Raw genomic sequence first — 112,217 nt, forward strand, 5'->3', positions numbered from 1 at the left:
CCTTCCCGCACCAGCTCTCGGGCGGCATGAGCCAGCGCGTCATGATCGCCATGGCGATCGCCTGCCGGCCGAAGCTGCTGATCGCGGACGAGCCCACCACGGCGCTGGACGTCACCATCCAGGCGCAGATCCTCGACCTGCTGCTGCGGCTCCGGAAGGAGACCGGGATGGGCCTGGTGCTCATCACGCACGACATGGGGGTGGTGGCCGAGACCGCCCACCGCGTGGTGGTGCAGTACGCCGGCCAGCAGGTGGAGAAGCAGGAGACGGCCGGGTTGTTCTCGGACCCGCATCACCCCTACACGGCGGCGCTGCTCGCCGCCCTGCCGGAACGGGCGACCGGGCGCATCCTGCCGAGCATCCCGGGCGTGGTGCCGGGCCAGTTCGACCGGCCCGTCGGGTGCCTGTTCTCGCCGCGCTGCGCCTTCGCGACGGACCTGTGCCGCCGGGTCCCGCCGCCGCCGGCGCCGCCCGAGCTGGGTTCCGCCCTGTGCCACTACGCCCTGGTGAAGGGTCAGCCCACCAACCGGGAGCAGGCCGCGTGACCGTCGTCCTCGAAGGCCGCAACCTCTCGCGCGACTACAGCGCGAAGCGCGGCATGTTCTCGCCCCTCGCCACCGTGAAGGCGCTGAAGGGCGTCTCGTTCGACCTCGAAGCCGGCAAGACGCTGGCGGTGGTGGGCGAGTCCGGCTCGGGCAAGTCCACCCTGGCGCGCCTCGTCACCATGATCGAGGAGCCCACGGAGGGCACGCTCAAGATCAACGGCGTGGACCTCGTGCACGCCTCCAGGGCGGACCGCCGCCGGCTGCGCAGCGAGGTGCAGATCGTCTTCCAGAACCCGTATGGTTCGCTCAATCCGCGCCAGACCATCGGGGCTGCCCTGGAGGAGCCTCTGATCGTCAACACGAGCCTGTCCGCCGCCGAGCGCAAGAAGGCGGCGCGGGACATGATGGCGCGCGTCGGCCTCAGGCCGGAATATGTGGAGCGTTACCCGCACATGTTCTCCGGCGGCCAGCGCCAGCGCATCGCCATCGCGCGGGCCCTGATGCTGCGGCCGAAGATCCTGGTGCTGGACGAGCCGGTTTCGGCGCTGGACGTGTCGATCCGCGCCCAGGTGCTGAACCTGCTCGCAGAACTGCAGCAGGAATTCCAGCTCGCCTACCTGTTCATCTCGCACGACCTGTCGGTCGTCCGGCACATCGCCGACGAGATCATGGTGATCTATCTGGGCCACGCTGTGGAGGTCGGCACGCGGGACGCCATCTTCTCCGCGCCGCAGCATCCCTACACGCGGGCGCTGCTGTCCGCGACGCCGGTGGCGGATCCCGGGGCCAAGAAGGAGCGGATCGTGCTGCAGGGGGAGTTGCCCTCCCCCTTCAATCCGCCGAGCGGCTGCCCCTTCAACCCGCGCTGCCCGCTCGCCTTCGAGCCCTGCCCCAAGCAGATGCCCGGGCTCGACTTCAAGCACGGCCGCCGCGTCGCCTGCTGGGCCGTGCCGGACGAGCCGTAACGCTTCGCCGTCCTAGCGAAGAGGCAACTCAGGCGCAACGGCTGGATGACAGAGGAAGGGAACAGGCGACCGCGCCTGTCCGTCATTGCGAGCGCAGCGAAGCAATCCAGAGGCGGCCGGGCGCACAGGTTGGCGTCCCGCGGCCGCTGGATTGCTTCGTCGCTGCGCTCCTCGCAAAGACGGGTGGAGGGCCGCGCGCCTTGTCCTGGATCCCCTTCGCGCGCCTGCAGGGCGCCGGGGATGACGGCGTGCAGGTGTCGGGCGGAGTCCATACACGGCGCCCGGCCCGCTGGAGCCCTTCGGTTCGCTAGCAAGGACCGGTGAGAAGCTTACGCCTGCTTGTCGACCGAGGCGTCCGCGCCATTGGCGCCGGGCTTGGGGCCGCCGCGGGCGACGCCGACCAGGGCGGGGCGCAGGACGCGCTCGCCGATGACGAATCCGGGCTGAACCACCTCGAAGACCGAGCCATGCGGCACGGCGGGGTTCTGGACCTCGAACATGGCCTGATGGAAGTTCGGGTCGAACTTCTCGCCCTTAGGGTCGATCCTGCGGATGCCGTGGCGCTCGAGCGTCTTCAGAAGGTCGCGCTCGGTGAGCTCCACGCCCTCCTTGAGGGCCTTGAGGGCCTGGTCGGCGGCCTCGGCGGCCTCGGCCGGCAGGCTCTCCAGGGCGCGGCGTAGGTTGTCCGCCACCGTGAGCATGTCCTTGGCGAAGTTCGTGGTGGCGTAGGCGCGCGCGTCCGCCACTTCCTTCTCGGTGCGACGGCGCAGGTTCTCCATTTCGGCCAGCGTGCGCAGCACCTTGTCCTTGAGGGACGCATTCTCGGCGTTGAGCGCCTCGATCACCGAATGGATGTCGCGCTCGGGCTCGCCGCCCTGCTGGGCGCCAGCGCCGGCCGAGGCCTCGGGGCCGTCCGCGGCCGTGTCGACAGCGTTCTCGGTCTGCGGGTCAGGTTGGGTCATGGCGTCGCTTTATACACGGAGATGTCTGGAAGATGGCCCGGATATCAGCCTCGCGACGCGGAAAATCAAGGGCGCCTGTGGGGGTGAACGCCTGCGAGCGGTCCTTACATGCCTGCCGCGAAGCTGCGGGGGGCCGCGCTGATCACGCTGGACGAGCCCGCTCCGACCTGCAGCACGGCCAAGCCGCGCTGGTTGGTCCCGTCCTGGCGGAAGCGGAACAGCCCGTCCGTGCCGACCACCCCCTCCGGGTTGGTGAAGGTCGCCTCGGCGAAGGCCTGGGCGCCGTATTTGCTCGAAAGCGCATTCACGAGGAAGACCGCGTCGAAAGCCAAAGTGGCGATTCGGGTCGGGTCGGCGCCGAAGCGGGCGCGGTAGCGTGCGGCGAAGTTGTTGAAGCCGGCCTTGTCGGGCGCGGCGTACCAGCCGCCCTGCAGCACCCTGGAGCCGAACACGCGCGGTTCGTCCCACAGCCCTGTGCCGAGCAGTTGCAGCTTCGCGTCGCCGAGGCCGGCCGCGGCGAGCGCGGGGGCGACCAGGGCCAGGCCGTCGCCACTGTCCGGCAGGAGCAGGGCGTCCGCCTGATCGCCGAGGGCGGCGATGCGCCTGGCGGCGACCTCGACGGAGGGCTTGTCCTGGTTGTAGCGCTCCAGCGCGGCGACCCTCACGCCATAGCGGGCCGCAGCCTCCTGGAAGGCGGCGGTGACGACCGTTCCGTAGGCCGTATTCGGGATCATGGCGGCGATCGAGCGCTTCCCGCGCGAGGCGGCATAGCCGACGATGCGGTCCACTTCGGATTCCGGCATGAAGCTGAGCAGGTAAACGCCCCTGGCCGCCACGGCGGCGTCCGTGGAGAAGGCGATCACCGGCTTGCCGGCCTGGCCCGCAACCTGCCCGGCGGCCTGCACGGATGGGGCGAAGAGAGGGCCGACGATGACTTCGGCGCCCTCCGCCAGCGCCTGCTGGGCCGCCTCGCGGCCTCCGTCGGCGGCGCCCCGGTCGTCCTTGACCAGCAGGGCGACCTTAGAGTTCGGGAACTCGGCGACAGCCATTTCAGCCGCGTTCCGGAGACTTGCGGCGGCGACGCCGGTCTGCCCGGCGGCCGACAAGGGCAGCAGCAAGGCGACGCGCAGCTTGCCGGGCTCGGGCTCCGCCTGGGCCTTGTCGGCCGAAGCGGCCGGCTCGGGCGAGGCGCCCAGCCCGAGGTCGGGCATCGTTCCATTGCATCCGGCGGCGCAAAGCGCGAGGGCGCCCGCGCCCATCCCGCGGAGAAGCGCCCTGCGCGACGCGTCCGTTCCCATCCCTGGCACGACCTGCCCTCTCCCCTGGCGCGCCCGCCCCCGGGCTCGTCCGGATCCGCCAGGCGCAAGCCTGGCCAGCCGTGATTGCTGACTCCTGTGTACCGGCCCGGCCCGCTTTTGCGAAGCCGGCGCGGGCGTGCGATGGTCGATCGGACGGGAATCGAGGCAATGACGCAACACAGCCATCACGGGACCGGGGCCGAGCGCCTGTCGGGCTTCACGGCCTTCGGCATGCGGGCGGAAGCGACGCCCATCGCGCCCGGCCTGCATGTGGTTGCGACTCCCATCGGCAACCTGGGAGACGTGTCGTTCCGCGCGCTGGGCACGCTCGCGGCGGCGGCCGCCGTGCTGGCGGAGGACACCCGGGTCACCAAGACCCTGCTGGCGCACTATGGCATCACCACGCCGCTGATCCCCTACCACGAGCACAACGCCGAGGAGATGCGGCCGCGCATCCTGGCCCGCCTGAAGGAGGGCGAGGCGCTGGCGCTCGTGTCCGACGCGGGCACCCCGCTGGTGTCGGATCCCGGCTTCAAGCTGGTGCAGGCGGCGCTCGCGGAGGGCCTGCCGGTCACCGGCGTGCCCGGCCCCTCGGCCGTCCTGGCCGCCCTGGTGGTCGCCGGCCTGCCCACAGACCGCTTCTTCTTCGAGGGATTCCTGCCGCCCAAGAGCGCAGCCCGGCGCGAGCGGCTGGAGGCCCTGCGGGCCGTACCCGGCACGCTGGTGTTCTTCGAGTCGCCCCGGCGCGTGGCCGAGATGCTGGCCGACGCGCGCGACGTGCTGGGCGAGCGCCCGGCCGCGGTGGCGCGCGAGCTCACCAAGTATTACGAGAACGTCCGCCGTGGCTCCCTGACCGAGCTCGCCGAGCGCTACGCCGGCGAGGACGCGCCCAAGGGGGAGATCGTGGTGCTGATCGGCCCGCCCGGGCAGGCGGCCGAGGCGAGCGCGGCCGAGAGCGAGGAAGCGATCGACGCGAAGCTGCGCGCGCACCTCGGCAAGCTCTCGGTGAAGGACGCCGTAGCCATCGTCGCCCAGGAGACGGGCATGCCCCGCAAGCGCGTCTACGCCCGCGCCGTCGCGCTGGTGAAGGAATAGCCGTGGCCAGCCGCCGCGCTCCGTCCGACCGTCGGGCGGCGCTGCGGCGGGGGATGCACGCGGAGATTGTCGCGGCCGCGTTCCTGCTCGCGAAAGGCTACAGGATCCTGGCCTGGCGCTACGCCGGGGACGGGGGCGAGATCGACCTCGTCTGCCGGCGCGGCGCCGTGATCGCCTTCGTGGAGGTGAAGCAGCGGGCAGACCTGGACGCGGCCGGGTGGGCGATCGGCCCTGTCAAGCAGCAGCGCTTCCAGCGGGCGGCGCGGCGATGGATCGCCCGCAACCCGTGGGCCTCGGCCATGACGCTGCGCTGCGACGCCGTGCTGCTCGCGCCCTGGCGGTGGCCGCGGCACATCCCGGACGCGTTCACCCTCTGGATGTGAGCTTGCGCGCATGCAAGCTCCCTGCGGGTTGCGCCGCACAGGGAAGCGGGACAAGGTGCCGGCCCGGCCGGTTCGGCCGCCCGCGTCCAGGAGATCCCCATGCCGTTGACCGTCGCTGTCCAGATGGACCCCATCGAGCGCATCAACACCGCTGGGGACTCCACCTTCGCGCTGATGCTCGAGGCGCAGGCGCGCGGACACCGGCTGTTCTACTACACCCCCGACAAGCTCTCGATGCGCGACGGCGTCGTGACCGCGCCCATGCAGCCGGTTGAAGTGCGGGACGTGAAGGGCGACCACTTCACGCTGGGCGAAATGGAGCGGCGCAACGTGGCCGACATGGACGTGCTGCTGCTGCGGCAGGACCCGCCCTTCGACCTCGCCTACATCACCACCACGCACCTCCTGGAGCGGGTGCATCCCAGGACGCTGGTGGTGAACAACCCCATTCACGTGCGCAACGCGCCGGAGAAGATCTTCGTCACCGAGTTTCCGCAGCTCATGCCGCCGACGCTGATCACGCGCGACATGGACGCCATCAACGCCTTCCGGGAGGAGCACGGCGACATCGTGATGAAGCCGCTCTACGGCAACGGCGGCGCGGCGGTGTTCAAGGTGGGCCGGAAGGACCCGAACTTCGGCTCCCTGTTCGACCTGTTCTCCGTCACCTTCCGGGAGCCCTGGGTGGTGCAGCGCTTCCTGCCCCAGGTGAGCGAGGGCGACAAGCGCATCATCCTGGTGGACGGCGTGGCGCTCGGGGCGGTGAATCGCGTGCCCGCGGAGAACGACATCCGCTCCAACATGGTGCGCGGCGGGGCGGCCGAGACCACCATGCTGTCCGACCGCGAGCGGGAGATCTGCGACACGATCGGCCCGCGCCTGCGCGAGATGGGGCTTATGTTCGTCGGAATCGACGTGATCGCTGGCAACCTTACCGAAATCAACGTCACGTCGCCCACCGGCATCCGGGCCATCAAGCGCCTGGGCGGGCCGGACCTCGCGGTCTCCATCTGGGAGACGATCGAGGACAAGGTTGGACGGGCCTAAGCGCTCAGCCGTCCTGGCGAGGAGCGCAGCGACGAAGCAATCCAGGACGCGGCGCTGAACCGCCGGATTGCTTCGCCTCGCTATGATGGGGCTGTCGCCCGGGTTTGCGGGCCGCTCAGCCCCGGTTCACCTGCACGCTGAGCTGCGGCTTGTTGTTGATGGTCTGGAAGACCACGCAGTAGCGCTCCGTCAGCTTGAGCAGGGAGTCGATCTTCTCCTGCGGGGCGTCCGTGTCGAGGTCGAAGGCCAGGCGGATCTCGCGGAAGCCGACGGGGGCCTCGCGGTCTACGCCGAGTGTGCCGCGGAAGTCGAGGTCGCCCTCGGCGCGGACCACGCCCTTGCGGAGCGGGATCTCCAGGGCGGTGGCGACGGCCTTCAGGGTCACGCCCGCGCAGGCGACCAGCGCCTCCAGCAGCATGTCGCCGGAGCAGAGCTCCGCGCCGGAGCCGCCGGTGGCGGGATGAAGGCCGGCGACGGCCAGCGCGCGGCCGGTCTCGACCTTGCAGGCGATCTTGGCCTCGTCGATCTCGCCGGAGGCCTTGAGGGTGATCACGGCCGCGTCCGGCGCCTCCTTGTACTTGGCCTTGATGGGGGCCTGCATGGCGCGCAGCGCGCCCGCGTCGATCGCCTCGGACATTCTGTTCTCCCTGGGGTTGCTCACCACCACAGCTCGGCGCCGCCGGCGGTGGGGTTCGGGTGTTCTTCGGTCGGCCGAAGCGACCGGTCGAGCGCATTCAACACGCGGCGCTTGGCCTTGTCGAACCCGGGCGCGAGCTTGTCGCGCGGGCGCGCGGCCCGCACCGAGATGGTCTCGAACACGCGGCCGGGGCGCGGGCGCATGACCACGACGCGATCCGCCAGCGCGACCGCTTCCTCGACGTCGTGAGTGACGATCACCACCGTGGGGCGGCTCGCCTCCCACAGGGCCAGCAGGTGGTCGTGCAGGCTGGCGCGGGTGAAGGCGTCGAGCGCCGAGAAGGGCTCGTCCAGCAGCAGCACCTTGGGGCGGGCGACCAGGGCGCGGGCGATCGACACGCGCTGCTGCTGGCCGCCGGACAGCTCCCGCGGCCAGCGCCGGGCGTGCTCGGCGAGGCCAACCTTGTCGAGAGCCTGGACCACGCGGTCCCGCCGCTCGGCGCGGGGCAGGTCCTGGATGCCGAAGGCGACGTTGTCGGCCACCGTCAGCCAGGGCAGCAGGCGGGGCTCCTGGAAGACGATGCCGACCGCCGGGTGCGGGCCCAGGATGGGCTCGCCATCCACGGTGATCGCGCCTTCAGAGGCGGCGTCGAGGCCGGCGACGAGGCGCAGCAGCGTGGTCTTGCCGCAGCCGGAGCCGCCGACGACGGCGAGGATCTCGCCTTCCTCCACGGCGAGGTTCACCGACTGGAGCGCGCGGGCGCCATCCGCATAGGTCTTGGTGAGGCGATCGACCACGAACATCAGAGCCGTCCCCGCCGGGTGTCCTGCCAGGCCGTGAGCGGCGTCCCGATGGCGACCAGCACGCCGTCGCAGAGCTTGCCGAGCAGCGCGAAGGCGATGATGGCCGCCAGGATCTGGTCCGGCCGGCCCATCTGCTGGCCGTCGAGCAGCAGGTAGCCGAGGCCCTCGGAGGCGCCCATCAGCTCGGCGGCGACCACGAACATGAAGCCGAGGCCGAGGCCCGAGCGCAGGGCCAGGATCCAGGCCGGCAGCACGGCCGGCAGCAACACGCGGCGCACCATGGCGAAGCCGGACAGGCGGAAGACGCGGCCCACCTCCAGGAGCTTGCGGTCGATGCCCTCGATGGCGCCGGCCACGCCCAGATAGACGGGGAAGAACACGCCGACCGCGATCAGGATGATCTTCGAGGTCTCGAAGATGCCGAACCAGAGCAGGAACAGCGGCACCCAGGCGATGGAAGGGACCGAGCGCAGGGCCTGCAGGGTCGGGTCGAAGAACCAGCGGAAGCGCTCGGAGGCGCCGGCGAGCGCGCCCACGGCCGTTCCGAACAGGGCCCCAAAGGCGAAGCCGGCCAGGACGCGGCCGAGCGTGGCGCCCACATGGGTCCAGAGATCGCCGGTGCGGGCGAGGCTCCAGAACGCCTCGAAGATCCTGGAAGGCGGCGGCATGAGCCGGCCCTGGGCGAGGCCGAGCCGCACAGCGGCTTCCCAGCCCAGCGCCAGCGCGACAGGCAAAACCAGGCCGAGCACGACCGGGCGGGCGCGAACGGCCGAACGCGGCGCCGTCGGAGACAGCGCCGCGTCGGCAGCCTCGGCCGCGAGGGAGGACGGCCGTGGCTTGGTGATGGTGGAGGCGTCCAAGGCGGTCTCCGCTGAAACTCCGCGGACGCTTACTGGGTCTGCGCCTTGCCGGCGAGGAATTTCGGCTCGATCAGCGCGTTCACGGTCGCCTTCACGTCGACCGACGGCTCGATCACGCCGGCCTGCTGCAGGGCGAGCCCGGCCTTGAGGATCGTCTCAGCCTGGGGCTGGCCGATCGGCCCATGGGTGAGCTCGGTGCGCTCGAGTTGCTTGGCGATGACCGGCTCGGGGAGCTTCGTGGCGGCGACGAGCGTGGCGGTCAGCTCCTTCGGGTTGGCGAGCGACCACTCGCGGGCCTTCTCGTAGACCTTCAGGACGCGGGAGACGAGCTCCGGGTTCTCCTTGGCGAACTCCTCGCGGACGTTCAGGATCCCCCAGGTGTTGGCGGCCGGGTTGCGGTAGAAGAGCTTCGCGCCGCCCTCCACCTCGGCCGCGGCCATCAGCGGGTCGAGGCCCGCCCAGGCGTCCACGTCGCCGCGCTCCAGGGCGGTCCGGCCGTCCGGATGCTGCAGCAGGACGAGCTTCACGTCCTTCTCCGTCAGCTTGGCGTCGGCCAGCGCGCGCACCAGGAAGATGTGCGGGTCGGTGCCGCGCGTGACGGCGACGCGCTTGCCCTTGAGGTCCTGCACGGTCTTGATGGCGTCGTTCTTGGTCACGAGCGCGGTCCACTCGGGACGCGAGTAGACGTACACGGACTTGATCGGGTTGCCGTTGATCTTGGCGACCAGCGCGGCGGAGCCTGCCGTCGAACCGAAGTCGACCGAGCCGGCGTTCAGGAACTCGAGCGCCTTGTTGGAGCCGAGCGACTGGACCCAGCGGATGCTGATCCCGTCCTTCTTGAACTCCTCCTCGAGGAGGCCCTTGTCCTTGAGGACGAGGCTGACCGGGTTGTAGGTCGCCCAGTCGATGCGGATCTCTTTGACCTCCGCGCGGGCGCTCGTGGCGCCGGCGGCCAGGCACAGGGACGCGGCGAGCGCGAGGGTGTGGCGGCGGTTGATGGTGAACATGGGCTCCTCCTTCTCACTCACGGCTGCAGGGGATGCGGTCGTGGGTGGAGGGGCTCCGCCCGCGGCGCTTTAGCTGCATTTGTCCGGCTCATCCGCCGTTCCCGGCGGGTCCGTCGCGCCCAGCAAGCTGCTCGCTCAAATCGGCGCGCGTTCCTTCTTTAGGGTCGATCGTTCGATATGTCAAACGGTATGTAGATTTTCGCATTTTACAAAAATTCGCGTCTTTATGGCGTTTTCGGCTCTGGCGTCGAACGGCGTTCGGGCGTTTGACGAAAGGGCGCAAAGGGCGGAAAAGCGGCACGGGTTCCGGCTCGCCCACGCCGGATCGCCATTCGACTCCAGCCTAAACAGGCGAAGCCCATGGTCGCTCCGCGCAACAATTCCGCCCACCCGTCGCCGGTGTTCGACCGGGCGGAGCTGAAAGAGGCGCTTGATCGCGCCTTGGCCGAGGCCGGCCCGGAGGCCGTCGCCCGCCGCGCCGCCGTGGTCGCGGTGCTCCGGACGACGCTGGAAGCGGGACGCGAGAGAGCCCGGGCTCTGCTGGACGCCGAGCGCAACGGCCGCGCCTGCGCCCGCCGGCTGTCCGACCTGATGGATGGCCTCGTTTCGGCCCTGCACGACATCGCCGTGCGGGTGCTGCACCCGGTCCAGAACCCGTCCACCTCCGAGCGGCTCGCCGTGGTGGCCGTGGGCGGCTACGGGCGCGGCACGCTGGCGCCGGGGTCGGACGTCGATCTGCTGTTCCTGCTGCCCTACAAGACCACGCCCTGGTCCGAGAGCGTGGTGGAGAGCATGCTCTACGCGCTTTGGGACCTGAAGCTGAAGGTCGGCCATTCCACCCGCAGCATGGACGAGTGCATCCGCGAGGCGAGTGGGGACTATACAATCCGCACGGCGCTGCTCGAGGCCCGGCTGATCCAGGGCGACGCCGCGCTGTTCGCCGAATTCGAGCAGCGCTTCGACCGCGAGGTGGTGCAAGGCACGGCGCCCCAGTTCGTCACCGAGAAGCTCGCCGAGCGCGAGCGGCGGGTGAACCGGGCGGGCCAGTCCCGCTACCTGGTCGAGCCGAACGTGAAGGACGGCAAGGGAGGCCTGCGCGACCTCAACACGCTGTTCTGGATCGCCAAGTACGTCTACCGCGTGAAGCGGACGGCCGACCTGGTGGAAGCCGGGCTCTTCACCCAGGAGGAGGCGGACCTGTTCCGCCGCTGCGACGAGTTCCTGTGGCGGGTGCGCTGCCAGATGCACTACGTCACGGGCCGGGCGGAAGAGCGGCTGACCTTCGACCTGCAGCGCCAGATCGCCGAAAAGCTCGGCTATTCCACCCATGGCGGGCTCTCCGCCGTGGAGCGCTTCATGAAGCGCTACTTCCTCGTGGCGAAGGACGTCGGCGACCTCACCGCCATCGTGTGCGCGGCCCTGGAGGCCCGACACGCGAAGCCCAGGGCCATGCTCGACCGACTCGTCGGCCGCTTCCGCCGCAGCGGCCGGGCGATCTCGGAGAGCAAGGACTTCGTGATCGACAACGACCGGCTGAGCGTGGCCAGGCCGGACGTGTTCGAGCGCGATCCCGTCAACCTCGTCCGCCTGTTCTGGATCGCCGACAAGCTCAACCGGGCGATTCACCCCGACGCGGCCCGGCTGGTGACGCGCTCGCTGAAGCTGATCGACACGGACCTGCGCAAGAATCCGGAAGCGAACCGGCTCTTCCTCGAGGTGCTCACCTCCACCAACGCGCCCGAGGTGGTTCTGCGCCGTATGAACGAGGCCGGCGTGCTCGGCCGCTTCGTCCCGGAGTTCGGCCGGGTCGTGGCGATGATGCAGTTCAACATGTACCACCACTACACGGTGGACGAGCACCTGATCCGCTCCATCGGCATCCTCGCCGACATCGAGAACGGGCGGCTCAAGGACGAGTTGCCTGTCTCCAATGAGATCCTGCCCGCCATCCGCAACCGGACGGTGCTGGCCGTGGCGCTGTTCATCCACGACATCGCCAAGGGGCGGCCGGAGGATCATTCGGTCGCGGGCGCGCGGATCGCCCGCAAGCTGTGCCCCCGGATGGGGCTGACCGACGCGGAGACCGACACGGTGTCGTGGCTCATTGAATTCCACCTCACCATGTCGACGGTGGCGCAGAGCCGCGACCTGTCGGACCCGAAGACGATCGAGAGCTTCGCCGCCACCGTGCAGACCCTGGAGCGGTTGCGGATGCTGCTGGTGCTCACCGTTTGCGACATCATGGCGGTGGGGCCAGGCGTCTGGAACGGCTGGAAGGGGCAACTGCTGCGCACGCTCTATTGGGAGACCGAGATCGTGCTGGCCGGCGGCCATTCGCAGATCGAGCGGGCCCAGCGCGTCCGGCACGCCCAGGAGGAGTTGCGCAGGGCGCTGCCGACCTGGCCCGACAGCGAGATTGACGCCTATCTGGCGCGGCATTACCCGGCCTACTGGCTCAAGGTGGACCTCGAGCGGAAAGTGAAGCACGCCCTGTTCCTGCGCAGCGCCGACAAGGAGCTCCGGTCGCTGGCGACGGAGGTCGCCACGGACGCTTTCCGCGGGGTCACGGAACTGACGGTCACGGCCCAGGACCACCCCCGGTTGCTGGCCATCATCACCGGCGCCTGCGCGGCGGCGGGGGCCAACATCGTGGACGCCCAGATCTTCACCACGACGGACGGCATGGCGCTCGACACCATCTTCGTGTCGCGGGCCTTCGACATGGACGAGGACGAGCTGCGCCGCGGGGCGCGGGTGGCCCAGCACATCGAGAAGGCCCTGAAGGGCGAGATCAAGATCGCGGAGGCGGTCGCGGCGCGGCCGGAACGGGCGGCCTCCAAGGCGTTCACGGTGCCGCCGCAGGTGATGATCGACAATGCGCTGTCGAACCGGCACACGGTGATCGAGGTGGCGGGGCTCGACCGGCCCGGGCTCCTCTACGAGCTCACGACCGCGCTCGGTAAGCTCAACCTCAATATCGCCTCCGCGCATATCGCCACCTTCGGCGAGAAGGCCGTGGACGTCTTCTATGTGACGGACCTGACGGGCTCCAAGGTGGTGAACCCGGCCAAGCAGGGCTCCATCCGCCGCCACCTCATGGAGGTGCTCCATGGCCGCGAGAAGGAGCGGGAGCCGCGGCCGGCGAAGGCGGCCGTCGCGGCGCGGTAGGGCCGTTATCCGTCCTTGCGACCGCAGCGAAGAAATCCAGGGGCTGGGCTCAGCTCCTGGCGACTGTAGCGCCAGGAGCTGATCCCGGCGCGTTTTCCTGGCCGTCATCCCCGGGTCTGTCCCGGGGATCCACGTCCCGCCGGACGGCGTGGATGGCCGGGACAAGCCCGGCCATGACGGTGACAGCTATGCCGCCAGATCGGCCACGATGGCGTCCAGCACGGGGAAGCCCTCGCGGGTGACGCGCAGCTTGCCGTCAGGAGTGCGCTCGACCAGGCGCTCGCGGGCGAGGTCGTCGATCCGGCGCGGGTCGAGGGTGCGGCCGGCCAGGGCCTCGTAGCGGGCCTGGTCCACGCCCTCGACCAGGCGCAGGCCCATGAGGAGGAACTCGTCGCCCTGGGACTCGGGCGACAGTCGCTCCACTTCCGTCACGCCGTGGCCCTCGGCCTCGACCTTGGCGAGCCAGTTCTCCGGAACGAGTTCGGTGGAGAGCGCCAGGCGTCCCGTGGCGGTCGCGAGACGCGCATGGGCGCCCGGGCCGACGCCGGCGTATTCGCCGTAGCGCCAGTAGACCAGGTTGTGACGGCATTCCGCGCCCGGTCGGGCGTGGTTGGAGATCTCGTAGGCCGGCAGGCCATGGGCCTCGCAGACTTCGCGGGTGGTCTCGTAAAGCGCGCGCGCCGCATCGGCGTCAGGGACCACCAGCTTCCCGGCGTCGCGGAGACGCTCGAACATGGTGCCGGGCTCGATGGTGAGCTGGTAGAGCGACAGGTGCTCGGCGGCGTGGCCGATGGCCTCCTTGAGCTCGGCCGCCCAGGCGCCGGGCGTCTGGTCCGGGCGGGCGTAGATGAGGTCGAAAGAATAGCGGTCGAAAACGCTGGCGGCGACCTTCACGGCCGCCATGGCCTCCTCGGCCGAATGCAGGCGGCCCAGCGCGACCAGGTCGCGGTCGTTCATGGCCTGGACGCCGAGCGACACCCGGTTGACGCCGGCGGCGCGGTAGCCGCGCAGGCGGGCCGCCTCCACGCTGGTGGGGTTGGCTTCGAGCGTCACTTCTACGTCGGGCGCGACGGCCCAGTTGGCGGCGACGGCGTCCAGGATGGCGCCCACCGTGCCCGGCCGCATCAGCGAGGGCGTGCCGCCGCCGAGGAAGATGGTGGACACCGTGCGGCCGGGGGCGAGCTCGGCCTGGTGGGCGATCTCGCGCCGGAAGGCGGCGACATAGCGGGCCTCGTCCACGGGCGCGTGGCGCACGTGGCTGTTGAAGTCGCAATAGGGGCACTTCGACGCGCAGAAGGGCCAGTGGATGTAGACCCCGAAGCCGGCGTCGAAGGGAAGCTGGGCGGACATGGGCGTCATGTGCGGGTTCGCGGTCCCGAAGGCAAGCGGGAAGGCGCGCGAGCGCTTTCCGTGGACAGGCCGCGCGGGGCGTGCCAAGGACAGGCCATGACCACCCTGGTGAAGATCTGCGGACTGCGCACGCCCGAAACGGTCGAGGCGGCGCTGGCGGGCGGGGCCGACATGGTGGGCCTCGTGTTCTTCCCGCGCTCCCCGCGCAACGTGTCGATCGAAGAGGCCAAGCGGCTGCGCGCCGTCGTGGGCGACCGAGCGGCTGTCGTGGCGCTGGTGGTCGACGCCGATGACGCCCTGCTGGACGCCATCCGGGACGAGGTGCGGCCGGACCTGCTGCAGCTGCACGGGCGCGAGACGCCGGAGCGGGTGGCCGCCATCCGGGAGCGCACCGGCCTGCCCGTGATGAAGGCGCTGGGCGTCTCGGACGCGGCCGACCTTGCCAGGGCGGCAGCGTACGCCCCCGTCGCCGACCGGCTCCTGTTCGACGCCAAGCCGCCCCAGGGGGCTGTGCTTCCCGGGGGCAACGGGGTCGCGTTCGACTGGCGGCTGCTGGCGGGCCTTGACCTGCCGAAGCCCTTCATGCTGTCAGGAGGGCTGGACCCCGGGAACGTGGCCGAGGCCCTGGCGGTCACGCGCGCCCCCGGCGTCGACGTGTCGTCCGGGGTGGAACGCGCGCCCGGCGACAAGGACCCCGAGCGGATCGCGGCCTTCATCAAGGCGGCCCGCGGCGCGGCATGAAGACACCGGCGTCGGCCGAGCGAGGACGTTAGCGTGAGCGCACCCACCCTGAACTCGTTTCGAACGGGACCGGACGAGACCGGCCATTTCGGCATGTTCGGCGGCCGTTTCGTCGCCGAGACCCTGATGCCGCTGATCCTGTCGCTGGAGGAGGCCTACGAGGCCGCCAAGGTCGACCCCTCCTTCCTGAAGGACATGGCCGACTACCTCGCCCACTATGTCGGCCGGCCGAGCCCGCTCTACTTCGCCGAGCGGCTCACGGAGCACTGCGGCGGGGCCAAGATCTATTTCAAGCGCGACGAGCTGAACCACACCGGCGCGCACAAGGTGAACAACGTGCTGGGCCAGATCCTGCTGGCGCGGCGCATGGGCAAGACCCGGATCATCGCCGAGACTGGCGCGGGCCAGCATGGCGTCGCGACGGCCACGCTGTGCGCCCGCTTCGGCCTGCAGTGCGTGGTCTACATGGGCGCGGTGGACGTGGAGCGGCAGAAGCCCAACGTGTTCCGCATGAAGATGCTGGGCGCCGAGGTGATCCCGGTGCAGTCCGGGTCCAAGACGCTCAAGGACGCCATGAACGAGGCGCTGCGCGACTGGGTCACCAACGTCGAGAACACCTTCTACTGCATCGGCACGGTGGCGGGCCCGCATCCCTACCCGGCCATGGTGCGCGACTTCCAGTGCGTGATCGGCCGCGAGGCGCGCGAGCAGATGCTGGAGCGCGAGGGCCGGCTGCCGAATTCGCTCGTGGCCGCCATCGGGGGCGGCTCCAACGCGATCGGGCTGTTCTACCCGTTCCTGGACGACCCGGGCATCGAGATCTACGGCGTGGAGGCGGCCGGACATGGGCTGTCCTCCGGCCTGCACGCGGCGTCGCTGACCGGCGGGCGCCCGGGCGTGCTGCACGGCAACCGAACCTACCTGCTGATGAACGACGACGGGCAGATCCAGGACGCCCACTCCATCTCGGCGGGCCTCGACTATCCGGGCATCGGCCCGGAGCACGCGTGGCTGCACGACGTCGGGCGCGTCAACTACATCTCGGCCACGGACGAGGAGGCGCTGAACGCCTTCCAGCTGTGCTCGCGGCTCGAGGGCATCATCCCGGCGTTGGAGCCGTCGCACGCCATCGCCAAGGCGGTGGAGATCGCGCCCAAGAAGCCGAAGGACCACCTGATGGTGGTTAACCTTTGTGGCCGCGGCGACAAGGACATCTTCACGGTGGCGGAACACCTCGGAGGCATGGAGTGAGCACCCGTATCGACCGCCGCTTCGAGGCCGTGAAGCAGCAGGGGCGCGCCGCGCTCGTCACCTTCGTGATGGGCGGCGACCCGGACCCCGAGACCTCGCTCGCCATCGTCAAGGCCCTGCCGGCCGCCGGCGCCGACCTGATCGAGATCGGCATGCCGTTCACCGACCCGATGGCGGACGGCCCGGCCATCCAGGCCGCGGGCCTGCGGGCCCTGCAGGCCGGCCAGAACATGCGCAAGACGCTGGCGATGGTTCGGGCGTTTCGCGAAACGGACGCGGACACGCCGATCATCCTGATGGGCTACTACAATCCCATCTACGTGTACGGGGTGGACGCCTTCCTGCTCGACGCCAAGTCGGCCGGTGTGGACGGCCTGATCGTGGTGGACCTGCCGCCGGAGGAAGATTCCGAGCTCTGCGTCCCGGCGCTCACCGCCGGGCTGAACTTCATCCGCCTGGCGACACCCACCACGGACGAGAAGCGCCTGCCCAAGGTGCTCACCAACACCTCCGGCTTCGTGTACTACGTGTCGGTCACCGGCATCACCGGCTCGGCCATCGCCGACTACGGCAAGGTCGGGGCCGCGGTTGCGCGCATCAAGGGCCATACCCATCTGCCCGTGGCGGTCGGCTTCGGGGTGAAGAACGCCGACACGGCCGAGATCATCGCCCGCAGCGCCGACGGCGTGGTGGTGGGCACGGCCCTGGTGGAGGCGGTGCGCGCGTCGCTCGACGCCTCCGGCAAGGCCACGGCCGGCACGGCCGAGGCCGTCGCCGCCAAGGTGCGCGACATCGCTTCCGGCGTGCGCCGGGTGGCGAAGGCCGCGGCCTAAATCAAAGGAGACTCCATGGACACGAGCCCGATGAACTGGATCTCCAACGTGGTTCGGCCGAAGATCCGGTCGATCCTGCGGCGGGACACGCCCGAGAACCTGTGGATCAAGTGCCCGGATTCCGGGCAGCTCGTCTTCCACAAGGACGTCGAGGCGAACCAGTTCGTCATCCCGGGGTCCAACTACCACATGCGGATGTCCGCGGTGGCGCGGCTCAAGTCGATGTTCGACGAGGGCCGCTACGAGGACATCGCCCTCCCCGAGGTCCCGCTCGACCCGCTGAAGTTCCGCGACGAGAAGCGCTACGTCGACCGCCTCAAGGACGCCCGCACGAAGACGGGCGCGCAGGATGCGGTGAAGGTCGGCGTCGGCGAGGTCGAGGCCACGCCGCTGACCGTCGCTGTGCAGGACTTCGACTTCATGGGCGGCTCGCTCGGCATGGCGGCCGGCGAGGCGGTGATCAAGGGCATGGAGACCGCGGTGGAGCGGCGCACGCCCTTCGTGCTCTTCGCCGCCTCCGGCGGCGCGCGCATGCAGGAGGGCATGTTCTCCCTCATGCAGATGCCGCGTACGACAGTGGCCGTCCAGCGCCTGCGCATGGCGAAGCTGCCCTATATCGTGGTGCTGACCAATCCGACGACCGGCGGCGTCACCGCCTCCTACGCCATGCTGGGCGACATCCACATCGCCGAGCCTGGCGCCCTGATCGGCTTCGCGGGCCCGCGCGTGATCGAGCAGACCATCCGGGAGAAGCTCCCGGAGGGCTTCCAGCGGGCCGACTTCCTGCGCCAGCACGGCATGGTGGACATGGTGGTGCACCGGCACGACCTGAAAGCCACGATCGCGCGCCTGTGCCGGGTGCTCACCCGCGCCGAGCCCAAGGTGGTCTCGCAGGAGCCCGCGCACGAGGAGCCCCTGCCCGAGGCGGCGCAGTAAGCCTTCCCCGCCGTTGCGAGGAGCGCAGCGACGATGCAATCCAGAGGGCCCCGGGCCGCGCCCCGCCCTCACTGGATTGCTTCGCTTCGCTCGCAATGACGGCAGCCCCCGTTCGACGCCTTGCCCCTGGACCCACCCATCCCATCGCTAACGCCCCCTTAATCCGCCGCATTTAACGTGCTTGTGCTGCGAGGCGGGACCGTGAACGGCAGAACGCCCGGACGGTCCCCGGCGATGCGATGCAGGGGCGCCAGAAGGGATGACGGACCGGCGGGACCGATCCAGGGAGCGACGCGAGCCGGTGTTCGGGGACAAGACCCCCGCTCCGGCCAAGCTCGATCTCCGGCTCACCCGCGACGACCGGCCCGCCTATACGGACCGCGACGCGACGCCGCGCAGCAGGGGCGCCCGCCGCGATCCCACCTTCGACCCCACCATCGCGCCCGCCCTGGATCCGATCGCCGAAGGACGGCGCAAGCGGACCCCCGAGAGCAGCCGCGAGGCCGTGCGCGCGACGCCGCCGGCGGACGACGAGGACGCGGACACTCCGCGCGACAGCATGGCCCGATCCCCCCGCAAGGCCGGCTCCGCCGAGCGCCGCTCGGGCGACAAGCGCGAGCGCAGCGAGAAGCGGAGCTCGAAGCCGCGCCGGCGCCGCAGCCTGCTTGGCGGGCTGGTCTATTATTGCGTCGTGCTGGGCCTCTGGGCCGTGATGGGCGTCGGGGCGCTGGTCGCGTACCACGCCTCCAAGCTGCCGCCGATCGACAGCCTCGCCGTGCCCAAGCGGCCGCCGAACATCGCCATCCTGGCGTCGGACGGGTCGCTGCTGGCGAATCGCGGCGAGACCGGCGGACGCACGGTGACGCTGAAGGAATTGCCGCCCTACCTGCCGAACGCCTTCATCGCCATCGAGGACCACCGGTTCTACCACCACTGGGGCATCGACCCGGTGGGCATCACGCGCGCCCTGGTCCGCAACGTGACCCGCAGCGGCTCGTCCATGCAGGGCGGCTCCACGCTCACCCAGCAGCTCGCCAAGAACCTGTTCCTGACCCAGGAGCGCACCGCCTCGCGCAAGATCCAGGAGGCGATCCTCGCGCTCTGGCTGGAGCGCAACTACAGCAAGGACCAGATCCTCGAGCTGTACCTGAACCGCGTCTATTTCGGCTCCGGCGCGTACGGCGTCGAGGCGGCCGCGCAGAAGTATTTCGGCAAGAGCGCGCGAAGCGTGACGCTCAGCGAGGCGGCCGTGCTGGCGGGGCTCGTCCAGGCCCCGTCCCGGCTGGCGCCGAACCGCAACCCGGAGGCGGCGCAGGCGCGCGGGTCCATGGTGATCGCCGCCATGGCTCGCGAGGGCATGATCAGCGACCGCATGGCCAAGATCGCGCTCACCAATCCGGGCCAGCCCGTGAAGCCCGGCGGCGCGGGGTCCGTGAACTACGCCGCCGACTACGTCATGGACGTGCTGGACGACTATATCGGCACGATCGACAAGGACATCGTGGTGCGCACCACCATCGACGCCTCCATGCAGGAGGGCGCCGAGAAGGCCCTGGTCGACGAGCTGAACCAGAAGGGCGACAAGTTCGGCGTGACCCAGGGCGCCTTCGTGGCCCTGCAACCTGATGGCGCCATCAGGGCCCTGGTGGGCGGTCGCAACTACACCGACTCGCAGTTCAACCGCGCCACCGTGGCCCGGCGGCAGCCGGGCTCGGCCTTCAAGCCTTTCGTGTACCTGACCGCCATGGAGAAGGGGCTGACGCCCTCCACCGTGCGGGAAGACTCGCCGGTGAACATCCGCGGCTGGCAGCCGGAGAACTCCACGCGCGAGTACCGGGGGGCGATCACCCTGCGGCAGGCGCTGGCGCTCTCGATCAACACGGTGGCGGTGAAGCTCGGACTCGAGGTCGGGCCGAAGAACGTGGTGGCCACGGCCCATCGGATGGGCATCCAGTCCAAGCTGGATCCGAACGCCTCCATCGCGCTCGGCACCTCGGAGGTCACGCCCCTGGAGCTGGTCTCCGCCTATGCGCCCTTCGCGAACGGCGGCGTCGCGGTGCAGCCCTACGTGATCACGCAGGTGAAGGCGAGCGACGGCTCGGTGGTGTATCGCCGCACCGGCTCGGGCCTCGGCAAGGTCATGGAGCAGCAGACGGTCGGCATGATGAACGCCATGCTGCGCGAAACGCTGCTCACAGGCACGGCCCGCAAGGCCGACCTGCCGGGCTGGGAGGCGGGCGGCAAGACCGGCACCAGCCAGGACTACCGGGACGCCTGGTTCGTGGGCTACACGGGCTCGCTCGTGGCCGGCGTCTGGCTCGGCAACGACGACGGCTCGCCCACCAAGAAGGTGTCGGGCGGCAACCTGCCGGTCGAGGTCTGGAGCCGGTTCATGAAGGGGGCGCTGGCGTCCACGCCGCCCACGCCGCTGCCCGGCGGGGCGTACAAGCAGATGTGGCCGACCCCGGCCGAGCAGCTGCCCCCGTCCAGCGTGCCGATGGCTGATGCGGGCAATCCGATCCCGCCGGGTCAGACCTGGGGGGTCGCTCCGCCGGCTCCAGCTCCGAGCAGAAGCGCGCCAGCCCTCGCCCAAAGCGCGCCGGCGCCGCAAAGGCGCGTGGTGTCGGAGGATGGGGCGTTGCGGCCGCCCGGCATGGTGCCGAATCCGGGCGGCTCCTCTCGCGGGGGCTACCAGCCCCAGGAACGCAGCCTGTTGGATCGGCTGTTCGGCGGCTGAACGAGAGCGGCCGAACAATCGCCGAGCCGCTGCGCGGCGCTCAACGGCTCGCTTCAGGCGGCGTTCTTGATGACGGAACGGACAGCCGCGTCCGCGTACTCGCCAATGCGGCGGTTCAGGCCTTCAAGCTCCCTCAAGCCGACGCGCACGCCGCTCTGAAACTCGGCGAACTGGTCGAGAAGCGAATTCATGTGGAGGGAAGCGACGCCCACCTTCGCCCACTCGACCTTGCCCATCACGCGCGTGACCTCGAGGGCCGAGACCAATCGGCCCATGGCCAGGCATGAGCGGGCGAAGGCCGACTTGGCCCTGATCACCTGGGGCAGGCTGGCCTGCGCAAGTTCCGAGTATGAACGTTGCTGGTCTTCGAGAACGCGCATGTCCTCGGCGCGCGAGCCGGCGCCCCCGACTTCCTCCTCCTGCTCGAACACCGCGTTCATCTCGCGTTGCAGGGCGGCCGTTCCCGCCAGAAACAGGCTGTTGTTCACGCTCTCGCTCAGGGCGTTGGCGGCGACCACGAATCCCGTGAGGATCTCGTTCAGCTCCTTGGCGAGCATGTGGTAGTTGCTGGCCACGACTTCCGTCGCGGCGCCTGCGGACCCCGCTCTCGCGGCCTCCAGGCTGAAATTCATGGGCGCGTGCTTCAAATCCACCGACGACGTGTGGACCTCGTCGGCTCGGCGCAAGACCTGCGCGGTGAGCTCGGCGACCGACTGGAGGGTCTCGGTCAGCATGTCCATGGGGCGGTCCATGGCGTCCGCCCTGGCCTTGAGCTCACGGGCGAGAGCCGCTGCGGAAAATGCGCCATAGTCCTCGAAACCCAGGGATCTCACGGCTTCCAGCAGCTTGGCCGCGCTTTCGGACGGCGCGCAGCGGGTAGACTGCTCCATGGCGGCATGGGCCTCGTAGATGGCCTCCACCTCCGGCGAGAGGGCGCTGCTCGGCTTCAGCCGGACCGAGAGGTAGCCATTCCGGATGGGCGTCACCACCGCGAAGACCCAGTAGAAGCCGCCGCTTCGCGTCTTGTTGCGAACATAGGCCCCCACAGGCCGGCCCGCCTTGATGGTCTGCCACAGGATGTAGAAGACGGCGCGGGGCGTGCCCGGGTGGCGGACGAGCTTGTGAGGCCGCCCGATCAGCTCATCCCAGGCGTATTCGCTGACGCGCTGGAACACCGAGTTCCCCGACTGCATGAGGCCGGCCGGGTCGGTGCGGGAGAAGAACAGCTCGGAAACGTGAAATTCGGGTTCATTGGACGTCAGCGGCGCGGACGCATGAACCGGCAGCGAGGGAACGGTCATTGTCTGAGACCCCCAGCGGGCGACGTGATGAACCGCAAGCTCGGGGGTAGCAATGCAGGTCGTTGTTCCTCGACATATGTCTCAGAAGTTACCTTATTCCTTCATGGAACGCAGAAATCAGGACTATGAATCTAAAGCTGCAGACTTTTACGTTGTATATCGTTTTCGCAATTCGATATCTTATCTCTTGATATTTGCAAGGACGGTGGAAAATTCAGTCCTTTCCATGCCGGCGCTTGCGCCTGCGGATCGCCAGTTCGCTCAAGCCGAACGAGGCCCCGGCGAGCGCCAGCGGCACGAAGAAGTAGATGGCCCTGAACGCCAGGAGGCCTCCGATCAGGCTTGCGCCGGGCAGCAGGATGGACACGACGCTCTCGATGACGCCGAGACCGCCCGGAACGTGCGTGATCATGGTGGCTGTGTTGGCGATGACGTAGACGGACGCGACCGACAGGTAGCCGACGTCCGCCTGGGAGGCGAGGGCTTGGTGAAGGCAGGCGGCCACGAAAGCGAAGTTCACCGCGCCTACGACGATCTGGGCCAGGGCGAGCTTCGGGCCCGGCATCTCGAAGGTCCAGCTGCGGATGCGGAACGGCTTGCGCACCCGGTAGGCCAGCCAAAGGTAGCCGGCGGCCAGGGCCAGGCATCCGGCGCCCAGCGCGATCACCAGCGGCTCATCCAGGCCCGTGATGCGCGCGCCGAGATCCGGGCGCAGCAGCAAGGCGATCCCGCCGAGGGCGGCCAAGCCGAGCGCAACCGTCGCGCCGCAAAAGACAACCAGCTTGGCGACTTCGGCGACGCTCAGCCCCCACCGCGAATAGAACCGGTAGCGGATGGCCCCGCTGCTCACGCCGGCGAAGCCGATGCTGTGGCCGAGCCCCAGGCTGGTGAAGGACGCGAGCGCGGCCTTCGGGTAGGGCAACGGCTTGCCGACGTAGCGCAGGCCCATCCAGTCGAAGAGCGTCAGCGTGGCGTAGCTCGCCGCCGCGAAGGCCGCCGCGGCCCAGAGGCGCGCGTGCGGGACGGCCCGCACGGACTCCACGATCTGATCGAGGCTGTAGTGCCGCAGCGTGCGCCAGATCAGGAAGGCCGAGAGGAGGACGGCGCCGATCCCGACGAGGCGCGACCAGAAGCGCTTGCGGCTGCGCCGCGCCTGCCGGGCGGGGTCGTCCCGGCCGGGCCGGCGGTCGTCGACGGTGCGGGCCACCCTGCCGGGGGCCTCCGGGGCGATGGTCATGCGCTTTCCCGCCAGGGCGCTCTCCGTCCTGGCCGACGGGAGACGCGAACAGCTACAGAGCGGCGATCTTGGCCGCGTATTCCGCGCGGAGGGTTCGGAAGAACTCCGTCTGCATCGGCCACCACCAAATGTCGTCGATGACCTTTTGGTTCGGGTAGATCATCTCGAAAGACGCCTTGGCGGCCGGGGACAGGAACATTTCGGCGCCCGAGGCGCAGCTGTTGTAGCCCGTCGACTCGGAGAACTGGGCCCCGGTCTGGGGCTTCATCAGGTGGTCGATGAGCGCATAGGCCTGGTCCAGGTTTGCCGCTCCGGCGGGGATCGCCAGGGTGTCGGTCCAGCCGAGCCCGCCCTCGCGCGGCATTCCGTAGCGCCAATGCGCCCCCACGGCGCGATGGAGCAGCACGCCCGTGGTGTCCCAGGTCTGGCCGATGACGCAGCCGGCCTGGGTGAACCCGCGCGTGGCCTCCGCCGCGTCGTTCCATTGCGCGCCGATGTTGCCGCGGCGCTCGGCCATGAAGCGGAAGGAAGCTTCCATGACGCGGCGGCAATCGCCTTCGCTGCGGTACATGTCCATGCCGCGGTTGGAGCGCTCGCGCCCGGCCGCGTCCAGGTAGAGGGCCACGCCGGTGAGCACGGACTTGGGCCGGATCAGCGCCTTGCGGCCGAGCTTGGGGTCCCACAGCATGCCGTAGGACAGCTCGCCCGACTTCACCGGGAAGACGCGGCTGTCGTAGGTGACGCCCTCGGTGCCCCAGTCGAAGGGGATCAGGTAGCGGCGGCCGCGGTGCGCGGCCCCCAGCGTGACCGAAGTCCTGTAAATGGACGGAATGACCCGGTCGCCGCTGAACCGGCCTTCGTCGATGGGCTGGAGCAGGTTGAGGCGGTAATAGTTGGGCGCGGTGTCCACGGAGGGGAAGACGAGGTCGTAGCCCCGCCCACCGGCGGCCGTGAGCCGGGCCTCCAGCTCCTCGTTGGAGCCGTAGACGCTCAGCTCGACCTTGATGCCCGTGGCAGCCTCGAAGTCCGCCAGGATCGTGTTCTTGTCGAAGAAATCCTGCCAGGCGTAGACCTGAACCCGGCCCGAGGTGGAGAGGGCGTCAGAGGCCCGCAGGATCGCGGGAGCCGCGACGGCCCCCATGACGAGCCGCATGGCGAAGCGTCGGCTGACCGCTTTGTCCGGCGCACCCATCGCCCACGATCTCCAAGAAGGCCGAGCTATGCAGCGATTGGTGCTGCGCTGCAACCTCTGCGCGATCACAGGCCTGTGCGTGTGTGAGTGGGTTCACACTGGCGCACGGTCCGGGCGGCTCCAGAGCCAGACGCGCATGGGCTCCTCAACGTTCTTGAGCACGCGGGAGCCGGCGTCCTGCAGGGGCGCGTCCACGCGCCCTCGCACGAACTGGCGCACGATGTCCGTGAGCGCGATCGCGCCCGGCTCGGCGATCTCCTGAATGCGGACGGCGATGGTGACCGTCTCGCCGAAGCGGTCGGCGTGCTTGAACACCACCTCGCCGGCGGCGATGCCGATCCGGAAGCGAATGTCGCCTCCGGCCAGCCGGGCGCCGGGATCCCGGGCGACCGTCTCCTGGAAGGCGACAGACCACTCGACCGCGTCCACGGCGCTCTGGAACTCCACCAGCGCGCCGTCCCCGAGCAGCTTGAACAGCGTGCCCCGGCGCTGGGCGATGGTGGGCGTCATGATCTGCCCGAAGATGCGGTCGATGGCGGCCAGCGTCGCGGGCTCGTCCTCGTGCACGAAGCGGCCGTAGCCGACGAAGTCGAGCGACACGATGGCGGCCAGGCGGCGCCCGGTCTGGGCGCTGCGCGTCCATTTCTGGCGGCGAAGGACCGAGCGGATGCGGGCCAGCAGTTCGCGCAGCTCGCAAGGCTTGGAGACGTAGTCGTCGGCGCCCATCTCGAGGCCGATCACGCGGTCCACCGAGCTGGCCGTGGCGGTGAGCATGATGACGGGGGTGGGAAAGCTCTGCTTCACCCAGCGCAGGATCGACAGCCCGTCCTCCGTCGGCATGTTGAGGTCGAGCACGACCAGATCGGCCGGCTGGCTCACCAGGACCGAGCGCAGGGATGCGCCGCCGTCGCACAGGGTCACCTCGAAGCCCTGCATGCGCAGGTAATCGCCCACCATCTCCCGGGCGGGCGCCTCGTCGTCCACCACGACGATGTGCTGGGCCTGCGTCATGCGGGACGCGCCTCGTGAAGCGGCAGGCCCACCACGAAGGTGGAGCCGGTCGCGGGGCCGCCGCTCGTGGCCTCGATCCGCCCCTCGTGCAGGTCGACGATCTTTTTGGCGATCCACAGTCCCAGCCCGGTGGAGCCCTCCCCGGCGGTCGGCTTGGCGGACAGCCGCTGGAAGCGGCCGAACAGCCGGCCCACGTCCTCGCTGGAGAGGCCCGGGCCGTTGTCGCGGACGCGGATCACGGCCTCGTCCTGCTCGGCCTGGGCGGAGACGTGGATCCGCTCGCCGATGGGGGAGTATTTCACGGCGTTGCTCACGAGGTTGTCGACGGCCTCCTCGAGCCGGTCGGGGTCGAACCGGGCCGGAAGGGTCGGAGGAACGTCCACTTCGATAATCTGGGCCTTTCGCTCCGCCAGGGGCCGGTTCGCCTCCGCGACCCGGCGGACGAGCTCGGCCAGATCGTGCGTCTCGCGACGGATGCTGATGTCGAGCGCGTCCGTCATCGCGTCCGTGATGAGGCGGTCGACGAGCGTGGTGAGATAGCGGGCGGACTTGCGGATGTGCTCGACCTGGGCTTCGAGGCCCGAGCGCTGCAAGGGCTCCCGGCCGATGAGGTCGTTCAGGATCTCGGTGCGCCCCAGGATCACGCTCAGCGGGTTCTTGAGGTCGTGCGCCACGGTGCCAAGCAATTCGTTCTGGAACGCGTTGGCCCGGCGCAGCCGCGCCCATTGCGCCTGCAGCCGCTGGTTGGCGAAGGTCAGCTCCCGGGTGCGCTGCTTGACGCGCTCGTCGAGGCGCGCGTTGGCGTCCTGCAGCTGCTGGTAGAGCAGCACGTTATCGAAGGCGATGGAGAGGCGGCTGCAGAAGACCTCCACCAGCGCGCGGTTGGTGGGGGAAAGCTCCTGGTTCGCATCCAGCAGGACCACGACCTCGCGGCCGCTCGCCGTGCGGATGTAGATCAGGAAATGCCGGGGCAGGTATTCCGTCCGGCAGCTCGTGAAGGCCCGTTCCACGAGGCCGCGCACCTCCTCGTCGAGATCGTCGAGGCGACCCTGCTGGACATAGCGCTGATAGACGCCGGAGCCGGCCAGCACGGAAACGCCGCCGGCGTCGCCGCCCGAGTCGCGCAAGACCAGGATGCCGGCGCAGTCCACGTTGAGCAGCGATCCGATCTGGGTCAGCACGCCTTCGGCGAGCCGCTGCATGGACTTGAAATCGAACAGGGTGGAGGCGGCGTCGACGATGATCTCCAGGCCGCGGCGGGTCTCCTCCATGCGCTGGATCTGCTGGTAGCTGCGCAGCGCCGCGGTCAGCGAGGTGAAGAGCTTGTCGGAGGTCAGCTCGGTCTTCGCCTTGTAGTCATTGATGTCGTAGTCGAGGATCACGCGCTTTTCCGGCGCCTGGCCAGGCTGGCCCGTGCGCAGGATGATGCGGATCATCTCGTTGCCGAGGTCGCGGCGGATGAAGTCGACCAGCTCGAGCCCGGCCGTTTCGCTTTCCATCACCACATCCAGCAGCACGGCCGCGACGTCCGGATGCTGGCGGAGCAGGACGCGGCCTTCCGCGGCCGACATGGCGGAAAGGATCTCCAGCCCCATGCCGCCGAGTTCGTAGTCGGCCAGCGCGAACCGGGTGCCCTCGTGCACCGCCAGGTCGTCGTCGATGACGGCGACCTTCCACCTCTTGGCGTCCTGTCGAGGGGCGGCCGGCTCGGCCTCCTCCGCGAAGGTCAGCAGGTCGTCGGCCTCAGCCATGTCGTTCCCCCTTCGAAGCGCAACCGTCGTCCCCGCCCACCAACAGCCCTTCGCCGGCCGGCGCCATGCGCGGCAGCACAAGGCGGAAGGTCGTGCCCTCGCCCTCCACGGACGCAAGCGCGATGCGGCCGCCGAGCCGCTGGGTGACGACGTTGTACACGATGTGCAGTCCAAGCCCGGTTCCGCCCTGGCCGCGGCGGGTGGTGAAAAATGGGTCGAAGGCCTGCCGCAGGACCTCGCTGGGCATCCCGCGGCCGTCGTCCGAGAAGCGGATCTCGACGTGCTCGCGCCCCTGTGGGCGGCCGACGATGCGGATGGATCCGCCGGATGCGTTCGGAAAGGCGTGCGTGACGGCGTTGAGGAACAGGTTCGTGAGCACCTGTCCGTAGGCGCCCGCGTCCGCATCCATCACGATTCCCGCCGGGATATCGACGTCCAGGCTGAGGCGGCGCTGCTTCAGGCTCGGGCGCAAGCTCGCCAGGATGTCCTCCGTGGCGGCCCGCAGATCAAAGGTTCGACGGTCGGCGTGGCTCCGGTCCACGGCGACCTGCTTGAAGGACTGGATCAGATCTCCGGCGCGCTGGAGGTTGGCGACGAGCTGGCGCGCCGCGTCCCGGTTCAGGTCCACGAAGGAGGCGAGCTGCGACTTGCGCAGGCGTCCCCCCTCGACCTCGTCGTGGAAAGCGGCGCACCGCTCCGCCAGGGCGGACGCCACCGTGAGGCTGATGCCCACCGGGTTGTTGACCTCGTGCGCGACGCCGGCCACGAGGCCGCCCAGGGCGGCGAGTTTCTCGGCCTCGATCAGGCTCTCCTGCGTGGCGCGGAGGTCGGCCAGGGCTCGCTCGGCTCTTTCCTTGGAGGCGCGGAGCTCCTCCTCGGCGCGGTGCTTGGCGATGGCGTTGGCCCGGAACACCTCCACGGCGCGGGCCATGTCGCCGATCTCGTCGCGCGCATCCGCGCCCTCGGCCTTGTGGTCGAGCCGTCCGGACACGATCGCCCGCATGGCCTCGCCTATCCCCTCGAGCGGCCCGCTGACGCTGCGGGCGATCACGGCGCCCAGCACCACGACGATGCCGACCAGAGCCATCGTCAGGATGCCCACCCAGACGAAGACGGCGCGCAGAACCCGGTCGAGCCGGCCCTGGACCTGCATCTCGCGCTCGGAGGTCCGCTGCGAGATCGCCTCGGCGGCCTGGGCCATTTCGGCGCCGCTGCGGTCCACCGTGTCGCGCAACAGGCGGGCCTGGAGGTTGAGGCTGGCCGACAGCTTGTCGAGACCCTGGGCCAGCGTGTCGGCGCGTTCGCCCAGCTTCCGGAGCGCCTGCTTCTGGAGCTCCGTCTCGGCCAGGTCCAGCATGACCGGGACGGTCTTCTCGATGGTGGCGATGTTGCGGAAGGCCTCCTCGGCGGAGTCGTAGGACAGCGAGAAATAATAGGCGTTAGCCGCCACCAGGGTGGCCGAGAACGCCTCGCGCGACTTACCGAGCGCCGGCAGCACGAGGGAGCCCCGCCCTTCGGAGGCGCCCTGCAGGATGGCGTAGAGGCCCGACATCTCACGGGCGGACTTGAGAACGTCCTCCTCGTAGATGCGCGAGATCTGGACCCGCACGTCGCGGAGGGCGTCGAACCCGGCCAGGAGACGCTCGGTGATCTGGCTGAGGGCGCTCGCCTGCTGGGCGATGGTGGGGTCGCTCGACCCGTGCTCCGCCAGAAGGGCCATGAGCTTCGCGCGCCGGCTCTCGATCTCGTTCAGCACGTCGGGGTTGGGCTGGGTGAAATAGCGATGGATCAGGCTCTGGAGCCGGCCGGCTTCGCTTTCCACCGAGACCAGCAGCCGGTCGGACTGGCGCACCTGGAGCAGTTGCTCCCAGGTGGCGTTCAACACATTGGCGCCGTCCCAGATCACCACGGCCAGGAGCACCACGACGGCCGAGTTGATGCCGGCGATGGACAGGATGCGCCAGCGGATGGGGAGGCGGCGGACGAGGCGCTCGAGACCCTGCCGGAACGGCCGCGGACCGGGGGGCGCCAGCAAGCCGCCGTGTGGCTCGGCCGCGCGCCCGGGCGCCGTCATTGGACCTGCCGGATGCGCTCGACCAGGTCTTTCAGCTCCGGGTCGGCGAGCAACTTGTCCTGCAGCCCGCGGGTCGCCTGCTCGAAGCCGGCCCTGTCGATGTCCTCGATGATCATGTTCCCGGCCGCCTGCGCCTGCCGACGGGCGCGCTCCTCCCAGGCCGTCCAGAGATCACGCATGAACCGGCTGGATTCCTGGGCCGCCTGCCGGAACACGGCCTGATCCTCCGGGCCCAGGACGTCCCAGGCCCGCTTGGACATGACCAGGACTTCCGGGCCCATGGTGTGCTCGGTGAGCGTGTAGTACGGCGCGGCCGTGTAATGGTTAGTGGACACGTAGGAAGGCCAGTTGTTCTCCGCCCCGTCCACCAGATGCGTGCTGAGGGCCGGCATGACCTGTCCGTAGGACAGCGGCACAGGCACCGCCCCGAGCGCCTCGACCATGGCGATGGCCAGGTCCGACGGCTGCACCCGGATGCGCAGGCCCTTCAGGTCGGCCACCGTGCGGACCGGTCGGACGCTGTTGTAGATGGAGCGGGCGCCTGAATCGTAGAAGGCCAGGCCAATCAGGCCCATGGGCTCCAGGGAGGCCAGCAATTCCTGCCCGATCGGACCATCCAGCACCTTGCGAAGGTGATCGCCCGAGCGGAACAGGAAGGGCAGCACGAGCACGGACAGCTTGGGCGAGAGGTTCGCAAGCGGCGCCACGTTGACCCGGTTCAGGTCGATGGCGCCCGCGCGCGTCTGGACGATGGTGTCCTTCTCCTCGCCGAGCTGGCTGTCGGCGAACACCCGGATCGAGTGGCGGTCGCCTGTGCGCTCGGCCACGAGGCGGCTCATCTGGCGCAGGGCCTGAACCGTCGGGTAGGTCTCGACCTGGTTGTCGGCCGCCCTGAAATCGCGCCCAACAGACGGACCGGCTGTCGCCAACCCGATGGCGAGGCCGGTCGCCAGAGCGGCGACCCGAAACGCGCTGACCATGCCGAACCCCACCTGCGCGGCGCGACTTAACGATTTTGCAACCAACAATACGCATCGCGCGGGCATCCGCCAAGGCGATGCGTGCGCGCCTGCAACGGTTCGGGGCGGGGGCGCGTTGACGACCGCTCAATCCCCCGGAGGAAACCTCATGCGAGCATCGTTTGTGAGCACCGCGAAGGCCGCTGGTCTGGCCGCAGCCGCGTTCCTGGCCGTCCTGGCGACGACCGGCGGCGCGGAAGCGCGTCATTGGCGCGGCCACCACTATGGCTGGGGCCATCACCAGCACTGGCGCGGGCATCACTACGGCTGGCGGCGCCACCACTACGGCTGGCATCGCGGGCACCACTACGGGTGGCGGCACCACCGCCACTGGCGCTGAACGGCCCACAAGCGCCAGAGCCCCGGAGCCCCCGCTCCGGGGCTTTCGCTTGTCGCGCGCCCTCTAGGCGCCTCTCGCCTCCGCGAGCGCGCCCACAGCCGCAGAAGGGGTGGCCGAATGCTCGCCCCCTGGCTCCAGGGACGTCTGGGCGACCGCAACGGCGTCCGCCACCGTGGTGACGACGGCCGCGGGCGAGACGACCTCGCGGAGGCTCTCCAGGAGTTCGGCGTCGTCCTGCAGCCAATAGCCCACCACGATGGTCGCCTTGGGAGCTTTCCGCCGCAGGCGCCTCAGCGCGTAGCGGATGTGCACGGGCGTGGCGGTTTCGAAAGCCGACAGGCAGATGACCTCGACCCCCCGCACGTCCAGGCGAAACAGGTTGGAGATGCTGAGGGCCTCCGGCCCCAGCGCGCGGGCCGGCAGCCCGCGGCGACGCGCCAGCAGCCCGAACAGGGCGGCGCCGGACTCGTCCAGCGCGTTGCGAACTCCGAGCGCCAGCACCCGCGGGGGCGGCTCGTTCTCGGGCGCGGCCCAATTGTCCCCGACTTCCCCTTCGGTCTCGACGTCCTCCAGGTCCTCGAGGTCCTCGACCAGCTCGGCGACCGAGTCGCGCACGACCGCCATCCGCTCGGGTTCAAGCGCGCCGCGGATCACATCCTGCGCGCCGAGGCGGACGCCAGGCAGCGCGACGGTGTCGATGTAACCGGCCATGGTGCCCTCCTCGAGGAAGGACTCGGCCTGGTCCACCGCTTCCGTGGGATCGGCCGCCAGCATGCGCTGGTAGAACATTTCGGGGGCGGACAGGACGGGTTCATCGCCGAACATGACGTCGAAGACGGCGAGCTGTTCGACATGCTTGCCCAGGACCACGAGGCAGACCGTCAGAGGGGTGGCCAGCACGAGGCCGATCGGTCCCCAGAGCCAGGTCCAGAATGTCGCGGCCGCCACCACGGCCACGGGCGAGAGGCCAGTGCTCTGGCCGTAGACGAGCGGCTCGATGATGTGCCCCACGACGGGCTCCACCACCAGGAACAGGGCCGCGGTCCACAGCAGCATGTGCCAGCCCGGGTCCACGGCCGCCGCCAGCACCAGCGGGAGCAGGGCGGCGATGACGGAGCCGATATAGGGGATGAAGCGCAGGACGGCGGCCATCACGCCCCAGAGCACCGGAGTCGGGACGCCGATCAGGAACAGGCCGGTCCCGATCACCACGCCGAAGGACGCGTTCAGGGCGAGCTGGACCAGGAAAAAGCGGCTCAGCCGGTGGGCGGCGTCGTCCATGGCGGCCGTGGTGCGGTGGAGGTCCTGCGCGCCGGCGAGGCGGATCAGGCGGTTTCGCAAGTCCTCGCGCCGCATCAGGATGAAGATCACGAAGATGACGATGATGCCGGTGGTGGCCAGCGGATGCAGCAGCGGGCCGACGACGTCGGTCAGCGTCTTGAAGGCGCCCGACTGCGGGGCGCGCACCTCGACCGGGATGGGGGCGGTGTTCTCCGTCGGATTGCGGGAGAGCGCGGCCGGGCCGTTCTGCTCCGGCTTCTCCAGCTCCTTGCTCAGGTCCTGGAGCACGTCGGCGGCGCGCTCCAACGCCCCGTTGCCAGCCGCCATGCCGCGGATGCTCTTGATCTTGTCTCGGATGGTTCGCTCGTAGTGGGGCAGCTCGGTGGCGAGGCCGGTGACCTGGCCAGCCATGATGGCGCCGAGGCCGCCGGCGATCAGGAAGGTCGCCAGGACGACGCCCAGGACGGCGGCGGCCTTGGGGACGCGCCAGCGCTGGAGAAGACGCACGAGCGGAGCCAGCACGAAGCTGAGCAGCACGGCGAGCGCCAGCGGGATCAGGATCTCGCGCCCGAAATACAGTGCGCAGGTGACCACGACGGCCACGATGATGGCGACCATCAGGGACATCGAGCGCTGCAGGTCGATGACCGGCGGGGTGGGAGCGGCAGGCGCCATGATGTCTCCGAAAAGCGCGCCACGAATTCCGCGCCAAGCCGAACAGCGAAGCCCAGCCTACGGTTCCCGCCGACGACCGCGACCGCAGGAACGCCGCATTGCGGGCGGACGTTCAGCCCCTGGACATCACGGAGAGGAGGTCGCCATGCCGGACGATTGGACGCTCGAGACCGTGCAGGCCCTGAAGAAGATGGCCGAGCAGCGGGAGCCCGCCTCGGCCATCAGCATGAAGCTCGGCATGGACCTCACCGCAGTCCGCGCCAAGCTGCTGCAGCTCGGCTTCGCGCCGGCTCCGGACGTGCGGGACGGCGACGCCGGCGAGTCGGCCCAGGCGGCCCGTCCGGATGGCGAGCGGGAGCAGGAGCAGCGGCTCCACACGCTGTGAGGCTCCGGCGCCCCTCCGGATGGACGGCTAGGCAGGACGGGGATATTCGGCTCCCATAAGGACGGCGCGTCAGGCGCCGGGGGTCAGCCCGTGTCGATTGCGCTCTTCTCCGACATCCACGCGAACCGCGAGGCCTTCGAGGCCTGCCTGTCGGACGCGCGGCGCCGCGGCGCCTCGCGCTTCGTGCTGCTGGGCGACTATGTCGGCTACGGGGCCGATCCGGTTTGGGTGCTCGAGACCGTGGCGGACCTCGTGGCCAAGGGCGCGGTCGCCGTGCTGGGCAACCACGACGCGGCCGTGGGGACGCCGGACACGGCCATGAACCCCGTCGCAACTGCGGCGCTCGACTGGACGCGGCGCCAGCTCGGGACCGTGCACAAGACCTTCCTGAAGAACCTGCCGCTCAAGGTCGTGGAGGAGGGCCGGCTCTACGTCCACGCCAATGGCTGGGCGCCCGGCGACTGGGGCTACATCACCTCCGCCGTGGAGGCCGAGCGCAGCATGCGGGTGGCCCCGCAGCAATGGACCTTCTGCGGGCATACCCATGTGCCCGCCCTCTACCACATGTCCCCCCAGCGGCCGCCCGGCGCGTTCTCTCCCCCGCCGAACAAGCCGGTGCCGCTGGCGGCCTCGCGGCGCTGGCTCGCGGTGCTCGGCTCCGTCGGGCAGCCGCGGGACGGCAATCCGGCGGCCTGCTACGGGCTGCTGGAGCATTCGCCGCTCTGCCTCACCATGGTGCGGGTTCCCTACGACGCCGAAGCCGCCGCCCGGAAGGTGGCGGCGGCCGGACTGCCGGACAGCCTGGGACGCCGCCTTCTCACAGGACGCTGACCCATGCGCCGCGCCCGCCCCGAACAAGGCGACGTGATCGACGGCTTCCGGCTGGACGCCTGCATCCACCGCGGCGCCATGAGCGCGCTCTGGCGCGTCAGCCGGACCGAGGGGGAGTGCGACGACCCACCGCTGCTCATGAAGATCCCCACCCTGGCGGAAGGCGAGGACGTGTCCGCCATCGTGGGCTTCGAGACGGAGCAGATGATCCTGCCCCGGCTCACCGGGCCGCATGCGCCCCGCTTCGTGGCCGCCGGCGACTTCGCGCAGACGCCGCACCTCGTCATGGAGCTTGTCGAGGGCCGAAGCCTCCACGACATCGCCAAGGAAGGCCCGCTGCCGGCCGACCGCGTCGCCGCCATCGGGGCAAGCGTCGCGCGGGCGCTGCAGGATCTTCACCGGCAGCACGTCATTCACCTCGACCTGAAGCCCGCCAACATCCTCATCCGGCCGAACGGCGAGGCGGTGTTCATCGACTTCGGCCTCTCGCGCCATGACGAGTTGCCGGACCTCCTCGGCGAGGAGTCCGACGTGCCGATGGGGACCGCGCCGTACATTTCGCCCGAGCAGGTCATCGGGGTGCGCTGGGAGCCCAAGAGCGACCATTTCGCTCTCGGCGTCATCCTGTACGAGCTCGTCACGGGCAAATGGCCGTTCGGCAACCCGCAGCGGAAATCCGGAATGATGCGGCGAATCTGGCGCGACCCGGTCCCGCCGCGCGCGATCAACCCGGATTGCCCGCCATGGCTGCAGGAAGCCATCCTGCGCTGCCTGTGCGTCGACCCGGCCCGACGGTACGGCAGCGCGGCGCAGCTCGCCTTCGCGCTGGAGAATCCCGACCAGGCGACCCTGACCGAGCGGGCCACCCGGCTGAAGCAGGACGGGTTCTGGACGGTGCTGCGGCGGCGCCTCAAGGCGCCCACCCGCCCCTCCCCGGCCCAGATCCGGATCGCGGCGGAGCTCGACGCGGCGCCCATCGTGATGGTCGCCGTGGACCTGGCGAACGGCGTGAACGAGCTCGCCGAGCGGGTGCGGGTCCAGGCGGGCCGCGCCGTGGAGGCGGAGCCGGGCGCGCGCCTCGCCTGCGTCACGGTGATCAAGACGGCGCTGCTGTCGCTGGAGGAGGACGTCGACGACCAGGGCCGCACGGCCTATCTCCAGCGCCTGATCGAGTTGAAGGACTGGGCGCGGGCGCTGAACCTGCCTCAGGACACGATCAGCTTCCACGTGCTCGAGGCGCTCGACCCCGCGGCGGCGCTGATCGACTACGTCCGCAAGAACCAGGTCGACCACGTGGTCCTGGGAGCCCGCGGCAGCTCGGCGCTGCGCCGCTATCTCGGCAGCGTGTCGTCCCAGGTGGTGGCGGAGGCGCCCTGCACGGTGACCGTCGTGCGGCTGCCCGGGTGAGGAACCCTCGTGGCGAGCCCGGGGTTTCGGTGGGCGTCGCAGGAGGATCCGCCATGAGCGCATCGCCGGAAGCCCATCGCCTCCAGCCGAACGGGGCCATCCCCAACTCCAAGCTGCCGCTCCTGGTGTATCGGGAGGCCGTGGCGCCGGGCGGCGACGTGGCCCGGGCCTTCGAGCGCATCTTCGCCGCCAACGGCTGGACGAACAGCTGGCGCAACGGGGTCTATGACTACCACCACTTCCACAGCACCGCCCACGAGGTGCTGGGCGTCTCCCGGGGCGAAGCCAAGATCCAGTTCGGCGGCGAAGGCGGGCCCGTCGTCGCCGTGCAGGCCGGGGACGCCGTGGCGATCCCGGCCGGAGTGGCCCACTGCAACCGCGGCCAGTCGGACGATTTCGAGATCGTGGGCGCCTATGACCGCGGCCGGGACTGGGACGTCCGCAAAGGCGTTCCGGCTGAGTTCGAGGCGGTGAAGAAGGCCATCGCCGCCGTCCCGGCGCCGCGGGCCGATCCCCTCCATGGGGAAACCGGTGAGTTGCCGAGCCTCTGGGCCGGCGTCCCCGAGGCTCCTCCGGGCGTCGCCTAGCCGTGTCGGTCGACCTGGCGCTCCCGCCGGGGCTCGACAGGGCGCCGGCCAGGCTGGACGAGCTCTATGCCCGCATGGCCGAGATGGAGCCGCCGCGGCCCGGGCTGGGCCGCTTCGTGCCGGGGGAAGGGCCGGTCGGAGCGCCGATCCTGTTCGTGGGCGAGCAGCCGGGCGACCAGGAGGACATCCAGGGCCGTCCCTTCGTGGGACCGGCCGGCAAGCTCCTCGACCGGGCGCTGGGCGACGCCGGCGTGCCTCGGGACCGGGCCTATGTCACCAACGCGGTGAAGCGCTTCCACTTCACGCAGCGCGGCACGCGGCGCATTCACGGGAAGCCTACGGCCGGCGACATCCGGAAAGAGCGCTGGTGGCTGGACAAGGAAATCCAGCTGGTCGGACCACGCCTCGTTGTGGCGCTCGGCGCCACGGCCATTCAGGCGCTCGCCGGCAAGGCGCTGCCGGTGGGCCGGAACCGCGGCCCCATCCGCTGGCCGGGCGACCGGGACGGCTTCGTCACCGTGCACCCGTCCGGGCTCCTGCGCCTCCAGGACGACGACGAGCGCCACAGGGCCTACGAGGCCTTCGTGGGCGACCTCCAGCGCATCGGCGAGCTGGCGCAGGCTACCTAGAGCAACGCGGTCGAGAGCGCGCAGCTTCACGGGAGGGTCTACGGCCGCAGGCCGGCGGGGTGAGGTGCCTCGCGCCCGGCGAGGGCGCGTTCGAGCGACGCCTTTGAATTCGACGCACCATGCCCGGCCTCACCCCACCCCGCTGCGCGGCGCCCCTCCCCCTCAAGGGGAGGATGCGCGGCGGCGACACCTCCGCCCGTCATCGCGAGCGAAGCGAAGCGATCCAGGGCCGCCTCGCGCCTGCTCTGGATTGCTTCGTCGCTGCGCTCCTCGCAAAGACGGGGAGAGCGGGCGCGGGCCTAGCGCCCGGGCTTTTTCACCGCCTCGGGGGCGGGCGGGAATCGGGAGAGAAGGTCGGTGGCGGTCACGTCGCGGTGGTTGCGGGTGTACTGCTCGGAGGCGTCGCGCAGGGGCTGGAAGTCCCAGGGGAAGACGTGGCCCTTCGTGAGGGCCTTGAACACCAGAAGGCGCTGCTGCTGGCTCGAGATCACCTCGTCGCGAATGGCGTTCCGGTCGAAGCCCGACAGGGCGCGCTTCATCTCGTCGACGCGCGCCGCCTGCGCCGGATCGGCGGCCAGGTTCGCGTTCTCGTGCGGGTCGGACGCGAGGTCGAACAGCTGGTCCGGGTCGGTGTCGCAGACCACCAGCTTCCAGTCGCCCTGGCGGACCATGTACATGGGCGCGTGGACGCCCTCTGCGAGGTATTCGCCAATCACAATGCGCTCCGGATCATCGCGCCCTTCCATCAGCGGCGCGAGGCTGCCGCCGTCGACCGGCCGGGCCAGCGACGCCGAGCCTTTCGACCTGGCGATGTCCACCAGCGTCGGGAGGAGATCCGTAATCGACGCCGCCGCCTTCACCCGGCGGGGCGCGAAGCGCTTCGGCGCGTGCACGATCAGGGGCACGCGGGCGGAGTGCTCGCGGTAGCTCATCTTGTACCAGAGCCCGCGCTCGCCCAGGAAATCGCCATGGTCCGAGGTGACCAGCGTGACGGTGTCCTCCGCCAGCCCGCAGGTCTGCAGCGTGTCCATCAGACCCGCGATCAGGTCGTCCACATAGGTGATGTTGGCGTAGTAGCCATGGCGGGAGGAGCGGATATCCGCCTCCGTCACGTCATAGTCGTCCATGGCCGACATGTCATGAAGGCGCCGGCTGTGCGGATCCATGTCCGCGTAGGGGACCGTTGGCGTGGCGGGCATGTCGATGTCCGCGTCCCGGTACTGGTTCCAGTATTTCGCCCGCGCCGCGTAGGGATCATGCGGGTGGGTGAAGGACACCATCAGGCAGAAGGGCAGGGTGTCGCGGTAGCGGGCGAAGTCGAACAGCCGGCGCTTCGCCAGGAAGGCGACCTCGTCGTCATATTCGAGCTGGTTGGTGATCTCGGCGATCCCGGCCTGCTTCACCGAGGTCATGTTGTGATACCACCAGTCGATCCGCTCCTGCGGCTTCGTCCAGTCCGGCGTCCAGCCGAAGTCGGCCGGGTAGATGTCGGTGGTCAGGCGCTCCTCGAAGCCGTGAAGCTGGTCGGGACCGACGAAATGCATCTTGCCGGAGAGGCAGGTTCGGTAGCCCTCCAGCCGCAGGTAGTGCGCGAAGGTCGGAATGGAGGAGCGGAACTCGGCGGCGTTGTCGAAGGCGCCGGTGCGCGAGGGCAGCAGGCCCGACATCATGGCGGCGCGGGCCGGGGCGCAGAGCGGGCTGTTGGTGTAGGCGTTTTCGAACACCACGCCCTCGGCCGCGAGCCGGTCGAGAGCCGGCGTCTTCACCACCTTGTGGCCGTAGGCCGGCAGGAAGGGCGCGGACAGCTGGTCTGCCACGATCAGCAGGATGTTGGGCTTCTTGTCGGCCATTCCGGGGCTCCTCGTCGAATCGCGCCATCGTGGCAGGACCACGTCCGGGTGACTTTTCCCTGAACGACTGTCGGTTCTGCAAGCGGACGCTTGCATGACTCGGCCTTGCCGATCGGGCCTGGCAGGACGAAGTGTGGCGGCGAAGGCCGGCGCGGCCCCGACATTCCAAACCATTCCCCGCGTGGAGATTCCAATGACCAAGGTCCTGGTGCTGTATTACTCGTCCTACGGCCACATCGAGACGATGGCCAAGGCGGTCGCCGAGGGCGCCCGGGAGGCCGGCGCCGAGGTGGCGCTGAAGCGCATCCCCGAGACGATCCCGACCGAGGTGGCCAAGAGCTTCGGCTTCAAGACCGAGCACGACACCCCCGAGGCGACCGTCGCGGAACTCCCCGAGTACGACGCCATCATCTTCGGCTCGCCCACGCGCTTCGGCAACGTGGCCGGCCAGATGCGGACCTTCTTCGACCAGACCGGCGGGTTGTGGGCGCAGGGCAAGCTGATCGGCAAGGTGGGCTCGATCTTCACGTCGTCCGCCACCCAGCACGGCGGCCAGGAGTCGACGATCCTTAGCCTCATCCCGACCCTGCTGCACCACGGCATGGTGGTGGTCGGCCTGCCCTATTCCTTCGCGGGCCAGATGGGCCTCGAGGAGATCAAGGGCGGCTCGCCCTACGGCGCCTCGACCATCGCGGGCGGCGACGGCTCGCGCCAGCCTTCGGCCGTCGAGCTCGACGCAGCCCGCTTCCAGGGCAGGCACGTCGCGCAGATCGCCGGCAAGCTGCGGGGCTGATCCCCGTTACTTCGCCGAAGCGGCTCCCAGCCCCCCAAGCCGCTTCGACCAGACGGCCTCCGGCCCCCCTCCGGAGGCCGTTCTGCATTGAGGCGCCGCGCCTCCTCCGCTGCGGCGAGGGAAAGGTGCAATCAGCCGCGCAGGGCCTGGGCCATGTAGCCCTGGATCCTCGCCCAGGGCCGGCCCTCGGACGATGCAGTCCGGTACGAGGCGACGATCTCGCCAGCCAGCGGGGTCTTGGCGGCCACCCGGTCGAGCACGGCATCGGCCGCCTTGCGCGCAGCGGCGAGAACGTCGGCCGGGAAGGGCGTGGGCCTGGCGCCCATGGACACCAGCTTGACGATGGCCTCGGCGTTGGAGCGCTCGGCGTCGGCGAGGCCAGCCGCGTGCTCGGCCGCGCAGGCCGCCTCGACGATGGCCTGCAACTCGGGAGCCAGCTTCTCCCAGGCCTTGGTCGCCACGAGCGCCTCGGCGGCGCCGTTGGGCTTGTTGAAGCCCGGCATGTAGTAGACCGGCGCGACGCGGTGGAAGCCGAGGGGCAGGTCGTTGGCGGGAGACAGCAGTTCGACCGCGTCGATGACGCCGCGCTCCAGGGCGGGGTAGACGTCGCCGGGCGGGATCGACTGCGGCACGGCGCCCAGCTCGGCGTAGACGTCGCCGCCAAGGCCCTGGACGCGGATGCGCAGGCCCTTCAGGTCGGCGGCGGAGCCGAGCTCCTTGCGGAACCAGCCGCCCATGGACGGGCCTGTGTTGCCGGCCAGCAGGCCACGCACGCCGAAGGGCTCGTAGAGCCTGTCCCAAAGCGCCTGTCCGCCCCGCTCGGCGAGCCAGGCCTGGTGCTCGACGGCCGCCATGCCGAAGGGCGCGGTGGTGAACAGGGACGCGGCGGGGGCCTTGCCCTCCCAAAAGAACGAGGCCGTGTGGCCCATCTCCACCGTGCCGTTGGACACCGCGTCCAGCACCGCGAAGGCGGGGACGATCTCGCCCGCGGCGAAAAGGTCTATCTGGAGGCGGCCGCCGGACATGCGCGCCACGCGCCCGGCCAGGCGGGCGGCGGAGACGCCGGGGCCGGGCAGGTTCTTGGGCCAGGAGGTGGCCATGCGCCAGCGGATGGGGGCGTCGGCCCGGACGAGGGCCGGGGCGGCCAGCAGGCCCGCTCCGGCGGCGCCCAGCGCGAAACGACGGGTCGTCTTCATGGGCGCGCCGCTCGCGCTTCGCCGATGATGGAGGCGAGCTCCCGGGCGGCCGCTTCGGGATCCTCCGCCGCGCAGATGGCCGAGACCACCGCGACGCCCTCGACCCCGGTCGCGATCACGTCGCGGGCGTTCGCAAGGCCTATGCCGCCGATGGCGACCTTGGGCAGCGGATGCAGCGGCAGCAGCCGGGCCAGGCCGTCCACGCCGATCGGAGGGTCGTGGTCCGGCTTGGTGCCGGTGGCCCTGACGGGGCCCACGCCGAGGTAGTCCACCACGCCGGCGGGGACGGCGGCGAACTCTTCCGCCGTGCCGGCCGACAGGCCCAGGATCATGGCCGGGCCGATGCGGTCGCGCACGCGGCGCGGGTCGCCGTCGTCCTGGCCGATGTGGACGCCGTCGGCGCCCACCGCGCAGGCGATGTCGACCCGGTCGTTGACGACCAGCGGCACGCCGAGCGGGCGCAGGAGGGCGAGCAGGTCCTCCGCGTCGCGCGCGAAGGCGCGGTCGTCGGACATCTTGTCGCGCAGCTGGACCAGCGTGGCGCCGCCACGCACCGCCGCTTCCACGGTGGCGCGCAGGCCGCGCGGCCGGACGAGGGCCGGGTCGGTGACGAGATAGAGCGAGAGGTCGAAGGCGGGACGGGTCATGCGGTGATCCTTGCGCCGGCGGCGAGATCCTCGGGCGTGACGGCGGCGAGTTCGTCGAGGAGGCGGGCCTGGAACATGCCGGGCCCGGGCTCGCCCGCGGCGGCGCGCTCGCCGGCCAAACCGAAATAGGCCAGGGCGGACGCCGCGCCGGCGAGGGCGGGCGCGCCGGCCCCCAGGACGGCGGCGCACAGGGCGCCGGCGGCGCAGCCGGAGCCGGTGATGCGGCCCATGAGCGCGTGACCGTTGTGGACCTGGAGAACGCCGACGCCATCCGTCACGAGATCCACCCGGCCGGTGGCCGCCACGGCGCACCGCAGGCGCCGAGCGAGCGCCACCGCGGCGTCCTGGACGGCGCGGCTTTCGCCCTCCTCCGAGTCCACGCCCCGCCCCGCCGGGCGGCCGGTGGCGAGGGTGACGATCTCGGCGGCGTTGCCCTTCACGAGCGTCGGCCCAATCGCGAGGATCCGCGCCGCCGCCTCCTGCCGGAACGGCGAGGCGCCCACGCCGACCGGGTCGAACACCCACGGCGCGCCCGCCGCCCTGGCCGCCTCCGCGGCCGCCACCATGACCTCCACCCGGTCGCGGGTGAGCGTGCCGATGTTGACCAGCAGCGCGCCGGCCCGGGCCGCGATGACGGCCGCCTCCTCCGGCGCGTGCGCCATCACGGGGGAGGCCCCGGCGGCGAGCAGCGCGTTGGCGGTGACGTTGGCGACCACGTCGTTGGTGAGACAGTGCACGAGCGGGCGCTTCCAGCGCAGGGCGGCCAGCGCTTCGGACGCGGTCTCGGGCGAAACGGCGGTTGTGCTCACGTGCGTCTCTTCCCCCATGCGGAAGAGACGCCAGGCGCGCCTGGAAGCCTCTCCCTTCGCTGGCATGACCCAGATCAGGTTCGATGGGTATGATCTCAGCCGTCCTTGCGGACGGCACCCCACGGCGCGTCCAACTTAATCACGACCGGCCGGCCTCACAAGCGCCTGCGGCTGCGTGCGGCTCCGGGCAGGGCGGAACCGCGCGGGAGGTTGCGCGTTCGTCGCGCCGACGAAAAATCCAGGTCGCGTTTGCGTTCTTTTCATTCAGGCAAGCTGTCATATGGTGACTCCGCCCCCTCCTCCCGACGCGTGAGGCCCCCGCATGTCCGCCACGCAGGTCATCATCCACCTCTTCGGCGACATCGCACTGCTGCTGTGGGGCATCCACATGGTGCACAGCGGCGTCATGCGGGCCTTCGGCAGCGAGCTGCGCCGGGTGCTGGGCGCCGGCCTGAAATCCAGGCCCAGCGCCTTCGCGGCGGGCGTCGGGGTGACGGCCGTGCTGCAGAGCAGCACCGCGACGGCGCTCATGGCGACCTCGTTCGCCGCGGAAGGGGTCGTGTCGCTGGTCCCGGCGCTCGCGCTCATGCTGGGCGCGAATGTGGGCACCACCCTCATCGTCCAGGCTTTCTCGTTCGACATCGGGCTCGTGTACCCGGTGCTGATCCTCGCGGGCGTCACCGCCTTCCGGCGCGGCGGCCGCACGCTGACGCGCGACCTCGGCCGGGTCGGCATCGGGCTCGGCCTGATGCTGCTGTCGCTGCACCTGCTCACGGAGGCGATTTCTCCCATCGAGACCGCGCCGGCGGTGCGCGACCTGCTCGCGGCGCTGACCCGCGAGCCCGTGCTCAACCTCGCCATCGCGGCCATCATCACCTGGGCCGCCCATTCCAGCGTCGCCATCGTGCTGTTCGTGATGTCGCTCGCCGCCGCCGGCGTCCTGTCGCCCTCGGCGGCGCTCGCCATGGTGCTGGGCGCCAACCTGGGCAGCGCGCTCAACCCCGTTCTGGAGGGAACCGGCGGCGACCCCCTGCGCCTGCGCCTGCCGCTCGGAAACCTGGTGAACCGGGCCGTTGGCTGCGCCATCGCCCTGCCGCTGCTGCCCTGGATCGTGTCCTGGCTCGCCGTGCTGGACGCCTCGCCGGCGCGGATGGCGGCGCTGTTCCACATGGCTTTCAACATCGTGCTGGCGCTCGCCGCCATGCCGCTGCTGGGCCCCTTCGCGCGCCTGCTCACCAAGCTCTTGCCGCAGAAGATCCAGGCCAACGACCCGGGCACGCCGCAATATCTCGACGCCTCGGCCCTGGAGACGCCCAGCGTGGCGCTCTCCAACGCGGCGCGAGAGTCGCTGCGCATGGCCGACGTGGTGGAAGCCATGCTGCGCGGCTCGCAGGATCTGATCCACAGCGGCGACCGCAAGCGCGTCGCCGAGATCGGCCGGCTGGACGACATCGTCGACCGCCTCCATGGCGAGATCGAGCGCTACCTCACTGCGATCAGCCGCGAGGCCTCCAGCGACGCGGAGACGCGGCGGCTCGCCGACATCCTGGGCTTCACCATCAATCTCGAGCACATCGGCGACATCGTCGACAAGAACCTCAAGGAGCTCGGGGCCAAGTGCATCAAGAACCGGCTGAAGCTCTCGCCCGAGGGCCTGGCCGAGATCGACGGCATGCACCAGCGGCTCATCGACCACATGCAGCTCGCCATCGCGGTCTACATGAGCGGCGACATCAACGCCGCGCGCCGGCTCGTGGCCGAGAAGGAGCAGTTCCGCGAGCTGGAGCGCATCGCCACGGAGCGGCATTTCGAGCGCGTGCGCGACGGCGACACGGCGTCCATCGAGACGAGCGCCATCCAGCTCGACATCGTGCGGGACCTGAAGCGCATCGAGGCGCACATCGCCTCCGCAGCCTATCCGCTGCTGGAGCAGAGCGGCGTCCTGCGGCAGAGCCGGCTGAAGTAGCGGGCGCGGTGTCCCCCTCGCCCTTGCCAGGGGTGGGGGTGGGAGTCTCTCAGCCCCCGTTCCGTTCGGCGAATCCGCTACAGCTGCGCGACCCCCTCCCTCAATCCCTCCCAAGGGGGGCGGCGACGCCCAGACCTAGGCGATCAGCGCGCCCAGCCGCCGTCGGATCTCGCCCGGGGTCACGCCCTCGGCCCTTAGGCTGCGCAGGGCCGTGGAGCGGATCGACTTGGAGAGCTTGCGGCCGTCGGCGTCCAGCACCAGGCCGTGGTGATGGTAGACCGGCGTCGGCAGGCCGCGAAGGCGCTGCAGCAGGACGTGGATGTGGGTCGCCTCGCGCAGGTCGGCGCCGCGCACGACGTGGGTGACGCCCTGCAGGGCGTCGTCGTGGGTCACCGCCAGATGATAGCTGGCCGGCACGTCCTTGCGGCCGATCACGACGTCGCCCCAGCGGGCCGGGTCGGCCTCGACGTGGCGGCCGCCGTCCGAAGCCGGGTCCCACTCCGTCCAGCCCAGCGGCGCGTCTCCGGCCGCCTCCAGGGCCGCCGCCATGGCGAGCCGCGTCGCGTGCGGCTCCCCGGCGCGGATGCGGCCTTGGCGGTCAGCAAGCGAGAGGCCCGCGCAAGGGCAGACTCCCATCGGGGCGCCATCCGGATCTCGCGGCCAGCTGCGGCCCGGGGCTTCGGCCTCAGCCACCCGGGCCGCGATCTCGCCGCGGGTGCAGAAGCAGGGGTAGGTGAGCCCGCGCCGGCCGAGTTCCTGCAACGCCGCCGCATATTCGGCCATGTGCTCGGACTGCCTGCGCGCCGGCTCGTCGAAGCGCAGCCCCAGCCAGGCCAGGTCCTCGACGATTGCGGCTTCGAATTCGGGCCGGGAGCGGCCGATGTCGATATCCTCGATGCGCAGCAGCAGGCGACCGCCGAGCCGCTTGGCCAGGCTGGCGTTGAGCAGCGCCGAGGCGGCGTGCCCCAGGTGCAGGTAGCCGTTCGGGCTCGGGGCGAAGCGGAAAACGGGTTGCGGTTCGGCCAGCTCCGGCCTCCCATGCGGCGCATGTGCGTTCCCCCGTTCCTGCCCCTTCCCGCCCCCTCCGCGCAACCATGATCCGCACCGAAGAGGAGCTCTCCGCCGCGCTCGACGCGCTGGTCGCCCGCGATCCGGCGCTGGCTCCGCTGCGCGCCGCCGTGGGTCCCGTCGCGCCGCGGCGCCGGCCGCCCGGCTTCCCGGGCCTGTGCGCGATCATGATCGGCCAGCAGGTGTCCACGGCCAGCGCCGCCGCCATCTGGACGCGTTTCTCGTCCCGCTTCGACCCGCCGACGCCGGAGGCCATTCTGGCCGCCTCCGAGGAGGACCTGCGCGCCTGCGGCTTCTCGGCCCCCAAGATCCGGGCCGCCAAGGCCATCGCGGAGGCGATCGCCTCCGGGGCGCTGCCCCTGGACGCCCTCGGCGACATGCCCGCGGACGAGGCGCACGCGCTGCTCTGCGCAGTCAAGGGGATCGGCCCCTGGACGGCCGACGTGTACCTGCTGTTCTGCCTCGGCCATCCCGACGCTTTCCCGGCCGGCGACCTCGCCCTGCAGGAAGCCGCCCGCCTCGGCTTCGGCCTCGACGCCCGCCCTAGCCCCAAAGCCTTCACGACGCTGGCCGAGCGCTGGCGCCCCTGGCGGGGCGCGGCCGCCACCCTGCTCTGGGCCTACTACAAGGTCGCCCGAGGCCGCGACGTGATCCCGCCCGGCGACCAGGACCGCCTCGGCGTGGGGTGAAGGGCGCTGACCCAGCGTCCGCCGTCATCCCCGGCGCGCCATGGAGTCGGGAGGCTTTCTCCGTCATTGCGAGCGCAGCGAAGCAATCCAGAAGCCCAATCGCCAAGGTCCCGGCCGGCCGCAATGGATTGCTTCGTCGCTGCGCTCCTCGCAATGACGGAGGAAGACCCTGCGCCGACACTGTCATGGCCGGGCCAGTACCAGCCATGACGGCATCGTGCGGGGGAGATCGCCGGGACGAGCCCGGGGATGACGGTTGAGAGGGGCCGGCTCTATCCTGCAACACGGACATCTGAATCGGAGCCCCGCATGCCTGCAGCCCTCGACGGTCCCCGCCTGCCGCCCCTGTCGGGTGTGGCCCGGCAACTGGTCGTGTTTCTCCACGGCTACGGGGCGGATGGGCGGGACCTCATCGACATCGGCGAGGAATGGCGGGAATGGCTGCCGGACGCCGCCTTCGTGGCCCCGCATGCGCCGGCCCCCTGCGACGGCGCGCCGATGGGCCGGCAATGGTTTCCGCTCACGATGCGCGACCCTCACGAGCGCTGGACCGGGGTCGTGGGGGCGCGGCCGGCGCTGGACGCCTTCCTGGACGCCGAGCTCGCCCGCTGGGGCCTGGACGACAGCCGTCTCGCGCTGGTCGGGTTCAGCCAGGGAACCATGATGGCGCTGCATACTGGCCTGCGCCGCGCCACGGCGCCCGGCGCGATCGTGGGCTTTTCGGGGATGCTGGTCGGCCCGGAGCGCCTGGCCGAGGAGGCGACGGCTGCGCCTCCCGTTCTGCTCGTCCATGGCGACCAGGATCCGGTGATCCCCGTGCAGGCGATGTTCATGGCGGCGATCGGGCTCGCAAAGGCGCAGATGTCCTGCCAGTGGCATCTCTCTTTCGGTGTTGAGCACGGCATCGACGGCGAAGGCCTGCGGCACGCCGGGCAGTTCGTCGCGCAGGCCCTGCTCGGACGCACGCCCGGTTTCTGAAATCCCGCGCTTTGCCGCCGCTCCGGCGCCCGCTACCGTGACTGCGCAAAGAAACACAGGCGATCACACTCCACCGTCATCCCCGGCGGCGCGAAGCGCCGGGAAGGGGATCCAGGGAAACACGCGCGAACGTTGGTTGGGAACGCCGGCGCGATAGGTCGGGCGGCGCGAACCGAAGAAGGGCTCGCGCGCGCTGCCCTGGATCCCCTTCCCCTCCGCGGCTCCGCCGCTCCGGCCGGGGATGACGGCGGTGGAGGTCGCCGCGACAAGAACCCGAGGAAACGCCCCCATGACGCCCTTCACCTTCAACACGGCCAAATCGATCGTCTTCGGCTCGGGCTCCATCGCCCGACTCGGCGAGATCGCGGTCCAGCAGGCGGGGCGGCGCCTGGCCCTCGTGACCGACAAGGGCGTGATCGCCTCCGGGTTGGTCGAACCGGCCCTGGAGGCGCTGCGCGGCGCCGGATGCGAGGTCCAGGTTTTCGACGGCGTGGTGGCCGATCCCCCTGAGGCGGTGGTCCTGCAGGCGGTCGAGGAGGCCCGAGCTTTCGGAGCCGAGGGCGTGGTCGGGCTCGGCGGGGGCTCCTCCATGGACGTGGCCAAGCTGGTCGCCCTTCTGGCCGCAGGGCGCGAGGAACTCGGCGCCATCTACGGCGTCGGCTTCGCCAAGGGGCCGAGGCTGCCGCTGATCCTGGTCCCGACCACCTCGGGCACCGGCTCCGAGGTGACGCCGATCTCCATCGTGACCACGGGCGAGAACGAGAAAAAGGGCGTGGTGTCGCCCGTCATCCTGCCCGACGTGGCCCTGCTCGATCCCGACCTGACCTTGGGGCTACCGCCGCACGTGACGGCAGCCACCGGCATCGACGCCATGGTGCACGCCATCGAGGCCTACGCCTCCGCCTCGCCCAACAACAACCCGCTGTCGAAGATGCTGGCCCGGCAGGCCCTGCGCCTGCTCGGCGGCGCCCTGCTGAAGGTCGTCCGGGACGGCCGCGACAAGGCCGCGCGCGGGGACATGCTGCTGGGCGCCATGCTGGCCGGGCAGGCCTTCGCGAACTCGCCGGTGGCCGCGGTGCACGCCCTCGCCTACCCGATCGGCGGTCGCTACCACGTGCCGCACGGGCTCTCCAATGCCCTCGTGCTGCCGCACGTGATCCGCTTCAACGCTCCGGCGGCGGCCGGCCTCTACGCCGAGATCGCCCCGGACCTGTTTCCGGAGCTGGCGGAGATCGGGACCCAGGCGCGGGCGGACGCGTTCGCGGAAAAGCTCGGCGACCTGGCGCCCTCCTGCAAGCTGGAGAGCCGGTTGCGCGATGTCGGCATCCCGCAGGAAGCGCTGCCGACCCTGGCCGCCGACGCCATGAAGCAGACGCGCTTGCTCGTGAACAACCCGCGTCCGCTGACCGAGGCCGACGCCCTGGCGATCTACCGGCAGGCCTGGTGATGAGCGCGCGCGCCCCACGCCCCACCCGGGCGGACTTCCGGCTGTTCCGCCCCATCCAGACGCGCTGGTCGGACAACGACGCCTATGGGCACGTGAACAATGTCGTCTACTACGAGTGGTTCGACACGGCCGTGAACGCCTGGCTGGTGGAGAACGGCTTCCTGGACATCGTGAACGGCGACGTCATCAACCTCGTGGTGGAGACGAGCTGCAGCTACTTCGAGAGCATCTCGTATCCCGAACAGGTGGACATCGGCATCGCGGTCGAGCGGCTGGGGACGAGTTCCGTCACCTACACGCTTGGCGCGTTCCGGCGAGGCGAGGAGACAGCGGCCGCCCTTGGGCGCTTCACCCACGTCGCCGTGGTGCGCGCCACCCAGCGGCCCACGCCCATCGCGCCGCCGCTGCGGGCGGCGCTGGAAGGGCTGATGCGGCCTGGCTGAATGCGTCATCCCCGGCCGGAGCGGCGAAGCCGCGGAGGGGAAGGGGATCCAGGGTCGCCCTGCTTCAGCGTGGGGCGGCAACCGGAAAGCCCGCAGCGGGTGTTTCTCGGCGGCGCGAACCGGGCAAGCCCGGAGCGGGTGTTTCTCGGCGGCGCGAACCGGGCAAGCCCGGAGCGGGTGTTTCTCGGCGGCGCGAACCGGGCAAGCCCGGAGCGCGCGGTCCTGGATCCCCTTTCCGCGCCTTCGGCGCGCCGGGGATGACGGGTGATCAGCTGGCGGGCTTGCCGATCGCGGCGCGGAGGAGCTTGAGGGCGTCCTCGCTCGACCACTCGGCAGGGCCCGCGAGGCTCGCCAGTTCGCAGCCCCGGCGGTCGACGATGATCGAGGTCGGCATGCCGAAGGCCTTGCCGATGGCCTTCAGCTCCTGGAACACCTTGGCGCTCGGGTCCGCGTGGTAGGCGAGCCTGGAGATCTTGTTCTCGTCCAGCCACTGCTTCGGCTTGTCGAGGTTGCGGGTGTCGATGTTCACGGCCACGACCTGGAAGTCGTCGCCGCCCAGCTTCTCCTGCAAGGCGTCGAGGGCCGGCATCTCGTGGCGGCAGGGCGCGCACCAGGTGGCCCAGAGATTCAGCAGCACCGTCTTGCCGCGCAGGTCGGCCAGCGTCATCGGCTTGCCGTCGGCGTCGTTGAAGGCCAGCGTCGGCAGGAGCTTGGGCGTCTTGTTGACCTGCACGGCCGCAACCTCGCCCTTCGCCAGGGGCGCCATGGCCTCGGCGACCGACCGGGCGGGCGCGCAATCGGCGTCGCCGGCGTTGCCCCAGCCCCGGTTCGTCCCGTATAGGACCGCCAGCCCGAGCGCAGCCGCGACCGCGAGCGCTCCCACGACCGTGAAGCGTCGGCGGGGGCCCGGAGCCTGCGGCTTGGTCTCGGGCGCGTTCGGGGCCTGGTCCGTCATATCCGTCCTGCGTTGGGAATCGAGAGACACATGAGCAACACGATGTGGGGCGGCCGTTTCGCGAGCGGCCCGGACGCCATCATGGAGGAGATCAACGCCTCCATCGACTTTGACAAGGCCCTCTGGCGCCAGGACATCCGCGGCTCGCGCGCGCACGTCGCCATGCTGGCGCAGCAGGGCATCGTCACGGACGCGGACGCCAAGGCCATCACGGACGGTCTAGCCGCCGTTGAGGCCGAAATCGAGGCGGGGGATTTCACGTTCTCGCGGGCGCTCGAGGACATCCACATGAACGTGGAGTCGCGCCTGGCCGCCCTCGTGGGCCCGGCCGCGGGGCGCCTGCACACGGCGCGCTCGCGCAACGACCAGGTGGCCACGGACATGCGCCTGTGGGTGCGCGACACCGTGGACGCGCTCGACGCGCAGCTCGCGGACCTGCAGCGCGCGCTCGCCGAGAAGGCGCTCGCGCACGCGGGCGCGGTGATGCCCGGGTTCACGCACCTGCAGAGCGCGCAGCCGACCACGTTCGGGCACCACCTGCTCGCGTATGTGGAGATGCTCGGGCGCGACCGCGGGCGCTTCGCGGACGCGCGCGCGCGCATGAACGAGTGCCCGCTGGGCGCGGCCGCGCTGTGCGGGACCTCCTTCCCCATCGACCGCCACGCGACGGCGGCGGCGCTGGGGTTCGACCGGCCTACGGCGAACTCGCTCGACAGCGTGTCGGACCGCGACTTCGCGCTCGAGGCGCTGGCGGCGGCGTCGATCTGCGCCGTGCACCTGTCGCGCTTCGCGGAGGAGATCGTCCTGTGGACGACCCCGCAGTTCGGGCTGGTGAAGCTTTCCGACAAGTTCACCAGCGGCTCGTCCATCATGCCGCAGAAGCGCAACCCGGACGCGGCGGAGCTGGTGCGCGGCAAGGCGGGGCGCATCATCGGGGCCCTCAACGGCCTGCTGATCGTCATCAAGGGCCTGCCGCTGAGCTACGCCAAGGATATGCAGGAGGACAAGGAAGGCACCTTCGACGCCCTCCAGTCGCTGTCGCTCTGCATCGCCGCCATGGCCGGCATGGTGCGGGACATGGAGCCCGAGCTGAAGGCCATGAAGAAGGCCGCAGGCCTGGGCTACGCGACCGCCACGGACCTCGCCGACTGGCTGGTGCGGACGCTGAAGACGCCGTTCCGGCAGGCCCACCACGTCACCGGCCGCATCGTCGGCCTCGCGGCGGCCAAAAACGTCGGCCTGGAGAAGCTCAGCCTCGCCGAGATGCAGGCCGTCGAGCCGTCCATCACCCAGGACGTCTTCGAGGTGCTCGGCGTGGAGCGCTCCGTGCGCAGCCGCACCAGCTACGGCGGGACCGCTCCCACCGAGGTGAAGAAGCAGGCCAGGCGCTGGCTGGCGAAGCTCGACAAGGAAGCCAAGGCCGCCGACCGCGCCGGAGAGGCCGCGAAAAGCCGCTGACCTGTAGCCCGGGCGCCGCTTCCGCGCCGCCGGGCTTCCGCTATAGTGCCGCTGCTTTGGAGTTCCCGCCGGTGCCGTTTCCCGTTCTTTCGCCGTCCCGCGCCCTCGCCCTCGGGCTGAGCGCCGTTCTGCTGGTGTCTCTCGGCGCCTGCGGCCGCAAGGGCCCGCTCGAGCCGCCTCCCGGCGCAGTGGCTGCGAAACCGGACCCGCTGGCGCAGCCGGAGGACGATCCGAACGCGGCGCGCACCATCGCGCCATCGATCTCCCCGGTGGCGTCCGGCTCGCAAAAGGCCAAGGGCAAGCCGATCAAGGCCCCCAAGGAGCCTTTCATCCTGGATCCGATCCTCTAAGTGTTTGGGGGCCGCCCGGCCCCACGGGACACCCGTCATGCACCATTTCGATTACATCGGCGGCGTCATGCACGCCGAGGGCGTGGACCTGCGGCGCATCGCCGAAGAGGTCGGCACGCCTTTCTATTGCTACTCGACCGCCACGCTCGAGCGGCATTACCGCGTCTTCGCGGACGCCTTCGCGGATCGTCCCTCCCTTGTCTGCTACGCCATGAAGGCGAACCCGAACCAGGCCGTGCTGCGCACGCTGGCGCGGCTCGGCGCCGGCATGGACGTCGTCTCCGAAGGCGAGCTGCGCCGGGCGGTGGCGGCGGGCGTGCCCGGCTCGCGCATCACCTTCTCGGGCGTCGGCAAGACCGAGCGCGAGATGGCCTACGGCCTGGAGCAGGACATCCTGTGCTTCAACGTCGAGTCCGAGCCCGAACTCGCCGTCCTTTCGGCCGTCGCGACCCGGATGGGGAAGGTGGCCGCCATCGCGATCCGGGTGAACCCGGACGTGGACGCCAAGACCCACCACAAGATCTCCACCGGCAAGTCCGAGAACAAGTTCGGCATCCCGATCTCGCACGCGCGCGAGGTCTACGCCCGGGCCGCCAAGCTGCCCGGGATCAGGGTGACCGGCGTCGATATGCATATCGGCTCGCAGATCACCGACATGCAGCCGTTCGAGGACGCGTTCGCGCTGTTGTCAGACTTCGTGCGTGAGCTGCGCGCGGACGGCCACCCCATCGACCACGTCGATCTCGGCGGCGGGCTGGGCATCCCCTATCGCGAGAACAACGAGCCGCCGCCCCTGCCGGCCGACTATGCGGCGATCGTGAAGCGCCACACGCGCGACCTTGACTGCACGCTGGTGTTCGAGCCCGGCCGCCTGATCGTCGGCAACGCCGGGGTGCTGGTCACCAGCGTGATCTACGTGAAGCACGGCGACGGGAAGACCTTCGTGATCGCCGACGCGGCCATGAACGACCTGATCCGCCCGACGCTCTACGAGGCGCATCACGACATCAAGCCCGTGTCGCTCCCGGACGGGAATGCGCCACGCATCACCGCCGACGTGGTCGGCCCGGTGTGCGAGACGGGCGACTACCTCGCGCTGGACCGCGAGATGGCGGAGCCGAAGCCCGGCGACCTCCTCGCGGTCATGACCGCAGGGGCCTACGGGGCGGCGCAGTCGGGCACCTACAACTCGCGCCGGCTCATCCCGGAGGTGCTGGTCTCGGGCGACCGCTACGCCGTGATCCGCCCGCGGCAGACATACGAGGAACTGATCGGGCTCGACCGCGTCCCGGACTGGCTGGCGTAAGGAACGCTCCTGCTCGCGAGTCCACCAGGCCTCTGCCGTCATCCCCGGCCGGAGCCGCGCAGCGGCGGAGGGGAAGGGGATCCAGGGCCATGCGCGCCTTGCCCCCGATCCCCTTCGCGCGCCTTCGGCGCGCCGGGGATGACTGCGGGAGATGCAGCCGAGCGGGCCTAGGCGGCAGAGCCGCCCTAAGCAGGTTACGAGCATGGAGGCTGCCAGGGGCGACGGCGCCTGGCGCCCAGCGGCTCACGCCGCCCGGCGGCGGGCGGCGGCGGTGCGGTCGCTTCCGGTGCGGAAGCCGGCCACGAGTCTTTCGAGATCCTGGATTTGCGTGGTGAGCGAGGCGGCCGAGGCGGCGCTTTCCTCCGCGAGGGCGGCGTTTTGCTGGGTGGTGGCGTCGAGGGTGGAGATGGCCGAGCTGATCTCGTCGATGCCGGTCGCCTGCTCGGCGGTGGATGACGAGATCTCCGCGATCGTATCGAAGACGTCCTTGGACGCCTGCACGATCTGCTCGAGCGCATCCCCGGCCGACTTCACCAGCTTCACGCCCCCGACGACTTCCGCAGTTGACGTCGTGATCAGCCCCGTGATGTCCTTGGCGGCCTCGCTGGAGCGCTGCGCCAGGGTTCGGACTTCCGACGCCACGACCGCGAAGCCCTTGCCGGCTTCGCCCGCGCGCGCCGCTTCCACGGCCGCGTTCAGGGCCAGAAGGTTGGTCTGGAACGCGATGTCGTCGATCACCGAGGTGATGTCGGCGATGCGCCGCGACGATTCCTCGATCCGCGAGATGGCTTCCACGGCCTGGCTCACGACGACCCCGCCTTCCGAGGCGCTGTGCTTGGCGCGCTCGGCGAGGGCGGCCGCCTGGCGCGCCGACTGGGCGCTCGCCTTCACGGAGGCGGCCAGCTCTTCGGTGGTGGCGGCGTTCTCCTCCAGGCTCGCCGCCTGGTCCTCCGTGCGCCGGGCCAGGTCGTTGGAGCCGTACTGGATCTCGTTCGCCGCCGTGGCGACCTCCGAGGCCGTGCGCTGGATGGTGCGGATGGTGTCCGCCAGCCGCGCGATGGTGTCGTTGATGGCCTCCTGAAGGCGGCCGAACACCCCGTCGTAGCTGTTGGCCACCGGCCGGGTCAGGTCCCCGGCGGCCAGGGCCGTGAGGGACTCCGCGAAGTCCTTGGACGCGTTCTCGACCAGGTCCGCGAAGGCGTTGAGCCCCTGCGCGATCTCGCGCGCCGCGCTCTTCTTGCCATCCATGGAGACGCGGCGGCTGAAGTCGCCCTGGCCCGCGGCGCCCACGATGGCGGCGATCTCCCGTTCGGCGGCGAGTTCGGCGGTGATGTCCGTCCACACCAGGACGCTTCCGACGCGGTGGCCGGTGTCGTCCTGGACGTTGCTCATGTCGACGTCGATCACGTGGCCGCCGACCTCGTAGCGCACGCGGCGGCGGCGGCCGTCGTCGGACATGAGCTCGCGCTTCAGGTTGGCGTTGTCGTTGTAGTAGTCGATCTTCTCGCCATACATGCCCTTGACGGAGAAGTCCTCCTTGGCGGCCCTGAACTGGGGCTCGAGCTCCATGAAGAGCTGGATCAGGCCGTTGCTGAGGAAGATGATGCGATCCTCGCTGTCCGTGATCATCAGCATCATGCCGGAGCCGTTGATGCCGGCTGTCGTGAGAGCCTGCTCGCCGCTCATGCCCTGGAGCTTGCGCAAGGCGCGGGCGATCTCGCCGAATTCGTTGTTCAGCTGGGTCCCGGGCACCGCGGAAAGGTAGTCGCCGGCCTGAAAACGGCCAATGGCCGCCAGCACGCCGCCGAGCGGCCGCCGGATGGATGAGATCACCATCACGAGGGCCAGGGCGCCCAGGGCGAGCGCGAAGCCCACGATGGCCATCTTCTGCAGCCGGTCGGCCTCGAACCCGGCGATTCGGGCCTGCAGCAGACGAACCAACTCGCCTTCCGCCTTGGCCCAGAGGCCCCGGACGGCGCCTTGGACCTGGACCAGCGCCTGGTCGCTTTCGGCGGCGGCGGCGGGCTGGCCCGCTTCAGCCTTCGCCAGCAGGCGAGCGATGGCGGAGTCGGCGTCCTTCCAGGCTCCCTCAGCGGCGGCGTTGACGTCCTTGAGGGCGGCGCGGACCAAACCGTCCGGGTTGCCGTCCATCGCGGCCGCGATCGACCCGCCAGTCGCCGCCTGTGCGGCCTGGTAGCGCGTCGAGGCGGCCACAAGGGCGCGCAGTGCGCCGCCGCTGGGAGCGCCGGCGGACGCATAAGGCTTCAGGGCTTCGCGAAGAGCGTACAGGGAGGCCATCAATTCGGGCATGCGCACCGTGACGGCGTCCATCAGGTAATAGGAGTCCAGGTCCGGATCGAGCGTCAGGTTGGAGCCGTCAGCCACCTTGGAAATCGCGGCCCGCCCGGCTTCCGCCAACGCCGAGGGCGTGGCGCGCCGCGTCGCCACGGCGACGAAGTCATTGACGGCCTCGCGGCTCTTGAACAACTCGTCCCGATCAGCCGGCCGGCGGCTCAACTCCAGCACGCGGGCGCCAGAGGCCGCCTCCATGTCGGCGAGAACGGGCCACAGCGCCTCGATGTAGCGGGCCCCTTCCACCTCGCGGCTGGCGAAGGCGATATCCTTGCCGACCTGGTCGAGGTAGAGCTTCGTCATGAGACCGAAGGGTCCCGCCAGGATCATGATGATCAGCATGATCTTGTGTCCGACGGTCACCTTCCGTCCGCGGATCAGCCTCAACGCATCCATGGTGGTCGCCCCCGAGCCTGGCCTAGGCCTATCAGCTCGGAATACCAACAAATGCGAGTTAAAAAATATCAAACCCGCTCAAGTAGTACTTGCCTAAAGTTTCAGCAACAAAGCAATTTCTTGCCCGTCTTAGCGCCAGGGAAGCAATTCCCGCCAGCGGGCAGGCAACTGCAAGATGGCGGTCGTGAACGGGCCAACGCCGCCCGGTCCGACCGGCGGAGCCTGGCTGGAAGACGGAACGGCCGCGTCCAGGATGCCGAGCACGCCATCCGCCTCGAAGGTGAGCTCCGCAGAAAATTTCCGGGCGAGCGCCTGCATGGCCCGGTTCTGGGCCAGGCAGTTCATGTAGAGCCGGCGAAGCTTCAGGCCACGGGCCTCGGCCAGCAGCCGCGCGAACAAGGCCGTGCCGATGCCGCGGCCCAGGAAGTCTCCTTCCGTGCTGAAGGCCGCCTCGGCCTCATGGCGGCCCAGCGGCCGCAGTTCGGCTGCGGCGCGCAGACAGCCGCCCTGGACATAGCCCAGCAGGACGGCGCCATTGGAAAACGCCTGTCCGGCGTAGCGCTCCAGAAAGGCGTCGCTGACGCCCATGGCGAACCGGTTGCGCCGGACCTGGTCGTCCAACCGCAGCAGGTGGTCTCGAAAGAGGGTGACGTCTTTGGGCGTTAGGGGCCGGATCGCGCCGGCGGGGGCATGCGCTTGTCCCATAGGCCTCAAGGTCCTGTTGATGGAGGGCAGGGCCTCGAGCGTTCGCTCCCGAATCGCATTGATTATGTTGCAATGCAGCAAAGCCGGCAACCGTTCCGCCAGCCGGACCGCTTCGGTCCGCACGCGGCGAAGACCAAAGGCGGCGTTGCGGCAGGCCCCTTCAGGCGTTAAGTCCATGCCGCCCGCCTCCGGAGTCCCCTCCCCGTGTCTGTCGCCATCGCCGAACGCTATCGCGCGCTCGTCGCCTCGGGCGCGATCGAAGCCGATTCCGCCCAAAAGGCGGTCGTGGCGAGGCTCGATCGGCTCGCGGCGGCGCTCGCCGACCGTCCCCTGGCGCGCAAGAGCCGCGCCCTGGGGTGGCTGTTCAGCAAGAGCGCGACAACCGAACCGCTGCGTGGGCTCTATGTCTGGGGCTCTGTCGGCCGCGGCAAGACCATGCTGATGGACATGTTCCTGGAAGCCGCGCCCGTGGCGGACAAGCGGCGCGCCCATTTCCTGTCCTTCATGGCCGACGTGCACGAGCGCATCCATGCGTTTCGGCAGAAGGTGAAGCGCGGCGAAGTGAAGGACACCGACCCGATCCCGCCGGTGGCGGCCTCCATCGCGGCGGAATCGACGCTGTTGTGCTTCGACGAGTTCACGGTGACGGACATCGCCGACGCCATGATCCTGGGCCGCCTGTTCACGGCGCTCTTCGCCGAGGGCGTGACCGTGGTGGCCACCTCCAACGTGGAGCCGGACCGGCTCTACGAAGGCGGCCTGAACCGCGCGCTTTTCCTCCCGTTCATCGCGCTCCTGAAGGAGCGCATGGAAGTGGTGCGACTGGACGCGCGGACCGACTACCGGCTGGAAAAGCTGGCCGGGGCCGCTGTGTGGCACGTCCCGGCGGACGCGGAGGGCCGGCGACGCCTCGACGAGGCCTTCCACCGCCTGATCGGAGGCGCGCACGCGGCGCCGCTCACCCTGACGGTGAGGGGCCACCCCCTGGAGGTGCCCGCCGCGGCCCACGGGGTGGCGCGTTTCTCCTTCCCGGATCTCTGCTCCAAGCCGCTTGGCGGATCGGACTTCCTGGCGGTGGCGGAGCGCTTCCACACGGTGCTGATCGACGGCATCCCGGTGATGGGGATCGAGCGCCGCAACGAGGCCAAGCGCTTCATCATGCTGATCGACGCGCTCTACGACACGTCGGTGAAGCTGGTCGCCACCGCGGACGCCGAGGCGCAGGACCTCTACACGGCCACCGAGGGCCGGGAGGCGTTCGAGTTCGACCGCACGGTGTCGCGGCTGATCGAGATGCGCTCGGAGGACTACCTGGCGCTGCCGCACGGGCGGCGCGACCGGGCCGTCACGGGCAACACGACGGGCCTGGTCGAGACCTGATCCCGGGGCCGCCGCTCACGCAGCCCACGACGCCAGCATGGCGACCACCACGAGGGCCATCACGGCCGTGGCGGCCCAGCCGCCGACCCGCAGGGCGGGGCCGGCCACGGCCGGGCCCATCGCCTTGCGGCTCGACGCGATGCGCATCATCACGGCCATGACAGGCGCCGCCACCACGCCGTTGATCACGGCGGACCAGAACAGCATCTTGATCGGGTCGAGGGGCGACAGGCCGATCACGGCGCCAATAAGCGTCGAGCCAGCGATAATCGCGTAGAAGCCACGCGCCTCCAGCGGCTTCAACTCCAGGGAGGAGCGCCAGTCGAAGGCTTCCGCCACCGCATAGGCCGCCGAGCCGGCCAGCACCGGGACCGCGAGCAGGCCGGTGCCGAGGATCCCCAGGGCGAACAGCAGGAAGGTGAGATCCCCGGCGAGCGGACGCAGCGCCTCCGCGGCCTGGGCGGAGGTGTCGATCTGCGTCACGCCCTCGGCGTGCAGGGTGGCCGCCGTGGTGACGATGATGCAGGCCGCAATGACGTTGGAGAAGCCCATGCCGACGGCGGTGTCGATCCCGATGCGCCGCAGAACCGGCTTCGTGCTGGCGTGGTAGTCGCGCAGCGCCCGGGTGGCGCGCGCGAGCTTCATGTCCTCCACCTCTTCGGCGGCCTGCCAGAAGAACACGTAGGGGCTGATGGTGGTGCCGAACACGGCCACCACGGTCACGATGGCGTCGCGGTCGAGCGCGTAGTGCGGCCACAGCGCGCCCCAGGCCACCTGCGCCCACGGGACCCGGATGGTGAGCACCGTTCCGACGTAGAAGAACAGCACCATGGTGAGCCCCTTCAGGAAGGGGGCGTAGCGGCGGTAGGGCGCGAGCACCTCCAGGGCCACGCAGGCGGCGCCGAGGAGCAGCGCGTAGAGGGCTCCCTTGCCTCCGATCACGAGCGCGAGGGCCGAGCCCATGGCGGCGAGGTCGGCGGCGATGTTGATGGTGTTGGCGGCCAGCATCAGGATCACGATCCAGGCCATCGCCCAGGCGGGGAAGACGCCCCGCATGTTGGCGACCACGCCCTTGCCGGTGGCGCGGCCTATGCGGGCGCTCACCACCTGGATGGCGACCATGAACGGATAGGTGATGATCACGGTCCAGAGCAGGCCGTAGCCGAACTGGGCGCCGGCCTGGGAATAGGTGGCGACGCCGGAGGGGTCATCGTCCGCCGCGCCGGCAACGAGTCCGGGGCCGAGCAGGCGCAGGATGGCGTGGCGGGGGTGGGGCTTGCGCGCCTTGGCGTGGACGGACACGAGGAGATCCGGAGTTTCGGCGAAGCCTAGCAGCGGCGCCAGTCGCGCGCTATGGGTGGACCACGCCACCCGGAGCCGCCCGTGCCTGCGCCAGCCGCCCTCGACAGCACCGACGCCCGCATCCTGGCGATCGCGGCCGAGCACGTGCGCCGCTACGGCTTCGCCAAGACCACCGTGACGGCCGTCGCCCGCGAGGCGGGCATGACGCACGCCAATGTCTATCGCTACTTTCCGTCCAAGGAAGCGCTGGCGGACTCGATCACGGCCGCGTGGCTGCGGCCCATCGAGCAGCTACTGGCGGAGGTCGTGGACGCGCCGGACCCCGCCGACGACAAGCTGGAGCGCATGATCCTGGCGCTCGCGGGCGCACACAGGGACAAGCTGGAGCAGGACCCGCAGCTGTTCGACCTCTACGTGGAGGCGTTCGAGGCCATGCGCGGCGTGGCGCGCAAGCATCGGGCCCGCATCCGCACCCTGCTCGACCGGGTGATCGAGGAGGGAGCCGCGTCCGGTCTCTTCCACCTGCGCCGGCAGGAGCGGGCCGCCGTGTTCCTGTTCGACATGGTGTTCCGGTTCATCCATCCGGTGCCCGTGCGGATGGACCGGGACATCCCGAGAAGGGTCTGGGACGAACGCCTTGCCGTGGCCGTGCGGGTCGTTCTGCGCGGAATGACCGCCGGCCTTGTTTGATCGATATCAGGCCACAACCACGTCTTAACGCGCCAAAAAATCCGTTACAAATTACAAATTCTGTCATTTGTAACGGCGCTGGATTCGACGCGACGCGGGGAACCAGCCATCGCGCGGTCATCACGCAAGCGCCTGCGGCAGCTTGGCTATTTCCTGCCGGACAGCACTGTCCAGGCGCGTCCGCAGCCCGATTTCTGAGCCTTTCTGTTGACTTGATGCCGCCACGCGATGGGTCTATGGCGGTCGCGTTCCCGGGCGACCCTGCGGCCGCCTGCGGCCCAACCCTGTTCAAGGAACCACCCATGGCGCGCAAGAAGATCGCTTTGATCGGCTCTGGGCAGATCGGCGGCACCCTCGCCCATCTCGCCGGCCTCAAGGAACTCGGAGACGTCGTTCTCTTCGACATCGCGGAGGGCGTTCCCCAGGGCAAGGGCCTGGACATCGCCGAGTCGTCCCCGGTTGACGGCTTCGACGCCAAGTATTCGGGCGCCAACTCCTACGAGGCGATCGCCGGGGCCGACGTGGTGATCGTCACCGCCGGCGTGCCGCGCAAGCCCGGCATGAGCCGCGACGACCTGCTCGGCATCAACCTCAAGGTGATGGAGCAGGTGGGCGCCGGCCTCAAGCAGTACGCCCCCAACGCCTTCGTGATCTGCATCACCAATCCGCTCGACGCCATGGTCTGGGCGCTGCAGAAGGCCTCGGGCCTACCGAAGAACAAGGTCGTCGGCATGGCCGGCGTGCTCGACTCGGCCCGCTTCCGCTACTTCCTGGCCGAGGAGCTCGGCGTGTCCGTGAAGGACGTGCACGCCATGACGCTCGGCGGCCACGGCGACGACATGGTCCCGCTGATCCGCTACTCCACGGTCGGCGGCGTGCCGCTGCCCGACCTCGTGAAGATGGGCTGGCTCTCCCAGGAGAAGCTCGACGCCATCGTGAAGCGCACCCGCGGCGGCGGCGGCGAGATCGTGGCCCTGCTGAAGACCGGCTCGGCCTTCTACGCCCCGGCCGCCTCGGCCATCGCCATGGCGGAGAGCTACCTGCGCGACCAGAAGCGCGTGCTGCCCTGCGCCGCCTACCTGAACGGCGAGTACGGCGTCTCCGACATGTATGTCGGCGTGCCGGTGCTCATCGGCGAGAACGGAGTGGAGAAGGTGGTCGAGATCGCCTTCGACGCGACGGAGAAGGAGATGTTCGCCAAGTCGGTCGCGGCCGTGAAGGGCCTGGTCGACGCCTGCAAGCAGATCAACCCGGCGTTCGCCTGATCGCCTGACCATTCGCCCGGGCCGCCCCGACGGCCCGGGCTCGTCCGCATCGACCCTTCGGAACGCGCGAGCCGGCCAGGCCCGGGAGGGGCGCGGAAGGGGCGACACCCATCAGCGAGGTCCCATGAACATCCATGAATACCAGGCCAAGGCGGTCCTGAAGGAGTTCGGCGTGCCCGTCTCCAATGGACGGCCCGTGTTCAAGGTCGAGGAGGCCGAACAGGCCGCCAAGGAGCTCGGGGGCCCGCTCTGGGTCGTCAAGTCGCAGATCCACGCCGGCGGCCGCGGCAAGGGCAAGTTCAAGGAAGCCTCGGCCGGCGAGAAGGGCGGCGTTCGCCTCGCCAAGTCGGTCGACGAGGTGAAGCAGTACGTCCGCGAGATGCTGGGCGCCACGCTGGTCACCATCCAGACGGGCCCGGCCGGCAAGCAGGTCAACCGCCTCTACATCGAGGATGGGTCCGACATCGACAAGGAGTTCTACCTGTCGATGCTCGTGGACCGCGAGACCTCGCGCATCGCCTTCGTGGTCTCCACCGAGGGCGGCATGAACATCGAGGACGTGGCGCACGACACCCCCGAGAAGATCGTGACCTTCTCGGTCGATCCCGCCACCGGGATCATGGGCCACCACGGCCGCCGCGTCGCCAAGGCCCTCGGCCTCAAGGGCGACCAGGCCAAGCAGGCCGAGAGCCTCGTCTCCAAGCTCTATGCGGCCTTCGTGGCCAAGGACATGGAGATGCTCGAGATCAACCCGCTGATCCTCGGCAAGGACGGCCAGCTGAAGGCGCTCGACGCCAAGGTGTCGTTCGACGGCAACGCGCTTTACCGGCATCCGGACATCGCCGAGCTGCGCGACGAGACCGAGGAGGACGCCAAGGAGATTGAGGCGTCCAAGTACGACCTCAACTACATCACGCTCGACGGCACGATCGGCTGCATGGTGAACGGCGCCGGCCTCGCCATGGCGACGATGGACATCATCAAGCTCTACGGCGAGAGCCCGGCCAACTTCCTCGATGTCGGCGGCGGCGCCACGAAGGAGAAGGTCACGGCGGCCTTCAAGATCATCACGGCCGACCCGAACGTGAAGGGCATCCTGATCAACATCTTCGGCGGCATCATGCGCTGCGACGTCATCGCCGAGGGCGTGATCGCGGCCGTGAAGGACGTCGGCCTCAAGGTTCCGCTGGTGGTGCGCCTGGAGGGCACCAACGTGGACCTGGGCAAGAAGATCATCGCCGAGTCCGGCCTGAACGTCATTCCGGCCGATGACCTCGACGACGCCGCCCAGAAGATCGTGAAGGCCGTGAGGGGCTGATGCCCTTCGTCAACCTGAAGATCACGAAGACGAACCTGAACCGGGAAACCAAGGCGCAGATCGTGAAGGAGTTCAGCGAAACTCTCGTTCGCGTTCTGGGTAAGAAGCCCGAGACGATCCACATCGTGTTCGACGTCGTCGAGGACGAGAACTGGGGTCACGCGGGCAAGCTTGTCGCCGAGACCCGGCAAATTGCGAGGGACTGATGTCCGTCCTCATTGACGCCAACACGAAGGTCATCTGCCAGGGCTTCACCGGCAAGAACGGCACCTTCCATTCCGAGCAGGCCATCGCGTATGGCACCAAGATGGTCGGCGGCACCTCGCCCGGGAAGGGCGGGACCACCCATCTCGGCCTGCCGGTGTTCGACACCGTCGCCGAGGCGCGCGAGAAGACGGGCGCGGACGCGTCCGTGATCTACGTGCCGCCGCCCGGCGCCGCCGACGCGATCTGCGAGGCGATCTCGGCCGAGATCCCGCTGATCGTCTGCATCACCGAGGGCATCCCGGTGCTCGACATGGTGAAGGTGAAGCGCGCCCTGCAGGGCTCGAAGTCGCGCCTGGTCGGCCCGAACTGCCCGGGCGTGATGACGGCCGGCGAGTGCAAGATCGGCATCATGCCGGGCAACATCTTCTCCAAGGGCAATGTCGGCATCGTGTCGCGGTCAGGAACCCTGACCTACGAGGCGGTGTTCCAGACCACCCGCGAGGGCCTCGGCCAGACCACGGCCGTGGGCATCGGCGGCGACCCCGTCAAGGGCACCGAGTTCATCGAGGTGCTGGAGATGTTCCTGGCCGACCCGAAGACCGAGTCGATCATCATGATCGGCGAGATCGGCGGCTCGGCCGAGGAGGACGCGGCGCAGTTCCTGGCCGACGAGGCGAAGCGCGGGCGCAAGAAGCCGACGGTCGGCTTCATCGCCGGCCGCACGGCGCCTCCCGGCCGCCGCATGGGCCACGCCGGCGCGATCATCTCGGGCGGCAAGGGCGGCGCCGAGGACAAGATCGCCGCCATGGAAGCCGCGGGCATCCGCGTCTCCCCGTCGCCGGCCCGCCTCGGCAAGACCCTCGTGGAAGTGCTGAAGGGCTGAGCTGACCCCTTCTCCCCGGCACGGGGAGAAGAGCCTGCCCTCGGGCTTGACCCGAGGGTGGCGCGAAGCGCCGGATGAGGGGCTCTCCCCTCACCCCAGCCCTCTCCCCGTTCCGGGGAGAGGGGGCAGATTGCGGCCCTTTTTCTCCGGACGGACCGGGGAGAGGGCGACAGGCGGCCCCCCGCCAAAGAAATCGACGGCGCCACGGCGGCGCGGGAGAGACACATGGCACGTCAGGACCAGAACGACGCCCTCCTCCAGACCTCGTTCCTGTATGGCGGCAACGCCGCCTACATCGAGGATCTGTATGCGCGCTACGAGAAGGACCCCAACTCGGTGGACGCCGAGTGGCAGGCCTTCTTCAGCGCGCTGAAGGACGACAAGGCGGCCGTCGAGAAGAGCGCGCGGGGCGCCTCCTGGGCGAAGCCGAACTGGCCGATCCACGCCAACGGCGAGCTGGTTTCCGCCCTCGACGGCAACTGGGGCCAGGTCGAGAAGGCGCTCGGCGACAAGATCAAGGCCAAGGCCGAGAGGGCCGCGACCGCCAAGGGCGTCGAGGTCTCCCACGCCGACGTCATGCAGGCGACGCGCGACTCCGTTCGCGCCCTGATGATGATCCGCGCCTACCGCATGCGCGGGCACCTGCATGCCGAGCTCGACCCGCTCAACATCGCGGTCCGCACGGACCACGAGGAGCTCGATCCCTCCTCCTACGGCTTCACCGAGGCTGACTGGGACCGCAAGATCTTCATCGATCACGTGCTGGGCCTGGAGTTCGCCACGATCCGCGAGATGCTCGCGATCCTGAAGCGGACCTACTGCTCCACCATCGGCTACGAGTTCATGCATATCTCCAATCCGGCCGAGAAGGCCTGGATCCAGGAGCGCATCGAGGGGCCGCACAAGGAGATCGCCTTCACCCGCGAGGGCAAGCGCGCCATCCTCAATAAGCTCGTCGAGGCCGAAGGCTTCGAGAAGTTCATCGACGTCAAATACACCGGCACCAAGCGCTTCGGTCTGGACGGCGGCGAGGCCCTGATCCCGGCGCTCGAGCAGATCATCAAGCGCGGCGGCAACCTCGGCGTGAAGGAGATCGTGTTTGGCATGGCCCACCGCGGCCGCCTGAACGTGCTCACCCAGGTGCTGGGCAAGCCGCACCGCGCCCTGTTCCACGAGTTCAAGGGCGGCTCCTACGCGCCTGACGACGTCGAGGGCTCGGGCGACGTGAAGTACCACCTGGGCGCGTCCTCGGACCGCACCTTCGACGGCAACAACGTCCACCTGTCGCTGACCGCGAACCCGTCGCACCTCGAGATCGTCGACCCCGTGGTGCTCGGCAAGGTGCGCGCCAAGCAGGACCAGCTGAACGACATCGTCGAGCGCGCCAAGGTGATGCCGCTGCTGATCCACGGCGACGCGGCCTTCGCGGGCCAGGGCGTCGTGGCGGAGTGCCTTGGCCTCTCGGGCCTGAAGGGCCACCGCACCGGCGGCTCGGTGCACGTCATCATCAACAACCAGATCGGATTCACGACCTATCCGCGCTACTCGCGGTCCTCGCCCTATCCGTCCGACGTGGCGAAGATGATCGAGGCGCCGATCTTCCACGTGAACGGCGACGACCCCGAGGCGGTGGTGTTCGCCGCCAAGGTGGCGACCGAGTTCCGGCAGCAGTTCCACAAGCCTGTCGTCATCGACATGTTCTGCTACCGCCGCTTCGGCCACAACGAGGGCGACGAGCCGGCCTTCACCCAGCCGCTGATGTACAAGAACATCCGCTCGCGGAAGTCGACGCTGGAGATCTACGCCGAGAAGCTGACCGCCGAGGGCGTGGTCACCGACGGCGAGGTCGAGAAGATGCGCGCCGACTGGCGCGCCCGGCTCGAGGCCGAGTTCGAGGCGGGCCAGGCCTACAAGCCCAACAAGGCCGACTGGCTCGACGGCCGCTGGGCCGGCCTGAAGGCCGTGAAGGAAGAGGACGAGGATCCCCGCCGTGGCCAGACCGGCGTGGCGCTGGACACCCTGAAGATGATCGGCGAGCGGATCACCACCGCGCCGGAGGGCTTCCACGTCCACCGGACGATCCAGCGCTTCCTCGACAACCGCCGCAAGGCGATCGAGACGGGCGAGGGCATCGACTGGGCGACGGGCGAGGCGCTGGCCTTCGGGTCGCTGATGCTGGAAGGCCACCCGGTCCGCCTCAGCGGCCAGGACTGCGAGCGCGGCACCTTCTCGCAGCGCCACTCGGTGCTGATCGACCAGGAAGACGAGAGCCGCTTCACGCCGCTGAACCACATCCAGGACGGGCAGTCCCGCTACGAGGTCATCAACTCGATGCTCTCGGAGGAGGCGGTGCTCGGCTTCGAGTACGGCTACTCGCTGTCCGAGCCAAACGCCCTGACCCTGTGGGAGGCCCAGTTCGGCGACTTCGCCAACGGCGCCCAGGTGGTGTTCGACCAGTTCATCTCGTCCGGCGAGCGCAAGTGGCTGCGCATGTCGGGCCTCGTGTGCCTGCTGCCGCACGGCTATGAGGGCCAGGGTCCGGAGCACTCCTCCGCCCGCCTCGAGCGCTTCCTGCAGATGTGCGCCGAGGACAACATGCAGGTCGCCAACTGCACGACGCCGGCGAACTACTTCCACATCCTGCGCCGGCAGCTGAAGCGCGACTTCCGCAAGCCGCTGATCCTGATGACGCCGAAGTCGCTGCTGCGCCACAAGCGCGCCGTGTCGCGGCTCGACGAGATGGGCCCGGGCTCCACCTTCCACCGCCTGCTGTGGGACGACGCCCAGTTCCTCAAGGGCGAGAAGATCAAGCTCGCCAAGGACAACAAGATCCGCCGCGTCGTGCTGTGCTCGGGCAAGGTCTATTACGACCTCTACGAGGAGCGCGAGAAGCGGGGCATCGACGACGTGTACCTGCTGCGCGTCGAGCAGCTCTACCCCTTCCCCATCAAGGCGCTGGCCACCGAACTCGCCCGCTTCAAGAACGCGGACGTGGTGTGGTGCCAGGAGGAGCCCAAGAACATGGGTTCCTGGACCTTCGTGGAGCCCTACCTGCGCTGGGTGCTCGCCCGCGCCGGAATGAAGGTGAAGGAGCCGCGCTACGCCGGCCGCCCGGCCTCCGCGGCGACGGCCACGGGCCTGATGTCCAAGCACCTCGACCAGCTCCGCGCCTTCCTGGAGGAGGTCTACGCGGGCTGACCGCGCAGACCCTCTTTCCCGCTGCCGTCCCACCTTTCGACTTCTTCAGGGCCGTTCCGCCCGCATCCCAGACGAGACCATGGCGACTGACATCCGCGTTCCGACTCTCGGCGAGTCGGTCACTGAAGCCACCATCGGCAAGTGGTTCAAGAAGCCGGGCGAGGCCGTGAAGGCCGACGAGCCCCTCGTCGAGCTCGAGACCGACAAGGTCACCCTCGAGGTGAACGCGCCTGCCGGCGGCGTGCTCGCCGAGATCTCCGCCAAGGAAGGCGAGACGGTGGGCGTGGGCGCCCTGCTGGGCTCCATCTCGGCGGACGGCGCCGGCGCCGGCGCGACCCCGGTCGCCGCCAAGGCGGCCGAGCAGCCGAAGCCGCAGGACACGCCGAAGGCCGCCCCGGCCACCGCCGCCGCGCCCGCCAAGGTGCTGCCGGCCGGCACGCCCCAGGCCCCGTCCGTGACCCGCCTCGCCGCCGAGAGCGGCGTGGAGCCCTCGTCCGTGGCCGGCACCGGCAAGGACGGCCGCGTCACCAAGGGCGACATGCTGGCCGCCATCTCGACGGGCGCCTCCGCTCCCGCGCCGGCCGCCCCGGTCCAGGTCCGCGCTCCCTCAGCGCCGGACGACGCCTCGCGCGAAGAGCGCGTGCGCATGACCAAGCTGCGCCAGACGATCGCGCGGCGCCTGAAGGACGCCCAGAACACCGCGGCCATGCTGACGACCTTCAACGAGGTCGACATGACCGAGGTGATGGCGCTGCGCGCCCGCTACAAGGACGTGTTCGAGAAGAAGCACGGCAACAAGCTCGGCTTCATGGGCTTCTTCGTGAAGGCCTGCGTGCAGGCGCTCAAGGAGCTGCCGGCCGTCAACGCCGAGATCGACGGCACGGACCTCGTCTACAAGAACTACTACCACGTCGGCATCGCGGTCGGCACGGACAAGGGCCTCGTGGTCCCGGTGGTGCGCGACGCCGACCAGCTCTCCATCTCGGGCATCGAGAAGACCATCGCCGACTTCGGCCGCCGCGCCCGCGACGGCCAGCTGAAGATCGAGGAGATGCAGGGCGGCACCTTCACGATCACGAACGGCGGCATCTACGGCTCGCTGATGTCGACGCCGATCCTGAACGCGCCGCAGTCGGGCATCCTGGGCATGCACAAGATCCAGGAGCGCCCAATGGTGGTCGGCGGCAAGATCGAGATCCGCCCGATGATGTACCTGGCGCTCTCCTACGACCACCGCATCGTCGACGGCAAGGAGGCCGTGACCTTCCTGGTGCGCGTCAAGGAGGCCCTGGAGGACCCGGCGCGCCTCGTGCTGGATCTCTGAGCGTCGCCGTCGTCATGCCCGGGCTCGTCCCGGGCATCCTTCTTCTGAACCCGGCCGCGTGGATGGCCGGGGCAAGCCCGGCCATGACGGGCACGGAGCATTCGCATGTCCTACGACCTCATCGTCATCGGCACCGGCCCCGGCGGCTACGTGTGCGCCATCCGGGCGGCCCAGCTGGGGCTGAAGACCGCCGTGGTGGAGAAGCGCAAGACCCACGGGGGCACCTGCCTGAACGTGGGCTGCATCCCGTCCAAGGCGCTGCTGCACGCGTCCGAGGTGTTCGAGGAGGCCGGGCACGACTTCCCGGCGCTGGGCGTGATGGTCGGCAAGCCTGAGCTCGACCTGCCGGCGATGATGAAGCACAAGGACGACACGGTGGCGGCCAACGTCAACGGCGTCGGCTTCCTGCTCAAAAAGAACAAGGTCGACGCCTTCCACGGCGCCGGGACCATCGTGGCCCCCGGCCAGGTGAAGGTGACGGCCGAGGACGGCTCGACCCAGACGCTGGAGACCAAGGCCATCGTGATCGCCACCGGCTCGGACGTCGCGCCGCTGCCGGGCGTGGCCATCGACGAGAAGGTGGTGGTCTCCTCGACCGGGGCGATCGCGCTGGACAAGGTCCCGGGCAAGCTGCTGGTGGTTGGGGCGGGCGTCATCGGCCTCGAACTCGGCTCCGTGTGGCGGCGCCTGGGGGCGGAGGTGACCGTCGTCGAGTTCCTCGACCGCATCCTGCCCGGCATGGACAACGAGGTCGCCAAGCAGTTCCAGCGCCTGCTGGAGAAGCAGGGCATCAAGTTCATCCTCGGCAACAAGGTCAGCAAGGTCGAGACGGCCGGCGCCGGCGCCACGGTTTCGGTGGAGCCCGCCCAGGGCGGCGAGGCGCAGACGCTTGACGCGGACGTGGTGCTGGTCGCCATCGGCCGCCGCCCCTACACGGAGGGCCTCGGGCTGGAGCAGGTCGGCGTGGCGCTGGAGCGCGGCCGCGTGGTGATCGACGAGCACTTCCAGACCAACGTGCCGGGCATCTTCGCCATCGGCGACGTGGTGCGCGGCCCGATGCTGGCCCACAAGGCCGAGGACGAGGGCGTCGCGGTGGCCGAGATCCTGGCCGGCAAGGCCGGGCACGTGAACTACAACGTCATCCCGGGCGTGGTGTACACGCAGCCGGAGGTCGCCTCCGTCGGCCAGACCGAGGAGGAGGTGAAGGCCTCGGGCGTCGCCTACGCGATCGGCAAGTTCCCCTTCACGGCCAACGGCCGCGCCCGCGCCATGCGGCATTCGGACGGCTTCGTGAAGGTGATCGCCGACGCCAACACCGACCGGGTGCTGGGCGTCCACATCGTCGGCTACGGCGCCGGCGAGATGATCCACGAGGCGGCCGTGCTGATGGAGTTCGGCGGGTCTTCAGAGGACCTGGCGCGGACCTGCCACGCGCACCCCACCATGAGCGAGGCCGTGAAGGAAGCCGCCATGGCGGTGGAGAAGCGGGCGATCCATATTTGATCGCTTTCGCGCGTCCCTGAATGCAGAAGCCCCGGCGCAGAGCATGCGCCGGGGCTTTTCGTTTCCGTCATTGCGAGCGGAGCGAAGCAATCCAGCGGCCCGGCGCGTGGCTTTGGATTGCTTCGTCGCTGCGCTCCTCGCAATGACGGGGAAGATTACGGCTCAGAACAAATGCACGGCCATCGGGGCGAAGGCTGCGATGGCCATGAAGGCGACGCCGAGGACGCCGAGGCCGGCGGCGAGCCAGACCAGGCCGCCGATGCCGGTGATGATCGACGACGAGGCGATCACGATGGCGAGCTGGAGGGCCGCGGAGGAGACCTCGTAATGGTCGTGCTTGCGGCCCTGGTAGTCGCGCTTGTCCTCGGCGGACTTGGCGCGGGCGGCGAGCTCCTTGCGGCCTTCCCCGGTGTCGGGCTCGCTCTCCCAGCGCGCCACCGTCTGCTTCCAGGACTCCAGGCGCTTTTCCGCGGCGGCCTTCTGGGCCGGATCGGTCATGGCCTGGAGATTCAGGTCGAGCTGCTCGCCCGCGGTCCGCACCACGGTGCCGCGGATCGTCTTGGCCTGGAAGAAGGCCCAGAGATTGGAGGCCTCCACGTTGTAGGCCAGCGAGTTGGTCTGCGCCTCGTTGCCGCCCTGCTCCGAGAAGGCCAGGAACAACGCCAGGACGCCGATGAGCAGCGCCACCTTCTTGTTGCCGCCCTCGACGGCGCCCGCTTCGTGCGACATGGGTACTCAGCCTCCCTCCAAGGACGGCCGCGGATTTGAGGGATGATTCGCGTCGCGCGCAAGGGCGCGCCGCTATCCTGCCCGCGGGTGGGCGGCGTTGTAGGCGGCCAGCAGGCGGGACGTGTCCACCTCCGTATAGATTTGCGTGGTGGACAGGGAGGCGTGGCCGAGCAGGTCCTGGATGGCGCGCAGGTCGCCGCCGCGGGCCAGGAGGTGGGTGGCGAAGGAGTGGCGCAGGGCGTGCGGGGTGGCCGTCTCCGGGAGGCCGAGCGCGCCGCGCAGGCGCTCCATGGCGAGCTGGATGATGCGCGGGTTGAGCGGGCCGCCCTTCTGCCCGCGAAACAGCGGCTCGCTCGGGGGCAGCGTGTAGGGGCACAGGGCGACGTACTCGGCGACAGCCGCCGACACGGCCGGGATCACCGGGACCATGCGGGTCTTGCCGCCCTTGCCGGTGACGGTGATCACGTCCTGGCCGCCCACAGGCGCCTCGCTGCGCTTGAGGCCGAGCGCCTCCGAGATGCGCAGCCCGCATCCGTAGAGCAGGGCCAGCACGGCCGCGTCACGCACGAGAACCCAGGTCTCGCGCTCCTCCCCGGCCCGGAGGTCGGGGTCGGCGAGGCGCCGCGCGTTGGGGGCGGAGAGCGGCTTGGGCAGGCTCTTCCCCAGCTTGGGGCCGCGGATGGCCGACAGCGCCGAGGCGTCCACCAGGCCCTCCCGCTCGAGGAAGCGCAGGGCTGACCGGACGGACGCCAGCGCGCGCATCAGCGAACGGCTGCCGATCCCTTCCGCGCGCCGCCCCGCCATAAAGGCGCGGATGTCGGCCGGGCGCAGACGCTTGACGTCAGCCAGCGCCGCCGGCGCGCCGGCGCGCTCGCCCAGGAAGCCGACGAACTGGCTGATGTCGCGGCCATAGGCCTCCAGCGTCTTGGGCGAGAGCCGGCGCTCGGAGGCGAGATGCCGCGCCCAGCTGGCGAGCGCGGCCTGGAGATCGGGGGCGGCGTACATGACGCCAGAGTCTGCGAGGCGTTGGTGAAGGGACCGTGAAGGTCCAAGGCTGGCGCCGCCCCGGCGGAAAGTCGGCCTTTTCGCACTGCAACAATCGGCGTAACGTCAGCCTGCTCACGTTCCAGGTCATTCCCCCATGCTCCCCGACATCCGTGACTTCGACCACCTTCGGGCGGCGTTCCGCTGGGACATCCCGGCCCGCTACAACATGGGCGTGGACGTCTGCGACAAGTGGGCGGCCCTGGACCCGGACCGGCCCGCCATCCTGGACGTGTCGCCCGGGGGCGCAGTGACGACCGTGACCTTCGGGGCCATGCGGGACGCCTCCAACCGGCTCGCAAATCTGCTGACGCGGCATGGCGTCCGGCGCGGGGACCGGATCGGCATCCTGCTGCCGCAGTCGAGCGAGGTCGCGGTGGCGCATGTGGCGGCCTACAAGATGGGCGCGATCGCGCTGCCGCTGGCCATGCTGTTTGGCGCCGACGCGCTCGCCTACCGGCTCCAGGACGCCGGCGTGACGGCGCTGGTCACCAACGCGGCCGGGATCGCCCGGGTGGCGGCGCTGCGGGGGAACCTGCCGGAGCTGCGGCTGCTGATCTGCGTAGACGGGCCGGATGGCGAGGCGCTGGGCTTTCACGAGGCGATCGCCCGCGAGAGCGCCCAATTCGCCCCGCTCGACACGACGCCGGACGACCCGGCGCTGATGATCTACACCTCGGGCACCACCGGTCCGCCCAAGGGCGCCCTGCACGGCCACCGCGTGCTGCTGGGCCACCTGCCCTGCTTCCAGCTGGTGCACGAGTTCTTCCCGCAGCCGGGAGACCTCCTGTGGACGCCGGCCGACTGGGCCTGGGCCGGGGGGCTGCTCAACGGGCTGCTGCCTTCGCTTCACTTCGGCGTGCCCGCCGTGGCGCGCAAGTTCGAGAAGTTCGACGCCGAGGAGGCGTTCGCCCTGATGGCGGACCTCCAGGTGAAGAACATCTTCGTGCCGCCGACGGCGCTGCGGATGCTGCGCTCCGTCGAGACCCCGCGCGCCCGCTTCCCGGGCCTGGCGCTGCGCACGATCGCGTCGGCCGGCGAAGCCCTGGGCGCGGAGACGCTCGCGTGGGGGCGCGAGGCGCTCGGGATGACCATCAACGAGGCCTATGGGCAGACCGAGTGCAACCTGGTGCTGGGCTCCTGCGCGGCGCTGGGCGTGGTGAAGCCGGGCTCCATCGGCAAGCCCATTCCCGGGCACGAGGTGGCGATCATCCGGCCCGACGGCACGGTCTGCGATCCCGGAGAACTGGGGCAGATCGCCGTGCGGCGTCCCGATCCGGTGATGTTCCTGGGCTACTGGAACCGCCCCGAGGCGACCCGAGACAAGTTCATCGGCGACTGGATNCGCCCCGAGGCGACCCGAGACAAGTTCATCGGCGACTGGATGACCACCGGCGACCAGGGCGAGATGGACGCGGACGGCTACGTGCGCTTCGTGGGCCGGGACGACGACGTGATCACGTCGGCTGGCTACCGCATCGGCCCGGCGGAGATCGAGGACTGCCTGCTGCGCCACCCGGCCGTCGCCAACGCCGCCGCGGTGGGCAAGCCCGACCCGCTGCGCACCGAGATCGTGAAGGCCTTCGTGGTGCTGAAGCGGGGCGTGGGGGAAAGCCGAGACCTGGCCGCCGATATCCAGCGCTTCGTCAAGGAGCGGCTGTCCGCCCACGAATATCCGCGCGAAATCGCCTTCGTGCCTGACCTGCCGCTCACGACCACCGGCAAGGTGATCCGTCGCGAGCTGCGCCTGCGCGCCTAGGGGCGCAGGCGCTTCCAGGCGGCCTTGGCGACCGCGCGCAGCGCGCGCCGGATGCGCTCGGCGGCGAGCAGGGCCGTGTGGCCTGCCCGGAGCGGGAGCCACCAGTCGGCGATTTGGAGGCGGCCCGGCCACAGCCGGTCGATCATAGGGTGGCCTGAGACCGCGCAGCTGTCCGTAAGGCGCAGGGCTGGGTTGGACAGCTGCCGCTCCGTCAGGACCTGCGTCAGCAGCACGCCGGGCGAGTAGACGGAGAAGGCCTCGTCGTAGGTCGTCTTCCAGTAGAGCGCCCGTGCGTCGCCGCCCAGCACGATTCCGACTGTGATCGCGGCGCCGTCGAGGGTGAGCAGGTCGATCCGGCATTCGCCGCGCCGGGCGAAGCCCATCGTGACCGCCTGCAGGAACTTGAGGCGTGCCGGGTCGCTGGCGAAGGCCGTGCCGCGCCGGCCTTTCCAGCCGCGCGCCTCAAGGGCGGCGAAGGACGCGCAGGCTTGCTCGACCTCCATGGGCGTGACGGCGGATCTGGAGAGCAGGTCTCCCCGTTCGGCGAGGCGCCTGCGGAGGCGCGCGAGCTCCTTGCCGCGCTTGGCGCTGACGGCCGGGGCGGCGCCCGCTTCGGCCGACTCTCGGAACAAGGCGGCGCGTTCGTGGGCTCCGAGGCGAATGGCGCTCCGGCCCGTTGCGGCCTCGATCTGGGCGCCAGCCTGGGAGTCTTCGTCCATCCAGGGCAGCAGCACGGCCTGGGCGAGCGGGAATGCGCGGCGGAGCCACGCGACAATCGCGGCGAGGTCCTCCGCCCCGTAAACGGGGTCCAGCAGCGGCGTCCCGAGCACGGCCTGATCGTGGGCCCAGCCGCGCAGCACGGTGGCCAGCCGGCCGAGCCGCGGCCGGCGCAGGACCAGGAGCGCGGTCATGCGCTCGCCACGCCAGGCGGCGACGAAAAGCGGGGGTGCGACGCCGGGCAAGGCGGCCGCGGGAAGGGCAAAGTCGGGCTCCCAGAACGGGTTGCGATCCGGCGACCGCGCCCCGAGTTCTCTCCAGGCTTCGCGACAGGCCTCGGCGCCGTCGGCCCCGAACGGCTCCACGCGCGCCGGCGCGTCAGTGGCCGGCGCCATCAGGGTCCGAGGGGGAGCGGGCGCGTTCATCGCCCCCATGGTGGGACACGAGCGTTAAATCGGCGTTCCCCGGCTGCGCCCGCCCGTGCTAGGCAGCCGGCATGACGGATCCCGACGCCAAGCCCGCCCTCGCGCTCGACTTGCGGGGCCTCAAGTGCCCCATGCCGGCGCTGCGGACGCGCAAGGCCCTGGCCGGGCTCGCGCCGGGGACTGCGCTGCAGGTCCGCGCCACCGACCCGATGGCGGCCATCGACATTCCCCATCTGGTGCGCGAGCTGGGCGACGAACTCCTGGCGAGCGCCCGCGAGGAGGATGCGCTCGTGTTCCTGATCCGGAAGGCCTGAGGAGCTCAGCCCCGCCGCAGCGAGAGCGGGTTGTCCATCAGCGCCGCACGGTCCGGCGTGTCGATGGCGGGCGTGCCCGTGAAGGCGTCCCACATCCGCCTGACGAAGCTTTCGTCGAGATCGCGGGTGATGAACACGAGGCGCGTGCGGCGGTCGGCGTCAGGCCAGCGCGGCAGAGCGACCGGCGGGTGCAGCACGTGCTGGACGCCATGGAGGACAATGGGGCGGTCCGGCTGCTCGGCCACGTTCACGATGCCCTTCATGCGCAGCAGCTTGGCCCCGTGCGCCGACGGCAGCAAGGTCATGAACATGTCCAGCGCCGCCATCGGGACCGGCCGGTCGGTGGTCAGGCAAAAGGCGCGCACGCGGGAGTCGTGGCGGTTGACGTCGTGGGAGTCCTGGTCGCGCTCGTCGTGAGCGTGGTCGTGCGCATGGCCGTCGCCCTCCGCGTCGCGGTAGGCCTCCTCGCGGAGCCAGGCCGCGACATCCGGGATCTTCCCGCTGGTCTCGAAGGGGCCCGCCCCCATGAGGGCGTCCGCCGTGGCTTCGCCGGCGGCGGCCTCCAGCAGGGGAGCGGCGGGGTTCAGTCGCCGAAGCCGGGCGCGGAGGCGGCCGTATTCGGGACGGGTCGCGTCCGTCAGCAGGTCCGACTTGGTGAGCGCGATCCGGTCCGCGACCGCGACCTGCTTCACCGCCTCGGAATGCTCGTCCAGCGTGGCGTAGCCGTTCAGGGCGTCCACGACGGTCACGACCCCGTCGATGGCGTAGCGCGTGACCAGATAGGGGTGCGACAGCGCGGCCTGCAGGATCGGGGCGGGGTCGGCCAGGCCGGTGGTCTCGACCAGCACGCGGCGGAACGGGCTCACGGTCCCGGCGTCGCGCTTGGCGACGAGATCTTCCAGGGCCGCCACCAGGTCGCCGCGCACGGTGCAGCACAGGCAGCCCGAGGACAGCAGCACCATGTCCCCGTCCACCGCCTCGATGAAGAGGTGGTCGAGACCGATCTCGCCAAATTCGTTGACGATCACGACCGTGTCGGCCAGCGCCGGATCGGAGAGGAGCCGGTTGAGCAAGGTCGTCTTCCCGGCCCCCAGGAAGCCGGTGAGGATCGTGAGAGGGATGGGGCCGTCCATGGCCGCTTGCTCCGTCATGCCCGCGCCGGAACCCGCGCGCGCCCGTTCTGAAGAGCCACGTTGGCCATGATGGCCCCGATGACAAGGGCTCCGCCGGCATATTGGATCGGCGCGAGCCGCTCGCCGAGGACGAGGGCCGAGGTCAGGGCCGCCACGACGGGCTCCAGGCAGAACGCCAGGCCGCCCGCGACGGCGCCGACGCGGCCGAGCGAGACCACCTGCAGGACGAAGCCGAGCACGAAGCCCCCAATCGTGAGCGTCACCGCCCAGGGCGCCGCCAGCAGGATGGCGGGTCCGTGCACCCCGCCGGTAGCCGCCGCCGCCGCAAGCGCGGCGGGGAGGCAGACGACGTGGACCCAGAACACCTTCGGGGCCGTCGTGAGGGAGGCGCATCGCGCAGCCGCGAAGAACTGCGCCACTCCAGACAGGCTCGCCCCGAAGGCGAGCAGGAGCCCGCGCGGATCGAGGCTGGCGGAGGCGGGGCCGAGCACCAGCACGATGCCCACGAAGGCGACCGCCGCAACGGCCAGGAGGGGCGCCGACAACGGCCTTCGCTCCACCAGGGGGCTCATCAGCACGATCAACACCGGGTAGGTGTAAAACACCACCGCGGCGACCGTGACCGGGATGAACGCCACGGAGGACAGGTAGCAGATGCCCACGCCGGCGCTGGACAGGCCGAGCACGAACAGCGGCGCACGTTTCCCGGCGGGAACCCGCAGGCTCTGGCGCAACGCGACCGCGAGGACGACCGCGAGCGCCAGCATCACGAGCACCCGATAGAACACCATCAGGGGCCCGTGCACCCCTTCGCCGGCGGCGATGCGCGCAAAGGTGATGTTGAAGCCGTAGGCCGCCGCGCCGCCGAGCGCGAGCAGGAACCCGCCCGGGGCGGAAACGGGAGCCGTCATGCGGCGGAGCGCCTTTCAGAGCCAGCGATGCGAAAGCACGTGCCGGACGGGAGAAAGCACGAGGGCGCTGAAAAGAAAAGCGGCCGCGCTTCGGTCCCGGAAAGGGACAAGCGCGACCGCTCGACAGGCTTGAGGGTCGACGTGATCACTCGGTGCTGGCGGGCTTCTTTCGTCGTGCCGGCGGCGCCTCGGCCGCCACCTTCTCCTTGTGCCCGGGCTTGGCCTTCGGCTCCGCCTTGGCCTTCACGGGCGTCTTGGCCTTGCTCTTCACCGGGATCTCCACGTGGACCCGGCCGTGCTTGCCGGCCGTGACCTTGCCTTCCAGCGCCTTGGCGGGCTCCGCCTCGCTGTTCAGGTCCACCGCCTTGGAGGCCACCGCCGGACGGCGCGGCACGGCGCCGTGCTTCGGCCCCGCCTTGGCCTTCACGCCGTGCGCGATCGCGCCGGCCTTCAGGGGCTTCACGTCCGCAGGCTTCACCTTGATGCCGGGCGCGGCTTCGGACGAGCCTTCCGCATAGGCGGCGGCGGTCTTGGGCGCGCCCTTCTCGACGGGCTTCTTGGCGACCATCACGGGCGTGAAGGAGGCGTTTGCGGCGACGGGGGCGGAGGCGGACCGCTCGTTCCGCCCGACATAGACCGGGACCACCTCGAGCGGGGCGCGAGGACCGAGGGTTCTCGGCCCAGCCGCCATGCCGCTCGGCTGCGACACGGCCGCAAGCGCCACCGGGGCCGAGCGGCCCTCCTCGTTGCCGGGCGGGGCCGACGCCTGGGTCTGCGGCTCGGCTTCCTCCTCGGACGCCGGGGCGCCCTTGCGGTGGACGCAGATGTCTTCTCGCATATTCGGCGGCGCGGCGACGGAAGACGCCGGCATGCTCTGCAGCGTGCCGCCGCCACCCCCGAACAGACCGGAGCCGAAGCCGCCGTTGAAGCCCTTGTCGAGGAACTGGGCCGCCTTCAGGGTGCGGTCGGTGCCGGACGAGGCGCCGAGCACCACCGCGATCAGCCGCTGGCCGTTGCGGTTGGCGACGGCGACCAGGTTGAAGCCTGACGGGCAGATGAAGCCCGTCTTCATGCCCTCGATGCCCTGGTAGCGCCCGATCAGGCCGTTGGTGTTCTTCATCACCCGGTTGCCGAGCTTCACCGAGCCGATGTGAAAAAAGCCCGCGTATTCGGGGAACTCCAGCAGCAGCGCCCGGGTCAGTATCGCGAGGTCGCGCGCGGAGGTCTGCTGCCCTTCGGCGAAGAGCCCGTTCGGGTTGACGAAGTGGCTCTCGTGCAGGCCCAGGCTGGCGGCCTCCTGGTTCATCATGGCGGCGAAATTGTCGACGGTGCCGCCCACGCCCTCCGCGATGACGACCGCCATGTCGTTGGCGGACTTCACCAACATGATCTTCATGGCGTTCTCGAGCGTGATCTCCATGCCCGGCTTGAGGCCCACCTTGGAGGGCGGCACGGACGTGGCGTTCTTGGAGATCGGGATCGGCGTATCGAACGAGATCTTGCCTTCCTTGACCTTCTTCAGCGTGACGTAGGTGGTCATCAGCTTCGTCACCGAGGCCGGGTACCACGGCATGGTGGCGTCCTCGGAGAACAGCACCCGACCCGTGGCCAGATCGGCCACCACGTAGGGCATGGCCGCCTGGGCGGCGGCCCCGGTCATCAGCAGCCCGGCGGCCCCAGCCACCAGGGCGCGGGCGCGCAGCCGAGAGACGGCGAAAAACAGGGAAACGCGGCGGACCACTCGTGTCATCAGATCGTTCCGGTTCTCGCCCGAGCGGGCGGGCCTAGGACAAACGTCAAAATGCAGCCGGCGATAATAGGACGTCGGCCGGAAATCGCTCTGGCGATCACGGCGCCCCGGAAGGCGGCCTGACGCTGACAATGATTCCTACCCCGCGCCCCGTGATTTGCCTAGCGCAGCCACAGGTGGTACCGGCCGATCATGGCCGGGTTCGGGCGGGCTCGGCTTTCGGACGAAAGGCGCTTCCCCCATGGCCTATCTGTGGATCGTCACGACGCTGGTCGCGGCGGTGGCGCAAACCGCGCGCAACGCCATGCAGCGGAGCCTGACCGAGACGCTGGGCACGGTCGGCGCCTCGCAGGTGCGGTTTCTGTATGGCTTCCCATTCGCGCTTGTCTTCCTCGCACTGGTGCTCGCTATTGGCGGCGGCGCATCGCCCGCGCCAACAGGCCGCTTCCTCCTTTGGGTGCTCGGCGGCGCCGTGGCCCAGATCCTCGCCACCGTGCTGATGCTGGCCGCCATGCGGGAACGCTCCTTCGCGGTGGCGACCGCCTACATCAAGACCGAGCCCGTCCAGGTGGCGGTGTTCGGCATCCTGGTTCTCGGGGATCCCATGAGCCTGGGCGCGGCTGTCGCGATCGTCGTGGCCACGGCCGGCGTCGTGCTGATGGCCGTGAAGCCGGGGAGCAGCTTCACGGCGGCCGGGACGCGCCCGGCCATCATGGGAATCGTGTCGGGCGCGTTCTTCGCCTTGTCGGCGATCGGCTTCCGCGGCGCGATCCTGGAGCTTGGCCAAGGGTCGTTCGTGCTGCGCTCGACCTATACGCTGGCCTGGTCGCTGGGCGTGCAGACCACGCTCCTTCTCCTGTGGCTCGGGGCCTTCAACCGGCGCGCGCTGGTCAAGATCGTCCGGGCCTGGCGTCCCTCCCTGCTCGCGGGGTTCGCGGGCGCGTTCGCGTCGCAGTTCTGGTTCCTGGGCTTCTCGCTCACGTCGGCCGCCAACGTGCGGACGCTGGCCCTGGTCGAGGTGCTGTTCGCGCAGGCGGTCTCCAAGCGGCTGTTCGATCAATCCACCAGCCCCCGCGAGATCGTCGGGATGACGCTGATCGTCGGCGGCGTCATCCTGCTGCTGTGGACCCACGGGGCCTGACCGCCATGCTCAGCGACGGCTGGCGTTGGACTGTTGCTGCCCAGTCGGGGCGTCGGCCTTCTGGCCGCCCGTGCCGTCCGTTTCCTCAACCTCGCGCACGCGGGCGGGATCCGTGGCCCTCTTGCTGACCGGCTCGCGGGTCTCGCTCCCGGGCGGGGGCGCCCCGGCCACGGACGCGCCCGCCATGTAGGAGGGCGGATCGCTGGCCGGGAAGGACATCTCCGACCCGGCGTCGACCAGTTCCTCGCGCCGCTCGCGCTGGTCATAGGCCTCGCAATAGCGCCTGTAGATCGCGTCGCTGTCCTGCGCGCTCACGCGATCCCCCTGCTGGCAGAGCAGCGTGACGAGGTCGTCCCGGTTGCGCTTGGGCAAGGCCGCCTGGGCGTCGCCCTGGCCGTGCCGCGCCGCCTCCTCGAGCAAAGTCGCCGTGTTCGCGGACATGGTTCTCCTCCTCCGTCTCTCGCGCCGACAACGCCGGCCGCAAGCGGGCCGTTCCGCCATGCCTTGGGCTGCGCCGTGGGCGCGCGCCCGCGCGTTCGCGCACGCGAGCCTTGCGAGCGCGCGCCTTGCGAAGGGCGCGCGCCGGGGCCATTGTCTGCGCGGAAACGCGAGGGAGCACCGCCAAGATGACCGCCTGTATCGTGGGCTGGGCCCATACCCCGTTCGGCAAGCAGGACGCCGAGAGCGTCGAGAGCCTGATCGTGCGGGTCACCAACGAGGCCCTGGAGCACGCCGGGGTGGAGGCGGGCGACGTCGACGAGATCGTGCTCGGCCACTACAACGCGGGCTTCTCGCAGCAGGACTTCACGGCCTCGCTGGTGCTGCAGGCGGACGACGCCCTGCGCTTCAAGCCGACGACCCGTGTCGAGAACGCCTGCGCGACCGGCTCGGCCGCGGTCCACACGGCGATGAAGAGCATCGAGGCCAAGCAGGCGCGCGTCGTCCTCGTCGTGGGCGTCGAGCAGATGACCAGGACGCCCCCGGCGGACATTGGCCGCTACCTCCTCAAGGCTTCCTACCTGCCGGAGGACGGCGACACCCCGGCGGGCTTCGCCGGCGTATTCGGCCAGATCGCCGCGGCCTACTTCCAGCGGCACGGCGACCAATCCGACGCCCTGGCGATGATCGCCGCCAAGAACCACAAGAACGGGGTCTCCAATCCCTACGCGCAGATGCGCAAGGACCTGGGCGTCGAGTTCTGCCGGCAGGAGAGCGAGAAGAACCCCTACGTGGCCGGCCCGCTGAAGCGGACCGACTGCTCGCTGGTGTCCGACGGCGCCGCCGCGGTCGTGCTGGCCGACGTCGAGACGGCGCTGAAGATGAACCGGGCCATCGCGTTCCGGGCCGCCTCCCACGTGCAGGATTTCCTGCCCATGTCGAAGCGCGACATCCTGAAGTTCGACGGCTGCGCCGAGGCCTGGCGCCGGGCGCTCGCCCAGGCGGGCGTCACGCTCGACCACCTCTCCTTCGTCGAGACGCACGACTGCTTCACGATCGCGGAGCTGCTGGAATACGAGGCGATGGGCCTCGCCCCCGAGGGCCGCGGCGCTGTCGCCATCAAGGAGGGGTGGACCCAGAAGGACGGCCGCCTGCCGGTGAACCCCTCCGGGGGGCTCAAGGCGAAGGGTCACCCCATCGGCGCCACCGGCGTCTCCATGCACGCGCTGACGGCCATGCAACTCGCCGGCGAGGCGGGGGACATGCAGATTCCCGCGGCCACGCTCGGCGGCATCTTCAACATGGGAGGAGCGGCCGTGGCCAACTACGTGAGCATCCTGGAGCGGCTTCGCTAGGCCACTCTCACGCTACCCGCTCGCAAGCGCCGGGGGAGGGCTACTCCCCCGGCGCTTTCGCGTTCACGGCCAGGGCATGAACCCGGCCGGCCAGTTCCTCCGCCAGGATGGCGTTGACCATCCGGTGGCGCTCCACGCGGCTCTTGCCGATGAAGGCGGGGGACACCACTTTGACGGAGAAGTGAGTTTCGCCGCCCTCGCGCCACCCGCCGTGGCCGATGTGTCGGTCCGACTCGTCGATGACCTCGAGTTCGGTCGGCGCCAGCGCCTCCCTGAGTTTGACGGCCATCACATCCCTGACGCTCATCGCTCAGCCTTTCGAAACGCGTTCGCGCGTTGTTTTGTGGCCGCCGCGCCGCGGCCCTCGGCGATCCGGGCCGCGCTGTCGCACCCGGCTTGCCCCGATCGTCCGACACCTCATAATGACGCCGCCATGAATCTCAACTCGCCCATCTTCGACAAGATTCGCAGCCGTCCCCGCCGCGCCGAAGCGGCGCAGCCGAAGGCCGCGGGCTCGAATGGCCCGCGGTGCGACCATCCGGGATGCCAGGCCCTGGGCGAGCACCGCGCCCCCAAGGGCCGGCTGCACGAGGGCGAGTACTTCCGGTTCTGCATGGAGCACGTCCGCGAGTACAACGCCTCCTACAACTACTTCGCGGGCATGTCCGACGAGGCGGTCGCCAAGTACCAGAAGGAGGCCCTCGTCGGGCATCGCCCGACCTGGTCCATGGGGGTCAAGAACGGCGGCGCCCAACAGGCCAGCCCCGCCGGCGAAGCCGAATTCCACTACGAGGATCCGCTCGGCGTGTTCCGAGCCGCCGGGTTCGCGGGCCGGGCCCAGGCGGAGGCTCCCCGCCGGCCCGGCGTGGGTCCGCTGGCGCGCAAAGCCTATGACACCCTGGGCCTGGACGAGACGGCGGAGCCCGCCGCCGTGAAGGCCCGCTACAAGGAGCTTGTGAAGCAGGTCCATCCTGACGCGAACGGCGGGGACCGGTCGCTGGAGGACCGGTTGCGCGAGATCATCAACGCCTACAACACCCTCAAGGCGGCCGGCCGCGCCTGACCCGGGTCGAGACCGGAATGGCCGCTCCGCGCGGCGCGCATGAGCGCGCATCGAGGGTTGGGCTTGCGCGAATTGCCTCTGGGCGCGCCAGCCTCTAAACAAGTTTCTGGTCCGGGCTGACCGCCGGGACCGCGGGGCTCGCGCCCCGTGTTTCGTCTGTGAGGATCCATGTCTGCCACGACTGCATTGGCGCCGGGGCTGCCGGACACGACGGTGTCCGTGCGTAAGCTGTTCGGCCTCGACCTCGATATGGAGGTGCCCGCCTACTCCGAGCCGGACGCCCATGTTCCCGACCTCGACCCGGACTACCTGTTCGACCGGGACACCACGCTGGCCATCCTGGCAGGCTTCGCACGCAACCGCCGCGTGATGGTCACGGGTTACCACGGCACCGGCAAGTCGACCCACATCGAGCAGGTGGCCGCCCGCCTCAACTGGCCCTGCATCCGCATCAACCTGGACAGCCACGTCTCCCGCCTCGACCTCGTGGGCAAGGACGCCATCGTCCTGCGCGAAGGCAAGCAGGTGACGGAGTTCCAGGACGGCATCCTGCCCTGGGCGCTGCAGAACAACATCGCGCTGGTGTTCGACGAATACGACGCCGGCCGCCCCGACGTGATGTTCGTGATCCAGCGCGTGCTGGAGGTCTCGGGCAAGCTGACGCTGCTCGACCAGAAGCGCGTCATCAGGCCCCATCCGGCGTTCCGCCTGTTCGCGACCGCCAACACGGTCGGGCTCGGCGACACCTCGGGCCTGTATCACGGCACGCAGCAGATCAACCAAGGCCAGATGGACCGCTGGTCCATCGTCACCACGCTCAACTACCTGCCCCACGACAAGGAAGTCGACATCGTGCTGGCCAAGGCCAAGCACTACACGGGCAAGGAAGGGCGCGACATCGTCAACAAGATGGTGCGCGTGGCGGACCTCACCCGCAACGCCTTCATCAACGGCGACCTGTCCACCGTGATGAGCCCGCGCACGGTGATCACCTGGGCCGAGAACGCCGACATCTTCAAGGACCTCGGCTTTGCGTTCCGGATCACCTTCCTGAACAAGTGCGACGAGCTGGAGCGCCCGCTGGTCGCCGAGTTCTACCAGCGCTGCTTTGGGCAGGACCTGCCCGAGAGCGCCGTCAACGTGGCGCTGAGCTAAACCGACCGCCGGATCCGCATGAGCTCGTCGAACCGCAAGCCCGCCCAGCCGAAGGAAGCCCCCGCCGAGCCTTTCAAGCGCTCGGTGGCCGGCTGCCTGCGGGCCATCGCCAAGACGCCGGAGCTGGAGGTGACCTTCGCGTCCGACCGACCGGCGCTCACAGGCGAGCGCGCGCGGCTGGCTGAGCCCCCTCGCAAGATGAGCGCCGCGGACGCCGCGATCGTTCGCGGCCAGGCGGACTCGATGGCCCTCAGGCTGGCCTGCCATGACGCGGTCGTCCACCGGCGGCTCGCGCCGGAAGGCCAGCAGGCCCGCGCGGTGTTCGACGCGGTGGAGCAGTCGCGCGTGGAGTCGATCGGCTCCAACCGGATGGCTGGCGTCGCCTCAAACATCACCGCGATGCTGGAGGACCGCTACCACCGGGGCGCCTATCACGAGGTCACCGACCGGGCCGACGCCCCGCTCGAAGACGCGGTCGCCATGATCGTGCGCGAGCGGCTCACCGGGTTGAAGCCGCCGCCCGCCGCGCAGAAGATCGTCGACCTGTGGCGACCCTGGGTTGAGGAGAAGGCGGGCAAGGACCTCGACAAGCTCGCCTCCAACCTGGAGGACCAGCGCCACTTCGCCCGCTCCGTGCGCGAGATGCTGGCGAGCCTGGACATGGCCGAGGACTCCAGCCTCGACCCGGAGGACTCGGAGGAAGACGAGGAATCCAACGAGCAGAGCCAGGACAAAGAGCAGCAGGAAGGCGAGTCCGAGGAGCAGTCCGCCGCCGAGCGCGCCGAGATGGAGCGCTCCGAAGAGGCGACCGAGGAGATGGAGGAGGGCCAGTCGGAGACGTCCGAAGGCCCGACGGGCGAGATGCCCGACGACATGGACGAAGCGGAAGGCGAAGAGCCGTCCGAGGCCTGGCGGCCGCCGGTCTCCAACACCCGCGAGTCACGCGGTCCGGACTACAAGGCCTTCACCACCAAGTTCGACGAGATGATCGAGGCCGAGGAGCTCTGCGACCCGGAGGAGCTCGCCCGCCTGCGCAGCTACCTCGACAAGCAGCTCAGCCACTTGCAGGGCGTGGTGGCGCGCCTGGCCCACAGGCTGCAGCGCCGCCTCATGGCGCAGCAGAACCGGGCCTGGGAGTTCGACCTCGAGGAAGGCGCGCTCGATCCGGCGCGACTGCCCCGTATCATCATCGATCCGTTCCAGCCGCTTTCGTTCAAGCGCGAGAAGGACACCAACTTCCGCGACACCGTCGTCACCCTGCTGATCGACAATTCCGGCTCCATGCGGGGCCGCCCCATCACGGTGGCGGCCACCTGCGCTGACATCCTGGCCCGCACGCTGGAGCGCTGCGGGGTCAAGACCGAGATCCTCGGCTTCACGACCCGAGCCTGGAAGGGCGGCCAGTCCCGCGAGCAGTGGCTCCAGGCGGGCAAGCCGGCCAACCCGGGCCGACTGAACGACCTGCGCCACATCATCTACAAGGGCGCGGACGCGCCGTGGCGGCGCGCGCGCAAGAACCTTGGCCTGATGATGCGCGAGGGCCTGCTCAAGGAGAACATCGACGGCGAGGCGCTGGACTGGGCGCACAAGCGCCTGCTGGCCCGGCCGGAGCAGCGTAAGATCCTCATGATGATCTCGGACGGCGCGCCCGTCGACGACTCCACCCTGTCGGTGAACCCGGGGAACTACCTGGAGCGCCACCTGCGCTGGATCATCGAGGAGATCGAGACCCGCTCGCCGGTCGAGCTGATCGCCATCGGCATCGGCCATGACGTGACCCGCTACTACCGCCGCGCCGTCACCATCGTGGACGCGGAGGAACTCGGCGGCGCCATGACCGAGAAGCTGGCGGAGCTCTTCGACGAGAACGCCACGCCCCCGAAGCAGGTCGCCTCGCCCCGGCGCGCGGCCGGCGCCCGCGGATGAAGCTGAGCCGTCGTGCTTTCGGCCGCGGCCTGCTGGCCGCCGCCGCCCTGGGATCCGGGCCGGCGCTGGCCGGATCAGGGCCGCCCAGCGGCCCCCTGGCTCCCAACGGAGTGACCGTCAAGGCCCGACCTGTCGATCAGTTCGACATCATGGACCGGGAGCTCCGGCGGTTCGGCGGCCTGGAGTTCATTGGCGGCCTCGACCTGGACAGCGACAGCCCGCATTTCGGCGGCTGGTCCGGCCTGTCGGTTTCAGCCGACGGCCAGCGCCTGCTGGCCCTGAGCGATGTCGGCGGATGGCTCTCCGCCAGGATCGCCTACACGGAACAGACCCCGACGGGGCTGACCGACGCGGTGATCGCCCCCGTGCTGGGCGCCGACGGCGTTCCGCTCTGGCGCACGCCCAGCTGGGACTGCGAGAGCCTCTGCGTGCACGAGGGCGTGGCCTACATCGGCATCGAGCGGGTTCACGAGGTCCGCCGCTTCGAGATCGGGCGGGACGGACTCGCCGCCCGGGGCCAGATCGTGCCTGCGCCGCCCGCCGTGAAGACGCTGCCGGAAAATCGCAGTCTCGAGGCGATCGGCGTCGCGACGGGCGGCGCGATCGCAGGCTCGCTGGTGGTCATCGCCGAGCGGGCGGTGCGGGGCGCGGAGGCGCCGACCAAGGGCTGGATCCTCACCGGTCCTCAACGCGGCGAGTTCGCGGTCGCGCGCCACGACGACTTCGACATCACGGACCTCGCCTTCCTGCCCGGCGGCGACATGCTCCTGCTGGAGCGGCGCTTCAACTGGATCGACGGCGTCGGCATGCGCATCCGCCGCGTAGCGCGGGACGAGCTTCGGCCGGGAGCCGTCCTGGACGGGCCGGCCCTGATCCAGGCCGACATGCGCCAGCACATCGACAACATGGAAGGGCTCGCCGTGCACGCCGCGCCCGACGGCGGCCTCGTGCTGACCCTGATCTCCGACGACAATTTCTCGTTTCTGCAGCGCACGACGCTGCTGCAGTTCCGGCTCGTCTGAAGCGATCAGTCGATCCGCCTGTCCTCGGGATCGGGCAGGAACTCGCCCGTAAAAACGTCAGCCACCTGGGGCTTCTGCCTGAAGCCGAAGGCCAATCCGATCTGCTCGATGGCTCGTGCGAACCGGGCCGGATCGACGCCGCCCCAGCCATTCTCCCTGACCCAGGGCGTGACATGGACCGTCTGGACGGCGCGCAAAAGGCGCTCGTTCTCGACCTCGCGCCGGAGTTGCTCGTTTCGGCGCAGGGCGGCGTCAACGGCGGCCGCCGGATCCGCCACGGCGTCCCGCATGCCGCGGGACAGCGCGCGCAGGAAGGCCCGCAGCGCATCAGGATTCTCGCGCGCGAAGGCGCCTGTCGCCAGCACGGCGTCGCCGTAGAGCTGCAGCCCGGCGTCCCGCATGGCCAGCACGACGAGGTCGTCCGCAGGCACGCCGCGGCTCCTCAGGACGACGGGCGTGGACACCGCCGAGCCGAACACCGCATCCAGCTCGCCCGAGGCCAACATGGGCTCCCGCACGGCCAGTCCCACGCTCTCGATGCGCGCCGCTGCGGCCTCCAGTTTGGCCAAGGCGCGATAGACGGGCCACTGGGCCGCCGCACCATCCGCCGAGGAAGCCCCGATCACCTTTCCGGCCAGGCTCGAGGGGTCCTCCGAGAGGCCCCGGCTCTTTCGCCCAATCACGGCGAAGGGCGGCGCGTCCTGAAGCATGAACACGGCCTTGAGATCCACGGCCGGGTTCTCGTCCCTCATCCTGATCAGGGTATTGATGTCGCCAACCCCGAGGTGGTGATCCCCGGCGGCGAGGCGCGCGACCGCGTCGCGGGACCCTGTCCCAGGTTCGAGCGACACGTCCAGGTTCTCGGCGCGGAAGTAACCCCGCTCCTGCGCGAGCAGGAAGGGCGCGCCGAGGACGTCGATCCGCCCATCCAGCAGCACGCGCACGGCGGTCTGGGCGCCCGCCGGAGCGGCCGAGACCAGCGCGAGCAGGACCGCTCCAAGCGTGACCGCGCGGGCGAGGGCATGAACCACCATACGACAGTCTCCGTGGCGGCAGGCGTGGCCTGGCGCGGCGGCGTGTCAGCAACGATCTCGCTTGCTGTTATGCCCGCGCGCCGAACGGCGCGCCAGCGGGGCGAGGGTCTCCGGGGCCGCCTTGCCGCCAAGGGGCCTTGAACGGGCGCGGGCGCCACACCACCTCACCTGCGGCGACCGGGCCCCTCTGGCGAGAGTCCGACCCTCTCGTGATGTCGGCGCCACCGTTGAACCGTCAACAGTGGGCCCGACATGCTGGACATCCTGACTCTTCCCCTGCTCGCCAAGCCGCTCTGGATGTGGGCGGCGTTCGCCGGCCTCGTCATCGCGCTGCTGGCCTTCGACCTCGGCGTCCTGCACACGAAATCCAAGGAGATCTCGGTTCGCGAGAGCCTCCTGCTTTCCGCGTTCTACATCGCCATGGGCGTCGCCTTCGGCGGCTGGGTGTGGTGGCAGATCTCGCCCCAGGCCGGCCTCGAATACCTGACCGGCTATGTCATCGAGAAAAGCCTCTCGATGGACAACATCTTCGTCATGGCGATGATCTTCGGCTATTTCGGCATTCCGCGCGCCTATCAGCACCGGGTGCTGTTCTGGGGCATTCTGGCGGTCATCATCCTGCGCGGGCTCATGATCGGCCTGGGCGCCGCACTGGTGCAGCAGTTCTCCTGGGTGCTGTACATCTTCGCCGCCTTCCTGGTGGGCACCGGCGTCAAGATGCTCTGGGCGGCCGACAAGGCCTATGACGTGGAGTCCAATCCGCTGCTGCGCTTCATGCGCCGGCGCTTCCGGGTGACGGACGGCTTGCGTGGCGAGCGCTTCCTCGTGCGCGAGCACGATCCGGCGTCGGGCAAGCGCGTCCTGAGCCTCACGCCGCTCTTTCTCGTCCTGGTGCTGGTCAACGTTGCGGACGTGATCTTCGCGGTCGACTCCGTGCCGGCGATCTTCGCGATCACCACGGATCCCTACATCGTGTTCACGTCAAACATCTTCGCGATCCTGGGCCTGCGCGCGCTCTACTTCGCGCTCGCCGCCATGATCGACCGCTTCGCCTACCTCAAATACGCGCTGGCGACGGTGCTGATCTTCATCGGCTCGAAGATCGTGGTCGCGGACATGCTCGGCGTCGCCAAGATCCCGCCCTCCATCTCGCTGGGCGTGACCTTCGCGATCCTCGGCGCCGGCATCGGCTGGTCCCTGTGGAAGACCCGGGCCGGCCAGCCCGCCCGGGCGGACGAGCTGGCGGCCTAAGCGCGCGCCCTCAGCCCGCTTCGGGGCGCGGGGCGGTGGACACGACCCACACGCCGGCCAGGATGATCCCTGCGCCGGCGATGTCGCGGAGATTGACGGTTTCGTCCAGGAAGAGCACCGCCATCAGGGTGGCCCAGACGGGCAGAAGATAGCCGATCATGGCCGCCTTGGTGGGCCCAGCGCTACGGATCAGGGTCATGAAGATCGTGATTGGCACGGCCGTGGCGACCAGGCCAAGGGCCAGAAGAGAGGGCCAGTGCGCCGCCATCTGGGCGCCGGCCTGTTGGCGGGCGAAAGCAAGCGCCAGGGTGGTCGCGGCGAGAGCCGAGATCGTCTGCTGGCCGAGGGCCATGCGGGCGGGCTCCACGTGGCGGACCGTCTTGGCGTAGACGTTGCCGACCGCGTAGCTCAGCGAAACGCCCACCATGGCGGCCACTCCGAGCGCGCCGCCATCGACGTCGAGGAAGGCCTTCGGGCCGATGAGCACGCCCATTCCCACGAAACCGATAATGACACCGAGGACGCGCCGCGGTGTCAGCCGCTCGTCCACGAAGCAGAAATGGGCGAGCACGGCCACCATCAGGGGGCCGGAGGCCTGGATCATGGAGCTCAGGCCCGCCGGGATCTGGGCCAGCGCGTAAGCGGTCAGCACGTTCGGCAGCCATCCGTTGAGCGTGCCCAGCAGGACCCATGGGGCAGCCTCATCGCGCCGCGGCAGCGGGCTCTGTCCCCTCAGCAGGAACCAGGCGGCCAGCGCGAGCGCGGCGATGGCGGCCCGGCTCGCGGCCGTCACGAAAGGATGGGTGGTCCCGACCAGCTTCATGAACAGGAAGCCGGACGACCACAGGAGCGAGCAGGCCAGAAGCCGCCCGATCACGGTCGCGCTGGAGGGCGCCGACGGTTCCACCTCAGCCGCCGAGCAGGTCGACGAGCGGCGGGATCAACGGCTCGTCCGCCGGCGGCATCGCGTAGTCCCGCAGCTTGTTCGGCCGGACCCACTTGAGCGCCTGGTGCTCCTTCTGGATCACCTGGCCTTCCCACCGCTTGCAGATCCACAGCGGCATAAGCAGCTGGAACGTCTCGTAGGTGTGGCTGGCGAAGGTCAGCGGCGCGAGGCACGCCTCCTTGACGGTGATGCCGAGCTCCTCGTGGAGCTCGCGGATCAGCGTCTCCTCGGGCCGCTCGCCAGGCTCGACCTTGCCGCCGGGGAACTCCCACAGGCCGGCCAGCTGCTTTCCCTCCGGGCGCTGGGCGATCAGCACGCGCCGGTCGGCGTCGACGAGGGCGCAGGCGGCGACAAGGACGAGCTTCACGGGACTCTCCGAGAAAAACGGGCCGCCGCTTATAGAACGGGCCCCGCCGGTCCGCAGCTTCTTTGTCCATCCTTCGCTACTTGCCGGACAGCACGACGTCGGCTGTTTCCTCCTCTCCCTTGACGGTGACCTCGTCGTAGACGGCCCCGCCATGGGGCAGGATCTCGTCCTTCGGCGTCCAAGTGAGGGAGGAGGAGACGAAATAGCGGCCCGGCTTGACGTTCTCGAAACGGAAAGAACCGTCCTTGTGGGCCTTCAGCTTGCGCATCAGTTCGGAGAAGCGCGGGTCCGGCGGCGGGGCGTTGTTGCCCCACACGGCGCTGTTGTAGCGACCTTCGCCGAACAAGCGCTTGAAGCGCTCCTCGGCGTAGGGCGTGGCCGGGATCAGGTAGACCCACTCGCCGCCCGCTGTGACAAAGCTCCCCGATGGCTTCCGCAAAAAGGCGCTGCCCTTGATCGTGGCCATTCCGGGCTCCAGCTGCGCCTTGGCCTTGGCGGCCATCGCGTCGTCGAAGGCGGTGTCCAGAGGTTGGTAGGTGACGCAGGCGGAAAGGCCCGCGCATACGGTCGCCGAAAGGGCGAGCCGCGCAAACAACGCAACCATGAAAAAGGCTCCGTCACGAGAAACGGCCGGAGCCTAGCATCGTCACCAGACGGGAAAACCGACCGCGGCGCGCGCAACCTGTTGCCCGCACGCGCTGGTCAGCTCCGGTAATCGCCGTTGATCTCGACGTATTCCTTCGTGAGATCGCAGGTCCACACCTTGGCCTTGCCGTTGCCGAGGCCGATGTCGACGCGGATGTCGATGTCCTGCCCCTTCATGTACTCGGACACGGTGGCCTCGTCGTAGTCGCCATCGCGAGCGCCGTTGACGGCGACGCGGTGCGGGCCAAACCAGATGGCGAGGCGGTCGCGGTCGGCCGGCTCGCCGGCCTTGCCGACGGCCATCACCACGCGGCCCCAGTTGGCGTCTGCGCCGGCCACCGCCGTCTTCACCAGGGGCGAGTCGGCGATGGACTTGGCGATGCGCTTGGCGGAGGTCGCGCTCACCGCCCCCTCGACCGTCACGCCGATGAAGTGGCGGGCGCCCTCGCCGTCCTTCACCACCTGATGGGCGAGGTCGAGCAGCACGGTGTCGAGCGCCTTGCGGAAGCCGGCGAGGCGGCGGTCCGAGGCCTCCGTGACGCGGGGGCAGCCGCGCGCCTCGGCCGCGCCCGTGGCGAACAGCATCAGGGTGTCGGACGTGGAGGTGTCGCTGTCCACCGTGATGGCGTTGAACGAGGTCTTCACCGACCGCGACAGCATCGCCTGCAGCGCCTCGGCTGCGATCGGCGCGTCCGTGAAGATGAAGGACAGCATGGTGGCCATGTCGGGCGCGATCATGCCGGCGCCCTTGGCGATGCCGTTGATCGTGACCTCCACGCCCCCAATGGTCGCCTTGGCGGTGGCGCCCTTGGGGTAGGTGTCGGTGGTCATGATGGCCTTGGCGGGCTCGATCCACGGCCCCTCGGCGGCGCGGGCGGCGCACTCGTCCAGCACGCCGCCGAACTTGGTGGCGTCGAGCGGCTCGCCGATCACGCCCGTGGAGGCCAGGAAGATCTCGCTCGGCTTGCAGCCCAGCGCCTTGGCGGCGATGTCGGCCGTGAGCTTCACGGCCTCGGCGCCGGTCTTGCCCGTGAAGGCGTTGGCGTTGCCGGAGTTCACCACGAGGCCCCGCGCCACGCCGCCCGGCAGCGCCTTGCGGCACCAGTCCACCGGGGCGGAGGGGCACTTGGAGCGCGTGTAGACGCCCGCCGCCGCCGTGCCCTCGGCCAGCTTCAGCAGCAGCACGTCCGTGCGGCCCTTGTATCGGATGCCGGCCGCCGCCGTCGCGAAGGTGACGCCCGCGATGGGCGGCAGGTCGGGAAACCGTTCGGGAGCGAGCGGGGAAACGGCGGTCGCCATGGCGATCCTCGGCAGTCGGTCAGGAGAGTGGAAGGAGCCGCGCGGACGCACGGCCGGCAGGGGCAAGAAAAAGCCGGGGGAGAAAGCCCCCGGCTCCGAAATTCGAAACGGTCAGTTCTTCTTCGGCTCCGCCGGCTTGGCGGCGTCGGCCGGCTTGGCCGGATCAGCGGGGGCCGGGGCCGCGGGCTTGTCGAGCCGCTCGACCTTGCCCTTGGAGCGCAGCGCCATGACGATGTCCGTCTGCGCCTTGCGGGTCAGGTACTGCTGGATCTGGTCCTTGACCTCGTCATAGGGCGGGACCGCCTTGGTGCGCTTCTCCTCGACCTTGATGACGTGCCAGCCGAACTGGCTCTTCACCGGGTCGGACACCTGTCCGGGCTCTAGCTTGAACGCCGCTTCGGCGAACTCGGGCACCATGCGGTCCTTGGTGAACCAGCCCAGGTCGCCTCCCTCCTTGCCCGAACCCGGGTCCTTGGAGAGTTCCTCGGCCACCTTGGCGAAGTCGTCGCCCTTCTTCAGGCGCGCCTCGACGGCCTTGGCCTGGTCCTCGGTCTCCACCAGGATGTGGCGAGCGTGAACCTCCGGCTCGGGCTTCAGGTCCTTCACGGTGTCGTTATAGAGGGCCTTCATCTTGTCTTCGGTGACGGCCTTCTTGGCTTCCTGGCCGAGATACTCGTCCAGCATCAGCTTGTCGCGCTGGTAGGCGGCGCGGGCGGCGAACTCGGGCGAAGAGTCCACCTTGGCCTGCGCGGCGGCGCGGGCGCCGAGCTTCAGGTCGGCGAGATAGCCGACGAGGTAATCGCGCTTGGCCGGCTCCGGCATCTGCGGCATGCTGCCGCCCAGGTCCTCTGCCGCGAGATCGAGGTCCTTCTCGGTGATCTTCAGGCCGTCCACGGTGGCGACGACCTTGTCCTTGTCGCCGGAGGCGGCGGTCTGCGCCGAGGCGGCGCCCCAGCCGAGCCCAAGCGCCACGGCCGCCGTGGCGAGGATCAGGGCGGGGCGACCAAGTGTCTTCGTGTCGATCATGAGCGTTTGGATCCGGTTCGGCGCGCGCGAGCGCAAGGTCAAAGCGCGTTCGAGGCGCATGAGTGGAGCAAGGCGGCCCGCCTTGCAAGACGTGTTTGGCGTGTACAGTCGCGCCCCTTTGAAAAACGGGGATCGCGGCGCCATGTAGGCGAAGGCGCGACCGTTGGCGGGCGTCGCGCGTTTCCCTTGGCGCAGGGCCGATTACGGCCGTGCGTCCCGACCCGGATGGCGCTATAAGCCCCTCCGACAATTTCCTCCTCGGCGCCTGGCCCCGGGCCAGCCGCGCCGCCTTTCGACGTGAGAAGGGTTCTCGATGTTCGGCGCACTTGCCAAAAAGGTGTTCGGTTCGGCCAACGACCGCCGGCTCAAGACGTATCGGCCGAAGATCGCCGCCATCAACGCCCTCGAGCTCGAAGTCGCCGCCCTCACCGACGAGCAGCTGCGCGCCCGCACGGACGAGTTCAAGAGCCAGCTCGCCGAGGGCAAGACGCTCGACGACATCCTCCCGGCGGCCTTCGCGACGGTGCGCGAGGCGGCCAAGCGCGTGCTCGGCCAGCGCCACTTCGACGTGCAGCTCATCGGCGGCATGGTGCTTCACGAAGGCTCGATCGCCGAGATGAAGACCGGCGAAGGCAAGACGCTCGTCGCCACGCTGCCGACCTACCTGAACGCGCTCGCCGGCAAGGGCGTGCATGTGGTCACGGTGAACGACTACCTCGCCCGCCGCGACGCCGAGTGGATGGGCCAGGTCTACCGCTTCCTGGGCCTCTCGGTCGGCATCATCGTGCATGGCCTGGACGATGTGCAGCGCGCCGAGGCCTACGCGTGCGACATCACCTACGGCACGAACAACGAGTTCGGCTTCGACTACCTGCGCGACAACATGAAATACGAGCTGAACCAGATGGTTCAGCGCGGGCACCACTTCGCCATCGTGGACGAGGTGGACTCGATCCTGGTGGACGAGGCGCGCACGCCGCTCATCATTTCCGGTCCGCTGGACGACCGTTCCGACCTCTACAACGCCATCGACAAGCTTCTGCCGCGGCTCGTGCCGGGCGACTACGAGGTGGACGAAAAGCAACGCGCCGTGTCCCTGACCGAGCAGGGCAACGAGCATATCGAGCAGTTGCTGGAAGAGTCGGGCCTCCTCAAGGAGGGCTCGCTCTACGACGCCGCCAACGCGACGCTGGTGCATCACGTCAACCAGGCGCTGCGCGCACATACGCTGTTCCAGCGCGACAAGGACTACATCGTGCGCAACGGCGAGGTCGTCATTATCGACGAGTTCACCGGCCGCATGATGCCGGGCCGTCGCTATTCGGAAGGCCTGCACCAGGCCCTGGAGGCCAAGGAGCACGTCCAGGTCCAGCCCGAGAACCAGACGCTCGCCTCCATCACGTTCCAGAACTATTTCCGCCTGTACAAGAAGCTCGCCGGCATGACCGGCACGGCGGCCACCGAGGCGGACGAGTTCCTCGACATCTACAAGCTCGAGGTGGTCGAGATCCCGACCAATATCGGCGTCAACCGCATTGACGAGGACGACGAGGTCTACCGCACCCAGGCCGAGAAGCTGAAGGCCATCGTGCGCGAGATCGAAGCGGCCGCCGACAAGGGCCAGCCCATCCTGGTCGGCACGACGTCGATCGAGAAGTCCGAGCAGCTGGCCGAGTTCATGCAGCAGCAGGGCTACACGCTGATCGACTTCACCAGCCCGAACGCGCTCGATCCGCTCTACAAGGCGGCGCGGGACGGCAAGCCGTCCAAGACCTTCGCGGTGCTGAACGCCCGCTTCCACGAGCAGGAGGCCTTCATCGTCGCCCAGGCGGGCGTGCCGGGCGCGGTGACGATCGCCACCAACATGGCCGGCCGCGGCACGGACATCCAGCTCGGCGGCAACGCCGACATGCGCATCCGCCACGAGCTCGTGCAGATGCCGGAGGGCTCCGAGCGGGACGAGAAGATCGCCGCCATCAAGGCCGAAGTGGCCGAGCTCAAGCAGAAGGCGCTCTCTGCCGGCGGCCTCTACGTGGTCGGCACGGAGCGCCACGAGAGCCGGCGCATCGACAACCAGCTGCGCGGCCGCTCTGGCCGCCAGGGCGACCCGGGCCGGTCCAAGTTCTACCTGTCGCTCCAGGACGACCTGATGCGCATCTTCGGGTCCGAGCGCATGGACGGCATGCTGCAGAAGCTCGGGCTCAAGGAGGATGAGGCGATCATCCATCCGTGGATCAACAAGGCCATCGAGAAGGCGCAGCAGAAGGTCGAAGCCCGCAACTTCGACATGCGCAAGAACATCCTGAAGTACGACGACGTGATGAACGACCAGCGCAAGGTGGTGTTCGAGCAGCGTCGCGAGTTCATGGCGGAAGAGAGCGTCCGGGCCACCATCGACGACATGCGCCACGGCGTGGTGGACGACCTGGTGGCCAAGCACATCCCGGAGGGCGCCTATCCCGAGCAGTGGGACATCGCCGGCCTGGACGATGACGTGCAGCGCCTGCTCAACCTCGACGTGCCGGTCGCGGACTGGGCCAAGGAAGAAGGCATCGCCGACGAGGAGATGCGCGAGCGCCTCAAGGCGGCGGCCGACGAGGCCTATGCGGAGCGGGTCGAGAAGAACACCCAGGAGGTGATGACCTATGTGGAGAAGCAGGTGCTTCTCCAGATGCTCGACCACCTCTGGCGCGAGCACCTGGTCACCCTCGACCACCTGCGGCAGGTGATCGGCTGGCGCTCCATGGCCCAGCGCGATCCGCTCAACGAGTACAAGCAGGAGGCCTTCGAGCTCTTCGACGGCCTGATCACCCACCTGCGCGAGCAGGTGACGGCGCAGTTGATGCGCATCGAGGTGATGTTCCAGCAGCCCGAGGCGGCGCAGGAGCTGCCGCCCATGCAGGCCACGCACATCAACCCGCTCACGGGCGAGAACGAAATGGCCCCCATGGACGCCACGACCCGCGCGGCGGCCCAGCTCGGCATCAGCGCCGACGCGGTCGTGCCGCCCGAGCAGCGCGACCCGAACGATCCCTCCACGTGGGGGCGCGTGGGCCGCAACGAGGCCTGCCCCTGCGGCTCGGGCAAGAAGTACAAGCACTGCCACGGGCAGTTCGTCTGACGCCGCGACTTGCGTCGCGCTGGCCGGGCCTGACCCGAGCAACCAAAAGGGCCGCGCGAGCGGCCCTTTTTTCTTGCCTGCTCGCAGGCGTGACGTCGTTCACACCCCTCCTGCGTCTTTGGACATCTACTGGCGAAGCGCACCCAGGAGAGTAGTATCGAGGCGCCATGGCCAGAAACATCGTGATCTGCTCCGACGGCACTGGAAACGAGATCAGCGAGAACATCTCGAACGTTCTCAAGCTTTACCGCGTCACTCGGAAGACCGACCGCACCGAACCCCGGCAGCTGGTCTTCTATGATCCGGGCGTCGGAACACTGGCCCGGCCCGACCCGTGGAACACCCTGAAGCAGAACACCGCGATGGTGATGGGGCTCGCCTTCGGCTACGGGCTCGATGACAACGTGCTGGCCGCATGCGAATTCCTGATCGACAACTGGGAGCGTGGCGACCAGATCTACCTTTTCGGGTTCAGCCGCGGCGCCTATACGGTCCGCGTCCTGGCCGCCCTGATCCACACGGTCGGCCTGCTGTCGCGGGAGCAGAAGCACCTGAGCGGGGCAGCCCTCACCACCTACAAGCAGACGAGCGCGGCGGCGCAGCGCGCCACCCAGGACCTGGTCGCCGCATCCGGCGCCGCCGACGCTCTCGCGCCGGACGACCGGGCCTCGCAATTCGCTCGGATCACATCGACGCGCTGGCCGACGATCCGGTTCATGGGGGTGTGGGACACCGTCGCAAGCATCATCACGCCGCGGCCGGACCGGTTCTTTCTGTTCAGCCTCGAGGAGCTGCTGTTCACCCGCAGCAACCCGAGCGTCGCCGCTTTCAGACAAGCCATTTCGATCGACGAACGGCGCCGCATGTTCCGGCTGCACCCCTGGGAGCCAGGGCAGATGTTTCGCGCCAACCGCTTTGTCGCGACCGCATATGACAAGCCCCAGGACTCCGACCAGGTCTGGTTCGCGGGGGTGCATGCCGATGTCGGAGGCGGCTATCCGGAAGCAGAGAGCGGCCTGTCGAAGTATCCCCTGCTCTGGATGATCAGGGAGGCCGAAAAGCACGGCCTCAGCGTGAACCCGCAGACGGTCAACCACCTCGTCCTGGGCAAACGACGCAAGGGCAGCCCCTACACGTATGTGGAGCCGAGCCCCTTGGGGGAGTTCCATCAGTCCCTCCGGGGCGCATGGGTTCCTCTCGAGTACGCGCCGAAGAACGACCGCTACAAGGAATGGAAGGCCAGGCCGTCTTTCCTCGGCTACTACATCCCGGACGGAGAGCCCCGCTTCATCCCTCCGGGATCACGCATTCACTGGTCTGCGGTCGAGAGACTCCGGCGCGACCCGGGCTACAGGCCCGTGAATTTTCCGCCAGACGGCTCATTCGTGGAGGTCGGCAGGGAGCAGGCCATCGAAAGCCAGATGGGCGCGGAGGCCAGCGCGCCCGATCTCGACCAGCATTGAGTTACGAGGAGCGGTCGCTCGCCGATCATCCTTCCCCGGCCGCTCGCGTGCGCGCCTTCCGGTTGCGCGTTGTTTGCTCGGCGTCGGCCGCGAAGCCGGCGCGCTCCGTTTCCTCGCGCTTGTGACGCAAGTGTCGCCCCAGGAGGTACGCCAAGGCGCGGCTGTCGCGCCGGACAAGGGCGTTGAGGATGGCCTCGTGCTCAAGCACCGCGAGCGCCCAGTGCTCGGGCGACATGGGCGCAACGAAGCGGGCGCGCCGGATGCGGGCCGTCACCGATTGATAGAGGCCGGCAAGAACGGCGTTGTCCGCCGCCGCGACGATCAACTCGTGGATGGTCCGGTTGCACCGGTAGTAGGCGGCGAGGTCGCCCGCCTTGTGATGCTCCACCATCGCATGGTGCGCCGCCGCGATCTCCGCAAGCTGGGCCTCCGTGATGCGCTCGCAGGCGAGTTCGCCGGCCTTGGCCTCGAGCCCCTCCACCACTTCGAACAGATCCGCGACGTCCTTTCGCGTGAGCTTCGCCGCGCGCGCGCCCTTGTGGGGCAACAGCACGATGGTGCCCTCGGACGCGAGCACCTTGAGGGCTTCTCGGAGCGGCGTGCGCGAGATGCCGAAGCGGGCGCACAGCTCCCGCTCGTCGATCCGGGCGCCCGGAGGGATCTGCCCCTCGACCAGCATGTTGCGCAGGTTCGCGACGAGTTCTTCGTGCAGCATGATCACTCCGAGAGCCGCGACGCGCTGAATGCAAAAGAAGCCAACAGGGACAACTCCGGGTAGATTTTGGCTTGCGCTGGTGGAAGATTGCATTCAACCTTAGCGCATATCGCCGCGCAAGACGGCGGCATGGAGGAAGCGCGCTCGACGGTCGCGGAGACGGCCGGAGAAGCCCTAAGCCGAGGACGCCTGATGACGGACAGCGCACGCGCAGCTGGGGCCGACACCCAAGAATTGCTTTACGAGGTCCGCGATGGCATCGCCCGCGTGACCTTCAACCGCCCCGAGGCGCGCAACGCCTTCACGTTCGCCATGTACGAGAAGCTCGCCTGGGTCTGCGAGCAGGTGGACGCCGATCGTTCGATCCGCGCCATGATCGTGACAGGCGCAGGCGACAAGGCCTTCGCGGCCGGCACCGACATCTCGCAGTTCCGGGCCTTCTCGACCCCGGAGGACGCGCTGGCGTACGAAGCCCGGATCGACAGGGTGCTGGGAGCGCTCGAACGGTGCCGCGTACCCGTAATCGCAGCCATCGTGGGCGCCTGCACCGGGGGCGGGGCGGGAATCGCGTCACGCTGCGACATCCGGATCGGCGCCGCCAACGCGCGGTTCGGCTTCCCGATCGCGCGGACGCTCGGCAACTGCCTGTCCATCGCGAACCTGTCGCGCCTCGCCCAGCTCATCGGCCCGGCCCGGGTGAAGGACATCGTCTTCACGGCACGCCTGGTCGAAGCGCAGGAGGCCTTGCAGATCGGGCTCATTTCCGAAGTGCACGACACGCCGGAAGCTGTCCGCCAGCGCGCGGAAGAGCTCGCGACGCTGATGGCGGGCCACGCGCCGCTCACCATGCAGGCCACCAAGGAGGGCCTGCGGCGGATCGCCGAGCACAACGCCCCGGCTGAAGGCAAGGACCTGATCCTGATGTGCTACATGAGCCAGGACTTCCGCGAGGGCATGGACGCGTTTCTGAACAAGCGCCCACCCCGCTTCAGGGGCGAATGAGGCGTCGAGCGCCCCGCCCGAAAACCAGCCCCTCCATTCAGAAGAAGAGACCAGCATGGGTCCCCTCAGCGGACTGAAAGTCCTCGATCTCACGCATGTCATGGCCGGCCCGACCTGCACGCTGATGCTGGCCGACATGGGCGCGGACGTCATCAAGATCGAAAAGAACCCCGACGGCGACGACACCCGCCGCTCCGTGCCCCCGAAGATCGGCGACGAAGCCGCCGCCTTCATGATGATGAACCGCAACAAGCGCGGCCTCGTCCTCGACCTGAAGACGCCCGGAGGCAAGGAGGTGCTGCGGCGCCTGGTGAAGACCGCGGACGTGCTGGTCGAGAACTTCGCGCCGGGGGCCATGGCGCGCCTGGGCCTGTCCTACGAGGACCTGAAGGCCGAGAACCCGGGGCTTATCTATTGCTCCCTGTCGGGCTTCGGGCGGACCGGCCCCTACAAGGACCGGCGGGGCTTCGATCTCGTCGCCCAGGCCATGAGCGGCATCATGAGCTTCACCGGCGAGGCGGGCGGCCCCCCGGCCAAGTGCGGGCCGCCGCTCTCCGACATCACGGCCGGCATTCTCGCGGCCATGGGCATCCTCGCCGCTTATGCGCACCGCCTGAAGACCGGCGAGGGCCAGTGGGTCGAGACCTCGCTGTTCGAAGCCGCGCTGGTGCAGACCTACTGGCAATCGGCCATTGCGCTCGCGACGGGGGTCGCTCCCAAGGCGATGGGATCCGGCCACCCGCTCAACGCGCCCTACCAGGCCTTCCGGGGCAGCGACCGCTGGTTTGTGGTCGGCGGCGCCAACCAGCGCAACTGGATGCGCATGCTCGAGGCCATCGGCGCGCTCCCCTTGGCGGATGATCCCCGGTTCCGCACCAACCCAGACCGCATGAAGAACCTCCCCGAGCTCGAAGCCGAGCTGAGCAAGGTCTTCGAAGCGAAGCCGGCGGACCACTGGCTCTCCCTGCTCGACGCCGCCGGCGTGCCCTGTGGGCCGGTGCTCGACACCCTGCAGGCGCTCTCAGACCCGCAGACCATCGCTCGCAAGATGCTTGTCGAGGTGGAACACTCCACACTGGGGCCGGTGAAGACGTTGGGCCTGCCGGTGAAGTTCTCGAATACGCCCGGCGGCGTTCGCAAGGGAGCCCCGGTCTTCGGCGAAGACACGCGGGATATTCTCGCCGAAGCCGGATACGGCGCCGAAGAAATCGCGTCGCTCGAAAGCGAGGGCGCCGTGGTGGCGGCGAACCTGCCGCAACGAGCCTCGACCGGCCTCTAGAGGCCTTCCGGGGCGCGAAGCTCACCAACCCAAACAAAAAAGAAACTTGGGACGGAAACGCTGGAGGAGAATGCCGATGTCGACGTCACTGGTGCGAGCCACGCTGCTCGCTGGGGCCGCCCTGATCGGAACGGGCTGGGTCCAGGCCTATGCCTGGGAGCCCACGAAGCCGATCGAGTTCATCGCCACCGCCGGACCCGGCGGCGGAACGGACAACCTGGCCCGGGTGGTCCAAAGCGCCATCACGAAGAACAAGCTGCTCGACCAGCCCATCGTGGTTTCGAACAAAGGCGGGGGCAGCGGCGCCGAAGGGTATGTGTATGGCAAGTCCCAGTCCGGCGACCCCTACAAGGTGATCTTCGGGACTTCGAACGCCTGGACCCAGCCGCTCGTCTCCAAGGTCTCGTTCAAGCATACGGACCTCACGCCCATCGCTGCGGTAGCCTCGGATGAATTCCTGCTCTGGGTGAAGCAGGACGCGCCGTTCAAGACCGCCAAGGACTATGTGGAGGCGGCCAAGTCCGGCGACTTCAAGATGGCCGGCGCCCAGTCCAAGGACACGGACGAGACCTTGACCCGCATGATCGAGAAGGCGGCGGGGATCAAGCTCACCTATGTGCCCTTCAAGAGCGGCAGCGAGGCGGCCGTGCAACTCGCCGGCGGGCATGTGACGTCCCACGTCAACAACCCCTCCGAGAGCATCGGCCAATGGCGCGGCGGGACCCAGCGCCCGCTGTGCGTGTTCAATTCGAAGCGCCTGCCCGAAGGACCGAAGATCACGGCGACAGAGAGCTGGCACGACATCCCGACCTGCGTGGAGAGCGGGCTCAACGTGCCGCTCTACAACCAGCCCCGCACGATCTGGCTGCCCGGCGGCGTGACGCCTGAACAGGTCGCCTATTACGTCGACCTGCTCAAGAAGGTGCAGCAGACTCCCGAGTGGAAGGAATACATCGAGCGGAGCTCGCAAACGAGCGAGTTCGTGACGGGCGACGCGTTCAAGGCCTTCATGAACGAGGACTTCGAGCGCAACAAGAAGGTCGCCGCCGAGCAGGGCTGGCTCGTCAGCAACTGACCCGAACGGGGCGGCGACGCGGTCGCCGCCCTCCGCGGAGGCCACACGATGTTGACCCGGCGTCATTTCGAGATTCTGACCAGCGGCATCACCCTCGCCTTTGGCCTGGCGATCGTGGTTTCGAGCTACGACGTTGGAAGCGGCTGGACCCAGGGCGAAGTCCAGTCCGGGACCTTCCCGATGCTGGCCGGAGCGCTGGTGCTGGCGGGCAGCCTGTACAACCTCGCCCAGGCCTGGATCGGGCCGAATCCGATCCTGGCCAGCCGCGGGGAGTTGCGCCGGGCCGCGGGCCTTTTCCTCCCCGCGCTGGCCTTCGTGGCGCTGATCCCCTTCATCGGGATCTATGTCGCCGGGGTCGCCTACCTGCTCTGGTCGCTGCGCGTCCAGCACGGCATGGGCTGGGCCAAGGCCTGGCTGATCGCGATCGTCGCGATGGTCTCCCTCTACTTCGTGTTCGAACAGACCTTCCAGGTCCTCCTGCCGCATGGCTGGCTCGGCGCCGCCATCGGCTTCTGAGCTCGGCGTCGCCGCCCATCCCAGGACATCGCCCGTGGAAAACATCTCCGAACTGATGCACGGCTTCGAGGTCGCGCTCACGGTGCAGCACATCGGACTGATGCTGGTCGGCGTGCTGCTCGGCATCCTGGTCGGCGTGCTGCCGGGCCTGGGAGCGCCAAACGGCGTGTCGCTGCTGCTGCCGCTGACCTTCGGCATGCAGCCGGTGTCCGCCATCATCCTCCTGTCGAGCATGTACTGGGGGGCGCTCTTCGGCGGATCCGTCACCTCCATCCTGTTCAACATCCCGGGCGAACCGTCGTCCGTGGCGACCACCTTCGACGGCTACCCGATGGCCCGGGACGGACATCCCACCAAGGCGCTCGCGACAGCCTTCGGCTCCGCGGCCTTCGGGGCGCTGGTCGGAGTCGTCCTGATCACGCTGCTCGCCAGCTGGGTCGCCAAGGCGGCGCTGCAGTTCGGCCCGGCGGAATACTTCGCGGTGTATTTCCTGGCCTTCGCCAGCTTCATCGGCATGGGCGGAAGCCCGCCCGCCAAGACGCTGGTGTCGCTGTCCATTGGCTTCGCCCTGGCGGCGGTGGGCATGGACACCGTGTCCGGAAGCGTGCGCCTGACGATGGGCGTGGACGAACTGGTGAAGGGCGTCAGCTTCGTCGTCGCCGTGATGGGCCTCTTCGGCATCGGCGAACTCTTGCTCGCCGTGGAGGACGAGTCCGCATCCATCAAGGGCGTCGCTTCCAAGGTCGAGTGGCGCGAAGTGTTTCGCACCCTGGCGGGCCTGCCGCGCCACGGCTGGGCGCTGCTGCGCAGCGCGGCCATCGGATGCTGGATGGGGATCACCCCCGGAGGGCCGACCGCAGCCTCCTTCATGAGCTACGGCGTGGCCAAGCGCTTCTCCCCACGCCGGGCGAATTTCGGGCGCGGCGAGCAGGAGGGAATCGTGGCTCCGGAGACGGCCGATCACGCGGCGGGTACGAGCGCGCTGCTGCCGATGCTGGCCCTCGGCATTCCCGGGTCAGCCACCGCGGCCGTGATGATGGGCGGCCTGATGATCTGGGGCCTGAACCCCGGCCCCATGCTGTTCATCGAGCAGAAGGACTTCGTGTGGGGCCTGATCGCGAGCATGTATCTCGGCAATGTCGTCGCGCTCGCGCTGGTGCTGCTGACAGTGCCGATCTTCGCCGCGATGATGCGCATCCCCTTCTACATCATCACCCCGCTGATCCTGATCGTCATCACGGTGGGAGCGTATTCAGTTTCCAACTCCTACCTGGACGTGGTGCTGATGATGGGCTTCGGCGTGCTCGGCTACCTGTTCAAGAAGCTGCACTACCCGCTCGCGCCCCTCGTGCTCGCCATGGTGATCGGGGACAAGGCCGAGGACGCTTTCCGGCAGTCGATGCTGATCTCGAAGGGCTCGCTGGGCGTCTTCTTCAGCAACGGCCTGGTGACGACGCTCATGGGGATCGGATTCGTCTTCCTGGCGCTGCCAATCCTCGGGCAGATCCGCGCCCGTCGGACGGAAACGCGGCCGGCCCTTTGATGCCGGACCCGAGGATGCTCCAGGTGGGCGCGGCATGGCCGGCGTGATCCTCTCCATCATCCTGCCGGTGCTCCTGACGGTGCTCGTCGGTTTCTGCTGGGCGCGCTCTGGGCGCAAGCTCCAGAGCCCGGATCTCACGGCCCTGATCGGCGACGTCGCTACACCGTGCCTGGTCATCAGCACGTTCCAGAAGACGCACGTCTCGCCCGCTGACTTCTCCGCCATGGCGACCGCCGCGGCGTCCTGCATCGTCCTGTTCGCGACCGCCGGGGCCATCGTCCTCAAAATCGCGCGGCTGCCGCTCCGGACCTTTCTGCCTTCCATCGCCTTTCCGAACGCGGGAAATCTTGGCCTCCCGGTCGCGCTCTACGCTTTCGGCGACACGGGCCTCGGCTACGCGATCGTGTTCTTCTCCATTTCCTCCGTGGCGAACTACACCTTCGGGCAGGCCATTGCGGCCGGGGCCGCGAACTGGGGCGGGCTCGCCAGACTCCCGATCATGTACGCGACGGCGATCGGGGTCGGCCTGTCTCTGTTATCGGTAGAGCTGCCGCGCTGGCTCGGCGCGACCCTCAATCTGCTCGGCAGCCTGACGGTCCCGCTGATGCTGCTGCTGCTGGGCGCCTCGATCAGCGGCCTCGGAGTCGCTTCGGCTCGCCGGGCTGCGTTTATCGCATCCGTCCGCATCGGGGTCGGGGCCGCCGTGGGATTCGGGGTGGCGGCGGCCTTCGGGCTGACGGGCCCCATGCGGGCCGTGCTGGTTCTTCAGGCGGCGAACCCGGTGGCCGTCTACAACTATCTCTTCGCGCTGCGCTGGAACAACCAGCCGGAGGAGGTCGCCGGCGTCGTGGTCGTGTCCACGCTCGCCGCGGTGGCGACCATTCCGCTGTTGCTCATGGTCCTGATCTGAAGGCGACCGACACGATCGGCTTGCAAGCTACGGTTCGAGCTCGGAATCCCAGTACAGGTAGTCCATCCAGCTCTCGTGCAGGTAGTTCGGCGGGAAGAGCCGGCCGTTCTGGTGGAGGTCGTTCACGGAGGGCGCGAAGGGGGCCTGCATGGGGATCATGCCCACCTGGCGGGGCAGTCTGTCGCCCTTCCGCAGATTGCACGGGGAGCAAGCGGCGACCACGTTTTCCCAGGTCGTCTGGCCGCCCTTGGAGCGGGGGATGACGTGATCGAAGGTGAGGTCTTCACGGGAGCCGCAATACTGGCACGTGAAGCGGTCGCGCAGAAAGACGTTGAAGCGGGTAAAGGCTGGATGCCGAGACGGCTTGACGTAGGTCTTGAGGCAAACGACCGAAGGAAGCTGGATTTCGAAGTTCGGACTTCGGACCGTCTTGTCGTAGCGCGATACGATGTTCACCCGGTCCAGGAACACCGCCTTGATCGCATCCTGCCAACACCAGAGCGACAAGGGGTAGTAGCTCAGCGGTCTGTAGTCCGCATTGAGCACCAGCGCCGGACAGGCCTCCGGCGACACCGGTTGATGCACGTGGGGCTGGTGAACGTGAACCGTCACCGCAACCGCCTCCTGCTTCCCGAAGCGGATGCGACTCCGCTCCAGAGAACAGTCTATGCTTGTCGTGACGTTCTTGTGAAGTCGCTGCGGCGCACGCGTGGCGTCCGGTCGCGCCGTCGCTCTCAGGCGCGGACGTCGACGCGGGTTCCGGTTCCCGGCGCAGGAGCGGCCTCCACGGCCTGGGCGGCGGTATCCAGCATCGACACGAGCTCCTGCTCGGCCTTGTTTTGCTGCTTCATGACCGCAATCGTCGCCCGCTGCTGGATCGCGTCCTGCTGCAAGGTGATGATGCTGGACAGCGGGTCGACGGGGCTGAGGGTCGTCATGTCGAAAACCCTACGCCGCAGGCGTTAGGCTTCGCTTAAGAGAATCGTTCGCCTTCAACGCATGGCCGGAGTCCGGCGCCGCACTCAGCGGGTCGGCATCGGCTTCTCGCCGCGGTAGTCGTAGAAGCCGCGGCGGGTCTTGCGGCCCAGCCAGCCGGCCTCGACGTATTTCACGAGCAGCGGGCAGGGACGATACTTCGAGTCGGCCAGACCCTCATGGAGCACCTGCATCACGGACAGGCAGGTGTCGAGGCCGATGAAGTCGGCCAGCTGCAGCGGGCCCATCGGATGGTTGGCGCCGAGCCGCATGGCCGTATCGATCGCGTCGACCGAGCCCACGCCCTCGTAGAGTGTGTAGATCGCCTCGTTGATCATCGGCAGCAGGATACGGTTGACGATGAAGGCCGGGAAATCCTCCGCGACCGTCACGGTCTTGCCCAGGCGATCGATGAAGGCCTTGGCGGCTTCGAAGGTCGGATCCTCCGTCGCAATGCCGCGGATCAACTCCACGAGCTGCATGCGGGGCACCGGATTCATGAAATGAATGCCGATGAAGCGCTCGGGGCGGTCCGTCACGGACGCCAGCCGGGTGATCGAGATCGAGGACGTGTTCGACGCCACCATGGCGTCCGGCTTCAGCGAGGGGCAGAGCTGGGTGAAGATCTTGCGCTTCACCTCCTCGTTCTCGGTCGCAGCCTCGATGACGATATCGCAGGAGGCGAAATCGGCGTAGCTGGGGGCCGGCTGGACCCGCTGCAGCGCCTTGCGGCGGTCCGCCTCGTCCATCGAGCCTTTTTGCACCAGCTTGGAGAGGTTCCCCTCGATGGCGGCCACGCCTGCCTGGATGCGGTCCTCGCTCAGGTCGTTCAGCATGACGTCGATGCCGGCCTGCGCGCAGACCTGGGCGATGCCGTTGCCCATTTGGCCGGCGCCGATGATGCCCACCTTGCGAATTTCGAGCGACATGACTGCTGTGCGGCCGTGGCCGTCCTCTATCCTGCGAAACCCGCCCTCGCGGCCGGGCCCCATCCTAGACCAACCCGCTCCAGGATGGAGGCGGACAATGGTCTATGACGGACGCACGCCGCAAGCGAAAAGCCTGGGGCGCGCGGTCCCTTTTTCAACCGATTACTTGGCCAGGGCCTTGTCCAGCTCCGGCAGGACCTGGAACAGGTCTCCAACCAGTCCGTAGTCGGCCACCTGGAAGATCGGGGCCTCCTCGTCCTTGTTGATGGCGACGATGACCTTCGAGTCCTTCATGCCGGCGAGGTGCTGGATGGCGCCGGAGATGCCCACGGCGATGTAGAGGTCCGGAGCCACCACCTTGCCGGTCTGGCCGACCTGCCAGTCGTTCGGGGCGTAGCCGGCGTCCACGGCGGCGCGCGAGGCGCCCATGGCGGCGCCGAGCTTGTCGGCGATGGGCTCGATGTAGGTCTTGAAGTTCTCGGCGTTCTGCATGGCGCGGCCGCCCGAGATGATGATCTTGGCGGAGGTCAGCTCCGGGCGGTCCGACTTCGACAGGCTCTCGCCCTTGAAGGTCGACACGCCGGGATCGGACGCCGCGGAAACCGCCTCGACGGAGGCCGAGCCGCCCTGGCCGGCGGCCTGGAACGAGGCCGTGCGCACCGTCAGCACCTTCTTGGCGTCGGTCGCCTGAACGGTCTGGATGGCGTTGCCGGCGTAGATCGGACGCTCGAAGGTGTCGGCCGACACGACCTTGGTCACGTCGGACACCTGCATGACGTCGAGCAGCGCGGCGACGCGCGGCATCACGTTCTTGGCCGCCGAGGTCGAGGACCCCACGATGGCGTCGTAGGAGCCGGCGAGGCTCACGACCAGCGCCGCCAGCGGCTCGGCCATGGCGTTGGCGTAGGCCGGCGCGTCGGCGAGCAGCACCTTCTCGACGCCCTCGAGCTTGGCTGCGGCGTCCGCCGCAGCCTGGGCGCCGGAGCCGGCGACGAGGACATGGACCGGGCCGCCCAGGGCCTTGGCTGCTGTCAGCGCCTTGGCGGTGACGTCCTTGAGGGTGGCGTTGTCGTGGTCGGCGAGGAGCAGGGTCGGCATCAGATCACACCCGCTTCGTTCTTGAGCTTGGCGACGAGTTCTTCGACGGAGGCGACCTTCACGCCCGCCTTGCGGCCCGGCGGTTCGGCGGTGTTGAGCACCTTCAGCCGCGGCGCGACGTCGACGCCGAAATCGGCGGCGGACTTCTCGTCGATCGGCTTCTTCTTGGCCTTCATGATGTTGGGCAACGAGGCGTAGCGCGGCTCGTTGAGGCGAAGGTCCGTGGTCACGATCGCCGGCAGCTTCAGATCGACCGTCTGCAGACCGCCATCAATCTCGCGGGTGACGGTGACCGTCTCGGCTCCGAGGTCGACCTTGGAGGCGAAGGTGCCCTGGGCCCAGCCCAGAAGGGCGGCGAGCATCTGTCCGGTCTGGTTGCAGTCGTCGTCGATGGCCTGCTTGCCCAGGATCACGAGGCCGGGCTGCTCGGCCTCGACCACACCCTTCAGGATCTTGGCGACGGCGAGCGGCTCGGTGGTCCCATCCACCTTCACCAGGACGCCGCGGTCGGCGCCCATGGCGAGGCCCGTGCGGATCGTCTCGGCCGCCTGGGCCGGACCGATCGAAACCACGACCACTTCGGTCGCCTTGCCGGCTTCCTTGAGACGCAGAGCCTCCTCGACCGCGATTTCGTCGAAGGGGTTCATCGACATCTTCACGTTGGCGAGTTCAACGCCCGACCCGTCCGCCTTGACGCGGATCTTGACGTTGTAGTCGACCACCCGCTTCACGGGCACGAGGATCTTCATCGTCTCTCCTCCGGGGAGCGCAAGGCGCATCCCGTCCATCCAGAAAAATCGCGGCCGATCATGGCGATCCCGTCCGCAGCGGCTTGCGCAGGCGCGACCATCAGCCCGGCAGGGCCGACCGTGATCAGGCGGGGACCGTAATGGCGGCCCGAAAGCTCGTCAACGCGACGAGCGGCCCATCCGGACCCGTTCCTTCGCAGTAGTCATGTGCTCCAGGGACCGGCCGAGGGGCCCTCACGGGACGAGTCATTCGCCCTTGCGGGCCTGCGCCGCAGCGCCTGGATGAGGACCAGGCCCGCGCAGAAGCCGCCCACGTGGGCCCACCACGCCGTGGACGACTCTTCCCCGGTGAACGCATGGAAGACCTGCACCACGATCCAGAGACCGAGCATCCACGCGGCCGGGATTCGCATGGGAATCAGGTTGAGCATGAGCCCCCAGATCTGCGCGCGGGGATGCAAAACGAGGTAGGCCGCGATCACCCCCGCGACCGCGCCGGAGGCGCCGATCAGGGGCTGTTCGCTGGCCGGGTTCATGAAGGCATGCAGCAGCGCCCCGCTGGCTCCGCAGGCCAGGTAGAACCCCACGAAGGCGCCGTGCCCCATCGAGTCCTCGACGTTGTCGCCGAAGACCTGCAGGAACAGCATGTTGCCCGCGAGGTGCAGGAAGCCCCCGTGCAGGAATATGGTGGTGAGCAGGGTGAGGGGCGGCGGGATCGCATCCAGGCCCGGCGGCAGAACCGCATGACCCCAGAGCACGGCAGGGATGACGCCGCCCTCCAGCGCCGCCATGTCCACCCCACCCGGAATCAGGCCGATCCAGGTCGCCAGCCAGACCAGGGTGGTCACGGCCAGGATCAGGCGCGTGACATGCGCCGCCTTGAGACGCCGGAGCGGGACCTGGTCGCGCAGCGGAAGGAACATGGGCTAACGGTTCTTGCCGGGCACCCAGAGCACGTCGCCGGCGCCCTTGTCGTTCACGAACCTCGACGCCACGAACAGGAAGTCCGACAGCCGGTTGACGTAGCGCAGCGCCGGCCCGCCGACGATCTCGCCGGGCGTCTGGGAAAGGTGCACGATCAGGCGCTCGGCGCGCCGGCAGATCGTGCGCGCGAGATGCAGGGCCGCCGCGGCCGGCGAACCTCCCGGCAGCACGAAGGTGCGCAGCGGCGCGAGTTCCGCGTTCAGCTGATCGATCTCGCCCTCGATTCGCACGACCTGCGCATCGATGATGCGCAGCGGCTCATAGCCGAGCGGTTTCCCTGTGTCGGGAGCGCAGAGGTCGGCGCCGAGGTCGAAGAGATCGTTCTGGATGCGCCCCAGCATCTCGTCCACGAGTGGGTGGGCGCCCCCAGTGTGGAGCCGCGCAAGGCCGATGGCCGCGTTGGTCTCGTCCACCGTGCCGTACGCCTCGACGCGCAGGCTGTATTTGGGCACGCGCTCGCCGGTGCCTAGCCCGGTCGTGCCATCGTCGCCGGTGCGCGTGTAGATCTTGTTGAGCCGAACCATCACCGGACCTCCTCAGCGGGTCGCCTGTCCGGTGCTTTATAGTCTCTCAGAAGCTGTAGCCCAGCCGCATTCCGACGTTGGTGAGGCCGCGGTTGTCGCTGCAGATGCCCGCGTTGGACATGTGCTCCACCGTTCCCATGAGGCTGATAGCCTCCGTCAGCCTGAAGCCCAGGGACGCGGACTCCCGAAAGCTCGCATGGCAGCCCATGGCGGAGCGCCCTACGGGCGTGACCGGTCCCGCCGTTCCGTTGTTCAGAGCGCCGCCGAGCGTGCCTTCGAAAAAGACCCGGCTGGTGAAGTCAAACGTCCAGGACAAGCCCGCGTAGGCGACGCTCGTGTCTCCCTGGGTGTTGATCGTGGCGCCGATGTGCGGACGCGGAACGAAGGCGTTGGCCAGTGGCGTCGACAGCGTGAATGGCTTGGCGAACAGCACCTCGGCGTTCACGTCTACGCTGCCGCTCTCCGGGCTCCAGGGGTCGTGCGCGAAGCCGCCAAGCCGGAACTCGGAGATGAATGGCGCAGGTTGCGCGACCGGGACAGGCGCCGGCCCGAAAAGGTCCGCCGCGCGGGCCCCTGCCCCGGACAGCACGGCGAACGCAAGGACGAGCGGACAAAACTGGCGCATGTGGCCTCCCCTGCAATCAGCAGGAGCATTCGCGTGGTTAATGAAGGGTGAACATCGGAGGAACGCGACACCGATTTGACGGATCTTCGGCGCGAGTCGCGCCCTTCGCAACAACAATGAAGCAACAGTCCCAGGGAAACTTCAACCCCTCGCCCAGATGGCGAGAAGAACCAAAACAATGGTCAAGAATTGGAGGCCAACCCGCCAACGCATCAGGTTCTGGGACCGATTAGGGCTTCCCCCACGGAACATGTTGACGAACCCCATGAGCAGGACGAGCACGACGCCGCCCATCGCGATCGGAACGGCGTTGTTGAAAAGTGCGGCCAAGGAAGCCTCCTGAGGCGATGAAACGCTTTGGCGAGGGCTCCTGCTCTAGACCGCCCTGCGCCCTGCGCCAAGCGCGACGACTTGCCGCCAAGCCTGTCAGTTCACCGGGAGCAGCCGCTGCAGGTAATCGAGTTCCTCCTGGGGCCGGTTCGGGTCGCCGAGGCGGCGTCGCAGTTCGTCCATGACCTCGCGGGCCCGCTGCTCGAGGGTGCCGCCCTTGCCGCCGCGGCGGAACTTGGAGCGATCCCCCGCCTCGGTGGTCGGCGTCGGCCGCCCGAGCGGGTCATCGTTCGGCTCGGAGGCCTGGGACCTGCGGTTTCCAGGCTGGCCGGGACCGTTGGGATCGCCTTCCGCCTGCTGGTTCCCATCGCCCTGCTGCATCTGCTGCGCAAGGCCCTGCGCTCCGCGCCTGAGGCCTTCCAGGGCGCGCCCCTGCTGCTCGACAGCCTGGCTGTCCTCGCCACGGCCCAGGGCGCCTTCGGCCTCTCGCATGGCGTCCTCAGCGTCCGAGAGCCCCTGCTCGCCGCTCATGCCGTTCTCGCGCATCTGGCGCTGCAGTTCGCGCAGACGCTCCCGCAAGGCCTGCTGGCGCTGCCCCAGGCCCTGCATGCCCTGCTGATCTCCCTCCCCTTGGCCCATCTGGTCGCCTTCGGGGCCATCGCCAGGCTCGCCCTGCTGCTGGCCTTGCTGGCCCTGCTGGCCGCGTTGTCCGCGTTGGCCTCTCTGGGATTGCTGCTGCCCCTGCTGGCGCTGCTGTCCGTCGCGGCCCATCTGGCGCTGGCGCTGGCCTTCGCGGAAGGTCTTGTCCCGCAACTCCTGCTGGTCGCGGGTCATCTTGTCGAGTTCGTCGAGGGCCTGCTCCATCTGCTGCTGACCCTGGTCCATCTGGCGTTGGCCGGGCCGGGCCGTCTTGAGGTTGTTCAGGATGTTCTTGAGCTGCTCCAGCATGCGCTGGGCGCTCTCTGTGTCGCCCTTGCGCGCCATCTCCTCCATGCGGTCGAGCATGTTCTTGAGATCGCGCGGCGTCAGTATGCGGGTGTTCGGGTCCATCCGGCTCTGCTGCTGGTTGGGATCCCGGTTCTTGAGCATCTGCTCGGCGTACTCGCGGAGATAGCGGTCCAACGCCTGCCGCAAGTCCTGCGTGAGGCGCTTGAGCTTATCTTCCGTGGCGCCGCGGTCGAGCGCGTTTTTCAGGTTCTCCTGGGCCTGCCGCAAGGCCTTCTCGGCGTCGCTCAGGTCGCCGTCCTCGATCTGCAGCGCCATCTCCCACAGCAGATCGGCGACCGCGATCATCTCGCCGTCGGTCTTGGACATCCGGAGCCGATTCGAGGCCGTGCGCAGCCCCAGGTAGATCGACGCGTCCGGCGTGAAGATCTCCGGAGCGATCAGCAGGTCAAGCAGGGACTCCTGGACGCGCTTGCGGCTGCCCGGATCCATGATCAGGTCGCGGCGCTGCTCCACCAGCGCCTTGGCGAGGGGCTTGGTGAAGGGCCGTTGCGGCAACGTGACCTGGATGGTCGCGCTGTGGCCCTCCTGGCCGATCTCATCCTTGGCGACCAGGGTCATCTCGACCCTGGCGCCCGCCCAGGGGTGGTCGGACAGGTCGATCGTGGATCGGACCTCGCCTTCGCGGTTGTCGCCGCCGGGGAGGCCGAGCGCCGCCTGGGGCGCCGGCGCCAGCGGCGGGCGCTTGGGCTCGACAGGCTGGCCGTTGCGGACAAGGCGTCCGAAGCGGGCCTCCGCCGAGACCACGCCGTAGTCGTCCTTGACCTCGTAGGAGACCGAGAGTCCGCCGCGCTCCGCGGGGACCGGTTCGCCGATCAGCGTGATCGCGGGCGGCGTGTCCGGGATGGCCGTCACCGCGATAGACGCGAGTGTGGCCGACCCGCGCTTCACGGTGAGCGTCCCGTCCTTGGTGACCGTCCAGCGGCTCTCGAGACCGGCTGTCTTCGCCTCACCGCCCTTGGCCCCCGCTTTGGTTCCGGGCTGCGGCTTGGATGCGGGCTGGGGCTTCCCGGCGGAGGCGTCAGCCGTCTCCTTGGGAGGCGTGACGCCGCCCGAGGGCGTCACGGTCACGCCGCTGGCGTCCGAGGCGCGGACCACGAGCGTCGAT

Annotated in this window: 101 protein-coding genes and 1 riboswitch (2 of these 102 cut by a window edge); of the genes, 52 read left to right on the forward strand and 49 right to left on the reverse strand. The window is 69.4% G+C overall.

Annotated elements, in window-relative coordinates:
- On the forward strand, positions 1-545 hold the 3' portion of the coding sequence (locus SLNSH_RS10805) for an ABC transporter ATP-binding protein (RefSeq protein WP_106336923.1). 445 nt of this gene lie to the left of the window's left edge; the window shows 545 of its 990 coding nt (coding positions 446-990); the start codon falls outside the window, past its left edge; it ends in the stop codon at positions 543-545.
- A gap of 53 nt (positions 546-598) precedes the next feature.
- Positions 599-1,510 (forward strand): dipeptide ABC transporter ATP-binding protein, encoded by a 912-nt coding sequence (locus SLNSH_RS10810; RefSeq protein WP_245422254.1) that lies wholly within the window; start codon positions 599-601, stop codon positions 1,508-1,510.
- Positions 1,511-1,839: 329 nt separating this feature from the next.
- Here SLNSH_RS10810 and grpE read toward each other — a convergent pair whose 3' ends face one another.
- Together grpE and SLNSH_RS10820 are read right to left on the reverse strand one after the other, a co-directional pair.
- Positions 1,840-2,472 (reverse strand): nucleotide exchange factor GrpE, encoded by a 633-nt coding sequence (gene grpE / locus SLNSH_RS10815; protein ID WP_106336927.1) that lies wholly within the window; start codon positions 2,470-2,472, stop codon positions 1,840-1,842.
- 104 nt (positions 2,473-2,576) lie between these two features.
- The gene (locus SLNSH_RS10820) at positions 2,577-3,683 is read right to left on the reverse strand and encodes a penicillin-binding protein activator (protein WP_245422242.1); all 1,107 of its coding nucleotides are present in this window, start codon (positions 3,681-3,683) and stop codon (positions 2,577-2,579) included.
- A gap of 255 nt (positions 3,684-3,938) precedes the next feature.
- Here SLNSH_RS10820 and rsmI point away from each other — a divergent pair, with 255 nt between their 5' ends.
- From rsmI to gshB, 3 genes are all read left to right on the forward strand, one after another.
- On the forward strand, positions 3,939-4,865 hold the full coding sequence (rsmI, locus tag SLNSH_RS10825) for a 16S rRNA (cytidine(1402)-2'-O)-methyltransferase (RefSeq protein WP_106336930.1): 927 nt from the start codon (positions 3,939-3,941) through the stop codon (positions 4,863-4,865).
- Positions 4,866-4,867: 2 nt separating this feature from the next.
- The gene (locus tag SLNSH_RS10830; RefSeq protein WP_280954467.1) at positions 4,868-5,248 is read left to right on the forward strand and encodes a YraN family protein; all 381 of its coding nucleotides are present in this window, start codon (positions 4,868-4,870) and stop codon (positions 5,246-5,248) included.
- 99 nt (positions 5,249-5,347) lie between these two features.
- Complete coding sequence (gshB, locus tag SLNSH_RS10835; RefSeq protein ID WP_106336932.1) at positions 5,348-6,295, forward strand: glutathione synthase; 948 nt, start codon at positions 5,348-5,350, stop codon at positions 6,293-6,295.
- 115 nt (positions 6,296-6,410) lie between these two features.
- On the opposite strand, the gene SLNSH_RS10840 is transcribed toward gshB, so the two are convergent.
- The 4 genes from SLNSH_RS10840 to SLNSH_RS10855 all read right to left on the reverse strand — a co-directional run bounded on the left by SLNSH_RS10840 (position 6,411) and on the right by SLNSH_RS10855 (position 9,602).
- Positions 6,411-6,920 carry an OsmC family protein gene (locus SLNSH_RS10840; RefSeq protein WP_106337133.1) on the reverse strand — a complete coding sequence of 170 codons (510 nt, stop codon included), beginning with the start codon at positions 6,918-6,920 and terminating at the stop codon, positions 6,411-6,413.
- Between the two features lie 32 nt (positions 6,921-6,952).
- Complete coding sequence (locus tag SLNSH_RS10845; RefSeq protein WP_106336934.1) at positions 6,953-7,735, reverse strand: ABC transporter ATP-binding protein; 783 nt, start codon at positions 7,733-7,735, stop codon at positions 6,953-6,955.
- Positions 7,735-8,529 carry an ABC transporter permease gene (locus SLNSH_RS10850; protein WP_245422258.1) on the reverse strand — a complete coding sequence of 265 codons (795 nt, stop codon included), beginning with the start codon at positions 8,527-8,529 and terminating at the stop codon, positions 7,735-7,737. Before SLNSH_RS10850 ends, SLNSH_RS10845 begins: the two co-directional genes overlap by 1 nt.
- 95 nt (positions 8,530-8,624) lie before the next feature.
- Positions 8,625-9,602, reverse strand: a complete 978-nt coding sequence (locus SLNSH_RS10855; protein WP_106336936.1) for an aliphatic sulfonate ABC transporter substrate-binding protein — start codon at positions 9,600-9,602, stop codon at positions 8,625-8,627.
- A 360-nt stretch (positions 9,603-9,962) separates the two neighbouring features.
- Here SLNSH_RS10855 and SLNSH_RS10860 point away from each other — a divergent pair, with 360 nt between their 5' ends.
- Positions 9,963-12,770, forward strand: coding sequence for a [protein-PII] uridylyltransferase (locus SLNSH_RS10860; RefSeq protein ID WP_106336937.1), 2,808 nt, complete (start codon positions 9,963-9,965; stop codon positions 12,768-12,770).
- 186 nt (positions 12,771-12,956) lie between these two features.
- Here SLNSH_RS10860 and hemW read toward each other — a convergent pair whose 3' ends face one another.
- A complete protein-coding gene (hemW, locus tag SLNSH_RS10865; RefSeq protein WP_106336939.1) occupies positions 12,957-14,129 on the reverse strand; it encodes a radical SAM family heme chaperone HemW in 1,173 nt (390 codons plus the stop codon).
- Between the two features lie 87 nt (positions 14,130-14,216).
- Between hemW and SLNSH_RS10870 the strand changes: the two genes are divergently transcribed.
- From SLNSH_RS10870 to SLNSH_RS10890, 5 genes are all read left to right on the forward strand, one after another.
- On the forward strand, positions 14,217-14,861 hold the full coding sequence (locus SLNSH_RS10870; RefSeq protein WP_106336941.1) for a phosphoribosylanthranilate isomerase: 645 nt from the start codon (positions 14,217-14,219) through the stop codon (positions 14,859-14,861).
- Positions 14,862-14,954: 93 nt separating this feature from the next.
- The gene (gene trpB / locus SLNSH_RS10875; protein WP_106336942.1) at positions 14,955-16,112 is read left to right on the forward strand and encodes a tryptophan synthase subunit beta; all 1,158 of its coding nucleotides are present in this window, start codon (positions 14,955-14,957) and stop codon (positions 16,110-16,112) included.
- Positions 16,109-16,945 carry a tryptophan synthase subunit alpha gene (trpA, locus tag SLNSH_RS10880; protein ID WP_106336944.1) on the forward strand — a complete coding sequence of 279 codons (837 nt, stop codon included), beginning with the start codon at positions 16,109-16,111 and terminating at the stop codon, positions 16,943-16,945. The genes trpB and trpA overlap by 4 nt, the downstream gene beginning before the upstream one ends.
- Positions 16,946-16,975: 30 nt before the next feature.
- Complete coding sequence (gene accD / locus SLNSH_RS10885) at positions 16,976-17,881, forward strand: acetyl-CoA carboxylase, carboxyltransferase subunit beta (protein ID WP_106337135.1); 906 nt, start codon at positions 16,976-16,978, stop codon at positions 17,879-17,881.
- 559 nt (positions 17,882-18,440) lie between these two features.
- Positions 18,441-20,618, forward strand: coding sequence for a transglycosylase domain-containing protein (locus tag SLNSH_RS10890; RefSeq protein WP_245422260.1), 2,178 nt, complete (start codon positions 18,441-18,443; stop codon positions 20,616-20,618).
- A 53-nt stretch (positions 20,619-20,671) separates the two neighbouring features.
- Here the strand turns inward: SLNSH_RS10890 and SLNSH_RS10895 are convergent, their stop codons facing one another.
- The 7 genes from SLNSH_RS10895 to SLNSH_RS10925 all read right to left on the reverse strand — a co-directional run bounded on the left by SLNSH_RS10895 (position 20,672) and on the right by SLNSH_RS10925 (position 30,164).
- Positions 20,672-21,919, reverse strand: a complete 1,248-nt coding sequence (locus SLNSH_RS10895; protein WP_106336948.1) for a PAS domain-containing protein — start codon at positions 21,917-21,919, stop codon at positions 20,672-20,674.
- A 214-nt stretch (positions 21,920-22,133) separates the two neighbouring features.
- Positions 22,134-23,156: a lysylphosphatidylglycerol synthase domain-containing protein gene (locus SLNSH_RS10900; protein WP_106336950.1), complete on the reverse strand. Its 1,023-nt coding sequence runs from the start codon at positions 23,154-23,156 to the stop codon at positions 22,134-22,136.
- Positions 23,157-23,208: 52 nt separating this feature from the next.
- Positions 23,209-24,348 carry an extracellular solute-binding protein gene (locus SLNSH_RS10905; protein ID WP_106336952.1) on the reverse strand — a complete coding sequence of 380 codons (1,140 nt, stop codon included), beginning with the start codon at positions 24,346-24,348 and terminating at the stop codon, positions 23,209-23,211.
- A gap of 93 nt (positions 24,349-24,441) precedes the next feature.
- Positions 24,442-25,359 (reverse strand): response regulator, encoded by a 918-nt coding sequence (locus tag SLNSH_RS10910; RefSeq protein WP_106336954.1) that lies wholly within the window; start codon positions 25,357-25,359, stop codon positions 24,442-24,444.
- A complete protein-coding gene (locus SLNSH_RS10915; RefSeq protein ID WP_106336956.1) occupies positions 25,356-27,110 on the reverse strand; it encodes an ATP-binding response regulator in 1,755 nt (584 codons plus the stop codon). The genes SLNSH_RS10910 and SLNSH_RS10915 overlap by 4 nt, the downstream gene beginning before the upstream one ends.
- Complete coding sequence (locus SLNSH_RS10920; RefSeq protein WP_106336958.1) at positions 27,103-29,184, reverse strand: sensor histidine kinase; 2,082 nt, start codon at positions 29,182-29,184, stop codon at positions 27,103-27,105. The genes SLNSH_RS10915 and SLNSH_RS10920 overlap by 8 nt, the downstream gene beginning before the upstream one ends.
- Entirely contained in the window at positions 29,181-30,164 is a 984-nt protein-coding gene (locus SLNSH_RS10925; RefSeq protein WP_106336960.1) for a TRAP transporter substrate-binding protein, read from the reverse strand. The genes SLNSH_RS10920 and SLNSH_RS10925 overlap by 4 nt, the downstream gene beginning before the upstream one ends.
- A gap of 148 nt (positions 30,165-30,312) precedes the next feature.
- Between SLNSH_RS10925 and SLNSH_RS10930 the strand changes: the two genes are divergently transcribed.
- A complete protein-coding gene (locus SLNSH_RS10930; RefSeq protein ID WP_106336962.1) occupies positions 30,313-30,543 on the forward strand; it encodes a hypothetical protein in 231 nt (76 codons plus the stop codon).
- A gap of 63 nt (positions 30,544-30,606) precedes the next feature.
- Here SLNSH_RS10930 and SLNSH_RS10935 read toward each other — a convergent pair whose 3' ends face one another.
- Positions 30,607-32,499, reverse strand: a complete 1,893-nt coding sequence (locus tag SLNSH_RS10935) for an AI-2E family transporter (protein WP_106336964.1) — start codon at positions 32,497-32,499, stop codon at positions 30,607-30,609.
- 145 nt (positions 32,500-32,644) lie between these two features.
- Between SLNSH_RS10935 and SLNSH_RS10940 the strand changes: the two genes are divergently transcribed.
- From SLNSH_RS10940 to SLNSH_RS10960, 5 genes are all read left to right on the forward strand, one after another.
- On the forward strand, positions 32,645-32,884 hold the full coding sequence (locus SLNSH_RS10940) for a hypothetical protein (RefSeq protein ID WP_106336966.1): 240 nt from the start codon (positions 32,645-32,647) through the stop codon (positions 32,882-32,884).
- Between the two features lie 90 nt (positions 32,885-32,974).
- Complete coding sequence (locus SLNSH_RS10945; protein ID WP_106336967.1) at positions 32,975-33,715, forward strand: metallophosphoesterase family protein; 741 nt, start codon at positions 32,975-32,977, stop codon at positions 33,713-33,715.
- A 3-nt stretch (positions 33,716-33,718) separates the two neighbouring features.
- Positions 33,719-35,122, forward strand: a complete 1,404-nt coding sequence (locus SLNSH_RS10950) for a bifunctional serine/threonine-protein kinase/universal stress protein (protein ID WP_106336969.1) — start codon at positions 33,719-33,721, stop codon at positions 35,120-35,122.
- Between the two features lie 53 nt (positions 35,123-35,175).
- Entirely contained in the window at positions 35,176-35,709 is a 534-nt protein-coding gene (locus tag SLNSH_RS10955) for a cupin domain-containing protein (protein WP_106336970.1), read from the forward strand.
- Positions 35,710-35,711: 2 nt separating this feature from the next.
- Positions 35,712-36,338 (forward strand): UdgX family uracil-DNA binding protein, encoded by a 627-nt coding sequence (locus SLNSH_RS10960; RefSeq protein ID WP_425352991.1) that lies wholly within the window; start codon positions 35,712-35,714, stop codon positions 36,336-36,338.
- A 299-nt stretch (positions 36,339-36,637) separates the two neighbouring features.
- Here the strand turns inward: SLNSH_RS10960 and betC are convergent, their stop codons facing one another.
- Positions 36,638-38,188: a choline-sulfatase gene (gene betC, locus SLNSH_RS10965; RefSeq protein WP_106336972.1), complete on the reverse strand. Its 1,551-nt coding sequence runs from the start codon at positions 38,186-38,188 to the stop codon at positions 36,638-36,640.
- A 193-nt stretch (positions 38,189-38,381) separates the two neighbouring features.
- Between betC and wrbA the strand changes: the two genes are divergently transcribed.
- Positions 38,382-38,981 (forward strand): NAD(P)H:quinone oxidoreductase, encoded by a 600-nt coding sequence (wrbA, locus tag SLNSH_RS10970; RefSeq protein WP_106336973.1) that lies wholly within the window; start codon positions 38,382-38,384, stop codon positions 38,979-38,981.
- 131 nt (positions 38,982-39,112) lie between these two features.
- Here wrbA and SLNSH_RS10975 read toward each other — a convergent pair whose 3' ends face one another.
- Genes SLNSH_RS10975 through thiM form a run of 3 tightly spaced genes read right to left on the reverse strand, consistent with a single transcriptional unit; the run spans position 39,113 to position 41,633 of the window.
- The gene (locus SLNSH_RS10975; RefSeq protein WP_106336975.1) at positions 39,113-40,177 is read right to left on the reverse strand and encodes a TRAP transporter substrate-binding protein; all 1,065 of its coding nucleotides are present in this window, start codon (positions 40,175-40,177) and stop codon (positions 39,113-39,115) included.
- Positions 40,174-40,824 (reverse strand): thiamine phosphate synthase, encoded by a 651-nt coding sequence (thiE, locus tag SLNSH_RS10980; protein ID WP_106336977.1) that lies wholly within the window; start codon positions 40,822-40,824, stop codon positions 40,174-40,176. Before thiE ends, SLNSH_RS10975 begins: the two co-directional genes overlap by 4 nt.
- On the reverse strand, positions 40,821-41,633 hold the full coding sequence (gene thiM / locus SLNSH_RS10985; protein WP_245422244.1) for a hydroxyethylthiazole kinase: 813 nt from the start codon (positions 41,631-41,633) through the stop codon (positions 40,821-40,823). Before thiM ends, thiE begins: the two co-directional genes overlap by 4 nt.
- 33 nt (positions 41,634-41,666) lie before the next feature.
- Positions 41,667-41,765: riboswitch (TPP riboswitch) on the reverse strand.
- A 190-nt stretch (positions 41,766-41,955) separates the two neighbouring features.
- Here thiM and SLNSH_RS10990 point away from each other — a divergent pair.
- Complete coding sequence (locus SLNSH_RS10990; RefSeq protein ID WP_106336978.1) at positions 41,956-43,599, forward strand: Na/Pi cotransporter family protein; 1,644 nt, start codon at positions 41,956-41,958, stop codon at positions 43,597-43,599.
- Positions 43,600-43,734: 135 nt separating this feature from the next.
- On the opposite strand, the gene gluQRS is transcribed toward SLNSH_RS10990, so the two are convergent.
- The gene (gene gluQRS / locus SLNSH_RS10995) at positions 43,735-44,625 is read right to left on the reverse strand and encodes a tRNA glutamyl-Q(34) synthetase GluQRS (protein WP_106337138.1); all 891 of its coding nucleotides are present in this window, start codon (positions 44,623-44,625) and stop codon (positions 43,735-43,737) included.
- A gap of 68 nt (positions 44,626-44,693) precedes the next feature.
- Here gluQRS and SLNSH_RS11000 point away from each other — a divergent pair, with 68 nt between their 5' ends.
- The 4 genes from SLNSH_RS11000 to SLNSH_RS11020 all read left to right on the forward strand — a co-directional run bounded on the left by SLNSH_RS11000 (position 44,694) and on the right by SLNSH_RS11020 (position 48,224).
- On the forward strand, positions 44,694-45,356 hold the full coding sequence (locus tag SLNSH_RS11000) for a DNA-3-methyladenine glycosylase family protein (protein WP_106336980.1): 663 nt from the start codon (positions 44,694-44,696) through the stop codon (positions 45,354-45,356).
- Between the two features lie 309 nt (positions 45,357-45,665).
- On the forward strand, positions 45,666-46,334 hold the full coding sequence (locus SLNSH_RS11005; RefSeq protein WP_106336982.1) for an alpha/beta hydrolase: 669 nt from the start codon (positions 45,666-45,668) through the stop codon (positions 46,332-46,334).
- A 289-nt stretch (positions 46,335-46,623) separates the two neighbouring features.
- Positions 46,624-47,781 carry an iron-containing alcohol dehydrogenase gene (locus SLNSH_RS11015; RefSeq protein ID WP_106336985.1) on the forward strand — a complete coding sequence of 386 codons (1,158 nt, stop codon included), beginning with the start codon at positions 46,624-46,626 and terminating at the stop codon, positions 47,779-47,781.
- Entirely contained in the window at positions 47,781-48,224 is a 444-nt protein-coding gene (locus SLNSH_RS11020) for an acyl-CoA thioesterase (RefSeq protein ID WP_106336986.1), read from the forward strand. Before SLNSH_RS11015 ends, SLNSH_RS11020 begins: the two co-directional genes overlap by 1 nt.
- A gap of 268 nt (positions 48,225-48,492) precedes the next feature.
- Here the strand turns inward: SLNSH_RS11020 and tlpA are convergent, their stop codons facing one another.
- Positions 48,493-49,179 carry a thiol:disulfide interchange protein TlpA gene (gene tlpA / locus SLNSH_RS11025; protein ID WP_106336988.1) on the reverse strand — a complete coding sequence of 229 codons (687 nt, stop codon included), beginning with the start codon at positions 49,177-49,179 and terminating at the stop codon, positions 48,493-48,495.
- A gap of 30 nt (positions 49,180-49,209) precedes the next feature.
- On the opposite strand from tlpA, the gene argH reads away from it, so the two are divergent.
- The 3 genes from argH to lysA all read left to right on the forward strand — a co-directional run bounded on the left by argH (position 49,210) and on the right by lysA (position 52,293).
- Positions 49,210-50,637, forward strand: coding sequence for an argininosuccinate lyase (gene argH, locus SLNSH_RS11030; protein ID WP_106336989.1), 1,428 nt, complete (start codon positions 49,210-49,212; stop codon positions 50,635-50,637).
- A 71-nt stretch (positions 50,638-50,708) separates the two neighbouring features.
- A complete protein-coding gene (gene lptM / locus SLNSH_RS11035) occupies positions 50,709-50,987 on the forward strand; it encodes an LPS translocon maturation chaperone LptM (RefSeq protein WP_106336991.1) in 279 nt (92 codons plus the stop codon).
- Positions 50,988-51,024: 37 nt separating this feature from the next.
- Positions 51,025-52,293: a diaminopimelate decarboxylase gene (gene lysA / locus SLNSH_RS11040; protein WP_106336992.1), complete on the forward strand. Its 1,269-nt coding sequence runs from the start codon at positions 51,025-51,027 to the stop codon at positions 52,291-52,293.
- Positions 52,294-52,536: 243 nt separating this feature from the next.
- Here lysA and SLNSH_RS11045 read toward each other — a convergent pair whose 3' ends face one another.
- Both SLNSH_RS11045 and SLNSH_RS11050 read right to left on the reverse strand, forming a co-directional pair.
- Positions 52,537-55,041 (reverse strand): methyl-accepting chemotaxis protein, encoded by a 2,505-nt coding sequence (locus SLNSH_RS11045; protein ID WP_106336994.1) that lies wholly within the window; start codon positions 55,039-55,041, stop codon positions 52,537-52,539.
- A gap of 129 nt (positions 55,042-55,170) precedes the next feature.
- Positions 55,171-55,746 carry a GNAT family N-acetyltransferase gene (locus SLNSH_RS11050; protein ID WP_146140245.1) on the reverse strand — a complete coding sequence of 192 codons (576 nt, stop codon included), beginning with the start codon at positions 55,744-55,746 and terminating at the stop codon, positions 55,171-55,173.
- Between the two features lie 204 nt (positions 55,747-55,950).
- On the opposite strand from SLNSH_RS11050, the gene zapE reads away from it, so the two are divergent.
- Positions 55,951-57,126, forward strand: coding sequence for a cell division protein ZapE (gene zapE / locus SLNSH_RS11055; protein ID WP_106336998.1), 1,176 nt, complete (start codon positions 55,951-55,953; stop codon positions 57,124-57,126).
- A 15-nt stretch (positions 57,127-57,141) separates the two neighbouring features.
- Here zapE and SLNSH_RS11060 read toward each other — a convergent pair whose 3' ends face one another.
- Complete coding sequence (locus SLNSH_RS11060; protein ID WP_106337139.1) at positions 57,142-58,428, reverse strand: NRAMP family divalent metal transporter; 1,287 nt, start codon at positions 58,426-58,428, stop codon at positions 57,142-57,144.
- A gap of 81 nt (positions 58,429-58,509) precedes the next feature.
- On the opposite strand from SLNSH_RS11060, the gene SLNSH_RS11065 reads away from it, so the two are divergent.
- The 8 genes from SLNSH_RS11065 to lpdA all read left to right on the forward strand — a co-directional run bounded on the left by SLNSH_RS11065 (position 58,510) and on the right by lpdA (position 68,816).
- Positions 58,510-59,118, forward strand: a complete 609-nt coding sequence (locus SLNSH_RS11065) for a TetR/AcrR family transcriptional regulator (protein ID WP_245422246.1) — start codon at positions 58,510-58,512, stop codon at positions 59,116-59,118.
- 302 nt (positions 59,119-59,420) lie between these two features.
- Entirely contained in the window at positions 59,421-60,383 is a 963-nt protein-coding gene (mdh, locus tag SLNSH_RS11070; RefSeq protein WP_106337001.1) for a malate dehydrogenase, read from the forward strand.
- 124 nt (positions 60,384-60,507) lie between these two features.
- Positions 60,508-61,701: an ADP-forming succinate--CoA ligase subunit beta gene (gene sucC, locus SLNSH_RS11075; protein WP_106337003.1), complete on the forward strand. Its 1,194-nt coding sequence runs from the start codon at positions 60,508-60,510 to the stop codon at positions 61,699-61,701.
- Positions 61,701-61,907 carry a tautomerase family protein gene (locus tag SLNSH_RS11080; RefSeq protein WP_106337004.1) on the forward strand — a complete coding sequence of 69 codons (207 nt, stop codon included), beginning with the start codon at positions 61,701-61,703 and terminating at the stop codon, positions 61,905-61,907. Before sucC ends, SLNSH_RS11080 begins: the two co-directional genes overlap by 1 nt.
- Positions 61,907-62,791 (forward strand): succinate--CoA ligase subunit alpha, encoded by an 885-nt coding sequence (gene sucD / locus SLNSH_RS11085; RefSeq protein ID WP_106337006.1) that lies wholly within the window; start codon positions 61,907-61,909, stop codon positions 62,789-62,791. The genes SLNSH_RS11080 and sucD overlap by 1 nt, the downstream gene beginning before the upstream one ends.
- 225 nt (positions 62,792-63,016) lie before the next feature.
- Complete coding sequence (locus SLNSH_RS11090; RefSeq protein ID WP_106337011.1) at positions 63,017-65,989, forward strand: 2-oxoglutarate dehydrogenase E1 component; 2,973 nt, start codon at positions 63,017-63,019, stop codon at positions 65,987-65,989.
- 79 nt (positions 65,990-66,068) lie between these two features.
- Positions 66,069-67,313 (forward strand): 2-oxoglutarate dehydrogenase complex dihydrolipoyllysine-residue succinyltransferase, encoded by a 1,245-nt coding sequence (gene odhB, locus SLNSH_RS11095; protein ID WP_106337014.1) that lies wholly within the window; start codon positions 66,069-66,071, stop codon positions 67,311-67,313.
- Positions 67,314-67,418: 105 nt separating this feature from the next.
- Positions 67,419-68,816 (forward strand): dihydrolipoyl dehydrogenase, encoded by a 1,398-nt coding sequence (gene lpdA, locus SLNSH_RS11100; RefSeq protein ID WP_106337016.1) that lies wholly within the window; start codon positions 67,419-67,421, stop codon positions 68,814-68,816.
- 162 nt (positions 68,817-68,978) lie between these two features.
- Here lpdA and SLNSH_RS11105 read toward each other — a convergent pair whose 3' ends face one another.
- Positions 68,979-69,545, reverse strand: coding sequence for a DUF4337 domain-containing protein (locus tag SLNSH_RS11105; RefSeq protein ID WP_106337019.1), 567 nt, complete (start codon positions 69,543-69,545; stop codon positions 68,979-68,981).
- A 72-nt stretch (positions 69,546-69,617) separates the two neighbouring features.
- Positions 69,618-70,550 carry a tyrosine recombinase XerC gene (locus tag SLNSH_RS11110; RefSeq protein WP_106337022.1) on the reverse strand — a complete coding sequence of 311 codons (933 nt, stop codon included), beginning with the start codon at positions 70,548-70,550 and terminating at the stop codon, positions 69,618-69,620.
- Between the two features lie 136 nt (positions 70,551-70,686).
- On the opposite strand from SLNSH_RS11110, the gene SLNSH_RS11115 reads away from it, so the two are divergent.
- A complete protein-coding gene (locus tag SLNSH_RS11115; protein ID WP_106337025.1) occupies positions 70,687-72,348 on the forward strand; it encodes an acyl-CoA synthetase in 1,662 nt (553 codons plus the stop codon).
- On the opposite strand, the gene SLNSH_RS11120 is transcribed toward SLNSH_RS11115, so the two are convergent.
- Positions 72,345-73,460 carry a GNAT family N-acetyltransferase gene (locus SLNSH_RS11120; protein ID WP_158266742.1) on the reverse strand — a complete coding sequence of 372 codons (1,116 nt, stop codon included), beginning with the start codon at positions 73,458-73,460 and terminating at the stop codon, positions 72,345-72,347. The two genes, SLNSH_RS11115 and SLNSH_RS11120, sit on opposite strands and share 4 nt — an antisense overlap.
- Positions 73,461-73,561: 101 nt before the next feature.
- On the opposite strand from SLNSH_RS11120, the gene SLNSH_RS11125 reads away from it, so the two are divergent.
- Positions 73,562-73,804, forward strand: coding sequence for a sulfurtransferase TusA family protein (locus SLNSH_RS11125; RefSeq protein WP_106337029.1), 243 nt, complete (start codon positions 73,562-73,564; stop codon positions 73,802-73,804).
- Positions 73,805-73,809: 5 nt separating this feature from the next.
- Here SLNSH_RS11125 and SLNSH_RS11130 read toward each other — a convergent pair whose 3' ends face one another.
- The 3 genes from SLNSH_RS11130 to SLNSH_RS11140 form a co-directional block, all read right to left on the reverse strand.
- On the reverse strand, positions 73,810-74,937 hold the full coding sequence (locus tag SLNSH_RS11130; protein ID WP_245422248.1) for a CobW family GTP-binding protein: 1,128 nt from the start codon (positions 74,935-74,937) through the stop codon (positions 73,810-73,812).
- Positions 74,938-74,951: 14 nt separating this feature from the next.
- Positions 74,952-75,848, reverse strand: coding sequence for a DMT family transporter (locus SLNSH_RS11135; protein ID WP_106337032.1), 897 nt, complete (start codon positions 75,846-75,848; stop codon positions 74,952-74,954).
- A gap of 145 nt (positions 75,849-75,993) precedes the next feature.
- Entirely contained in the window at positions 75,994-77,598 is a 1,605-nt protein-coding gene (locus SLNSH_RS11140; protein WP_106337034.1) for a serine hydrolase, read from the reverse strand.
- Positions 77,599-77,839: 241 nt separating this feature from the next.
- On the opposite strand from SLNSH_RS11140, the gene SLNSH_RS11145 reads away from it, so the two are divergent.
- Positions 77,840-78,739: a DMT family transporter gene (locus SLNSH_RS11145; RefSeq protein ID WP_106337036.1), complete on the forward strand. Its 900-nt coding sequence runs from the start codon at positions 77,840-77,842 to the stop codon at positions 78,737-78,739.
- 9 nt (positions 78,740-78,748) lie between these two features.
- Here SLNSH_RS11145 and SLNSH_RS11150 read toward each other — a convergent pair whose 3' ends face one another.
- The gene (locus tag SLNSH_RS11150) at positions 78,749-79,180 is read right to left on the reverse strand and encodes a hypothetical protein (RefSeq protein ID WP_106337038.1); all 432 of its coding nucleotides are present in this window, start codon (positions 79,178-79,180) and stop codon (positions 78,749-78,751) included.
- 185 nt (positions 79,181-79,365) lie between these two features.
- Here SLNSH_RS11150 and SLNSH_RS11155 point away from each other — a divergent pair, with 185 nt between their 5' ends.
- Positions 79,366-80,532, forward strand: coding sequence for an acetyl-CoA acetyltransferase (locus SLNSH_RS11155; protein ID WP_106337040.1), 1,167 nt, complete (start codon positions 79,366-79,368; stop codon positions 80,530-80,532).
- A gap of 40 nt (positions 80,533-80,572) precedes the next feature.
- On the opposite strand, the gene SLNSH_RS11160 is transcribed toward SLNSH_RS11155, so the two are convergent.
- A complete protein-coding gene (locus tag SLNSH_RS11160) occupies positions 80,573-80,839 on the reverse strand; it encodes a BolA family protein (protein WP_106337041.1) in 267 nt (88 codons plus the stop codon).
- A gap of 126 nt (positions 80,840-80,965) precedes the next feature.
- Here SLNSH_RS11160 and SLNSH_RS11165 point away from each other — a divergent pair, with 126 nt between their 5' ends.
- The 4 genes from SLNSH_RS11165 (at position 80,966) to SLNSH_RS11180 (ending at position 85,698) form a co-directional block, all read left to right on the forward strand.
- On the forward strand, positions 80,966-81,595 hold the full coding sequence (locus tag SLNSH_RS11165) for a J domain-containing protein (RefSeq protein WP_106337043.1): 630 nt from the start codon (positions 80,966-80,968) through the stop codon (positions 81,593-81,595).
- A gap of 168 nt (positions 81,596-81,763) precedes the next feature.
- On the forward strand, positions 81,764-82,750 hold the full coding sequence (gene cobS / locus SLNSH_RS11170) for a cobaltochelatase subunit CobS (RefSeq protein ID WP_106337045.1): 987 nt from the start codon (positions 81,764-81,766) through the stop codon (positions 82,748-82,750).
- Between the two features lie 18 nt (positions 82,751-82,768).
- The gene (gene cobT / locus SLNSH_RS11175; protein WP_106337047.1) at positions 82,769-84,676 is read left to right on the forward strand and encodes a cobaltochelatase subunit CobT; all 1,908 of its coding nucleotides are present in this window, start codon (positions 82,769-82,771) and stop codon (positions 84,674-84,676) included.
- Entirely contained in the window at positions 84,673-85,698 is a 1,026-nt protein-coding gene (locus tag SLNSH_RS11180) for an esterase-like activity of phytase family protein (RefSeq protein WP_106337049.1), read from the forward strand. Before cobT ends, SLNSH_RS11180 begins: the two co-directional genes overlap by 4 nt.
- 5 nt (positions 85,699-85,703) lie before the next feature.
- Here the strand turns inward: SLNSH_RS11180 and SLNSH_RS11185 are convergent, their stop codons facing one another.
- Positions 85,704-86,732 (reverse strand): ABC transporter substrate-binding protein, encoded by a 1,029-nt coding sequence (locus SLNSH_RS11185; protein WP_106337051.1) that lies wholly within the window; start codon positions 86,730-86,732, stop codon positions 85,704-85,706.
- A 252-nt stretch (positions 86,733-86,984) separates the two neighbouring features.
- On the opposite strand from SLNSH_RS11185, the gene SLNSH_RS11190 reads away from it, so the two are divergent.
- Positions 86,985-87,983 carry a TerC family protein gene (locus tag SLNSH_RS11190; RefSeq protein ID WP_106337053.1) on the forward strand — a complete coding sequence of 333 codons (999 nt, stop codon included), beginning with the start codon at positions 86,985-86,987 and terminating at the stop codon, positions 87,981-87,983.
- Between the two features lie 10 nt (positions 87,984-87,993).
- Here SLNSH_RS11190 and SLNSH_RS11195 read toward each other — a convergent pair whose 3' ends face one another.
- The 5 genes from SLNSH_RS11195 to SLNSH_RS11215 form a co-directional block, all read right to left on the reverse strand.
- The gene (locus tag SLNSH_RS11195) at positions 87,994-88,890 is read right to left on the reverse strand and encodes a DMT family transporter (RefSeq protein WP_106337054.1); all 897 of its coding nucleotides are present in this window, start codon (positions 88,888-88,890) and stop codon (positions 87,994-87,996) included.
- Between the two features lies 1 nt (position 88,891).
- The gene (mutT, locus tag SLNSH_RS11200) at positions 88,892-89,296 is read right to left on the reverse strand and encodes an 8-oxo-dGTP diphosphatase MutT (RefSeq protein ID WP_245422250.1); all 405 of its coding nucleotides are present in this window, start codon (positions 89,294-89,296) and stop codon (positions 88,892-88,894) included.
- A gap of 76 nt (positions 89,297-89,372) precedes the next feature.
- On the reverse strand, positions 89,373-89,900 hold the full coding sequence (locus SLNSH_RS11205; protein WP_106337058.1) for a peptidase associated/transthyretin-like domain-containing protein: 528 nt from the start codon (positions 89,898-89,900) through the stop codon (positions 89,373-89,375).
- A 98-nt stretch (positions 89,901-89,998) separates the two neighbouring features.
- The gene (gene argJ / locus SLNSH_RS11210; protein ID WP_106337059.1) at positions 89,999-91,240 is read right to left on the reverse strand and encodes a bifunctional glutamate N-acetyltransferase/amino-acid acetyltransferase ArgJ; all 1,242 of its coding nucleotides are present in this window, start codon (positions 91,238-91,240) and stop codon (positions 89,999-90,001) included.
- Between the two features lie 111 nt (positions 91,241-91,351).
- Positions 91,352-92,266 (reverse strand): peptidylprolyl isomerase, encoded by a 915-nt coding sequence (locus tag SLNSH_RS11215; protein WP_106337140.1) that lies wholly within the window; start codon positions 92,264-92,266, stop codon positions 91,352-91,354.
- Positions 92,267-92,579: 313 nt separating this feature from the next.
- Here SLNSH_RS11215 and secA point away from each other — a divergent pair, with 313 nt between their 5' ends.
- Together secA and SLNSH_RS11225 are read left to right on the forward strand one after the other, a co-directional pair.
- Entirely contained in the window at positions 92,580-95,387 is a 2,808-nt protein-coding gene (gene secA / locus SLNSH_RS11220; RefSeq protein ID WP_106337061.1) for a preprotein translocase subunit SecA, read from the forward strand.
- Positions 95,388-95,554: 167 nt separating this feature from the next.
- Positions 95,555-96,850, forward strand: coding sequence for a DUF2235 domain-containing protein (locus tag SLNSH_RS11225; RefSeq protein ID WP_106337063.1), 1,296 nt, complete (start codon positions 95,555-95,557; stop codon positions 96,848-96,850).
- Between the two features lie 25 nt (positions 96,851-96,875).
- Here SLNSH_RS11225 and SLNSH_RS11230 read toward each other — a convergent pair whose 3' ends face one another.
- Positions 96,876-97,565, reverse strand: coding sequence for a GntR family transcriptional regulator (locus tag SLNSH_RS11230; RefSeq protein ID WP_196240239.1), 690 nt, complete (start codon positions 97,563-97,565; stop codon positions 96,876-96,878).
- A 192-nt stretch (positions 97,566-97,757) separates the two neighbouring features.
- Between SLNSH_RS11230 and SLNSH_RS11235 the strand changes: the two genes are divergently transcribed.
- The 6 genes from SLNSH_RS11235 to SLNSH_RS11260 all read left to right on the forward strand — a co-directional run bounded on the left by SLNSH_RS11235 (position 97,758) and on the right by SLNSH_RS11260 (position 103,890).
- Positions 97,758-98,567, forward strand: coding sequence for an enoyl-CoA hydratase/isomerase family protein (locus SLNSH_RS11235; protein WP_106337066.1), 810 nt, complete (start codon positions 97,758-97,760; stop codon positions 98,565-98,567).
- Between the two features lie 55 nt (positions 98,568-98,622).
- Positions 98,623-99,846: a CaiB/BaiF CoA transferase family protein gene (locus SLNSH_RS11240; RefSeq protein WP_106337068.1), complete on the forward strand. Its 1,224-nt coding sequence runs from the start codon at positions 98,623-98,625 to the stop codon at positions 99,844-99,846.
- A gap of 76 nt (positions 99,847-99,922) precedes the next feature.
- Positions 99,923-100,921: a tripartite tricarboxylate transporter substrate binding protein gene (locus SLNSH_RS11245; protein WP_196240240.1), complete on the forward strand. Its 999-nt coding sequence runs from the start codon at positions 99,923-99,925 to the stop codon at positions 100,919-100,921.
- A 48-nt stretch (positions 100,922-100,969) separates the two neighbouring features.
- Positions 100,970-101,437: a tripartite tricarboxylate transporter TctB family protein gene (locus SLNSH_RS11250; RefSeq protein WP_106337071.1), complete on the forward strand. Its 468-nt coding sequence runs from the start codon at positions 100,970-100,972 to the stop codon at positions 101,435-101,437.
- 34 nt (positions 101,438-101,471) lie between these two features.
- The gene (locus SLNSH_RS11255; RefSeq protein ID WP_106337073.1) at positions 101,472-102,980 is read left to right on the forward strand and encodes a tripartite tricarboxylate transporter permease; all 1,509 of its coding nucleotides are present in this window, start codon (positions 101,472-101,474) and stop codon (positions 102,978-102,980) included.
- A 34-nt stretch (positions 102,981-103,014) separates the two neighbouring features.
- Positions 103,015-103,890 carry an AEC family transporter gene (locus tag SLNSH_RS11260; RefSeq protein ID WP_106337075.1) on the forward strand — a complete coding sequence of 292 codons (876 nt, stop codon included), beginning with the start codon at positions 103,015-103,017 and terminating at the stop codon, positions 103,888-103,890.
- Positions 103,891-103,917: 27 nt separating this feature from the next.
- Here SLNSH_RS11260 and SLNSH_RS11265 read toward each other — a convergent pair whose 3' ends face one another.
- The 10 genes from SLNSH_RS11265 to SLNSH_RS11310 all read right to left on the reverse strand — a co-directional run.
- The gene (locus tag SLNSH_RS11265; RefSeq protein WP_106337141.1) at positions 103,918-104,475 is read right to left on the reverse strand and encodes an HNH endonuclease; all 558 of its coding nucleotides are present in this window, start codon (positions 104,473-104,475) and stop codon (positions 103,918-103,920) included.
- Between the two features lie 149 nt (positions 104,476-104,624).
- Complete coding sequence (locus tag SLNSH_RS11270) at positions 104,625-104,828, reverse strand: hypothetical protein (protein ID WP_106337077.1); 204 nt, start codon at positions 104,826-104,828, stop codon at positions 104,625-104,627.
- 84 nt (positions 104,829-104,912) lie between these two features.
- On the reverse strand, positions 104,913-105,794 hold the full coding sequence (locus SLNSH_RS11275) for a 3-hydroxybutyryl-CoA dehydrogenase (protein ID WP_106337079.1): 882 nt from the start codon (positions 105,792-105,794) through the stop codon (positions 104,913-104,915).
- Between the two features lie 162 nt (positions 105,795-105,956).
- Positions 105,957-106,892 (reverse strand): electron transfer flavoprotein subunit alpha/FixB family protein, encoded by a 936-nt coding sequence (locus SLNSH_RS11280; RefSeq protein WP_106337080.1) that lies wholly within the window; start codon positions 106,890-106,892, stop codon positions 105,957-105,959.
- A complete protein-coding gene (locus SLNSH_RS11285) occupies positions 106,892-107,641 on the reverse strand; it encodes an electron transfer flavoprotein subunit beta/FixA family protein (RefSeq protein ID WP_106337082.1) in 750 nt (249 codons plus the stop codon). Before SLNSH_RS11285 ends, SLNSH_RS11280 begins: the two co-directional genes overlap by 1 nt.
- A 203-nt stretch (positions 107,642-107,844) precedes the next feature.
- Complete coding sequence (locus SLNSH_RS11290) at positions 107,845-108,564, reverse strand: rhomboid family intramembrane serine protease (RefSeq protein WP_106337084.1); 720 nt, start codon at positions 108,562-108,564, stop codon at positions 107,845-107,847.
- Positions 108,565-108,567: 3 nt separating this feature from the next.
- On the reverse strand, positions 108,568-109,149 hold the full coding sequence (locus tag SLNSH_RS11295) for a cob(I)yrinic acid a,c-diamide adenosyltransferase (RefSeq protein ID WP_106337085.1): 582 nt from the start codon (positions 109,147-109,149) through the stop codon (positions 108,568-108,570).
- Between the two features lie 46 nt (positions 109,150-109,195).
- Positions 109,196-109,774, reverse strand: coding sequence for an acyloxyacyl hydrolase (locus SLNSH_RS11300; RefSeq protein WP_106337087.1), 579 nt, complete (start codon positions 109,772-109,774; stop codon positions 109,196-109,198).
- A gap of 141 nt (positions 109,775-109,915) precedes the next feature.
- Positions 109,916-110,104 (reverse strand): twin transmembrane helix small protein, encoded by a 189-nt coding sequence (locus SLNSH_RS11305; RefSeq protein WP_280954468.1) that lies wholly within the window; start codon positions 110,102-110,104, stop codon positions 109,916-109,918.
- 96 nt (positions 110,105-110,200) lie between these two features.
- Positions 110,201-112,217 carry the 3' portion of a TIGR02302 family protein gene (locus tag SLNSH_RS11310; protein WP_106337088.1) on the reverse strand. The gene runs 728 nt beyond the window's last position, so the window shows 2,017 of its 2,745 coding nt (coding positions 729-2,745); its start codon lies off the right edge, out of view; it ends in the stop codon at positions 110,201-110,203.

It is taken from the genome of Alsobacter soli (assembly GCF_003004785.1).
GTDB classification, from domain to species: domain Bacteria; phylum Pseudomonadota; class Alphaproteobacteria; order Rhizobiales; family Beijerinckiaceae; genus Alsobacter; species Alsobacter soli.

Excerpts from the sequence above, each read along its gene's own strand:
- SLNSH_RS10810 (WP_245422254.1), top strand. The coding sequence starts at position 599 with ATGTTCTCGCCCCTCGCCACCGTGAAGGCGCTGAAGGGCGTCTCGTTC.
- grpE (WP_106336927.1), bottom strand. The coding sequence starts at position 2,472 with ATGACCCAACCTGACCCGCAGACCGAGAACGCTGTCGACACGGCCGCG.
- SLNSH_RS10820 (WP_245422242.1), bottom strand. The coding sequence starts at position 3,683 with ATGCCCGACCTCGGGCTGGGCGCCTCGCCCGAGCCGGCCGCTTCGGCC.
- rsmI (WP_106336930.1), top strand. The coding sequence starts at position 3,939 with ATGACGCAACACAGCCATCACGGGACCGGGGCCGAGCGCCTGTCGGGC.
- gshB (WP_106336932.1), top strand. The coding sequence starts at position 5,348 with ATGCCGTTGACCGTCGCTGTCCAGATGGACCCCATCGAGCGCATCAAC.
- SLNSH_RS10845 (WP_106336934.1), bottom strand. The coding sequence starts at position 7,735 with ATGTTCGTGGTCGATCGCCTCACCAAGACCTATGCGGATGGCGCCCGC.
- SLNSH_RS10855 (WP_106336936.1), bottom strand. The coding sequence starts at position 9,602 with ATGTTCACCATCAACCGCCGCCACACCCTCGCGCTCGCCGCGTCCCTG.
- SLNSH_RS10860 (WP_106336937.1), top strand. The coding sequence starts at position 9,963 with ATGGTCGCTCCGCGCAACAATTCCGCCCACCCGTCGCCGGTGTTCGAC.
- hemW (WP_106336939.1), bottom strand. The coding sequence starts at position 14,129 with ATGACGCCCATGTCCGCCCAGCTTCCCTTCGACGCCGGCTTCGGGGTC.
- SLNSH_RS10870 (WP_106336941.1), top strand. The coding sequence starts at position 14,217 with ATGACCACCCTGGTGAAGATCTGCGGACTGCGCACGCCCGAAACGGTC.
- trpB (WP_106336942.1), top strand. The coding sequence starts at position 14,955 with ATGTTCGGCGGCCGTTTCGTCGCCGAGACCCTGATGCCGCTGATCCTG.
- accD (WP_106337135.1), top strand. The coding sequence starts at position 16,976 with ATGAACTGGATCTCCAACGTGGTTCGGCCGAAGATCCGGTCGATCCTG.
- SLNSH_RS10890 (WP_245422260.1), top strand. The coding sequence starts at position 18,441 with ATGGCCCGATCCCCCCGCAAGGCCGGCTCCGCCGAGCGCCGCTCGGGC.
- SLNSH_RS10895 (WP_106336948.1), bottom strand. The coding sequence starts at position 21,919 with ATGACCGTTCCCTCGCTGCCGGTTCATGCGTCCGCGCCGCTGACGTCC.
- SLNSH_RS10900 (WP_106336950.1), bottom strand. The coding sequence starts at position 23,156 with ATGACCATCGCCCCGGAGGCCCCCGGCAGGGTGGCCCGCACCGTCGAC.
- SLNSH_RS10905 (WP_106336952.1), bottom strand. The coding sequence starts at position 24,348 with ATGGGTGCGCCGGACAAAGCGGTCAGCCGACGCTTCGCCATGCGGCTC.
- SLNSH_RS10910 (WP_106336954.1), bottom strand. The coding sequence starts at position 25,359 with ATGACGCAGGCCCAGCACATCGTCGTGGTGGACGACGAGGCGCCCGCC.
- SLNSH_RS10915 (WP_106336956.1), bottom strand. The coding sequence starts at position 27,110 with ATGGCTGAGGCCGACGACCTGCTGACCTTCGCGGAGGAGGCCGAGCCG.
- SLNSH_RS10920 (WP_106336958.1), bottom strand. The coding sequence starts at position 29,184 with ATGACGGCGCCCGGGCGCGCGGCCGAGCCACACGGCGGCTTGCTGGCG.
- SLNSH_RS10925 (WP_106336960.1), bottom strand. The coding sequence starts at position 30,164 with ATGGTCAGCGCGTTTCGGGTCGCCGCTCTGGCGACCGGCCTCGCCATC.
- SLNSH_RS10930 (WP_106336962.1), top strand. The coding sequence starts at position 30,313 with ATGCGAGCATCGTTTGTGAGCACCGCGAAGGCCGCTGGTCTGGCCGCA.
- SLNSH_RS10935 (WP_106336964.1), bottom strand. The coding sequence starts at position 32,499 with ATGGCGCCTGCCGCTCCCACCCCGCCGGTCATCGACCTGCAGCGCTCG.
- SLNSH_RS10940 (WP_106336966.1), top strand. The coding sequence starts at position 32,645 with ATGCCGGACGATTGGACGCTCGAGACCGTGCAGGCCCTGAAGAAGATG.
- SLNSH_RS10950 (WP_106336969.1), top strand. The coding sequence starts at position 33,719 with ATGCGCCGCGCCCGCCCCGAACAAGGCGACGTGATCGACGGCTTCCGG.
- SLNSH_RS10955 (WP_106336970.1), top strand. The coding sequence starts at position 35,176 with ATGAGCGCATCGCCGGAAGCCCATCGCCTCCAGCCGAACGGGGCCATC.
- betC (WP_106336972.1), bottom strand. The coding sequence starts at position 38,188 with ATGGCCGACAAGAAGCCCAACATCCTGCTGATCGTGGCAGACCAGCTG.
- wrbA (WP_106336973.1), top strand. The coding sequence starts at position 38,382 with ATGACCAAGGTCCTGGTGCTGTATTACTCGTCCTACGGCCACATCGAG.
- SLNSH_RS10975 (WP_106336975.1), bottom strand. The coding sequence starts at position 40,177 with ATGAAGACGACCCGTCGTTTCGCGCTGGGCGCCGCCGGAGCGGGCCTG.
- thiE (WP_106336977.1), bottom strand. The coding sequence starts at position 40,824 with ATGACCCGTCCCGCCTTCGACCTCTCGCTCTATCTCGTCACCGACCCG.
- SLNSH_RS10990 (WP_106336978.1), top strand. The coding sequence starts at position 41,956 with ATGTCCGCCACGCAGGTCATCATCCACCTCTTCGGCGACATCGCACTG.
- SLNSH_RS11000 (WP_106336980.1), top strand. The coding sequence starts at position 44,694 with ATGATCCGCACCGAAGAGGAGCTCTCCGCCGCGCTCGACGCGCTGGTC.
- SLNSH_RS11005 (WP_106336982.1), top strand. The coding sequence starts at position 45,666 with ATGCCTGCAGCCCTCGACGGTCCCCGCCTGCCGCCCCTGTCGGGTGTG.
- SLNSH_RS11015 (WP_106336985.1), top strand. The coding sequence starts at position 46,624 with ATGACGCCCTTCACCTTCAACACGGCCAAATCGATCGTCTTCGGCTCG.
- SLNSH_RS11020 (WP_106336986.1), top strand. The coding sequence starts at position 47,781 with ATGAGCGCGCGCGCCCCACGCCCCACCCGGGCGGACTTCCGGCTGTTC.
- tlpA (WP_106336988.1), bottom strand. The coding sequence starts at position 49,179 with ATGACGGACCAGGCCCCGAACGCGCCCGAGACCAAGCCGCAGGCTCCG.
- argH (WP_106336989.1), top strand. The coding sequence starts at position 49,210 with ATGAGCAACACGATGTGGGGCGGCCGTTTCGCGAGCGGCCCGGACGCC.
- lysA (WP_106336992.1), top strand. The coding sequence starts at position 51,025 with ATGCACCATTTCGATTACATCGGCGGCGTCATGCACGCCGAGGGCGTG.
- SLNSH_RS11045 (WP_106336994.1), bottom strand. The coding sequence starts at position 55,041 with ATGGATGCGTTGAGGCTGATCCGCGGACGGAAGGTGACCGTCGGACAC.
- SLNSH_RS11050 (WP_146140245.1), bottom strand. The coding sequence starts at position 55,746 with ATGGGACAAGCGCATGCCCCCGCCGGCGCGATCCGGCCCCTAACGCCC.
- mdh (WP_106337001.1), top strand. The coding sequence starts at position 59,421 with ATGGCGCGCAAGAAGATCGCTTTGATCGGCTCTGGGCAGATCGGCGGC.
- sucC (WP_106337003.1), top strand. The coding sequence starts at position 60,508 with ATGAACATCCATGAATACCAGGCCAAGGCGGTCCTGAAGGAGTTCGGC.
- SLNSH_RS11080 (WP_106337004.1), top strand. The coding sequence starts at position 61,701 with ATGCCCTTCGTCAACCTGAAGATCACGAAGACGAACCTGAACCGGGAA.
- sucD (WP_106337006.1), top strand. The coding sequence starts at position 61,907 with ATGTCCGTCCTCATTGACGCCAACACGAAGGTCATCTGCCAGGGCTTC.
- SLNSH_RS11090 (WP_106337011.1), top strand. The coding sequence starts at position 63,017 with ATGGCACGTCAGGACCAGAACGACGCCCTCCTCCAGACCTCGTTCCTG.
- odhB (WP_106337014.1), top strand. The coding sequence starts at position 66,069 with ATGGCGACTGACATCCGCGTTCCGACTCTCGGCGAGTCGGTCACTGAA.
- lpdA (WP_106337016.1), top strand. The coding sequence starts at position 67,419 with ATGTCCTACGACCTCATCGTCATCGGCACCGGCCCCGGCGGCTACGTG.
- SLNSH_RS11105 (WP_106337019.1), bottom strand. The coding sequence starts at position 69,545 with ATGTCGCACGAAGCGGGCGCCGTCGAGGGCGGCAACAAGAAGGTGGCG.
- SLNSH_RS11110 (WP_106337022.1), bottom strand. The coding sequence starts at position 70,550 with ATGTACGCCGCCCCCGATCTCCAGGCCGCGCTCGCCAGCTGGGCGCGG.
- SLNSH_RS11120 (WP_158266742.1), bottom strand. The coding sequence starts at position 73,460 with ATGGCGCCGGCCACTGACGCGCCGGCGCGCGTGGAGCCGTTCGGGGCC.
- SLNSH_RS11125 (WP_106337029.1), top strand. The coding sequence starts at position 73,562 with ATGACGGATCCCGACGCCAAGCCCGCCCTCGCGCTCGACTTGCGGGGC.
- SLNSH_RS11130 (WP_245422248.1), bottom strand. The coding sequence starts at position 74,937 with ATGGACGGCCCCATCCCTCTCACGATCCTCACCGGCTTCCTGGGGGCC.
- SLNSH_RS11135 (WP_106337032.1), bottom strand. The coding sequence starts at position 75,848 with ATGACGGCTCCCGTTTCCGCCCCGGGCGGGTTCCTGCTCGCGCTCGGC.
- SLNSH_RS11140 (WP_106337034.1), bottom strand. The coding sequence starts at position 77,598 with ATGACACGAGTGGTCCGCCGCGTTTCCCTGTTTTTCGCCGTCTCTCGG.
- SLNSH_RS11145 (WP_106337036.1), top strand. The coding sequence starts at position 77,840 with ATGGCCTATCTGTGGATCGTCACGACGCTGGTCGCGGCGGTGGCGCAA.
- SLNSH_RS11150 (WP_106337038.1), bottom strand. The coding sequence starts at position 79,180 with ATGTCCGCGAACACGGCGACTTTGCTCGAGGAGGCGGCGCGGCACGGC.
- SLNSH_RS11155 (WP_106337040.1), top strand. The coding sequence starts at position 79,366 with ATGACCGCCTGTATCGTGGGCTGGGCCCATACCCCGTTCGGCAAGCAG.
- SLNSH_RS11160 (WP_106337041.1), bottom strand. The coding sequence starts at position 80,839 with ATGAGCGTCAGGGATGTGATGGCCGTCAAACTCAGGGAGGCGCTGGCG.
- SLNSH_RS11165 (WP_106337043.1), top strand. The coding sequence starts at position 80,966 with ATGAATCTCAACTCGCCCATCTTCGACAAGATTCGCAGCCGTCCCCGC.
- cobS (WP_106337045.1), top strand. The coding sequence starts at position 81,764 with ATGTCTGCCACGACTGCATTGGCGCCGGGGCTGCCGGACACGACGGTG.
- cobT (WP_106337047.1), top strand. The coding sequence starts at position 82,769 with ATGAGCTCGTCGAACCGCAAGCCCGCCCAGCCGAAGGAAGCCCCCGCC.
- SLNSH_RS11180 (WP_106337049.1), top strand. The coding sequence starts at position 84,673 with ATGAAGCTGAGCCGTCGTGCTTTCGGCCGCGGCCTGCTGGCCGCCGCC.
- SLNSH_RS11185 (WP_106337051.1), bottom strand. The coding sequence starts at position 86,732 with ATGGTGGTTCATGCCCTCGCCCGCGCGGTCACGCTTGGAGCGGTCCTG.
- SLNSH_RS11190 (WP_106337053.1), top strand. The coding sequence starts at position 86,985 with ATGCTGGACATCCTGACTCTTCCCCTGCTCGCCAAGCCGCTCTGGATG.
- SLNSH_RS11205 (WP_106337058.1), bottom strand. The coding sequence starts at position 89,900 with ATGGTTGCGTTGTTTGCGCGGCTCGCCCTTTCGGCGACCGTATGCGCG.
- argJ (WP_106337059.1), bottom strand. The coding sequence starts at position 91,240 with ATGGCGACCGCCGTTTCCCCGCTCGCTCCCGAACGGTTTCCCGACCTG.
- SLNSH_RS11215 (WP_106337140.1), bottom strand. The coding sequence starts at position 92,266 with ATGATCGACACGAAGACACTTGGTCGCCCCGCCCTGATCCTCGCCACG.
- secA (WP_106337061.1), top strand. The coding sequence starts at position 92,580 with ATGTTCGGCGCACTTGCCAAAAAGGTGTTCGGTTCGGCCAACGACCGC.
- SLNSH_RS11225 (WP_106337063.1), top strand. The coding sequence starts at position 95,555 with ATGGCCAGAAACATCGTGATCTGCTCCGACGGCACTGGAAACGAGATC.
- SLNSH_RS11230 (WP_196240239.1), bottom strand. The coding sequence starts at position 97,565 with ATGCTGCACGAAGAACTCGTCGCGAACCTGCGCAACATGCTGGTCGAG.
- SLNSH_RS11235 (WP_106337066.1), top strand. The coding sequence starts at position 97,758 with ATGACGGACAGCGCACGCGCAGCTGGGGCCGACACCCAAGAATTGCTT.
- SLNSH_RS11240 (WP_106337068.1), top strand. The coding sequence starts at position 98,623 with ATGGGTCCCCTCAGCGGACTGAAAGTCCTCGATCTCACGCATGTCATG.
- SLNSH_RS11245 (WP_196240240.1), top strand. The coding sequence starts at position 99,923 with ATGTCGACGTCACTGGTGCGAGCCACGCTGCTCGCTGGGGCCGCCCTG.
- SLNSH_RS11250 (WP_106337071.1), top strand. The coding sequence starts at position 100,970 with ATGTTGACCCGGCGTCATTTCGAGATTCTGACCAGCGGCATCACCCTC.
- SLNSH_RS11260 (WP_106337075.1), top strand. The coding sequence starts at position 103,015 with ATGGCCGGCGTGATCCTCTCCATCATCCTGCCGGTGCTCCTGACGGTG.
- SLNSH_RS11270 (WP_106337077.1), bottom strand. The coding sequence starts at position 104,828 with ATGACGACCCTCAGCCCCGTCGACCCGCTGTCCAGCATCATCACCTTG.
- SLNSH_RS11275 (WP_106337079.1), bottom strand. The coding sequence starts at position 105,794 with ATGTCGCTCGAAATTCGCAAGGTGGGCATCATCGGCGCCGGCCAAATG.
- SLNSH_RS11280 (WP_106337080.1), bottom strand. The coding sequence starts at position 106,892 with ATGCCGACCCTGCTCCTCGCCGACCACGACAACGCCACCCTCAAGGAC.
- SLNSH_RS11285 (WP_106337082.1), bottom strand. The coding sequence starts at position 107,641 with ATGAAGATCCTCGTGCCCGTGAAGCGGGTGGTCGACTACAACGTCAAG.
- SLNSH_RS11290 (WP_106337084.1), bottom strand. The coding sequence starts at position 108,564 with ATGTTCCTTCCGCTGCGCGACCAGGTCCCGCTCCGGCGTCTCAAGGCG.
- SLNSH_RS11295 (WP_106337085.1), bottom strand. The coding sequence starts at position 109,149 with ATGGTTCGGCTCAACAAGATCTACACGCGCACCGGCGACGATGGCACG.
- SLNSH_RS11300 (WP_106337087.1), bottom strand. The coding sequence starts at position 109,774 with ATGCGCCAGTTTTGTCCGCTCGTCCTTGCGTTCGCCGTGCTGTCCGGG.